The sequence below is a fragment of the Gulosibacter macacae genome, assembly GCF_003865375.1.
GTDB classification, from domain to species: Bacteria; Actinomycetota; Actinomycetes; order Actinomycetales; family Microbacteriaceae; genus Gulosibacter; species Gulosibacter macacae.
Genome location: NZ_RQVS01000008.1, coordinates 1 through 113,468, shown reverse-complemented (window position 1 = coordinate 113,468; position 113,468 = coordinate 1). Strand labels below are relative to the sequence as shown.

Annotated in this window: 112 protein-coding genes, 4 tRNA genes and 2 riboswitches (2 of these 118 only partly in view); of the genes, 45 read left to right on the top strand and 71 right to left on the bottom strand. The window is 63.6% G+C overall.

The genetic code is table 11. The features are described 5' to 3' along the window. A protein-coding gene (locus tag EG850_RS08110; RefSeq protein ID WP_185714990.1) for an ABC transporter substrate-binding protein crosses the window boundary here: on the bottom strand, nt 1-14 show its beginning. 754 nt of this gene lie to the left of the window's left edge; only the first 14 of its 768 coding nucleotides appear in the window; the start codon lies at nt 12-14; the stop codon falls past the left edge of the window. Next, nucleotides 1-924, bottom strand: partial view of a VOC family protein gene (locus EG850_RS08105; protein WP_124972347.1) — the 5' portion only. 18 nt of this gene lie to the left of the window's left edge; only the first 924 of its 942 coding nucleotides appear in the window; its start codon is at nt 922-924; its stop codon lies beyond the left edge, outside the window. The genes EG850_RS08110 and EG850_RS08105 overlap by 32 nt, the downstream gene beginning before the upstream one ends. A gap of 18 nt (nt 925-942) precedes the next feature. After that, nucleotides 943-2,448: a bifunctional 3-(3-hydroxy-phenyl)propionate/3-hydroxycinnamic acid hydroxylase gene (locus tag EG850_RS08100; RefSeq protein ID WP_124972345.1), complete on the bottom strand. Its 1,506-nt coding sequence runs from the start codon at nt 2,446-2,448 to the stop codon at nt 943-945. Nucleotides 2,449-2,576: 128 nt separating this feature from the next. After that, entirely contained in the window at nt 2,577-3,500 is a 924-nt protein-coding gene (locus tag EG850_RS08095) for a LysR family transcriptional regulator (protein WP_185714989.1), read from the bottom strand. A 43-nt stretch (nt 3,501-3,543) separates the two neighbouring features. Then, a complete protein-coding gene (locus EG850_RS08090) occupies nt 3,544-4,920 on the bottom strand; it encodes an aldehyde dehydrogenase family protein (RefSeq protein ID WP_124972341.1) in 1,377 nt (458 codons plus the stop codon). A gap of 110 nt (nt 4,921-5,030) precedes the next feature. On the opposite strand from EG850_RS08090, the gene EG850_RS08085 reads away from it, so the two are divergent. The 4 genes from EG850_RS08085 to EG850_RS08070 are packed head-to-tail and all read left to right on the top strand — an operon-like array spanning nt 5,031 to nt 8,698. After that, entirely contained in the window at nt 5,031-6,044 is a 1,014-nt protein-coding gene (locus EG850_RS08085) for an ornithine cyclodeaminase family protein (protein ID WP_124972339.1), read from the top strand. Between the two features lie 26 nt (nt 6,045-6,070). Continuing rightward, nucleotides 6,071-7,090 carry a dihydrodipicolinate synthase family protein gene (locus EG850_RS08080; protein WP_124972337.1) on the top strand — a complete coding sequence of 340 codons (1,020 nt, stop codon included), beginning with the start codon at nt 6,071-6,073 and terminating at the stop codon, nt 7,088-7,090. A 22-nt stretch (nt 7,091-7,112) separates the two neighbouring features. Next, the gene (locus tag EG850_RS13665; protein WP_124972336.1) at nt 7,113-7,538 is read left to right on the top strand and encodes a Zn-ribbon domain-containing OB-fold protein; all 426 of its coding nucleotides are present in this window, start codon (nt 7,113-7,115) and stop codon (nt 7,536-7,538) included. Continuing rightward, nucleotides 7,535-8,698, top strand: a complete 1,164-nt coding sequence (locus tag EG850_RS08070) for a thiolase C-terminal domain-containing protein (RefSeq protein WP_124972334.1) — start codon at nt 7,535-7,537, stop codon at nt 8,696-8,698. Before EG850_RS13665 ends, EG850_RS08070 begins: the two co-directional genes overlap by 4 nt. 77 nt (nt 8,699-8,775) lie before the next feature. On the opposite strand, the gene EG850_RS08065 is transcribed toward EG850_RS08070, so the two are convergent. Beyond that, nucleotides 8,776-9,297: a ferritin gene (locus EG850_RS08065; protein WP_124972332.1), complete on the bottom strand. Its 522-nt coding sequence runs from the start codon at nt 9,295-9,297 to the stop codon at nt 8,776-8,778. A 74-nt stretch (nt 9,298-9,371) separates the two neighbouring features. Between EG850_RS08065 and EG850_RS08060 the strand changes: the two genes are divergently transcribed. After that, a tRNA-Gly gene (locus EG850_RS08060) sits at nt 9,372-9,442 on the top strand. A gap of 271 nt (nt 9,443-9,713) precedes the next feature. Here the strand turns inward: EG850_RS08060 and EG850_RS08055 are convergent. The 7 genes from EG850_RS08055 to EG850_RS08025 all read right to left on the bottom strand — a co-directional run bounded on the left by EG850_RS08055 (nt 9,714) and on the right by EG850_RS08025 (nt 16,430). Next, a complete protein-coding gene (locus EG850_RS08055; protein WP_235829252.1) occupies nt 9,714-10,397 on the bottom strand; it encodes a substrate-binding domain-containing protein in 684 nt (227 codons plus the stop codon). A 17-nt stretch (nt 10,398-10,414) separates the two neighbouring features. After that, complete coding sequence (locus EG850_RS08050) at nt 10,415-11,383, bottom strand: aldo/keto reductase (RefSeq protein WP_124972455.1); 969 nt, start codon at nt 11,381-11,383, stop codon at nt 10,415-10,417. Next, complete coding sequence (locus tag EG850_RS08045; RefSeq protein WP_124972328.1) at nt 11,383-12,339, bottom strand: Gfo/Idh/MocA family oxidoreductase; 957 nt, start codon at nt 12,337-12,339, stop codon at nt 11,383-11,385. Before EG850_RS08045 ends, EG850_RS08050 begins: the two co-directional genes overlap by 1 nt. Nucleotides 12,340-12,417: 78 nt before the next feature. Beyond that, nucleotides 12,418-13,728, bottom strand: coding sequence for a protocatechuate 4,5-dioxygenase subunit alpha/beta (locus EG850_RS08040; RefSeq protein ID WP_124972326.1), 1,311 nt, complete (start codon nt 13,726-13,728; stop codon nt 12,418-12,420). 1 nt (nt 13,729) lies between these two features. Continuing rightward, nucleotides 13,730-14,665 carry an amidohydrolase family protein gene (locus tag EG850_RS08035; protein ID WP_124972324.1) on the bottom strand — a complete coding sequence of 312 codons (936 nt, stop codon included), beginning with the start codon at nt 14,663-14,665 and terminating at the stop codon, nt 13,730-13,732. Between the two features lie 4 nt (nt 14,666-14,669). Beyond that, the gene (ligK, locus tag EG850_RS08030) at nt 14,670-15,362 is read right to left on the bottom strand and encodes a 4-carboxy-4-hydroxy-2-oxoadipate aldolase/oxaloacetate decarboxylase (protein WP_124972322.1); all 693 of its coding nucleotides are present in this window, start codon (nt 15,360-15,362) and stop codon (nt 14,670-14,672) included. 39 nt (nt 15,363-15,401) lie between these two features. After that, nucleotides 15,402-16,430 carry an amidohydrolase family protein gene (locus EG850_RS08025; protein WP_124972320.1) on the bottom strand — a complete coding sequence of 343 codons (1,029 nt, stop codon included), beginning with the start codon at nt 16,428-16,430 and terminating at the stop codon, nt 15,402-15,404. A gap of 139 nt (nt 16,431-16,569) precedes the next feature. On the opposite strand from EG850_RS08025, the gene EG850_RS08020 reads away from it, so the two are divergent. After that, nucleotides 16,570-17,487: a LysR family transcriptional regulator gene (locus tag EG850_RS08020; protein WP_124972318.1), complete on the top strand. Its 918-nt coding sequence runs from the start codon at nt 16,570-16,572 to the stop codon at nt 17,485-17,487. On the opposite strand, the gene EG850_RS08015 is transcribed toward EG850_RS08020, so the two are convergent. Further along, entirely contained in the window at nt 17,484-18,134 is a 651-nt protein-coding gene (locus EG850_RS08015) for a hypothetical protein (RefSeq protein WP_124972317.1), read from the bottom strand. The genes EG850_RS08020 and EG850_RS08015 overlap by 4 nt on opposite strands. Before the next feature lie 80 nt (nt 18,135-18,214). Between EG850_RS08015 and EG850_RS08010 the strand changes: the two genes are divergently transcribed. Further along, the gene (locus EG850_RS08010) at nt 18,215-19,018 is read left to right on the top strand and encodes a GNAT family N-acetyltransferase (RefSeq protein ID WP_124972315.1); all 804 of its coding nucleotides are present in this window, start codon (nt 18,215-18,217) and stop codon (nt 19,016-19,018) included. Nucleotides 19,019-19,128: 110 nt separating this feature from the next. On the opposite strand, the gene EG850_RS08005 is transcribed toward EG850_RS08010, so the two are convergent. Then, nucleotides 19,129-19,938 (bottom strand): MBL fold metallo-hydrolase, encoded by an 810-nt coding sequence (locus tag EG850_RS08005; RefSeq protein ID WP_124972313.1) that lies wholly within the window; start codon nt 19,936-19,938, stop codon nt 19,129-19,131. A gap of 283 nt (nt 19,939-20,221) precedes the next feature. Here EG850_RS08005 and EG850_RS08000 point away from each other — a divergent pair, with 283 nt between their 5' ends. Next, the gene (locus tag EG850_RS08000) at nt 20,222-21,490 is read left to right on the top strand and encodes an amidase family protein (RefSeq protein ID WP_185714988.1); all 1,269 of its coding nucleotides are present in this window, start codon (nt 20,222-20,224) and stop codon (nt 21,488-21,490) included. Nucleotides 21,491-21,522: 32 nt separating this feature from the next. Continuing rightward, nucleotides 21,523-22,458: a restriction endonuclease gene (locus EG850_RS07995; protein ID WP_124972309.1), complete on the top strand. Its 936-nt coding sequence runs from the start codon at nt 21,523-21,525 to the stop codon at nt 22,456-22,458. A 61-nt stretch (nt 22,459-22,519) separates the two neighbouring features. On the opposite strand, the gene EG850_RS07990 is transcribed toward EG850_RS07995, so the two are convergent. The 6 genes from EG850_RS07990 to EG850_RS07965 form a co-directional block, all read right to left on the bottom strand. Beyond that, nucleotides 22,520-23,206: a YczE/YyaS/YitT family protein gene (locus EG850_RS07990; RefSeq protein ID WP_124972307.1), complete on the bottom strand. Its 687-nt coding sequence runs from the start codon at nt 23,204-23,206 to the stop codon at nt 22,520-22,522. A 9-nt stretch (nt 23,207-23,215) separates the two neighbouring features. After that, nucleotides 23,216-24,424 (bottom strand): multidrug effflux MFS transporter, encoded by a 1,209-nt coding sequence (locus EG850_RS07985; RefSeq protein WP_124972305.1) that lies wholly within the window; start codon nt 24,422-24,424, stop codon nt 23,216-23,218. Further along, a complete protein-coding gene (locus EG850_RS07980) occupies nt 24,417-24,911 on the bottom strand; it encodes a GNAT family N-acetyltransferase (protein ID WP_124972303.1) in 495 nt (164 codons plus the stop codon). Before EG850_RS07980 ends, EG850_RS07985 begins: the two co-directional genes overlap by 8 nt. A 205-nt stretch (nt 24,912-25,116) precedes the next feature. After that, nucleotides 25,117-25,884: an SDR family NAD(P)-dependent oxidoreductase gene (locus EG850_RS07975; protein WP_124972301.1), complete on the bottom strand. Its 768-nt coding sequence runs from the start codon at nt 25,882-25,884 to the stop codon at nt 25,117-25,119. A 137-nt stretch (nt 25,885-26,021) separates the two neighbouring features. After that, nucleotides 26,022-27,191 (bottom strand): FAD-dependent oxidoreductase, encoded by a 1,170-nt coding sequence (locus EG850_RS07970; protein ID WP_124972299.1) that lies wholly within the window; start codon nt 27,189-27,191, stop codon nt 26,022-26,024. 182 nt (nt 27,192-27,373) lie between these two features. Beyond that, a complete protein-coding gene (locus EG850_RS07965; protein WP_124972297.1) occupies nt 27,374-27,919 on the bottom strand; it encodes a YceI family protein in 546 nt (181 codons plus the stop codon). 118 nt (nt 27,920-28,037) lie between these two features. On the opposite strand from EG850_RS07965, the gene EG850_RS07960 reads away from it, so the two are divergent. Further along, complete coding sequence (locus EG850_RS07960; RefSeq protein WP_185714987.1) at nt 28,038-29,795, top strand: alpha/beta-hydrolase family protein; 1,758 nt, start codon at nt 28,038-28,040, stop codon at nt 29,793-29,795. Between the two features lie 175 nt (nt 29,796-29,970). On the opposite strand, the gene EG850_RS07955 is transcribed toward EG850_RS07960, so the two are convergent. The 9 genes from EG850_RS07955 to EG850_RS07915 all read right to left on the bottom strand — a co-directional run bounded on the left by EG850_RS07955 (nt 29,971) and on the right by EG850_RS07915 (nt 39,281). Then, nucleotides 29,971-31,272, bottom strand: a complete 1,302-nt coding sequence (locus tag EG850_RS07955; protein WP_124972293.1) for an ATP-dependent DNA helicase — start codon at nt 31,270-31,272, stop codon at nt 29,971-29,973. Beyond that, nucleotides 31,269-33,374 carry a cytochrome c oxidase assembly protein gene (locus EG850_RS07950; RefSeq protein WP_124972291.1) on the bottom strand — a complete coding sequence of 702 codons (2,106 nt, stop codon included), beginning with the start codon at nt 33,372-33,374 and terminating at the stop codon, nt 31,269-31,271. Before EG850_RS07950 ends, EG850_RS07955 begins: the two co-directional genes overlap by 4 nt. A gap of 223 nt (nt 33,375-33,597) precedes the next feature. Further along, nucleotides 33,598-33,891 (bottom strand): HU family DNA-binding protein, encoded by a 294-nt coding sequence (locus tag EG850_RS07945; protein ID WP_124972289.1) that lies wholly within the window; start codon nt 33,889-33,891, stop codon nt 33,598-33,600. A gap of 239 nt (nt 33,892-34,130) precedes the next feature. Next, nucleotides 34,131-34,436 (bottom strand): 30S ribosomal protein S14, encoded by a 306-nt coding sequence (gene rpsN / locus EG850_RS07940; protein WP_124972287.1) that lies wholly within the window; start codon nt 34,434-34,436, stop codon nt 34,131-34,133. 3 nt (nt 34,437-34,439) lie between these two features. Next, complete coding sequence (gene rpmG / locus EG850_RS07935) at nt 34,440-34,610, bottom strand: 50S ribosomal protein L33 (protein ID WP_026937797.1); 171 nt, start codon at nt 34,608-34,610, stop codon at nt 34,440-34,442. Then, nucleotides 34,610-34,846: a 50S ribosomal protein L28 gene (gene rpmB, locus EG850_RS07930; RefSeq protein ID WP_124972285.1), complete on the bottom strand. Its 237-nt coding sequence runs from the start codon at nt 34,844-34,846 to the stop codon at nt 34,610-34,612. The genes rpmG and rpmB overlap by 1 nt, the downstream gene beginning before the upstream one ends. Before the next feature lie 162 nt (nt 34,847-35,008). Then, nucleotides 35,009-36,691 (bottom strand): thiamine pyrophosphate-binding protein, encoded by a 1,683-nt coding sequence (locus EG850_RS07925; protein WP_124972283.1) that lies wholly within the window; start codon nt 36,689-36,691, stop codon nt 35,009-35,011. Next, on the bottom strand, nt 36,688-37,605 hold the full coding sequence (gene speB / locus EG850_RS07920; protein WP_235829260.1) for an agmatinase: 918 nt from the start codon (nt 37,603-37,605) through the stop codon (nt 36,688-36,690). Before speB ends, EG850_RS07925 begins: the two co-directional genes overlap by 4 nt. A gap of 128 nt (nt 37,606-37,733) precedes the next feature. Beyond that, nucleotides 37,734-39,281 carry a sodium:solute symporter gene (locus EG850_RS07915; protein WP_328588377.1) on the bottom strand — a complete coding sequence of 516 codons (1,548 nt, stop codon included), beginning with the start codon at nt 39,279-39,281 and terminating at the stop codon, nt 37,734-37,736. 127 nt (nt 39,282-39,408) lie between these two features. Between EG850_RS07915 and EG850_RS07910 the strand changes: the two genes are divergently transcribed. Further along, a complete protein-coding gene (locus tag EG850_RS07910; protein WP_185714986.1) occupies nt 39,409-41,028 on the top strand; it encodes a PucR family transcriptional regulator in 1,620 nt (539 codons plus the stop codon). On the opposite strand, the gene EG850_RS07905 is transcribed toward EG850_RS07910, so the two are convergent. Further along, on the bottom strand, nt 41,025-41,474 hold the full coding sequence (locus tag EG850_RS07905) for a helix-turn-helix transcriptional regulator (protein ID WP_185714985.1): 450 nt from the start codon (nt 41,472-41,474) through the stop codon (nt 41,025-41,027). The two genes, EG850_RS07910 and EG850_RS07905, sit on opposite strands and share 4 nt — an antisense overlap. A 56-nt stretch (nt 41,475-41,530) precedes the next feature. On the opposite strand from EG850_RS07905, the gene EG850_RS07900 reads away from it, so the two are divergent. The 3 genes from EG850_RS07900 to EG850_RS07890 all read left to right on the top strand — a co-directional run bounded on the left by EG850_RS07900 (nt 41,531) and on the right by EG850_RS07890 (nt 43,348). Then, complete coding sequence (locus EG850_RS07900) at nt 41,531-41,905, top strand: nuclear transport factor 2 family protein (protein ID WP_124972275.1); 375 nt, start codon at nt 41,531-41,533, stop codon at nt 41,903-41,905. A 21-nt stretch (nt 41,906-41,926) separates the two neighbouring features. Beyond that, nucleotides 41,927-42,292 (top strand): DUF5655 domain-containing protein, encoded by a 366-nt coding sequence (locus EG850_RS07895; protein WP_124972273.1) that lies wholly within the window; start codon nt 41,927-41,929, stop codon nt 42,290-42,292. Between the two features lie 69 nt (nt 42,293-42,361). Beyond that, a complete protein-coding gene (locus tag EG850_RS07890) occupies nt 42,362-43,348 on the top strand; it encodes an IS481 family transposase (protein WP_124972271.1) in 987 nt (328 codons plus the stop codon). 29 nt (nt 43,349-43,377) lie between these two features. Here the strand turns inward: EG850_RS07890 and EG850_RS07885 are convergent, their stop codons facing one another. From EG850_RS07885 to EG850_RS07840, 10 genes are all read right to left on the bottom strand, one after another. Continuing rightward, the gene (locus EG850_RS07885; protein ID WP_124972269.1) at nt 43,378-43,785 is read right to left on the bottom strand and encodes a Fur family transcriptional regulator; all 408 of its coding nucleotides are present in this window, start codon (nt 43,783-43,785) and stop codon (nt 43,378-43,380) included. 10 nt (nt 43,786-43,795) lie between these two features. After that, nucleotides 43,796-44,629 carry a metal ABC transporter permease gene (locus EG850_RS07880; protein ID WP_124972267.1) on the bottom strand — a complete coding sequence of 278 codons (834 nt, stop codon included), beginning with the start codon at nt 44,627-44,629 and terminating at the stop codon, nt 43,796-43,798. Further along, a complete protein-coding gene (locus tag EG850_RS07875) occupies nt 44,626-45,525 on the bottom strand; it encodes a metal ABC transporter permease (RefSeq protein ID WP_124972265.1) in 900 nt (299 codons plus the stop codon). Before EG850_RS07875 ends, EG850_RS07880 begins: the two co-directional genes overlap by 4 nt. After that, nucleotides 45,522-46,352, bottom strand: a complete 831-nt coding sequence (locus EG850_RS07870; RefSeq protein ID WP_235829251.1) for a metal ABC transporter ATP-binding protein — start codon at nt 46,350-46,352, stop codon at nt 45,522-45,524. The genes EG850_RS07875 and EG850_RS07870 overlap by 4 nt, the downstream gene beginning before the upstream one ends. Nucleotides 46,353-46,358: 6 nt before the next feature. After that, the gene (locus EG850_RS07865) at nt 46,359-47,564 is read right to left on the bottom strand and encodes a metal ABC transporter substrate-binding protein (protein WP_124972263.1); all 1,206 of its coding nucleotides are present in this window, start codon (nt 47,562-47,564) and stop codon (nt 46,359-46,361) included. A 148-nt stretch (nt 47,565-47,712) separates the two neighbouring features. Beyond that, complete coding sequence (locus EG850_RS07860; RefSeq protein WP_124972261.1) at nt 47,713-48,876, bottom strand: DNA glycosylase AlkZ-like family protein; 1,164 nt, start codon at nt 48,874-48,876, stop codon at nt 47,713-47,715. 6 nt (nt 48,877-48,882) lie between these two features. After that, nucleotides 48,883-50,292, bottom strand: coding sequence for a dihydrolipoamide acetyltransferase family protein (locus EG850_RS07855; protein WP_124972259.1), 1,410 nt, complete (start codon nt 50,290-50,292; stop codon nt 48,883-48,885). Between the two features lie 16 nt (nt 50,293-50,308). Further along, nucleotides 50,309-51,286 (bottom strand): alpha-ketoacid dehydrogenase subunit beta, encoded by a 978-nt coding sequence (locus EG850_RS07850; RefSeq protein ID WP_124972257.1) that lies wholly within the window; start codon nt 51,284-51,286, stop codon nt 50,309-50,311. After that, the gene (locus EG850_RS07845; protein WP_124972255.1) at nt 51,283-52,416 is read right to left on the bottom strand and encodes a thiamine pyrophosphate-dependent dehydrogenase E1 component subunit alpha; all 1,134 of its coding nucleotides are present in this window, start codon (nt 52,414-52,416) and stop codon (nt 51,283-51,285) included. The genes EG850_RS07850 and EG850_RS07845 overlap by 4 nt, the downstream gene beginning before the upstream one ends. Before the next feature lie 166 nt (nt 52,417-52,582). Beyond that, nucleotides 52,583-53,686: a histidinol-phosphate transaminase gene (locus EG850_RS07840; RefSeq protein WP_124972253.1), complete on the bottom strand. Its 1,104-nt coding sequence runs from the start codon at nt 53,684-53,686 to the stop codon at nt 52,583-52,585. A gap of 69 nt (nt 53,687-53,755) precedes the next feature. Here EG850_RS07840 and EG850_RS07835 point away from each other — a divergent pair, with 69 nt between their 5' ends. Next, nucleotides 53,756-54,166: a phage holin family protein gene (locus tag EG850_RS07835; protein WP_124972251.1), complete on the top strand. Its 411-nt coding sequence runs from the start codon at nt 53,756-53,758 to the stop codon at nt 54,164-54,166. A 7-nt stretch (nt 54,167-54,173) separates the two neighbouring features. On the opposite strand, the gene EG850_RS07830 is transcribed toward EG850_RS07835, so the two are convergent. Together EG850_RS07830 and EG850_RS07825 are read right to left on the bottom strand one after the other, a co-directional pair. Further along, complete coding sequence (locus EG850_RS07830; RefSeq protein ID WP_124972249.1) at nt 54,174-55,820, bottom strand: hypothetical protein; 1,647 nt, start codon at nt 55,818-55,820, stop codon at nt 54,174-54,176. Between the two features lie 2 nt (nt 55,821-55,822). Beyond that, complete coding sequence (locus EG850_RS07825; RefSeq protein ID WP_124972247.1) at nt 55,823-56,050, bottom strand: hypothetical protein; 228 nt, start codon at nt 56,048-56,050, stop codon at nt 55,823-55,825. A 254-nt stretch (nt 56,051-56,304) separates the two neighbouring features. On the opposite strand from EG850_RS07825, the gene EG850_RS07820 reads away from it, so the two are divergent. Both EG850_RS07820 and purB read left to right on the top strand, forming a co-directional pair. Further along, nucleotides 56,305-56,835: a low molecular weight protein-tyrosine-phosphatase gene (locus tag EG850_RS07820; protein ID WP_124972245.1), complete on the top strand. Its 531-nt coding sequence runs from the start codon at nt 56,305-56,307 to the stop codon at nt 56,833-56,835. Nucleotides 56,836-56,859: 24 nt separating this feature from the next. Further along, a complete protein-coding gene (gene purB / locus EG850_RS07815; protein WP_124972243.1) occupies nt 56,860-58,242 on the top strand; it encodes an adenylosuccinate lyase in 1,383 nt (460 codons plus the stop codon). A 152-nt stretch (nt 58,243-58,394) separates the two neighbouring features. Here purB and EG850_RS07810 read toward each other — a convergent pair whose 3' ends face one another. The 14 genes from EG850_RS07810 to EG850_RS13435 form a co-directional block, all read right to left on the bottom strand. Further along, complete coding sequence (locus EG850_RS07810) at nt 58,395-58,772, bottom strand: hypothetical protein (protein WP_124972241.1); 378 nt, start codon at nt 58,770-58,772, stop codon at nt 58,395-58,397. After that, nucleotides 58,769-59,443: a hypothetical protein gene (locus EG850_RS07805; RefSeq protein WP_124972239.1), complete on the bottom strand. Its 675-nt coding sequence runs from the start codon at nt 59,441-59,443 to the stop codon at nt 58,769-58,771. The genes EG850_RS07810 and EG850_RS07805 overlap by 4 nt, the downstream gene beginning before the upstream one ends. 61 nt (nt 59,444-59,504) lie before the next feature. Then, nucleotides 59,505-60,452, bottom strand: coding sequence for a hypothetical protein (locus EG850_RS07800; RefSeq protein WP_124972237.1), 948 nt, complete (start codon nt 60,450-60,452; stop codon nt 59,505-59,507). 17 nt (nt 60,453-60,469) lie between these two features. After that, nucleotides 60,470-60,667: a hypothetical protein gene (locus tag EG850_RS07795; RefSeq protein ID WP_124972235.1), complete on the bottom strand. Its 198-nt coding sequence runs from the start codon at nt 60,665-60,667 to the stop codon at nt 60,470-60,472. Nucleotides 60,668-60,785: 118 nt separating this feature from the next. After that, nucleotides 60,786-61,832 carry a hypothetical protein gene (locus tag EG850_RS13265; protein WP_185714984.1) on the bottom strand — a complete coding sequence of 349 codons (1,047 nt, stop codon included), beginning with the start codon at nt 61,830-61,832 and terminating at the stop codon, nt 60,786-60,788. 120 nt (nt 61,833-61,952) lie between these two features. Further along, nucleotides 61,953-62,573: a hypothetical protein gene (locus tag EG850_RS07785; protein ID WP_124972233.1), complete on the bottom strand. Its 621-nt coding sequence runs from the start codon at nt 62,571-62,573 to the stop codon at nt 61,953-61,955. Continuing rightward, the gene (locus EG850_RS07780; RefSeq protein ID WP_124972231.1) at nt 62,573-63,196 is read right to left on the bottom strand and encodes a CG0192-related protein; all 624 of its coding nucleotides are present in this window, start codon (nt 63,194-63,196) and stop codon (nt 62,573-62,575) included. Before EG850_RS07780 ends, EG850_RS07785 begins: the two co-directional genes overlap by 1 nt. A gap of 30 nt (nt 63,197-63,226) precedes the next feature. Next, a complete protein-coding gene (locus tag EG850_RS07775) occupies nt 63,227-64,408 on the bottom strand; it encodes an AI-2E family transporter (RefSeq protein ID WP_235829250.1) in 1,182 nt (393 codons plus the stop codon). After that, nucleotides 64,408-65,811, bottom strand: a complete 1,404-nt coding sequence (gene dnaB / locus EG850_RS07770; RefSeq protein ID WP_124972229.1) for a replicative DNA helicase — start codon at nt 65,809-65,811, stop codon at nt 64,408-64,410. Before dnaB ends, EG850_RS07775 begins: the two co-directional genes overlap by 1 nt. Nucleotides 65,812-66,214: 403 nt before the next feature. Continuing rightward, complete coding sequence (rplI, locus tag EG850_RS07765; protein WP_124972227.1) at nt 66,215-66,667, bottom strand: 50S ribosomal protein L9; 453 nt, start codon at nt 66,665-66,667, stop codon at nt 66,215-66,217. An 11-nt stretch (nt 66,668-66,678) separates the two neighbouring features. After that, nucleotides 66,679-66,936 (bottom strand): 30S ribosomal protein S18, encoded by a 258-nt coding sequence (gene rpsR, locus EG850_RS07760; protein WP_124972225.1) that lies wholly within the window; start codon nt 66,934-66,936, stop codon nt 66,679-66,681. Nucleotides 66,937-66,986: 50 nt separating this feature from the next. Next, entirely contained in the window at nt 66,987-67,547 is a 561-nt protein-coding gene (locus EG850_RS07755) for a single-stranded DNA-binding protein (protein ID WP_124972223.1), read from the bottom strand. A 53-nt stretch (nt 67,548-67,600) separates the two neighbouring features. Next, complete coding sequence (gene rpsF / locus EG850_RS07750; RefSeq protein ID WP_124972221.1) at nt 67,601-67,963, bottom strand: 30S ribosomal protein S6; 363 nt, start codon at nt 67,961-67,963, stop codon at nt 67,601-67,603. Beyond that, nucleotides 67,963-68,145: a hypothetical protein gene (locus EG850_RS13435; protein ID WP_124972219.1), complete on the bottom strand. Its 183-nt coding sequence runs from the start codon at nt 68,143-68,145 to the stop codon at nt 67,963-67,965. The genes rpsF and EG850_RS13435 overlap by 1 nt, the downstream gene beginning before the upstream one ends. 63 nt (nt 68,146-68,208) lie before the next feature. On the opposite strand from EG850_RS13435, the gene EG850_RS07740 reads away from it, so the two are divergent. Then, nucleotides 68,209-68,709, top strand: coding sequence for an MFS transporter (locus EG850_RS07740; RefSeq protein WP_124972217.1), 501 nt, complete (start codon nt 68,209-68,211; stop codon nt 68,707-68,709). Between the two features lie 33 nt (nt 68,710-68,742). Next, entirely contained in the window at nt 68,743-69,579 is an 837-nt protein-coding gene (locus EG850_RS07735; protein WP_124972215.1) for a hypothetical protein, read from the top strand. An 84-nt stretch (nt 69,580-69,663) separates the two neighbouring features. Here the strand turns inward: EG850_RS07735 and EG850_RS07730 are convergent, their stop codons facing one another. The 4 genes from EG850_RS07730 to EG850_RS07715 all read right to left on the bottom strand — a co-directional run bounded on the left by EG850_RS07730 (nt 69,664) and on the right by EG850_RS07715 (nt 74,377). Continuing rightward, nucleotides 69,664-71,004, bottom strand: coding sequence for an ABC transporter substrate-binding protein (locus tag EG850_RS07730; RefSeq protein WP_124972213.1), 1,341 nt, complete (start codon nt 71,002-71,004; stop codon nt 69,664-69,666). Between the two features lie 182 nt (nt 71,005-71,186). Continuing rightward, nucleotides 71,187-72,050 (bottom strand): carbohydrate ABC transporter permease, encoded by an 864-nt coding sequence (locus EG850_RS07725; RefSeq protein ID WP_235829249.1) that lies wholly within the window; start codon nt 72,048-72,050, stop codon nt 71,187-71,189. Beyond that, on the bottom strand, nt 72,040-72,957 hold the full coding sequence (locus tag EG850_RS07720) for a carbohydrate ABC transporter permease (protein WP_235829248.1): 918 nt from the start codon (nt 72,955-72,957) through the stop codon (nt 72,040-72,042). Before EG850_RS07720 ends, EG850_RS07725 begins: the two co-directional genes overlap by 11 nt. Then, complete coding sequence (locus EG850_RS07715) at nt 72,944-74,377, bottom strand: CCA tRNA nucleotidyltransferase (RefSeq protein WP_124972209.1); 1,434 nt, start codon at nt 74,375-74,377, stop codon at nt 72,944-72,946. Before EG850_RS07715 ends, EG850_RS07720 begins: the two co-directional genes overlap by 14 nt. A gap of 36 nt (nt 74,378-74,413) precedes the next feature. Between EG850_RS07715 and EG850_RS07710 the strand changes: the two genes are divergently transcribed. The 7 genes from EG850_RS07710 (at nt 74,414) to EG850_RS07680 (ending at nt 83,483) form a co-directional block, all read left to right on the top strand. Beyond that, complete coding sequence (locus EG850_RS07710) at nt 74,414-76,702, top strand: DUF6049 family protein (protein ID WP_124972207.1); 2,289 nt, start codon at nt 74,414-74,416, stop codon at nt 76,700-76,702. A gap of 3 nt (nt 76,703-76,705) precedes the next feature. Then, nucleotides 76,706-78,604 (top strand): murein biosynthesis integral membrane protein MurJ, encoded by a 1,899-nt coding sequence (murJ, locus tag EG850_RS07705; RefSeq protein ID WP_124972205.1) that lies wholly within the window; start codon nt 76,706-76,708, stop codon nt 78,602-78,604. Nucleotides 78,605-78,614: 10 nt separating this feature from the next. Continuing rightward, nucleotides 78,615-79,523 (top strand): DNA-methyltransferase, encoded by a 909-nt coding sequence (locus EG850_RS07700; RefSeq protein WP_124972203.1) that lies wholly within the window; start codon nt 78,615-78,617, stop codon nt 79,521-79,523. 100 nt (nt 79,524-79,623) lie between these two features. Continuing rightward, entirely contained in the window at nt 79,624-80,703 is a 1,080-nt protein-coding gene (trxB, locus tag EG850_RS07695) for a thioredoxin-disulfide reductase (RefSeq protein WP_124972201.1), read from the top strand. 1 nt (nt 80,704) lies between these two features. Next, nucleotides 80,705-81,028: a thioredoxin gene (gene trxA / locus EG850_RS07690; protein ID WP_124972199.1), complete on the top strand. Its 324-nt coding sequence runs from the start codon at nt 80,705-80,707 to the stop codon at nt 81,026-81,028. Nucleotides 81,029-81,162: 134 nt separating this feature from the next. Further along, complete coding sequence (locus EG850_RS07685; protein ID WP_124972197.1) at nt 81,163-82,464, top strand: aminotransferase-like domain-containing protein; 1,302 nt, start codon at nt 81,163-81,165, stop codon at nt 82,462-82,464. Nucleotides 82,465-82,520: 56 nt separating this feature from the next. Further along, nucleotides 82,521-83,483 (top strand): D-alanine--D-alanine ligase family protein, encoded by a 963-nt coding sequence (locus EG850_RS07680; RefSeq protein ID WP_124972195.1) that lies wholly within the window; start codon nt 82,521-82,523, stop codon nt 83,481-83,483. Nucleotides 83,484-83,593: 110 nt separating this feature from the next. Here the strand turns inward: EG850_RS07680 and EG850_RS07675 are convergent, their stop codons facing one another. From EG850_RS07675 to rsmG, 3 genes are all read right to left on the bottom strand, one after another. Next, entirely contained in the window at nt 83,594-84,886 is a 1,293-nt protein-coding gene (locus tag EG850_RS07675; RefSeq protein ID WP_185714983.1) for a ParB/RepB/Spo0J family partition protein, read from the bottom strand. Then, complete coding sequence (locus tag EG850_RS07670; RefSeq protein WP_124972194.1) at nt 84,886-85,776, bottom strand: ParA family protein; 891 nt, start codon at nt 85,774-85,776, stop codon at nt 84,886-84,888. The genes EG850_RS07675 and EG850_RS07670 overlap by 1 nt, the downstream gene beginning before the upstream one ends. Nucleotides 85,777-85,912: 136 nt before the next feature. Continuing rightward, complete coding sequence (rsmG, locus tag EG850_RS07665) at nt 85,913-86,587, bottom strand: 16S rRNA (guanine(527)-N(7))-methyltransferase RsmG (protein WP_124972192.1); 675 nt, start codon at nt 86,585-86,587, stop codon at nt 85,913-85,915. A gap of 2,226 nt (nt 86,588-88,813) precedes the next feature. Here rsmG and EG850_RS07660 point away from each other — a divergent pair. Continuing rightward, the gene (locus EG850_RS07660; protein ID WP_124972190.1) at nt 88,814-90,055 is read left to right on the top strand and encodes an IS256 family transposase; all 1,242 of its coding nucleotides are present in this window, start codon (nt 88,814-88,816) and stop codon (nt 90,053-90,055) included. A 317-nt stretch (nt 90,056-90,372) separates the two neighbouring features. Here the strand turns inward: EG850_RS07660 and EG850_RS07655 are convergent, their stop codons facing one another. The 5 genes from EG850_RS07655 to rpmH all read right to left on the bottom strand — a co-directional run bounded on the left by EG850_RS07655 (nt 90,373) and on the right by rpmH (nt 92,908). Continuing rightward, nucleotides 90,373-90,951: a Jag family protein gene (locus tag EG850_RS07655; RefSeq protein ID WP_124972188.1), complete on the bottom strand. Its 579-nt coding sequence runs from the start codon at nt 90,949-90,951 to the stop codon at nt 90,373-90,375. Nucleotides 90,952-91,013: 62 nt separating this feature from the next. Continuing rightward, a complete protein-coding gene (gene yidC, locus EG850_RS07650) occupies nt 91,014-92,048 on the bottom strand; it encodes a membrane protein insertase YidC (RefSeq protein WP_124972186.1) in 1,035 nt (344 codons plus the stop codon). Nucleotides 92,049-92,056: 8 nt separating this feature from the next. Next, nucleotides 92,057-92,374: a membrane protein insertion efficiency factor YidD gene (gene yidD / locus EG850_RS07645; protein WP_124972184.1), complete on the bottom strand. Its 318-nt coding sequence runs from the start codon at nt 92,372-92,374 to the stop codon at nt 92,057-92,059. Next, nucleotides 92,374-92,763 carry a ribonuclease P protein component gene (rnpA, locus tag EG850_RS07640; protein WP_185714982.1) on the bottom strand — a complete coding sequence of 130 codons (390 nt, stop codon included), beginning with the start codon at nt 92,761-92,763 and terminating at the stop codon, nt 92,374-92,376. Before rnpA ends, yidD begins: the two co-directional genes overlap by 1 nt. A 7-nt stretch (nt 92,764-92,770) precedes the next feature. After that, nucleotides 92,771-92,908 (bottom strand): 50S ribosomal protein L34, encoded by a 138-nt coding sequence (gene rpmH, locus EG850_RS07635; RefSeq protein WP_124972180.1) that lies wholly within the window; start codon nt 92,906-92,908, stop codon nt 92,771-92,773. Between the two features lie 401 nt (nt 92,909-93,309). On the opposite strand from rpmH, the gene dnaA reads away from it, so the two are divergent. From dnaA to EG850_RS07575, 12 genes are all read left to right on the top strand, one after another. Continuing rightward, complete coding sequence (gene dnaA / locus EG850_RS07630) at nt 93,310-94,785, top strand: chromosomal replication initiator protein DnaA (protein ID WP_124972178.1); 1,476 nt, start codon at nt 93,310-93,312, stop codon at nt 94,783-94,785. 485 nt (nt 94,786-95,270) lie between these two features. Beyond that, a complete protein-coding gene (gene dnaN, locus EG850_RS07625; RefSeq protein WP_124972176.1) occupies nt 95,271-96,413 on the top strand; it encodes a DNA polymerase III subunit beta in 1,143 nt (380 codons plus the stop codon). A gap of 3 nt (nt 96,414-96,416) precedes the next feature. Continuing rightward, entirely contained in the window at nt 96,417-97,604 is a 1,188-nt protein-coding gene (recF, locus tag EG850_RS07620) for a DNA replication/repair protein RecF (protein WP_124972174.1), read from the top strand. Next, nucleotides 97,601-98,131, top strand: a complete 531-nt coding sequence (locus EG850_RS07615; protein ID WP_124972172.1) for a DUF721 domain-containing protein — start codon at nt 97,601-97,603, stop codon at nt 98,129-98,131. The genes recF and EG850_RS07615 overlap by 4 nt, the downstream gene beginning before the upstream one ends. A 178-nt stretch (nt 98,132-98,309) precedes the next feature. Then, nucleotides 98,310-100,481 (top strand): DNA topoisomerase (ATP-hydrolyzing) subunit B, encoded by a 2,172-nt coding sequence (gene gyrB / locus EG850_RS07610; RefSeq protein ID WP_124972170.1) that lies wholly within the window; start codon nt 98,310-98,312, stop codon nt 100,479-100,481. Nucleotides 100,482-100,562: 81 nt separating this feature from the next. Next, nucleotides 100,563-103,193, top strand: coding sequence for a DNA gyrase subunit A (gene gyrA / locus EG850_RS07605; RefSeq protein ID WP_124972168.1), 2,631 nt, complete (start codon nt 100,563-100,565; stop codon nt 103,191-103,193). Between the two features lie 11 nt (nt 103,194-103,204). Then, on the top strand, nt 103,205-103,612 hold the full coding sequence (locus EG850_RS07600) for a DUF3566 domain-containing protein (protein ID WP_124972166.1): 408 nt from the start codon (nt 103,205-103,207) through the stop codon (nt 103,610-103,612). 202 nt (nt 103,613-103,814) lie between these two features. Then, nucleotides 103,815-103,891: transfer RNA gene (locus EG850_RS07595), tRNA-Ile, on the top strand. Nucleotides 103,892-103,903: 12 nt separating this feature from the next. Then, nucleotides 103,904-103,976 (top strand) — tRNA-Ala (locus EG850_RS07590). A 259-nt stretch (nt 103,977-104,235) separates the two neighbouring features. Then, a complete protein-coding gene (locus tag EG850_RS07585) occupies nt 104,236-104,862 on the top strand; it encodes a Fic family protein (RefSeq protein WP_124972164.1) in 627 nt (208 codons plus the stop codon). Nucleotides 104,863-104,898: 36 nt separating this feature from the next. After that, nucleotides 104,899-104,971: transfer RNA gene (locus EG850_RS07580), tRNA-Ala, on the top strand. Between the two features lie 51 nt (nt 104,972-105,022). Beyond that, the gene (locus EG850_RS07575; protein ID WP_124972162.1) at nt 105,023-105,544 is read left to right on the top strand and encodes a GNAT family N-acetyltransferase; all 522 of its coding nucleotides are present in this window, start codon (nt 105,023-105,025) and stop codon (nt 105,542-105,544) included. A 69-nt stretch (nt 105,545-105,613) separates the two neighbouring features. Here the strand turns inward: EG850_RS07575 and EG850_RS07570 are convergent, their stop codons facing one another. Next, complete coding sequence (locus EG850_RS07570) at nt 105,614-105,889, bottom strand: ribonuclease HepT family protein (RefSeq protein WP_214609536.1); 276 nt, start codon at nt 105,887-105,889, stop codon at nt 105,614-105,616. Nucleotides 105,890-106,011: 122 nt separating this feature from the next. Further along, the gene (locus tag EG850_RS07565; protein ID WP_124972160.1) at nt 106,012-106,482 is read right to left on the bottom strand and encodes a helix-turn-helix domain-containing protein; all 471 of its coding nucleotides are present in this window, start codon (nt 106,480-106,482) and stop codon (nt 106,012-106,014) included. A 138-nt stretch (nt 106,483-106,620) separates the two neighbouring features. Continuing rightward, nucleotides 106,621-106,686: riboswitch (guanidine-III (ykkC-III) riboswitch) on the top strand. 9 nt (nt 106,687-106,695) lie between these two features. On the opposite strand from EG850_RS07565, the gene EG850_RS07560 reads away from it, so the two are divergent. The 6 genes from EG850_RS07560 (at nt 106,696) to EG850_RS07535 (ending at nt 113,464) form a co-directional block, all read left to right on the top strand. Continuing rightward, a complete protein-coding gene (locus EG850_RS07560) occupies nt 106,696-107,010 on the top strand; it encodes a DMT family transporter (protein ID WP_124972158.1) in 315 nt (104 codons plus the stop codon). Then, on the top strand, nt 107,011-107,394 hold the full coding sequence (locus EG850_RS07555) for a DMT family transporter (protein WP_124972156.1): 384 nt from the start codon (nt 107,011-107,013) through the stop codon (nt 107,392-107,394). A 27-nt stretch (nt 107,395-107,421) separates the two neighbouring features. Then, nucleotides 107,422-107,514: riboswitch (glycine riboswitch) on the top strand. A 149-nt stretch (nt 107,515-107,663) separates the two neighbouring features. Beyond that, nucleotides 107,664-110,525 carry an aminomethyl-transferring glycine dehydrogenase gene (gcvP, locus tag EG850_RS07550; RefSeq protein WP_124972154.1) on the top strand — a complete coding sequence of 954 codons (2,862 nt, stop codon included), beginning with the start codon at nt 107,664-107,666 and terminating at the stop codon, nt 110,523-110,525. A 28-nt stretch (nt 110,526-110,553) separates the two neighbouring features. Continuing rightward, a complete protein-coding gene (gene gcvT / locus EG850_RS07545) occupies nt 110,554-111,669 on the top strand; it encodes a glycine cleavage system aminomethyltransferase GcvT (RefSeq protein ID WP_124972152.1) in 1,116 nt (371 codons plus the stop codon). A gap of 46 nt (nt 111,670-111,715) precedes the next feature. Then, complete coding sequence (gcvH, locus tag EG850_RS07540) at nt 111,716-112,090, top strand: glycine cleavage system protein GcvH (protein ID WP_124972150.1); 375 nt, start codon at nt 111,716-111,718, stop codon at nt 112,088-112,090. Nucleotides 112,091-112,111: 21 nt separating this feature from the next. Next, on the top strand, nt 112,112-113,464 hold the full coding sequence (locus EG850_RS07535; RefSeq protein WP_124972148.1) for an L-serine ammonia-lyase: 1,353 nt from the start codon (nt 112,112-112,114) through the stop codon (nt 113,462-113,464). Nucleotides 113,465-113,468: the final 4 nt, after the last annotated feature.

Below are 113,468 nucleotides of genomic sequence, written 5' to 3'. Positions count from 1 at the left end.
GAAGAGGTGCGCATTGTCGGAGTCGTTGAACATCTCTTTCGTGATGAACTCATCCATGTCGCCTCCGGTGCCCCATTGATCTGAAGTTTCGGGTTCTTGTGCATCGTAGATCGTGGGGTGCCAGGTGTCCTCGTCGATCATTTCGAGTTCGGTCGTCATCTCCATCGTGTTTCCATTCGGGTCGACGAAGTATGTGAAGGTGTTGTCCCCTGCCGCGTGCCGACCAGGTCCCCAGATCTTGCGATACCCGGCGCGGATCATGCGACCACTGCCGCGCATGTACTCGTCGAGCCCACGTAGTTCGAAGGATGCGTGTTGCAACGAAGCGTGGGGACCGCGCGCAATTGCCATCGAGTGGTGTTGTGAATTGCAGCGCAAGAAGTAAAACAGGTCGCCAACGTGTGGGTGATTGAGCGTATCGGATAGACGGAATCCGAGGTGTCGTTCATACCAAGCAAGCATCTTTTCCGGCTGTGCCGAGTTGAGCACGACATGTGACAGGCGCACCGGAATTGATTCGCGCTCTTCGATCTTGCGGTGTTGGCGAGTCTCCACTTCCGCTGAGACCTCGATGGTTCGGCCTTCCAAGTCGAAGAACCGGAAACCATAGCCGCCGCCAAGTGTCTGCAACTGGTCGGGCTCCGAGACGAGCTGGATGCCCTTGGAACCAAGTTCTTGGGCCAATTGGTCGACCGAACTGCGGTCGGCTGCGCCGAACGCGACGAGGTCAAGACGCTTGTCTTGAGAGCGCCGCACTCGAGTGACGTACTGCTCTGGCGACCCTTCGGCAGCAAAGTAGACAACGTCTCCGTCGTCGTGTTGCACCGTAAGACCCCAGTGGTTCTTATAGAACTCAACCTGCCTATCGAAGTCAGGTACGGCTAGGTCGAAGTGTCGGATGTGGGTAATTGGGCTAAACGACATGATTTTGCTCCCGTCGAACTAGTGGGCCGGTGCTACAGCATCGGCAAGGGTGGGGATGCTTCGTAGGATTCGTTCGAGATCAGTCGCGGAGTCCGCGACGCCGAGGACATAGTGATCAGGACGGTGCACAACTGCCGCCGCGCCTGCAGCTTCGAGAAGCTGTGAGGTCTTCGCGGGATCGAGGAGGACAACAACGTCGCCATCACGCTCGAGTGCATTGCTCAATTCCTTCGGAAGGGATTCAAAGAGGTTGCGCGTGGTAGCAACGAGGAACTTTCGACGCACAATGTCGTCAAGTCGAACTCCGTCAGCCAGGATCGGTTGTATTCCGAGGCGGCCGGCCCGCTCATCGTGCTCACCATCGTGAAGGCCCGGACCAAGCGATGGACTGGAGGGTTCAGCCGAGGATTCCGGGTGTGCCTTGATGAACTCGTCACGTTGGGCGGCGACCTCTGGATCTGTGGTTTGAATAATGACAGCTTGGTTCGCGGCGGTTTCGACCCAATAAGTTGCGTGAGCCTTCCGCTCACTTTCATAGGTGTCCAGCAAGGATTCATCCGCGCGCCCCCGGTGCACGAGCGACATTTTCCACACAAGATTCTCGATATCCCGCATCCCCGCACACAGTCCTTGACCGAACAGTGGCGGTGCGGTGTGAGCAGCATCGCCGGCGAGAAAGATACGACCGTCTCGCCATCGATCTGCGATCCGCCCCCGGAAGGTATAGATCGCTCGCCGGTCAGCACTGAACTTGTCCGCAGGTAGCACGCCTCGGCTCAGGCGCTCGATTGCCTCGGACGAGACGATCTCCTCGGGATCATCACCGGGCATGAGCATGAACTCCATCCGAACTCGTGTTCCCGGGAGTCGCAGCCAAAGGGCAGGCCGCTTGAAAGTACCGAGTTGCACCATGTCGGCCGAATATCCCGGGGCATCGATGAGATGTCCATCAACAACGAGCCACTGTGCGTCCTCACCGAACTTGCTTCCGGTAATCCCCAACCTTGCGCGAGTCTCCGAGCGGGCTCCGTCCGCGGCAATAACCCAGCGGGCGGTCGTTTCGTGCTCCTGCCCGTCAACGCCAACGGTGCGAACGACAACGGCACCGTCAACTTCGCGCACATCGACGACACGTTGTCCCGATCGCAGTTCGACCCCATCCGAGTTCTTGACTACTTCCCGAAGCAGTCGCTCGATGTCGGGCTGGTGGAAGCTAATGTGATCCATCCAGCCCTGCGAACCGAGCCTCTCGGTGTTCGCATGTACGAGCACTTCGCCAGTCTCATTGATGATTTCAACACTGCGCATGGGCACCGTGATTTCCTGGAACTGCTCGGCAACCCCCAGTCGCTGTAGTGCGCGCATGGTTTCGCCATCGAAGTGAACGGCGCGCGCAGTGGGCCACATGTCGGTTTCCTGTTCGAAGCCGATTGCCGTGAGCCCGGCGCCGGCCAGCTGCGCAAGAGCAACCGTGCCTACCGGGCCGCCGCCAATTACGACGACATCGACATCAATTGCTTCCATCTTCAGACACTCCTTTGTGTTCTGGACGTACCGTTTCGAACGATACTCATGAATCGTTGTGAACCGGTTCCTCGTGCCCCCGGATCAGCAGCATTCACCCTGGTTTCAGAATGACACGGTGCGCGCCATTAGCGAATATCAACCACGCGATAGTCGCCATCAGCGTCACCAATAAGCTCGTCGCGGACTCGTGTGAGCGCAGCTCGCAGCCATCGGTGCCCCTCATCACGTTCATGGTCACCGTGCCACCAGAACGCATCACGAATCGGTTCCAGTTCCACTGGCGGCTCGATAAGACGAAGACGTGAGACATTTGCGATTACTCGCCGACCAAGATCCCGAGGTACAAGCGCAACCCGGTTCGTGCCCGCCAGCAGTGATGGTAGGACAAAGAAGTGCGGCGTAGCCGCCACAGTGTTGAGCTGAACACCACGCAGGCGAAGCTGCAATGTGGCCGGCGTCATCCCCTCACTAGCCGGGAGGGTCTCTACCCATGGACGCTCCAGCAATCGCTCACCACCCGCTTCTCGGTCAACAAGACATACCCAGGGCTCTGGTAAGAGGTCGAGGTGTCCCAAATCGGCGGCATAGCCATGAGGCAAAAACGCACCGTCAATCGTCCGCAGCGAATCGGGCACAGCATTCACGAGCCGACTATCCGCGGAAGGAAACTCGAATCGGACACCAGGCGCCTCTGCTGTTCCAATCTGCAAGAGCGGCGGAGCGATACGCGCGATAACCGCGTCCACTCCCGCCAGAATAAACGTGCGCGTACTGGTGGCCGGATCAAACCCAGACTGCAAGCGGAACGTATGCTCAATCTCGTTGACTGTGGTGGGCAACACCGCCAAGAGCCGCTCGGCTAAGGGCGTAAGGTCATGGCGGTTGCCACGACGCACCAAGAGCTCATCGCCATAGTGCGCACGCAACTTCGCTAACGCTCCCGACATCGACGGCTGCGATAGGTGAAGACGTTCGGCTGCGCGCGTCACGCTGCGCTCTTCGAGTAGGGCACGAAGCGGCCGCAACAGGTTGTAATCGATCGTGATCACCTCACTGACACCTTGCGACCTGAGCACCCACGCCAGGCTTCGCTCAAGCTTTCCAGATTGTTTTGAGGTTGCAGAACTCTCGCTGACCCACTTCGGCGAGCTCGCGACCAAAGCCTGAACGCTTGATGCCTCCGAACGGAAGCTCCTGGTAGGAAACAGTCATGCCATTCACGAATACTGCACCGGCATCAAGCTCGCGCACAAACAGCGCTTCCTGTTCAGGGTCATTCGTCCAGACCGCGCTCGCCAGGCCGAACGAGGTCTGGTTGGCGATTCTCAGGGCGTCATCGTCGTCGACAGCTCGATACAACGAGGCGACCGGGCCAAATGCTTCCTCCTGGACGAGTCGGGCATCGTCCGGAAGGTCGGCGATGACTGTGGGCAAGTAGAACCAACCCGGGCCCTCTGGCTGAGATCCACCGAGGAGGATCGAGGCACCCTTCTTGCGGGCGTCCTCGACAAGTTGAATGAGGTCGTTCCTCCCCTGTTCAGTTGCCACAGGCCCAACTTGCGTCTCGGGAAGAAGAGGATCACCGACCACAAGCTCCGACATCAGCCGAACGAACTCTTGAGCAAATTCGTCGTAGACGTCTGTATGAACGATGAAGCGCTTGCCCGCGATGCAAGCCTGACCGTTGTTGTTGATGCGCGCCGCTACCGCGGTGGCCGCGGCCGCTCGAATATCACCCGAGGGCAAGACGATAAAAGGATCAGACCCTCCGAGTTCGAGCACTGCCTTCTTGAGGTGTTCGCCAGCCGTCGCAGCCACGGAACGACCAGCCGGCTCGGAGCCAGTGAGCGTTACCGCCGCCACTCGCTCATCCGAGATTACCCGCGCGACTTCGGCACCTCCAATGAGCAAGGTGCGAAACGACCCCTTCGGGAACCCTCCCCGCTCGAAGAGGTCATCAAGCAGCATTGCCGCCTGCGGCACATTGGACGCATGCTTGAGTAGCCCAGAGTTGCCAGCCATGAGTGCGGGAGCGGCGAATCGAATGACTTGCCAGATCGGGTAATTCCACGGCATGACCGCGAGCACCACACCGAGCGGCTCGTACCGAGACATGGCGACCGAGGCACCAACTTTCGCAGGATCCTCGAGCGGAGAATCGGCAAGGAAGTGCGCGGAATGCTCCGCATAGAAGCGCATGGCCTTGACCGCTTTGTGCACCTCGGCAACTGACTGCGCAATGGGCTTGCCCATCTCGATGGTGATCAACTCGCCCACACCGGCAGCCTGGTCCTCGAGGAAATCGGCCGCTGCTCGCATCCAGCTACTACGTTCTTCGAACGTGGACTCACGCAGCTTGGCGACTGCCGCGTGAGCCTGGCCGATTCGATCATCTACCTCAGCCGCAGAGTGCGGCTCGATAATCATTTCGGTCTTGCCAGTGGTCGGATTCACGGTTGCGATGGCCATCTCGAGCTCCTCATTGACTTGATACCTTGCGCAAGCCTATCGCAAAGCGATACGCTACGTATCGTGTTTGAAGATCGTCTTCGAATTCCACCTGCACAAAGGAGTGAGGCGTGAGCACATCGACACAGCCACCCCAGGCACCCACACTGTTCCTGACTGACAGTGACGTTGCCAAGTTGACGGATCTTCCGGGTGCGATTGAGGCGATTCGTGCCGCCTACACCTCCGAGGTGGATGAGCGTCGCAACCCAGGCCGGATCTTCGCCGATAGCGGACGTGAGTGGCAACGAACGATGCCTTCAGTCCCGACCAGCGGCCGCCTCTTCGGGTCGAAGTCGATCAACGGTTCGTTCGCGAACGGGCTACGAGTGAGCTATCTCATCTCGCTGTTCGACAAGGAATCTGCTGACCTCGTTGCCCTCATCGATGGCAATCGCGTTACCGGCCTGCGAACTGCAGCAACGAGCGCAGTCGGCGCCGAATCGCTACTCCCCGACCGGCCAGTAACTCTCGCCGTGATCGGCTCAGGTTTCGAGGCACAATCACATACTTTTGCACTTGCCGAAGTAGCGGAACTCGCCGAAATTCGAGTCTTCAGCCCAACTCAGGCCAACCGCGACGCCTTTGCTGAACGTTTTAGCCAAGAGCTGGGAGTCGCGGTGCAGGCGGTCGGCTCAGCTAAAGAGGCAGTGCAGGGCGCCGATGTCGTGCTCTGCGCAGCCAGGTCGCGCGACGAATCACCAACCCTCGAGTCCACGTGGGTTGGTCAGGATGCCACTGTCATCTCAATAGGATCAACGACACCAACACAACGCGAACTCCCAGTGGAACTCATTGGCCGGGCATCGATCGTCGTTGCCGATGGCGTTGATGAAGTCGTCCACGGTAGCGGTGACATGATCGCCGCTCGCGACTCCGGTGTCGACGTTGATTCCCTCACCGTGGCGCTAAACGACGTGCTCCTCAAGTCACGCGCCATCGACCGCGACCGCGGCATCCGCATCTACAAATCCACCGGTTCGGGCCTGCAGGACATTGTGGTGGCCGAGGCCCTTGTCGACCGGGCGCGTGAGCTCGGTCTTGGCATCGAACTACCTGTCGGCATTGTCACCACCGCAAAGTAAAAGAAGCAAGTCACGTAAGGACAATCATGGTTGATTACACCAAGGATGAAGCCCGCGCCTGGGCTCGAGAAAATTGGAAGGGCGCGATCGCCGTCACGATGCCTTCCTATACACCTGACTTCGAGGGCCTCAACGAAAATGCAATTCGGCACGACATTCTTATGCTCAAGGCGCTCGGCTTTGCCGGAACGCTATTGGTCACTGAACTGGCGATCACTCCCGAGGAAAATGCACGTTTCACCGAAGTAGCCCGCGAGGCCGCAGGTCCCGATTTCCAGCTCTTCTTTCATGCGGCTTTCGACACGCTGGACAAGAACATCTCCGCCCTCAAGCTTGCCGAGAAGGCGGGCGTTGACAGCGTTCTCATGTCGTATCCAACAACGTTCTGGCCGACGACTCACCAAGAGGTTTTTGACTACACAAAGGCGCTTGCCGACTCGACTGACCTTGGCTGCATGCTTTTCGGACTTCCTGCATGGGGGTTCGAACGCATCGACAACGCTGGAATGCCAGTTCCCTTTGTTCGGAGCTTGCTTGACGCGGTACCCAATATCGTCGCAATCAAGTCGGAACAGGGCTACCCGACGATCGGCGGCATCATGGAAATGCAGCACCACTTCAGCGATGAGGTGATTATCTCGTGCCCCATCGAGAGCGAAACGATCCCACTCATGTCGGTTATTGATTTCCAGTTCTCCGGAACGTCGAACACGAATTGGATGAGCGACTACTTCCCGCGCGCCTTCGCACACGCACAAGACGGCCAATGGGAAGAAGCCATGAAGCTCTGGTGGCAGGTTGCGCCTGCACGCGCCGCCAATACCGCTATTCTCACCGGCTCTGCCGTTGGCACCACGGTCATCAACCGCACCGGCTGGAAGTACCAGGAGTGGCTTGCCGGATTCAACGGGGGCGCGCTGCGGTCGTCAGCGCCACGCATCCCAGATCGACTCATGAAGCAGGCGCGAGCGGCCCTTGAAGCTTCGGGTCTTCCGGTCACTGACCTCCCGGACAGTGAATTCGTCAAGGGGCGGATTCAGGCCTAACGGCTTCGACCGAACGCCGATAATGACTCCAGCACCTGCACCTATCCCGACTCCCGAAACCCGGGAGTTCTGGGCTGGTACTGCGCAACGCGAGCTACGAATTCAGCGCTGCAGAACATGCGAGCGACCTTATTTTCACCCGCGGCCATTCTGCCCGAACCCAGACTGCTCTTCCGACGATGTTGAATGGTTCGTAACCGCAGGACGAGCCAATCTCGTGTCGTACGTGATCAACTACCGACCACTTTCGGTGTTCGATACGAACGAACCGCAAATCATCGCAATTGTTCAACTCGAAGAGGGTCCCCGGATGCTCACCAACATTCTTGGGGTTGCTCCACATCCCGATCAATTGCCGCTCGGGATGAAGCTCAAGGTTGACTATGTCGCACGCGGTGACCAATGGCTCCCGGTGTTTCGACCCTTGCAGCAGGGGGTTGCACAATGACCATGCACCGCGGTGCCGTAGCGATTGTCGGCGCATCCGAAACAACGACGATTGGCATCCGTGACGACCTTTCGTACGTCGGCCTGCACTGCGAGGCCGCGAGAAACGCTCTCGCGGACGCAGGGATCAGGCCCAGCGAGGTCGATGGCATCGCAACTGCGGGGCCCGTGTTCGCTTGGGAGGTGTCGGACGCTCTCGGGATTCGCCCCAGATGGGTCGACAGCACTCACATTGGCGGAACGAGTTTTATCGCGCATGTTCGCCATGCCGCGGCTGCTATCGACTCGGGAGCTGCCGATGTCATTCTGATCACTCACGGTGAATCGGGGCGTTCGCGAATCGCTGCACCGCCACTGCCATTTGGCGCCGACTTCTCGACGATAACTGGACAGTTTCAGGAGGTTTACGGTGCGATCCCCCCGTACGCCACATTCACCGTGCCGGTGCTCGCGTTCCTTGAAGCTCGAGGAATGACGCGCCGTCACCTTGCAGAAGTCGTCGTGGCCCAACGCGAGTGGTCCACGCCAAATAGACGTGCTGCTCGACGCGAGCCAACTTCAATCGACGAGGTACTTGCTCAGCGCGACGTCGCCTTTCCATTTACCAAAGACATGGTGTGCGTCGTCACGGACGGGGGCGGTGCGCTCGTGCTCACGAGCGCCGAGCGCGCAAAGGCGATGAAGAATGCGGATCGGCTCGTGTATGTGCTCGGCTCTGGAGAGTCGATTGAATCGACCCTCATCGCCGAAATGGACGACCTCGGAAGTTTCGGAGCGTTCCGGCGTTCGGCTTCCGAGGCATTTCGTGTCGCTGGTCTTGGGCCGAAGGACATCGACCACCTCATGGTCTACGACGCATTCGCGCACCTGCCCTTATATGGGCTCGAAGATCTGGGCTTTGTCGGGTTTGGCGAGTCTGGCCAGTTCATCGCAGATGGTCACACCCGACCCGGCGGACAGTTGCCAATGAACACCAATGGTGGCGGCTTGTCCTACACGCATTCCGGCATGTACGGCATGTTCGCGTTGCAAGAGTCGGTTCGACAGTTGCGAGGTGAAGCGTGTGTGCAGGTTGACGGCGTCACAACCAGCCTCGTGCAGGGAGTCGGTGCCATGTTCTCAGCAGCGGCGACCGTGATCCTCTCGAACGAGGTGCTCTAGGCCAACAGCGGTTCAGGGCGCGACAGCAGATTCCTCCGCTGTCGCGCCCTAACCATGTATTGGTCCTGCGCTACGCGTTACTCCGTGCCAGCGCTCGGTGCCTCGCCGCCGGGACGCGAGCCGAGTTCCTGGTCGAGCTTGAGCAGGCCCGAGCCATCGTCGCCGATGAGCTTCACGCGGCCGATGATTTCGCTCACGGTCGACTCTTCTTCGACCTGCTCGCTGATGAACCAGTGCAGCAGCGGCAGCGAATCGATGTCGGCTTCATCCTGGGCAATGCGGTAGAGGTCGCGAATGGCTTCCGAGACCTTCTGTTCCTGCGCGAGCGAGGCTTCGAACGCTTCGAGCACAGTGGTTGCGGGTGCGGCCATTGCTTCGATTGCTTCAAGACGCGGATGCGCATCCCGGTCGAGCATGTGCTGGGTGAACTTGTCGGCGTGCACGCGCTCTTCGGCGGCCTGGGCGCGGAACCAGCTCGCGATGCCGGGGAGGTCGATCGCCTCCATGTCGATGGCGAGCTGCTCGTAGGCAAGTGCCGAATGGTGCTCAAGCGTGACCTGGGCGTTGATTGCGGTTTCGAGGTTTCCGGTGAGCTTCATGACTGCGAGATTAGCCACCGAAGTTGCGAGCTAGCCGCGTTCATGACGGTGCTAGGCTCGTGGATGCTTCATCTGGGGATGTAGTTCAATGGCAGAACTCCTGCTTCCCAAGCAGGTAGCGCGGGTTCGATTCCCGTCATCCCCTCGGATTTTGACGAACTCGCGTCGGCGCAGGGGCGCGCGAAGCAGTGCTTCGCGGGGTTCGATTCCCGTCATCCCCTCCAGATTTGCTGGATGCTGTGGCCTCGATACGCTTCGCTACTCGACCAACCACCTATTTGGGTGGTCGAGTGCCGGAGCGAAGCGCAGGTGATCGAGACCACTGACAAACAGCGAGTGGCCTCGTTACGCTTCGCTACTCGACCAACCAAGATTGGTTGATCGAGTAGCCGGAGCGTAGCGGAGGCGTACCGAGATCAGTGCTGCGGCAGCGTGAAGTTGTGGGCTTGCTTGATGGGGGCCGCGGCGTCGGAGGCGAAGAACGCCAAGACTTCGGCGGCTACAGCATCCTGGGATGCTGCAGCCACGGCACCCGAGAACACCGTGTCGATCGCACAATCGTCGGGCATCACGCCGAGGATGCGCACGCCCTCCTGCCCGACAAGCTCACTGAGCTGCTGGAAGCCGAGATCGACCTCACCGTCGGCGAGGAGCTTCGCCACCGGCACCCCTGCGCGCGCCTGCACAAGTCGATCGCCGACCTCCTCGGTCAACCCCCACTCCGCAATCATGCGCACGAGCGCATCTCCTGAGGGCCCGGTCGAATAGCCAATCGCACGAGCCGCACGCAGCGCCGCACGCACGCCAGCTGCATCTTCGAACGCGGCGCCAACAGGCTTCTCAGCCGTAGCATCCGAGCCCGAAGGCACCGCCACAGCAACCTGCGAGAGCACGAGCGGCACCACTGAGTCCGCCAGCACGTGACCTGCCGCGGCAAGCTTTGCCAGCGCGCCCGAGGCGAGCAACACGAGGTCAAAGGCCTCACCCTCAGCCACGCGGTTCGCCGCGGTCACGCCGCCAACCGACTCGATCTCAACGCGGGGGAAACCAGCGGCCACCGCCGCATCGGCAAGCTCAGCGAGCACCTGCCGCGTCGCCATCGACGAGATTCCGCGCATCACGCGGCCTCAAACGTCTCAGCATCAACCTCGGCGGTCTGCGCCGGGTTGTAGCGCGGGCCCGAGACGGTTGATTGCGAGATGAGCTTGCCCGCTCGCTCAAGCAGCCCCGCATCCACGTCAATCGTTGCGGCAGCCAGGTTCTCGCGCAGGTGCGAGATCTTCGTCGTGCCGGGAATCGACACGACGTGCTCGCCACGCGAGCGCAACCAGACGAGCGCGAGCTGTGCCGGCGTGCATCCTGCCTCTGCCGCAAGCGCCCGCCAATCGGGCAGCAGCGCCGCATTCGCCGCCCAGTGTTCAGGCTGGAAGCGCGGCATATTGCGGCGGATGTCCTTCGGCGCGAGCGCCTCGGGGTCGCCCACCGAGTCACCGAGGAAGCCTCGGCCCACCGGCGAAAACGCGACGAGGGTGACGCCCGCCTCGCGAGTGGCCTCAAGCATCCCCAATTCAGGGTTTCGGCTCCAAAGCGAGTATTCGTTCTGCACCGCAGCAATCGGTGCCTCGGCCTGCGCCTCGCGCAGACGCTCGACCGACACTTCCGAAAGCCCAATTGCGCCGATCTTGCCGGCGGACACCGCCTCGGCCAGTGCCCCAACGCTCTCGCGAATCGGCACGGTCTTGTCCCAGCGGTGCAGGTAGTAGAGGTCGATGTGGTCAACACCCAAGCGCGAAAGTGAGGCATCAACCTGCGCGCGCAGGGTCTCGGGCCGCCCATCGATCGTTTTCACCCCATCGACCGCGGCCATGCCACCCTTGCTCGCAAGCACGACCTCGTCGCGGCGGCCCTTGAGCGCCTGCCCGACGAGTTCTTCGTTGCGGCCGCCACCGTACAGCGTGGCGGTGTCGATCATGCCGACGCCCTCATCGAGCGCAACGCTCAGGAGCGCCAGACCCTCCTCAACGGAGAGCGGCGCTCCATACGCGTGGCTCAGGTTCATGGCGCCGAGCCCAATGCGCGGCAGCATCACGCGAGCTGTTCCTCAAGCTCGCCGAGCACGCGGTAGCAGTCGAAGACCTTGCGGATCGACGAGTTCGGTTCGCGACCCTCGCGGATCGCGGCCACGAACTCGCGGTCCTGCAGCTCGATGCCGTTCATGCTCACCGCGACATCCGACACATCGATCTGCTCATCGCGACCGTTGTAGAGATCGTCGTAGCGGGCGATGTAGGTGTCAGTGTCACCGATGTAGCGGAAGAACGCGCCAAACGGGCCCTCGTTGTTGAACGAGAGCGAGAGCGTGCAGATCGCACCGGTTTCGCTCTTGAGCTGAATCGACATGTCCATGGCGATACCAAGCTCGGGGTGAATCGGGCCCTGAATGGCGTTCGCCTCGACGATCTTGCCCGCCTGGTAGGCGAACAGATCGACCGTGTGCGCGGCGTGGTGCCAGAGCAGGTGGTCAGTCCACGAGCGCGCTTCACCCTTCGCATTCGTGTTCGTGCGGCGGAAGAAGTACGTCTGCACGTCCATCTGCTGCACGTTGAACTCGCCTGCGGCGATGCGGTTGTGCACGAACTGGTGCGAGGGGTTGAAGCGGCGGGTGTGGCCGACCATCGCGACCTTGTCCGACGCCTCGGCGGCGGCGAGCGTCGCCTCAGCATCGGCAATCGAGTCAGCCAGGGGAATCTCAACCTGCACGTGCTTGCCAGCGGCGAGCACGGCCTGGGTCTGGGATGCGTGCAGCTGCGTCGGCGTCGCGAGGATCACCGCGTCGACGTCGTCACGTTCGAGCACTGCATCCAGCCCCACCACTGCGTTCGCGATGCCGTACTCGTCGGCAACTGCCTGCGCCTTTTCGGGGCTGGTGGCGCTGACGACCGTCACGACGGCGTCTTCGATGTTCGCCAGCCCATCCAGGTGCTTCTTGCCGAATGCGCCGCTGGCGCCGACTACTGCGATACGAACTTTGTCCGAGGTCATTGAGATCTCCTTACCCAAACGGGTCGAATGGTCGGATGAACGAAAAGGTTACGTTTCCGCGCTGATGGCGCGGTGGGACTACTTCTCGGGGTTCGAGATAACCAGGTGGCCGACCGCGGTGTTCGAGGCGGGCACGTGGTAGAAGCGGTGGTTGACCTCGGGGGCGTCGCCGCCGAACTGGTCGTCCATGGCGCCGCGGGCGATGAGCCAGTCAACGAGTTCGATGCCTTCCGAGCCCGCCTCGTCGACGTACTCGAGGTGGTCCCACTCGGTGAGTCCCAGCGGGTCGGCGATGAGGTGGTCGAGGAACGCGTTGTCCCACTCTTCGTTGATGAGGCCGGCGCGCGGACCCTGAAGCTGGTGGCTCATGCCGCCGGTGCCCCAGATCTGCACGTTGAGCTCGGGGCCGTCCCACTTGTCGAGCGCGCGGCGCAGTGCCTTGCCGAGTTCGTAGCAGCGGCGGCCCGAGGGCACCGGGTACTGCACGACGTTGACGGCGAGCGGAATGACGCGCACAGGCCACTGCTCTTCGGGGCTGAGCTCACCGAACACGAGCGAGAGCGGCACGGTGAGGCCGTGGTCGACGACCATTTCGTTCACGAGCGTGAGGTCGAAGTCGTCCTGAATGACCGACTGCGCAATGTGGCTCGCGAGCTCGGGGTAACCCTGCACATCCGGCACCGGGCGGGGGCCGTAGCCCTCGTCAGCGACGGGGTACTCAGCGCCGGTACCGAGCACGAAGGTCGGGATGAGCGAGGAGTCGAAGGCGGTGGCGTGGTCGTTGTAGACGAGGATGACGACGTCGGGCTTCGATTCCTTGACCCACTCGCGCGTCCACTCGTAGCCAGCGAACACCTTCTGCCAGTAGGGCTCTTCGGTCTTGCCGAGGTCCATCGCGGCACCGATCGCCGGCACGTGCGAGGTGAACAGCGCCGAGGTGTACTTGGCCGGAGCATCGGGACGCATCGTCTCCGACTTCTCGCCCTTGGCCGGCGGCACCCAGCCGTCGAGGTCCTTGAGGCGGTTGCCCTCGGGGCGGCGGCCGCCCGAGATCATCATGTCGCGGTAGGCGGCTTCCGACATGCCGGTCATCGAACCGGCCATCTGCTGGAAGCTGAGACCGTGGGTCGCGCCGATCTTCGAGAGGAAGTAGATGTTGCCACCCTCGGCCATCATGGCGTTGAGGTCCATGTCGAGCACGGCCTGGCGCTGCTTCTCGCTGAGCGGCCATTCGTCGAGGTAGGCCTCGCGGTCGGCGAGGTAGCGCTCACGGTTCTCGGGCTTCATCAGCGACATCGAGAACTGGTTGAGGTGGTAGCCCTTACGCGCCATCTCCGCGTCGAAGATGATCGTTCCGGGAACGTCCTTGTACGGCTTGTCGAGTGCCATGTCATGCTCCTTCGGGCCAGTAGAGTCGGCCGGGGTTGGTCACGAGCAGCTTCTCTTGCAGCTCGGGAGTCGTTGCAATCTGAGGGATGAAGTCGACCAGCAGCCCGTCGTCGGGCATGTGGTCTTTGAGGTTCGGATGCGGCCAGTCGGTTCCCCAGAGCACGCGGTCGGGGAACTCCTCGACCACGCGCTTCGCGAAAGGCACGACATCCTGGTAGGCGTGCTGCTCGCCATCAAGCGCACGGGGACCGGCGACGCTGAGGCGCTCGGGGCACGTCACCTTGGTCCAGACATTGGGGTTTTCGCGCATGAAGCGCAGGAACAGCTCGAACTCGGGGCCGTCCGGGCTCTTGGTGACATCGGGGCGACCCATGTGGTCGACCACAACATCGGTGGGAATCGACGAGAAGAACTCGTAGAGGTCGGGCAGGTCGTCGGCCTCGAAATAGATGACGACGTGCCAGCCGAGCGGGGCGATCTTCTCGACGATGGTTGCGAGCGATTCGGTCGGCACCGCATCCACGAGTCGCTTTACGAAGTTGAAGCGCACGCCGCGCACGCCGGATTCGTGGAGTTCGTTGAGTTCGTCCTCAGTGACGTCGGCGCGCACGGTCGCGACGCCGCGAGCGCGGCCCTCGCTTCGACGCAGCGCGTCGACCATGGCCGAGTTGTCGGCACCGTGGCAGGTGGCCTGCACGATGACGTTGCGCTCAAAGCCGAGGTGGTCGCGCAGGGCAAAGAGCTGCTCGGCGGATGCATCGCAGGGCGTGTACTTGCGCTGCGGCGCGTAGGGGAACTCGGCTCCGGGGCCGAAGACGTGGCAGTGCGCGTCAACTGCGCCCGCGGGGAGCTGGAACTGGGGCTTACTCGGACCGTCGTACCAGTCGAGCCAGCCCGGGGTCTTTTCGAAGGGGCCGGTGGTGTCGCCGTGTGCCATGTGCTTAGTCCTCCACGTATTCGAGGCCGGCGGCAGCGAGCGGCTCGCGCATCTTGTAGATGTCAAGGCCCAGCACACCGTCGCGGAACTGGTCGCGCTTTGCTGCTTCGTTGTCTTCGCGCTTCTGGGCAGCGTCGGCGACGGCACCTACGAGCTCGCGGGGAACGACGACCACGCCGTCAACATCAGCGACGACCACATCACCCGGGTTGACGAGGGCGTTCGCCGCCACGACCGGGATGTTCACCGAGCCGAGCGTCGCCTTCACGGTGCCCTTCGCATTGATCGCGCGCGAGAACACTGGGAAGCCCATCGCTTCGAGGTCTTCGACGTCACGCACGCCGCCGTCGATGACGAGGCCCTTGCATCCGCGCGACATGAGCGAGGTGGCGAGCAGGTCACCGAAGAAGCCGTCTTCGCTTTCGGTGGTGCAGCCGGCGACGATGACGTCGCCCTCCTGCACCTGCTCGGCGGCGACGTGGAACATCCAGTTGTCGCCGGGCTGCAGCAGCACAGTGACGGCCGGACCGCAGAGCTTCGCGCCCTTCCAGACCGGGCGAATGTAGGGGCGCATGAGACCAACACGGCCCATCGCTTCGTGGATGGTGGCGACGCCGAACTTCGCGAGATGGTCGACGTCGGCCGGGTCGGGACGGTCGATCTTCGTGTGGACGATGCCGAGATTGTTGAGGCGCATCCTGATTCTTCTTTCGCTAGCTACGTGGGTGAGCGCGGTCTAGAGGCCGCGAGCCTTGAGGGCGGCGTCGAGGCGCGGGTAGACGCGGCGGGCGTTGTCCTCGTAGACGGCCTGGCGCTGTGCGTCGTCGAGGTTCGGGGTGACGTCGACGTAGCGCTTCGTGTCGTCGAAGTAGTGGCCCGAGCGCGGGTCGATATCGCGCACGGCGCCGATCATTTCGCTCGCGAACAGGATGTTGTCGACGGGCACGACCTTGGTGAGCAGGTCAATGCCGGGCTGGTGGTAGACGCAGGTGTCGAAGTAGACGTTCTGCAGCAGGTGCTCTTCGAGTTCGGGCTTGCCGAGGGCCATCGCGAGACCGCGGAAGCGACCCCAGTGATAGGGCACTGCGCCACCGCCGTGCGGGATGACGAGCTTGAGGCCCGGGAAGTCGCGGAAGAGGTCACCCTGGAGAAGCTGCATGAACGCAGTCGTGTCGCCGTTGAGGTAGTGCGCGCCGGTGGTGTGGAAGGCGGGGTTGCACGAGGTGCTCACGTGCACCATCGCCGGCACCTGATACTCCTCGAGCTTCTCGTAGATCGGGTACCAGGAGCGGTCGGTGAGCGGCGGGGCCGTCCACTTGCCACCCGAGGGGTCGGGGTTGAGGTTGACGGTGACGGCGCCGAGTTCTTCGACGACGCGCACGAGTTCGGGCACGCTCGTCGCAGGGTCGGCGCCGGGCGACTGCGGCAGCATCGCGCCCATGATGAAGCGGTCGGGGTAGAGCTCGCTCACGCGGGCACAGAGGTCGTTGCACAGGCGCGCCCAGGTCTTGCTCACCTCGAGGTCACCAATGTGGTGGGCCATGAACGAGGCGCGGGGGCTGAAGACCGTGACATCCGAGCCACGTTCGTTCATGAGGCGAAGCTGGTTAGCTTCGAGCGTCTCGCGAATGTCGTCATCGCTGATGTGCAGATCGGCGGGATTCGGGGCCTCGCCATTGCCCTCGGTGAACGCAATCTGCAGGTCACGCCAGGCGCCCAGCTGCTTCGGGGCGGTGGTGTAGTGGCCGTGAATATCAATGATCAACGGGTGTCGTCCTTGTCACTCGAAAGCATGCATCCGGCGCGTGCAAGCGTCGCCGATTGCTCCTGCCAACGACTGTAGGTCGCACAAGTGACCAAATCCAATAGATTCAATTCGGATGCACTATCGATACGATCTATAGATGCCGCTCGCTGATCTCAATCAATTGCAGACCTTTGTGGTGCTCTACGAACTGCGGAGCGTGACGGCCACCGCCGAGCGCCTGCACGTAACGCAGCCCACGGTGAGTCACACCTTGAAGCGCCTGCGGGAGCGCTTCGACGACGAGCTCTTTCGCCGAGAAGGCAACAGCATGGTGCCGACGCCCCGGGCGGCACAGTTGTTTGGCCCGCTGCACGAAGCCATGCTGCAAATCGATGCGGCAGTAAACGGGTCAAGCGCGTTCGAACCCTCAGGATTCACCGGCGAGCTGGTGCTCGGGCTCACCTCGATCGGTGAGCAAACCTTCTTGCCGCCGATCATGGCGGCATTGGCGCGCGAGGCCGCCGATCCGCATCTGCAGGTCGAGCGATTGGATGCAGACCAGGTCGAAGACGGACTCATTCGCGGGTCAATTGACCTTGCGATCACGGTGTCGTCAATGAGTTCGGCGCGGCTGTGGCGCACTCGCGTGCGCAGTGTCGAGTACGTAGCCCTTGCATCCAGTGCTCACCCGCTGCCAAAAACTGGACCGGAAATGTTTGCGGGTCGTCGCTTCATGCGGGTGTCGGCACGAGGCGGTCACGTGTTTCCCTTGCAAACGCTCGCGGAGCATGGCTTGCTCGCACAGGTGGCACTCACGATCGAGGAGTACGCAACCGTGCCCGCCGTGCTTGCTGAGACTGACCTCGTGGTGCTCTTGCCGCGACACGTCGCCGAAGTGTTTCGCGGTTGGTTCCCGAACCTCGCGATCTTTGAGCTGCCCTGGCCCGGTCACTCGACACCGGTCGCGCTCTACACGCGGCCCGAGGCACGGCTTTCACCGGTGCAACGCTGGTTCCGCGAAGTCGTGTTCGACGCGGTGTCGTCGGGCGAACGCTGGCCCGACGAGGAGTCTTAGCGGCGCTTGTTCCAGCTTGCCTTGGCGGGCGCGAAGGGGCTGCGCACGTGGATGGCCCAGGTCGAGTGCGGGTGAATCGAGAGCACCGCGCGCTCCCACCAGGCTCGGGCGGGCTCGTCGAGTTCGGGGAGCACCGCATCCTTGTCGAGCTCGTCTTCGGGGCGCGGTCGCAGCGTCTTCCACACGAGCTGCATTTGCGGGGCGCCAGTTGGCACGCCATCAAGGTCGAGCACGGCCTGATCCCACGGCAACTGCAGTCGCGGGTCGCGGCGGTAGAGCCAAGCGCGGTCGATGCCGTCTTCAACGTTGATACGTAGCACCCACGCATCCTGTTCGGCGTCGTAGATGCGCACGGGCTGCAGATCAGCGTTCTCTGCGGCCTCGGTGAGCGCAATGACCTCGTCAGTGTCGTCACCGGCCGGAGCCCAGGCGCTGTAGTGCGCGGGGAGGGCGGAAACGACGGCGTTGAGATCGCGCGGCAACACGCTGATATCGGTGTTCGGCCGGTCACGAATTTCACGGCCGAGCCAGCGATCAAGCGCCTTGCCTCCCGACAGCCACCAGCGCGCGTCAAGTCCGGCGAGAAGACCAGCCACCTGTTCGGGGCTCAGCGGCACTTCGGGGGTAGCGGCAGTGGGAGTGGTCATGCGCCGAGATTACCGCGTTCGCGTGCTGGAGCACTTCGAGAACCTCAGTGCACCATCAAGCGGCGTGCCAAACTTTCCCAATGGATGCTGCTGCACTGCTCGCGCACTACGACACCGAGCTCCGAGGTGAGACCGAAGTCGCCGACGCCGACGAGATCACGCGAATCGGCCCGCTTTGGCTCGGTACGTTCGTGCAGCGCCACCGCGGCTTCGTCTCGTACCCGCCGCTGCCGCATCCTGATGAAGCTGATGCGCTCATTGCTGCGGCCATTGCCCACTATGAAGCCGACGCGCGCATCGATCACTTTGAGTGGAAAACGCGAGGGCACGACGAGCCCGCCGACCTGCTTGATCGGCTCGAAGCCCAGGGGTTCTCGTTGGGCGAGAACGAAACCGTGATGTGTGGCGATGTTACGGCCGTGATTACCGCTGCCGATCCGATCGCGACCGGCTACCGCATCGAGCGGGTCACCGACGAGGCCGGGATGCGTGCCGCCGAAGCACTGGCGGGTCGCGTCTTCGACGACGACGAGGGGTCGGAGGGTCTCGCCGATGAGCTGGTGGCGCGATTCTTCGCCGAGCCGGATGCGTTTTCAATGTGGGTCGTGCGTGCCCCGAGCGGCGAGGTGGTGTGTTCGGGACGGGTGGAGTTCATCCCTGGCACCGAGTTCGCGGGCCTCTTCGGCGGCGCCTGCGATGCGGCGCACCGCGGCCGGGGACTCTATCGCGCGCTCGCGGCGGCGCGGGCGCGCGAGGCGGCAGAGCGTGGGAAGCGCTTCTTGCAGGTTGACTGCACTGAGTATTCGCGGCCAATTCTGGAACGGGCAGGCCTCGTGCCGATCACGACGACTGTGCCGGCGGTGTGGCGGCGCGGGTCTGCCTAGGGCTGAGCCTTCCTGCCAAACCTGACCCTTGCTCTGAGCCTTCCTGCCAAACCTGACCCGTGTATGGCCCAGGTTTGGCGGGAAGGCTCAGGTTTGCCATACGTAGGCCACTAGGTGAGGTGGTCCATCCGGCCCGACACCCAGTCGATGTGCCGCGCGGCCGAACGCGCGACTGCGCCCGCTGCATCCTCGTCGACGCGCGCCCCGAAGTTGCCATAGAGCCGCTCGAAGTCGTAGCGCGCCACATGCTCGGCGATGCGGGCGACCACGGCGGCCGAGAGCGGCAGGTAATTCGGGAACGACCGCATGAACGTCACCCATCCCGGTGCCCTCGCCGTGCCGATCGTGTCACCAGCGAAGAGCACCCCCGAGCCATCGGGCGCGCGCCAATGCACAACGGTGCTCCCGGGAAAATGCCCGCCCGGCTGCGATGCGTGCAGGTCATCTGCGAGCGCCAACTCGCCCTCCCACACAACCGTGTGATCCGGCCGCGCGCCGAGCCAGTGCGCATCCGCCTTCGCAATGTAGACCGGACAGTCGAACTCGCGCGCCCAGAGCGATTGCAGTCCATACATATGCGGATGCGTGGCAATCAGACCCGCGAGCCCGCCGCGTTCGCGCACAGCGGCGATTGAGTCGACGTCGATGTGCGCCGGCGCTTCGATCATGATGTTGCCCGCCGCGCTCGCCACGAGCAGTGGATGCTGGCCGATGCCCGGCACGTTCGTCGGCGCGAGTGCGTGCACGCCGGACTCTGCCTCGGTGAATTGCAGGGCTGCATCCGGTTGCGAACCCGGCTCAAGCCAGCGCTGGCCCGACGCTGGCACGTATTGACGCTCGTCGGCGCAGATCGGGCAGAGTTCGGGCAACTCGCCGGCGCGTTCGACGCCGCAGGTGGCACATTGCATGAGGCGGCTCATGTGGCGACTCTGTCAGGTGCAGGTGGGAATGGGCGGGGCGCGGGAAACCTGACCCTGTCGGCCAAACCTGACCCGTGTTCTGAGCCTTCCCGCCAAACCTGGGCCGTACATGGGTCGGGTATGGCGGCAAGGGTCGGGTTTGTGCATCGCGAACCTCAGCACGAGCACTTCGAGAACCTCAGCACGTGCACTTCGAAAACCTCAGCACGAGGGTGACGCGCCCGGGCTACCATCGGCCGGAATGCCGCGCCCGCGGCGCACGACTGCAATGAAGGAGTCCGTGATGTCGCTTGCTCTGTCGAACCCCGTGCCCGGCAATTGGGACACTGTGGCCACCGACGCCGGAGTAGCCGCGCAACTAGCCCGCATCCCCGAAGGCACAGAACCGTTCGCACTCGCAGTCAAAGCCAACATCGCCGTCGCCGGGTTTCCGTTCTCGGCATCGAACCGCGCGCTCGCGGCGCGCATTGCCGACGCGGATGCGGGAGTCGTCTCGGCCCTGCGGCATCGCGGCACCGTCGTGGTCGGCACGACGAATATGCACGAACTTGCCTTTGGCATTACCTCGAACAATGCCGCCTACGGCCCGGTGCGGCATCCGCAAGAACCGGCGCGTTCAGCCGGCGGCTCAAGCGGTGGCAGCGCGGCGGCGGTCGCGCTCGGCGAGGTCGAGGTCGCCCTTGGCACTGACACCGGCGGCTCGGTCTCGATTCCGGCGAGCATCTGCGGTGTCTACGGTTACCGCCCCTCGGTCGGTCGCTGGCCACTCGACGGCAAGGTCGGGCTGTCAACCACCCGCGACACCGCGGGCGTCTTTGCGCGCTCCCTCGACCGGGTGATCGAAGTCGCCGGCTGGCTCGGCAATACGGCGCCCGAATCCGTCGCGCGCCCAGTGATCGGCGTGACGTCGGTCTACACGGCGGCACTGCATCCGCACACTGCCGCCGCCTGGGATGCCGCACTCGAGCGATTGCGTCAGGTCGCCGAGGCCGTCGAGGTCGATTTCGCTGAAGTTCACGACCTCGCGCATCCTGCCGAAATGCCGGTCGTGCTCTTCGAGGCGCGGCGGCTCCTCACCGCCCACGCCGCAGAAGCCTTCGGGTGCCCGCCAAACGAGGCACTCGCACGGTTGCGCGACGAGGTGACGAGTGAAGACGTGCGTGCAGTCGTGACGGTGATGGTCGAGCATCCGGTTTCGAGTGCCGACTACGCGGCGGCCATGGCCGATGTCGCGCTCGCCCGCGAACGCTACGAACGGATGCTGCGCGAACGCCGCCTCGACGCGCTCGTGTTCCCGAGCACCCCGGCGCCGGCGCACCTCATCGAAGATGACATCACGGTCGAGCATCTCGGCGAACGGGTGCCCACCTTCCCGCTCTACACCCGCAACACCGGCCCGGGCACCATGCTCGGCACGCCGATGGTGACACTGCCGGTGCCGGTGGATGGGTTGCCGGTTGGCATCACTCTCATGGGCGCGCGGTTTGGGGATGCGCGGGTGCTCGGGGTGGCGGCCGTGGCGGATGCGGCGTTGTCGCGCTCCGTAAGCTGAGCACGAACTCTCTCCAACGACCGGAAGTATCGATGAGCACACCGTTCCCCACCACCGATGACTTTCGACCACTCGTGCTGGTCGTGCTCAGCGATGGGCAGCAGAAACACGTGCGCTCGATTATCACTGAAGTCGCTGAGCTTGGCGGTGTGACGAGTGAACAGGCTGCCGAGCGATTGCCTTCCGGCCAATCGCGTGCAGAAAATCGCATCACCTGGGCCATCTCTTCGCTCGTGAACGCGGGAGCCATTGATCGCCCAATTCGCGCGCACTACGCGATCAATGACACGGGTCGCGAACTTGCTCGGCGATTTCCGGGTCCGTTCCGCGACCGCGATCTTGCCGGATTGCCGAAATGGGATGCGTACCAAGCGGAACTCGCAGAACGGAAGCGCTCGTCAACAAGGAGTGCGGACTCGACCCTCAACAGTGACATTGCAGCGGGCCGCTCGCCGGAAGAGACCGCGGCAAGTGCCGTCGAGCAGGTGAATGATGAGGTCGCATCCGACCTACTCACCAGAATTCGAGAAGAATCGTGGCAATTCTTCGAGGTTGCCGTACTCAAGCTCTTGACCGCAATGGGATACGGGGGTGCCGACGGTGCGGCCGCAACGACCTCGTCGAGCAACGACGGCGGCATTGACGGCATCATCAAGCAGGATGCCCTCGGCATTCAAAACATCTACGTACAGGCGAAGCGCTACAGCTCGACAAACACCGTCCAACGACCAGAACTGCAGGGCTTTGTCGGTGCATTTCAAGTGCTTCCAGGCGTGAATAGTGGCGTATTTATCACGACATCGACGTTCTCCGAGGGCGCCAGACAGTATGCCAAGGGTGTGCCCGGCAAGATCGTGCTCATCGATGGCACTCGCCTAACGAGCCTGATGTTGAAGTACCGCGTCGGAGTTCAAGTCAAGAACGCCCTCGAGATTCTCGAGATCGACGAGGACTTTTTCGAGCATTAACCGGGTCGTGCTTCGAGTGCCTCAGCACAGGTACTTCGAGAACCTCAGCACTCGGAAGCCGCTACGGCGACAGGATGCGCGGCCAGGGCACGCGGCGCTGCAGCTGCCGCACGATCCAGCCGACGAGGATGGCCGCAATCACTGTGCCCTCGCGCACACCGCGCAGCTCGCCGAGCAGGATGAACGACAGCACGATCGCGATCACCACAAGCAGCGAGTCCATGAGGATCTTCACCCCACCGAACTCGCGACCGGTCACCCGCGAAATCACCACTGAAATACCATCGCCGGGCAGCATGAGCACCTTTGGCGTGACCTGCAGCCACACTCCGATGCCCAAGACGACCGACCCGAGGAGCGAAAGTCCGAGTTGCTCGGGATAAGTCGTCGGCGCATACCCCGAGGTAAGCCACAGCGCCAAGTCACAGGCCGCACCGAATGCGATCGCCGCCGGCAATTGCAGGAGCTGGATCGGTTCGAACTTACGTCGCAAGATCAGAATCTGCGCCGTAAGCAAGACTGCGTTGATGCCGATCACATAGGTACCCACCGACACTGTCGTCGCAAATGCGAGCACGAGCGGAATCGCCGAGATCGGCGTCGTGCCAATGATCGCGTGCACCGAAAGCGCCACCCCGAACGACATGATGAACACACCCAAGAAGAAGGTGAGATAGCGCAGGGTGAGCGACCGCACCCGATTCGGCGCGCGCGGCGCGTCGTCGGCAGCGGCGTCGGCGTCGGTCATTCGCTCAGCCTATTGGCTTCGCCGCCGTAGCCTCGCCGCGATGATCAAGAAGAGCACCAGCGACGCCACGAAACCGGCGGCCATCACCGCTCCCATCACCACAGCATCCACGCCCCCGAGCGAGACGAGCGGCGGCACGATCGCGCCGATCCCCATCTGAATGGCCCCGAGTACGGCGGATGCGGTGCCCACGCCGCGACTCATCGCATCCATTGCCAGCGCGGTGACGTTCGCAAGGATGAGCCCGTGCACGAACAGCATGGTCGTGAGCGCGACGATGAGAGCGGGCAGTGGAGCCTGCATCCAGGCCAGCACTGCAAACGAGACCGCAGCCACGGTGCCGATGAGGATGCCCAACCCTGCCAATCGATCCGGGCCGATTCGCCGTACGACTGCGCGGCCGAGCCAAGTGCCGATGAGCATGCCGGCGGCGTTCACCGCAAAGAGCAGTGCGTAGTTCTGGGCGGTAAAGCCGAATCCCGATTGAAACACCATCGACGACATCGAGATGTAGCTGAATAGGCCGAGGCTCGCGAGGGCTAGCACCGCGGTGAACATCATGAAGCGGCCGTTGCGCACGACGGCGCCGATCTCGGAGAGTTGCTCGCGCATCCCGGCGGCCGAGCGATCGCGGGGCGCGAGTGTTTCGGGCACCGCGAACCAGGCGAGCGCGAACAGCAATGCGCCGATGATCGCGAGCGCGATGAACAACCCGCGCCAGTCGGTAATGAGGAGCAGCGCCCCACCGATGAGGGGCGCGATCACTGGCGCGATGCCGAGGAGCGCCGCGAGCAGCGCAAAGGCGCGGGATGCTTCGGCGCCCTGGTAGAGATCGCGTACGATCGCGCGACTCACGACGATGCCGGCTGAGCCGCCGAGTCCCTGCAGGAGACGGGCGAGCAGCAAGAGTTCGATCGACGGCGCGAACGCGCAAGCGATTGAAAGTAACGCGAACACCGCGACACCGATGATGAGCGGAACGCGGCGGCCAATGCGGTCGCTGATCGGCCCGAAGATGAGTTGCCCGAAGGCGAGGCCGATCATCGAGGCGCCCATAGTCGCCTGGCCCATCGCCTCGGTGGTGCCCAGGTCGGCGATGAGTGTCGGCAGTGAGGGCAGGTAGAGGTCCATCGAAAGCGGACCGAAGGCGCTGAGGAGTCCCAGCGCGAGGATGAGGCCGCGCGATGCGGCAGGTGCGCTCAGCGCGGTCTTAGCCATTCGCCACCGGATGCTGCGCCGCGAGCGCCGCGAGCGCCTCACCTTCGAGACGGCGAATGTGCCAGCCGGTCATGGGCTCAGCGCCAAGTCGCTCGTAGAAGTCGATGGCGAGCTGGTTCCAGTCGAGCACCGCCCACTCGAAGCGCGCGTAGCCGCGTTCGGTGCAGATGGCGGCGAGCTGGCGCATGAGCGCGAGCGCGTGGCCCCTGCCGCGGTGCGCATCCTTGACGTATAGGTCTTCGAGGTGGATGCCGTGCTCGCCTTCCCAGGTCGAGTAGGTGAGGTACCAGATCGCGATGCCAACGACCTCGCCCGCGTCTTTGGCGACGTGTGCGAACACTGCCGGATTCGGGCCGAAGAACAATTCGCGGATGCGGTCAATCGTGTTGACGACGACATCGGGCTCGCGCTCGTACTCAGCGAGCAATTGGATGCACTCAAGGAGCGCAGGTGCGTCGGCGGAAGTGGCTTCGCGGATGACAGGCATTGCTGAAGGCTAACAAGTGGGGTGGTCGGGCAGGCGCATGCCTCGTGCGCTGGGGCTTTCGGGGTGCCGACACTCACGAGTGCGAGCGAAACGCGCGAGTGGGAGCCCCTAGGGACTCCCACTCGCGCGTTTCGCTCACAGTTGTGGTGGCGCTTCGAGGACCTCAGCGCGCGGGGCGATCGCCCTCAGCGCGCGGGGCGCCGACCTACGCGAGCATCCCGCCGTCGACGCGCAGCTGCATCCCGGTGATGAACGCCGAGTCGTCCGAGGCGAGGAAGAGCACCGCGTTCGTCACGTCCGAGGGCTCGGCGTAGCGGCCAAGCGGAATCGCCGAGGCGATCTGATCCTGCGACGCCCCCGCGCCACCCTCGAGCGATCGCATCATCGCCGTGTTCGCGGGCGAGGGGTGCACCGAGTTGATGCGCACCTGGTACGGCGCCGACTCAATCGCGGCAATACGAGTAAGCCCCGTGATCGCAAACTTCGAGGTCGCGTACGGCGATACCGGCAGCGGGCCGCCAACGAGCCCACCAATCGACGAGGTGTTGATCACGCTGCCCGACTTCTGCGCGTACATGATCGGCAGCACATAGTGCAGGCCAAGCCACGAGCCACGCACATTGATCGCGATGACGCGGTCAAAGTCTTCGACCTTCTGGTCGACGAGCGGCGCGACCTTCCCCTCGATGCCAGCGTTGTTGTAGAACACGTCGATCGTGCCGAACGCTTCGACGGTGGTGTCGACGTAACGCTTCACATCGTCGGCGTTACTCACATCGGCCTGAATGGTGATGAGGTTGTCGCCCGCACCGATCTCGGCTGCCGTCTTGTCGAGACCCTCCTGCGCGATGTCGACGATGGCGACCTTCGCGCCGCGCTTCACGAACGCGCGGGCGGCGTCAGCGCCGAGGCCCGCGGCACCACCGGTGATGAGAACGACCTTGCCGGCGAACTCCTGCGATTCATCAGTCATGCGTGCAACTCCTAGTTGTTGAGGTGTCGCCTCGAAGAGGCGCTCCCCTCACGCTAAGAAAACAGGCGCGCAAAACTGGGGATGCAGGCGCAGAGTTCCTAGCATCCTGGCGCAGACCTCGCTGCTGCAACAGCCAGCTAGCCGAGTACCGTCGCGAGCCCCGAGCGATCGCGCTCACCAAAGTCACGATCGAGCGCGAAGGCGGGCAGCCCCGGCAATCCATCGGCGAGATCAGCGCCAAGCCGGCCGATCGACGGCACGAACTTGAACCCCTCCCCCGCAAAGCCGGCAAGCACGACCAGCGGCCCCACCCGATCGCAGACAAAGAGCGAGTCGGGCGCAGTCGTGTAGGTGCATGAGATCGGCTCGATCTCATCCGCGTTCACTCCCGGCAACCACTCGCGCGCATACTCACGAAGGGAAGCGAGCGAGGATGCATCGGGCAAGAACGTGCGCTTGTCCGGGTCGGTCTCGGGGCCGACCCGATGCCAACCGGCCTTGATGCCTTCGCCCGGGGTGTGCATCCCGTAGACCGTCGCCTTCCAGTAGTCGCCGTAGCGACTATCACCGGGCTCGGGGCGGTGGTTGAAGCTCGGCCAGGTGGCGTCGACATCAAAGTCGGGGAAGTGCACGGGCGATTCTTGCGTCACCCGCAGTGGTGGCAACGCAACGAGGCCGCTGATGAGCTTGGTGGTCCAGGCACCAGCGGCCGAGACGACGACCGCAGCGCGCACGACTTCCTGCTCGCCGGTGCGCACGTTTTCGAGCGTGACCGTGCCGCCATCGTCATCGAGCTCGATCGATTCAGCCCGAGTGCCGAAGCGCAGATCCGCGCCAAACCCCACGGCCGCTTCCATGAGCGCGTGCAGCGTCTCTTCGCTGCGCACTCGCCCGGCGCTCGGGGTGTAGAGCACCTGGGTATCGAAACGCATCCCGGTGAATCGCCGCTCGGCCTCGGCAAGCGAGAGCCATTCGCGCTCGAGGCCTGCTTCCCCCATCCGGTCGTAGACATCGCGGAAGGTTTGCCCGGGGCCGTGACTCACGAGGCCGCAACGATCGAGCAGGATGCGGCCGGTTGCCTCGGCGAGTTCGTCGAACGCATCCGCTGCCTCGCGCACGAGATCGAGATGCGGCTGGGTGGCGTAGTGGGGGTTGAAGTTGCGGCAGGCACCGTGACTGGCGCCATTCGGGGTGGCGATGTCGAATTGTTCGGCAAGAAGTACCGTGCGGCCGCGGCCGGCCGCACGCCAGGCGGTGGCGAGCCCCATCGCTCCGCCGCCGATGACCACGATGTCAACTTTGCGCATGCGTCCACGCTACGCCGAGTGGCGTTGCGGAATCTGCACTTTTTGCGCTGTTGACGCTGCCACGCACCACGTACACGCCAAAAGTGCAGATCGCGCAACAGCCGGAAACGCAACGAGTGCCGCTCTCCGGAGAGCCGCACTCGTCTTTTCGCGACGGGCAGGCACTACTGCCTGCGAAGGAGCTACGCCTGGTAGGTCGCCTGGCCGTCGATCTTGATGGTGACGTCGTCACCGAGCGTGAGGCCACCGGCCTCGGTCGGAGCGTTCCACGCAACACCGAAGTCGTGACGGTTGATCTTGGTCTCGGCCTCGAAGCCGGCCTTCTTCTGGCCGTAGCCGTCGGTGGTGGTGCCGCCGAGCTCGACCTTGAAGTCGATCGACTTGGTCACGCCGCGCATGGTGAAGTCGCCGGTGACGATGAGGTCGCCGCCGTCAACGCGAACGCCGGTCGAGACGAAAGTGATCTGCGGGAACTCGTCGGCCTTGAAGAAGTCCGAGGTGCGCAGGTGCTCGTCGCGCTGCTCCATGTTGGTGTTCACCGAAGCAACCTCAACGGTGGCGTTGACCTTGGTGTCTTCGATCTGCTCGCCGGTGACGATGGTGCCTTCGAACTGCTCGAACTTGCCGCGCACCTTCGAGATGGCGAGGTGGCGAACCGAGAACTGCACCTCGGTGTGTGCGGGGTCGATGACCCAAGTGCCGGGGGTGAGACCTTCGATGATGGTCATAATGCTTGCTCCTTGAAGTATTTTTACTTGCAGATACAACTTATTCGTTCGGATGCAAAAGCGCAACCCCGGATATGTTTCCCAATCAAGTTCACCGTTCACCGAGATACTGGTGTGCATGTTCCGACCACGCGCGCCCCGTTCCGAGCGCCGTGGCGACGCCACCACACCCAGAAAGAAGCAACTGCAGCGTTTCTTCAATCGCTGGGGTCCGAACTGGTGGGGCGTAGTCGCGAGCCAGCTCACCACGCTGATTGCCCTCGGCCCGAGCCTCCTCCCCCGCACCTGGTGGACCACCGCCGCGAGCATCAGCCTCTCGCAGCTCTACGGCTACGCGGTCGGTTCCGGCGCACGCACGACGCGCAATGGCATCCTCGCGCTCGTGCGTCGCGCCAGAGGCGTGGATGCGCAACCCACCCCGTCGCTGCGGATGGCGACCGTCGAGCGCACCTGGCAGACGGCCCTCCTCTCGACGATGGCGATAGGTACGGCCGCGACGCTCCTGTCGTCGCTCGAACGCCAACGCGAGATCGCGCAACTCGTCGACGAAACGCCGCAGACCCTGCGCCAGCAATTCACTGGGATGGCCGTCGGCACCGTCGCGACGACCGGCATCCTCGGTCTCGTGCAACTCTTTCGCATGTCGTCGGCCGGCACTCGCCGCCTGATCGGCCGCTTCGCGCCCGCACTTGCGGCGCCGCTTTCCGGCACGGCAGTCATGTTTGGCCTCACCTACTACCTGAATCGCTCGGTGCTTTGGGAACAGCTCATGCGCCGCATCAACGCGTCAGCGCACCGCAATAACCTGCGGCCCTTGCCCGGCCGCGTCGCACCGAAGCAGGCTGAGCGCTCTGGCTCCCCCGCATCCTTCGAATCGTTTAATTCGCTGGGCCGCCACGGCAAGTCGGTCGTCGCCGACGGCCCGCGAGCTCGCGATATTGCCGCGTTCTGGGGCGAGGATGCAATGGAGCCGGTACGTGCGTACGTCGGCCTCTCGCCCTCGCAGAGTATTGAGACGGCGGCGAGGCACGCCGTGCGCGATCTGCGCCGTGCGGGTGGCTTCACGCGCGAGCACCTGGTGATCATGGTTGGCACCGGTACCGGCTGGCTCAACGACTGGGCGATGTCGGCACTGGAATTTCTTACGCGCGGTAATTGCGCGGTGGTGTCGTTGCAGTACACCGTGCTACCGAGCGCCTTCGCATTCTTGTTTGACCGCAAGTCGCCGAAGCAGACCGCGCGAGCGCTGTACCACGAAGTGCGTGAGGTGCTCGACACGATGCCCGCGAATGAGCGGCCGAAGCTCTACATGTCGGGCGAATCGCTCGGGGCGTTCGGCGGTGTTTCGGTGTTTTCGTCGGCGAGCGATATGGCACGGAAGCTTGATGGCGCGATCTGGGCGGGCACCCCGCAGATTTCGCCGATGTGGCGCGAGCTCACCGCGCGTCGCCGGGCTGGTTCGCCCGAGATTCGCCCCGATATTGACGACGGCTCGGTGATCCGCTTCTCGAACCGGGCCGAAGATCTCGGCCACGATCACGAGGGGATGCCCTATGCATCCTGGGGTGAGAAGAGGTTCGTGTTCTTGCAGCATCCGAGCGACCCGATTGTGTGGTGGGATCCGTCGCTCATTTGGCAGCAACCGACGTGGATGACCGAGCCCCGCGGTCACGATGTCACCGCGCGAATGCGCTGGTGGCCGTGGGTGACCTTCTGGCAGATCGCCGCCGATATGCCCCTGTCGATCGCGAACAAGGGCGGCCACGCCCACCGCTATTTCGAGGAGTACGTCGGCGCCTGGTCGCAGGTGCTTGGCATCGACGTGGATGCGGACAATCTCGCCGAGGCGATCCGCCCGCTGATTCGACCGCACTAGCGAGCCGTGGGCTGGGGTCTTGCCGTGTTGCGCGCTGACGCGCGACCAATCCGCGTGCTGAGGCTCTCGAAGCACGCGAATGCCCTATCCATCAACACCGTGTGGTCCCCTCAACTTCAGGGGAGCACACGGCGGGTGATGAGGGGATCACATCCACCAATTCCCCCGGCGAGCGCTAGGGCGCGAGCAGCTTCGCGGCGCGCTGGGCCTCGGCGACCTCGGTCATGAAGCGCATGACGTCGTCGTCGACGAAGATGTCGTTCGGTCGCAGCGGTCGGGTCAAATACAGCCCTTCGAGCGAGCGGATGCGCGAGAGCGCCACATAGGCCTGTCCCGGCGAGAACGCCCGGGCCCCGAGGTCAACGACCGCGCGGTCATAGGTCTTGCCCTGCGACTTGTGAATCGTCACCGCCCAGGCCAGCCGAAGCGGGAACTGATGGAACTCGCCGATGACATCCCGCGAGAGTTCCTTGGTATCGGGGTCATAGGAGTACTTGAGCTTCTCCCAAGCGATCGGCTCGACCTCGTGCTCTTCGCCATCGATCTCGACGTAGACCGTGCGGTCGATGCGCGAGACCACACCGACCGAGCCGTTCACCCAGCGCTGGTCGGCGTCATTGCGCAGGAACATCACCTGCGCGCCCTCCTTGAGCTCCAACCGCTCATCGGCCGGGAAGGTACGGGCGCCGCCGAAGTCACCAATGACCTCCGCATCCGCCGTCATTGAGCGGCCCGGCAGCCGCTCGAGCTCGCGCGCGTTGATGCGAGAGACTGTCGCGTTCTTCGAGGCGAGCGTGATGATGCCGTCGTGGGGCGCCGGGCGTGCGCCGACGGTATTGAGCCGACCCGCTTCATCCGCGGTCACCCGGCCGTAGCGCACCGAGGTGAGGAGCGAGCGAAACTCTTCATCGTGCTGGCGATGGATTTCGCGCAGGGTATGGATGCGCATCTCGGCCTCGCGCCACACGTGCGCGTCGAAGAACCACATGGAGCGATAGGTGTCGCGCAGCCAGGCGCGCTCGCTCGGATCAGACGGCGGCACGGGTGCAAGCTGGAACGGATCGCCGAACATGACGATCTGCACGCCGCCGAACGGCTCGGAACGTCGATTTCGCGCTTGCCGCAGCGAACGGTCCATCGCGTCGAGGAGGTCGGCCGACACCATCGAGATCTCGTCGATCACGAGCGTGTCGATCGTGGTGAGGAGCTTTTTCACCTCGCGCGATTGCTCAATCGGCTGGTTGCCGATGATGCCGATCGGCAGCTTGAACAGCGAGTGGATCGTCTGCCCGCCGACATTGAGCGCGGCAACGCCAGTCGGCGCGCAGATCACGAGCTGCTTCTCGGTGTGCCACGAGAGGTGATTGAGGAGCGTCGATTTGCCGGTGCCGGCGCGGCCGGTGACAAAGAGATGCTCGGTGGTGCCCTCGATCGCATCGAAGACGCCCTGCTGTTCGGCGGTAAGTTGCAGCGTCACGCGCCGTCTCCGTCGCGCTCGGCGAGCGCCCGCAGGCGTGCGTTGTACGCCTCGAGCTCGGCATCGTGGTCGCGCTCGGCGCGCTTGTCTTCGCGCTTGGCGAGTCGTTCATCCGATCTCGCCCACTGCAGGGTGACGATCGCGGCGAGGATGACCGTGGGGAACTCCCCGAGACCCCACGCGACCGCGCCGCCAAGTTGCTGGTCTTCGAGGGCGGTTGCCGGGCCCCAATCGCGACCGGTGGCGCCGTACCACTCGGCGACGAGCAAGCCCGTGCCGGTCATGACCGCGAGGCCGAAGAAGGCGTGGAAGGTCATCACCAGGATGAGCGAAATGAGTCGCATCGGGAACGGCGCGCGCACGCGCGTCGGATCGTCGCCGATGAGCGACTCGACGAAGAGGTACCCGACGATGAGGAAGTGGGCGATCATCCACATGTGCCCGACGTGGTCGTACGTGGCCCAGCGGAAAAGCGGGGTGAAGTAGAAGGTGAGCAGGGCCACCGCGAAGTTCACCCCCGCGACGATCGGATGCGAGAAGAACTTCGCCCACTTCGAGTGGACGAGCAAGAGCACCCACTCGCGCATGCCCATTGAGCCGTCATCGCGCGGCTTCACCGCACGCAGGAGCAGCGTCATCGGGGCGCCGAGCACGAGGAAAATCGGGATGATCATCGAGAGGATCATGTGCTCGGTCATGTGGAACGAGAACAGGAACCGGCCGTAGACGTAGAGCGCGCCGTTGACGTTGTAGAGCAGGATCGCGCAACCGATGAGCACGGCGACCAGGCGCCAGATCGGCCACTTGTCACCGCGGCGACGCAGGCGGATGAACCCGGCAATGTAGAAGACGATGCCGATGATCACGAGCGTCGTCCAGATCGGGTCGAGTCGCCACTCGGTGAACAGGCGCGAGGTCTCGAAGGGTGGCGGCAGGGTTTCGCCTGAGAGGAGCTGTGCCGGGGTCGGGTCGGCGAGCTGATCGGCGGTGATCTGCGCTTGCGGGGCGGCGGTGCGTCCGAGCGCGGCAGCGGCACCGGCCACGGCACCCATGAGCGCGAGTTCAGCGGCGAGGAGCCAGGCGAGGGGCTTGGTGGTCGACTCCCCCGCGGCAATATTGCGACGCATCCGGTCAATGAGGAAGCGTCGATTCATGGCACCGAAGATGCCGAGCGCGACCAAGATGACCGTCTTCGCGATGACAATCGCGCCGTAGGGGGTGTCGAACAGGCGCGCGAGGTCGCCGACGTTGACGATCGTGGCAACGACGCCGCTTGCGGCGGTGACGAAGAAGGCGACGAAGGCAAGCTGCGAATAGCGTTCGACAAGCGGGAGACGGCGGCGGGGCGCTGAGGTTGCGGCGAGCACGGCAAGCACGACGAGGCCACCGAGCCACACGGCGGCGCCGGTGTAGTGCAGCGTGATCCCGCCGACGGCGGTGTTGTGGTTCTCAGCACCGGCAGCATGACCCTGCGAGGCGAGCGGCCACAGGCACAGCAGCGACACGAGCGTGAGCAGGATCGTGCCCCAGCGGCTGCGGCTCGCGAATACGAAGGTGCTCAGCAGTGCCACCATCACGAGGTTGATGAGCCAGAGCTGGCCGACCTCAAGTTGCGCGAGGAAGAACCACAGCCCCTGGCCGAAGTCGGCCGACATCGAGAACGGCACGGCCGAGACCGAGAGGTAGGTGAACAGGGCCGCGGCCGCCGTGGTGATGGTCCAGGCCGCGGCGCCGCCCTGCGCGAGCTGCATCGCCCGCTCGTACTCGGGCTCATCGCGGCTTGCAGCCCAGGCGGCCATGACGAGCGCCCCGATCGTGAGCGAGGCGGTGAGGTTGTAGGCCAGGCGCACGGTCGGCAGACCCCAGCGCACCACCGGACCCGGGTCGCCGAGGGCAAGCGGAGCGGCCGCGCCGCCGATGACGAGCGCAATGAGCATCCCGATCACCGCGGTGATGATGAGCGCGGCCGGACCCCACTGCACCGCAAGGACGGTGCCTCGGCTCCAGCCGGTGCGGGTGATGCGGTCGAGCTCGGCGTTGGTGCGGCGGCCTTCGCGGCCCTTGACTCGCGTGTGGCCGAGTCGCTGATCGGATGCAGACATGTTGCCTCCCAGCCTACTCGGGGCCTTCGGGCCGCGGGTCGGGCGTGGTGGCCGAAGTGTCATCAGGATGGGCCCTTGATCTGCCGCCGAGCCCTAACTGTCATCAGGATGGGCCTATCCGGTTATACTGCGGGATGGGCCCATCCTGATGACAGTTGCGGCGCGCGCAAAGAAGCGGGGCCGAGCCACATGGCCCAGCCCCGCTGCACGCAGTCGCGGAAGACTACTTGACGGCGTTCTTGAGCTTCGAACCGGCCGAGATCTTGACACCCTTCGAAGCGGGGATCTGGATCTCTTCCTTGGTGCGCGGGTTGCGGCCAACGCGAGCGGCGCGCTGCGTCTGCTCAACCGAGAACCAGCCGGGGATGGTGACCTTGACATCCTTGGCTGCGTTCGACGCGAGCTGCTGGAAGAGCGATTCGAGCACGCCGTTGACGGTCGCCTGGCTCTGGCCGGTCTCGGCAGCGATCGCTGCGACGAGCTCGGTCTTGTTCACGGTCTGCTTCTTGTCTGCCATGTGTCCTCCTGTGGACTTCGCTACCGCCGGGGCGGCTGCATTTTGATGGTTCGGTCGCGTCGCGCGAACGAATCGGCACGGTGCAACGTCGCCAAACTAACACCAACTCGCCTGGATCCCTGCAAATAGGCCGGTTTCGGCGCGAATTTCCTCCGAATTCACCCGGAAAACGAACTTCGGCGGGCATCCCAGTGCTGGGATGCCCGCCGAAGCGAGAAATTAGCCGTTACGGCCCGGGGTTACCAGGACGACTTACGGATGCCGGGCAGCTCGCCACGGTGCGCCATCTCGCGGAAACGCACACGCGAGATGCCGTACTGCGAGAGCACGCCACGGGGACGGCCATCGATCGAGTCGCGGTTGCGCACTCGTACCGGCGAAGCGTCGCGGGGAAGCTTCTGCAGGGCGACGCGTGCCTCTTCGCGCGATTCGTCGGTGCCGTTGGGGTCGATGAGTGCCTTCTTGAGCTCGAGACGGCGCTCCGCGTAGCGGGCGACGATCTCCTTGCGCTGCTCGTTCTTTGCGATCTTGCTCTTCTTCGCCATGAGTTAGCGCTCCTCTCGGAATTCGACGTGCTTGCGGATCACCGGGTCGTACTTCTTGAGCACGAGACGGTCGGGGGTGTTACGACGGTTCTTCTTCGTGACGTAGGTGAACCCGGTGCCCGCGGTCGAGCGGAGCTTGATGATCGGGCGAACGTCCTGCGACTTCTTAGCCATTAGAGCTTCACACCCTTCTTCTTGAGCTCAGCGACGACCGACTCGATGCCACGAGCGTCAATAACCTTGATGCCCTTGGCCGAGAGGTTGAGCGTCACGTTGCGCTTGAGCGAAGGCACGTAGTACGTCTTCTTCTGGATGTTCGGGTCGAACCGACGCTTGGTGCGACGGTGCGAGTGGGAAATCGTGTGACCGAAACCAGGGGTGGTTCCCGTCACCTGGCACACTGCTGCCATAGTGGTGTCTCCTTCAATACCGTGACGCCAGACGGCGTCACCCAAGATCTCTTGTCTGCGTTTGCGCGACGGGACTGTTGTCACGCTCACACGGTCACGCCGGAGTGGAGCCCGGCGAGCCAAGGGTCTACGTTACTCGACGTCGAGCGGTGAGCACAAGGGTCAGTTCACGCGGTCGAGGTGCGTCGGTGCGAAGAGATCGAGGTGCGTGCGCACGACCACCACGCGCGGCTCGCCGCTCGCGAGCGCTTCGGCGATCGCATCCCCGGCGTCTTCGACAGCCACCTGCACCCCGGCCACTCCGAAGGATGCGGCAAGCTGCACGTAGTCGGGACGGGCGAGTTCGGTGGCGGTTGCCGCACCAAACGCGCCCTCCATGTATTCGCGCAGCACCCCATAGCCACCGTCATCAACGATGCACCAGGTTACCGGCAGCTTTTCCTGCGCGAGCGTCGCGAGTTCGGCGATGCCGTAGAGCGCCCCGCCGTCACCCGACACTGCGAGCACCGGCGCCGCATCCCCGCTCACTCGATGGCCGAAGGCCATGCCGATGGCGGCCGGCAAACCGTAGCCGAGTCCGCCCGAGCCCTGGGCCGAAGCGAAGCGACCCTCGCGCGCATCCCAGCACGACCATGCCCAATAGGCGGCAATGGTCATATCCCAGCAACTGTCGACCGCATCCGGCACCGCGTCGCGCAGGGCGGCGAGGAAGCCGCGCTCGTGCTCGAGCGATTGCGCATCGAGGCGCGCGACCACGGTCGACTTGAGGTCGCTGGCGTGGGCGATGGCAGCATCCAGCGGCTTTGGTTGTTCGGCATTGGCTGCGCTGAGTTCCTCCGCGAGCGCCGCGAGCGCGAGGGCGGCGTCGGCGTGAATGCCGAGCCCGGCGTGATTTGAGGCGATCTTGCCGAGGTCGGCTTCGATCTGGATGACCGTGCCCTGCGGTGCGAAGGTGTGATAGTTGCTCGACAGCTCACCGAGTCCGGAACCGATGATGAGGAGCACGTCGGCCCCCTCAAGCAGTTCGGTCGTGGCGATGTCTTCGATCCAGCCCGCCGCCGAAAGTGGATGCGCTGGCGGGAACGCGCCCTTGCCGCCGACGGTCGTGACGACGGGGGCGGCCGCGAGTTCGGCCACGCGCACGAGTGCCGTCTGCGCCGCCTCACCTGCGCGCATGACGCCACCACCGGCGAGGATCGCCGGGCGCTCGGCCGCAGCGAGTAGCTCGGCCGCGCGCTCAATGAGTTCGGCCTGCGGCGCAAGTGCCGTCACGCTCGTCGACAGTTCGCGCGGGGCGGGGATGCGGTCAGCTGCTTCGAGCAACACATCCTGCGGAATCTCGACGAGCACGGGGCCGGTGGGCGCGGATGCTGCCGCCACCCAGGCCTCGCGCATGGCCGGCACGATCTGTTCGAGCGTGCGCACCGTGCGGACGTGCTTGACGACGCCGCGGAATGAGGCGGACTGGTCGGGCAGTTCGTGGAGGTACCCGTGGCGGCCACCGCCGAGGCCCGCCACCGGCACCTGCGCGCTGATCGCGAGCACCGGAATCGACGAGGCGGCTGCCTCTTGCAGCGCCGCGAGCGAGGTGAGCGCGCCGGGCCCGGTCGAGAGCAGGAGCGGCGCGACCGTGCCACTCACCCGAGCGAGGCCATCTGCCATGAACCCCGCATTGTTCTCAACGCGGGCGCCGAGGTAGGGCAGGTCGACCCGACGGAACGCGTCGAAGAGTCCGAGCGCGTGCTGGCCCGGGAGTCCGACGGCGCCGGTTGCGCCGAGCGCCACGAGCGACTCGAGCACGAGGTCGCCGCCAATACGCTCCCCGCGATCCTGTGTGCCGGTCATGCGAGGCCACCGATCTTTCGGGCCATGAGGGTGGTGAATTCATAGGCGACGTGTGCCGCAGCCACACCGGTGATTTCGGCGTGGTCGTAGGCGGGCGCCACCTCGACGACATCGGCGCCGACGAGGTTGAGGCCGTCGAGGCCGCGCAGGAGCTCAAGGATCACGAGCGACGAGAGACCGCCAGCTTCGGGGGTGCCGGTGCCGGGCGCATAGGCCGGGTCCATGACATCGATATCGAGCGAAACATAGAGGGGTCGGTCGCCAATGCGCTCGCGCAGGCGCGCGACGGTTTCGTCAATGCCCATGCGGTGAATATCGCGCGAGGTGTGGATGCCGAAGCCCATGCGTCGGTCGTCTTCGAGATCGCGCACGCCGTAGAGCGGGCCGCGGGTGCCCACGTGGCAGAGCGCTTCGGTATCGACGATGCCCTCTTCGAACGCGCGGCGGAAGGGGGTGCCGTGCGTGTACTCGGCACCCTGGTAGGTGTCCCAGGTGTCAAGGTGCGCATCGAAGTGCAGGAGTGCCACCGGGCCGTGTTCTTTCGCCACCGCGCGCAGCAGTGGCAGCGCAATCGTGTGGTCGCCACCGAGGGTCACGAGCTTCGTGCCCTGCGCTGAGAACTCGGTCGCCGCATCCTCGAGCGCCTCAACAGCCTCGTGAATATTGAACGGATTGAGCGCGAGGTCGCCGCCATCGACGACCTGACACTGCGCGAACGGCGAGGTGTCGAGGGCCGGGTTGTAGGGGCGCAGGAGCCGCGACGATTGGCGGATGTGGTTAGGGCCAAAGCGCGCACCCGAGCGATAGGACACCCCGGCATCCCACGGCACACCGACGACCGCGATATCGGCGTGCGGCACCTCGGTGATCTGCGGCAGCAACGCGAAGGTGCTGAGGCCCGCGTACCGCGGCATGAGTGCGGCGTTGACCGGCCCGAGGTGGCCGCCTTCGACGACCCGCTCGGCTCGTGCTGAACTGTTCTTCGGCAGTGCCGAGGCGGGCGAATTGTTGTGGTTACACATGGATGCGGTGCTCCTTCTCGTCAGCGCTTCGGCACGGTTTCGGTCGCGAGGTGCTCGAACTGGCCGGCAGCAACGGTGGCCGTGTCGAGGCTGAGGTCGTCGTGGTCGCCGCGGGCGAGACGCTGACGCCACTCGGTCATGACGGCTTCGGGCGTCGGCTTCGAGACGAGGCTGGCAATCACGAAGGCGATGGCGCTCGCCCCAAGGCCCACATAGATCGGTTCGTTGGCGAGGTCGCCCCAGATGAGCATGCCGACGATGACCGCCACGGCGCCCGCGATGATCGCGGCATAGGCCCCGATGCGCGTGGCGCGCTTCCAGACAATGCCGCCGATGATCGGCACGAGCAGGCCACCGACAAGGATGTTGTAGGCAATCGTGAGGGCGCCGACGACGGAGTCGAGACTCATCGCCGTGACGACGACGGCCGCACCAATCACCATCATTGAGCCGCGGAAGCCGCGCAGACCGAACTCGTCACCGTGTCCGGCGTCTTCGGCGCTCGTGCCAGCGGCCGCATCCACGGCGTTGCCGCGGAAGCGACGGAACATGAGCGGGAGGAGGTCGGCAGTGAACACGGTCGAGGCGGCGATGAGCGCACCCGAGGCAGTCGACATCATCGCGGCAAGACCTGCAGCGAGCACGAGGCCGCGGATGCCGTGGGGCAGGGTTGCCTCGACGATCGCGGCGAACGCCTGGTCGGGCTTTTCGAGGTCGGGCAAGAGCGCGTGCGCAGCCATACCGATGATCGCGCCGACGATGCCGAACACGAGGCAGTAGACGCCGGCACCGATGCCGCCGCGCTGAGCGATGGCGGGGGTGCGAGCGGTGAACACGCGCTGCCAGATGTCCTGGCCGATGAGGAGGCTGAGCGTGTAGATGACGATGTAGGTGACGATCGTCGAGCCGCCGATCGCGAAGGGCGAGGCAAACGAGTCACCGAGGCGGGTGACGATGGCGTCATAGCCGCCGGCGTTGATGAGCGCCATCGGCAGCAGCACGGCGAACACGCCCACGGTGGTGACGATGAACTGCGCCATATCGGTGATCGTGATCGACCACATGCCTCCGAGCGATGAGTAGAGCACGACGACCACGCCGCCGACGAGGATGCCCACCCAGGTTTCCCAGCCGAAAAGCACGTGGAACACGGTCGCGTAGGCGAGGGTCGAGGTGACCGCGAGCATGAAGGTGTAGAGGAACATCACGGTGCCCGAGAAGCCTGCGGAGCGTCCGCCGTAGCGCAGGTCGAGCATCTGGCTCACGGTGTAGATGCGCAGCTTCGTGAGGCGCTTTGCGAGGAGCGCCGAGAGTAGGAGCACGCCGAGCGCAATCGCGGTGACGAGCCAGGCACCCGAGATGCCCCACTTGTAGCCGAGGCCAATGCCGCCGACGAGGGAGGCGCCGCCGAGCACGAGCGCCGAGAGCGTCGAGGCGTACATGAAGGTGCCGAGGCGGCGACCGGCGACGAGGTAGTCACTGTGTGACTTCGTGCGCCGGTACCCCCAATAGCCCACGCCGAGCATGAGCAGGATGTAGAGGACGATTACGACGATATCGAGGACCACGCTGTCCCTTTCGCTGTAATCAGGCAGGGAGCCTGAAGCGGATGAATGCGGCCAGCCTAGAAATTTCCGAACAACGAACCCAAGCACAATTCATCCTGGTTTGCGAAAACTTGAGATGATTTATCTCGTGACCCAGTTCATCCGGCCCTATCCGCCCGCAGCCCCGCCCTCATCGTTCGTGGCTGGGCTGCGCGAGGTGACCGCCTCGGGTCAGCGCGCTTCGGTGCCGCTCGGCGAACTGCTCGACATTAGCGAACTCGAAGCCGAACTTCTCGTGCCGGTCGATGCGCCCTCGTCGCTCCTGCGCGCGCCGATCGTGTCGGTGCCGGTGGTCGACCTCGCCGATCCGCGGCCGCATCTCACCGGCTCAGAACTCCTCCTCACCACCGGGCTCGGTTTCGTCGATGACGACGCCTGGTATCGCGACTACGTTGAGGCGCTGCAGGATGCGGGCACGGTTGCCCTCGGCTTCGGCATCGAGCCAGTCTTCGATGCGGTCCCCGCGGGTCTCGTCGGTGCGTGCACTCGCGCGGGGATGCCGCTCGTTGCCTTCCCTCCCCACATCCCGTTCGTGCACATTACGACGGCCTTCTATGCGGCCCTCGAAGAAGCGCGGATGCGGCGGCTGGAGCGACTCAATGCGCTCGCCCTCGCGATGATGCACGCCGCGCTCGGCCACTCCCCGACCGTGCGCGTGGTCAATGCGCTCGCTCGCTATCTCGGCGGCATCGCGATCGTGGAGCAGGGCGATGATCGCGCGGTGGCCGGCACGATCGACGGCCTCGCGGTGCAAACCGTCATCGACGCCCTGCCCTCCATGGACGAGTACCCGGATGCGCCCGATGAGGTGCCGGCGCACCGCACCGTGCGCGTCACCATCGAAAGCGCCGGGGTGGATGTGCTCAGTGGCACCGTGCGCTCGAGTCGCGCCCGCGTGCCCGCCCGCAGTCGGCTCAGTATTGCCGCGCCGCGCCAGCTCAATGGCACTGATCTCACCGCCTTCCGTCTCGCCATCGACACGTTGCGCCTCGTGCATTCGAGTGGGGCCGCGGCATCGACGAGCGTTGACACGCTTCTCATGGGGCTCGTTGTGGATGCGCTCATGCGTCCCGATCCGGTCGTGCGCGAACGCACGGCGCGCCTGCTGCGCTCGGCCCTCGCGGTATCGCGCAGCGGTGGCGTCTTCGCAGTGGCGGGTCGGCGGATCGATGGCGAAGCCGCGCACGCCGCCGATCTCGCCTGGTGGCGCACTGATCTCGCGACCCCCTTCGTCGATGTGCACGACCGGGCGTTGCGCGCGATCACGGCAACCGCACCGCGCACCGCCACGCGCGAGACCCTTGCCGCGGCCGGGTGGAACATCCACGTCATCGGCCCGCTCACGCCAACTGAGCTGCCGCTCAAGCTCGCCGATGCGGTGTTGCTTGCAGCATCTGGCGCGGATGAGCAGGCGCGCTGGCAGGGGTTAGCCGCTCTTCCCGAGCAGCGGGCCGCCGCACGTCGGTTGCTTGCGCCGTTCGAGCCGGCGCCGCAGGGCGCGGAGCTACGTGCCACCCTGCACACGTGGTTGCAGCATCACGGCGCCTGGGATGCTACCGCGCGGGCGCTCAGCGTGCACCGCAATGTGGTGCGGCGGCAGATTGCCGAATGCGCCTCACTCTTGCGGGCAGATCTTGATGATGCGCGCCTGCGCGCCGAGCTCCTGCTCGCGCTCGATGCGCTCGCGGAGTCACCCCTCGACGACTAGGTGTACTGACCGGAGACGTTGATCGAAGCGGCGGTTAAGCTGCTGGATGGGCAATTTGAGTCTTGGCCTGAGAGCGCATTGACCAGTTTCGTCATCGCGGATTGGGCTGGTTCGCTCACTGTCGGCCCGACTGCGGCCAAGCTGCTGATCAGTGCTGCGATTTCAGCGAAGTCCAGTTGAACCGGTGCTGGCTCAGTGGTGGCTTCGAGTAGTGCGCCACCGGCGCGTCCTGGTGTGACGCTGATCGGGACACCGGAGTGGCGTAGCCGCTGGATGTCGCGCGCGATGGTCCGTGGGGTGACGCCCACTTCGTCAGCGAGCTCCTGGAAAGTGTGACGGGGGCCCTTACGAGACAGGATCGTTATGAGGTGCTGCTGTCGCTCGACCCGTCGGAGCGTCAAGTGGGCGTCCCGTGAGGCGGCCGCTGCTGTGGTCATCACCTGCATAACGCAAATCCTAACCATGACATGGCGTGTCCTGATTGGTGGTTAGTGTCAGAGGCATGACTGAACACTTCAACGCCGAGCAGGTGGCGGGAGCCTTCTTCGCCACCTACGCAGAAGCACTGTTGCGGCGAGACGCGGACGCCATCGCGGAGCACTATGCGACCCCCGCCCTGATCGAGTTCCCCCAAGCCGCGATCCCCGTCAGCGAGCGGGCTCAGACACGCGACTTCTTCGAGACGGCCTTTGCCCAGTATCGAGACGTCACCCAAACAGACCACACCATCAAAGTGGCCGCCTGCGGCCCCCACAGCATCTGGGCCGACGTGAGCTGGAATCACCACGGTGGAGCACCCGACGAACGCCTCATGTACCAGCTGACCCACCACGAGGGAACCTGGCGGATCGCCGTGCTCACGCCCCTGTCCAACTGAACTACGAGTAGAGAACGTTCGATGACCGATCGCACGAACAAGATGATCAGCGACTTCACCGCGAAGCCCCAGACTCAATCCCACTACGAATCCATCGACGCCTTCGTCCAGGGACTCGGCCCTGTCACCAAGGCCGCCAAGGCCCAGGTCAGCTATGCCGTGAACCGCAAGTTCCTCTGGCTGTGGGCTTACGAGAAGACGGCGGACGGGACGCTGTATCTGAACGTGACCCTCGATCACCCAGAACACCACACCGGAGTGCACAACCTGACTCAGGTCAGCCGCAATCGGTGGAACCACCATGTCGAGGTGAAATCAGCCCGAACCGCGCAGAGCGAATGGCTGCGGGCGCTCATCGCCACCGGGTTCGAGTTTGCGGCGCGATAACGCCTCTGAATCCATCACCGGGCCAGCACTCCACAAAGTGCTGGCCCGTCTTCATCTCCAAGGACACCTATGTCACACGCCAATGCGGCACTCACTCCCCGGCATCGCCAGATCGTCGGCCCGCTCGTGGTCGACCAGGGCTGGCCCGTCAGCGAGGTCGCCGCCCGCTTCCAGGTCTCCTGGCCCACCGTCAAGCGCTGGGCCGACCGCTACCGCGCCGGCCAGTCCATGCAGGACCGCTCCTCACGCCCCCACCACTCGCCGAACAAGACCAGCCAGGCCACGACCAGGCGCTGCATCCAGCTCCGCCTGCGCCTGCGCGAAGGGCCAGTCCAGTTGGCCTGCCGGCTCGGCATCGCCCCGTCGACGGTCCACCGGATCTTGGCCGACGCACACCTGAACCGCCTCTCGCACGTCGACCGCGCCACCGGGGAGCCCGTCCGTCGCTACGAGCACGACCATCCCGGGGCGATGCTTCACGTCGACGTGAAGAAGCTCGGCAACATCCCCGACGGCGGAGGCTGGCGCTACGTCGGCCGAAAACAAGGCGGCCGCAACCGTGCCGCCACCCCGGACAAGCCGCGCAACAAGTACCGGGCTCCGCTCATGGGCAAGGCCTACGTCCACACCGTCATCGACGACCACTCCCGCGTCGCATACGCCGAGATCCACGACGACGAAACCGCCCTCACCGCCACCGCCGTCCTCGTCCGGGCAGTCGAGTGGTTCAACCAGCGGGGCATCACGGTCGAGCGGGTCCTGTCCGACAACGGCGGCGCCTACAAATCACACCTGTGGCGAGACACCTGCGCCGAGCTCGGTATCCGGCACAAGCGAACCAGGCCGTACCGTCCGCAGACCAACGGCAAGATCGAGAGATTCCACCGCACCCTGGCCGACGGCTGGGCCTACGCCCGCTGCTACACCTCCGAGACCGAGCGCCGTGGCGAGCTCGACGGCTGGCTGCACTACTACAACCACCACAGACCCCACACGGCATGCGGCAACCAACCGCCGTTCTCACGATTGACCAACGTCCCCGGTCGGTACAACTAGGCGCTTGAGCAGGTGGAACAGCCGCGCCCCTAGGCGCTTGCGCAAGTAGAGCAGACGCCAAACGCATCAAACACGTGCGTCATCTCGGTGAAGCCGTGCTCGCGGCCAACTTCCGCGGCCCAGCGCTCCACCGCATCCCCAGAAATCTCAACGGTGCGGCCGCATCGGCGGCACATGAGGTGATGGTGGTGCTGGTCGGTCTCGCAGGAGCGGTAGCGGTCGCCGTCCTCAGCGCGAATGGTGTCGGCAAAGTCTTCTTCGACGAGCACCGCAAGGGCGCGATAGACCGTCGCCAAGCCAATGCGCTGGCCGGCATCTTCGAGGATGCGGTGCAGCTCTTGGGCGGTGACAAACCCATCTTGCGCCTCGAGCGCTTCGCGCACAGCCTCGCGCTGCCACGTATTGCGGCGCTGAGGGGCGGTGTCGGTCTCGCTCATGACCGCCACATTACCGGGCAACAGCCGTTGCCAGCGAGGATTCCGCTCGCGGCGTCACGCGTCGACGCAGGCGCGAGATTGCGAGCGCGACCATGAAGATGGCCGTGGCCGCGAGCGCCATTGAACCACCGGCCGCGAGATTGAACCAGCGGGATGCATAGAGTCCGGCAATCGCGGCCGTCGCGCCAAGTGCGCAGGCAAGCGGCACAAGCACTGTGATGCGCTCGGTGATCAGGCGCGCGGCGGCGGCCGGGGCGGCAATCATCGCGATCGCGAGAATCGACCCGATGGCGGGCATGGTTGCGACGACGGCGGCAGTGATGAGGAGGAGCGTCAAGATCTCAGCGCGCCACTCTCGGTGCCCGGCGGCTTCGAAGCCAGCGCGGTCAAAGGTTGAGAATAGCAATTGCTTCCAGAACAGGAGGAGTACGAGCACGGTGACCGCGAGCGTCACCGCGATGATCGTGATGTTCGTGGGCGACATCGCAAGGATCGTGCCGGTGAGGTACGACTCGACCTTGACCGGCAATTGCGGGTTGAGCGAGTGCAGGAAGATGCCGAGCGCATAGCCAAACGAGAGCACGATGCCGGCGGCCACCTGCTGCCCCTGGCGGCGGATGCGGCCGAGCACGAGCATGAGCCCAACGAGCGCGAGCCCCATGACCCCGGCCCCGATGACGACGTTGAGCCCGAGGAGCGCCGCCGCGACGCCACCCGGGAAGGTGGCGTGGGTGAGCGCCACGGTGAAAAAGGCGCGCTCGCGCAGCACCACGATGGTGCCGACCAGACCCGAGAGGAGGCCCACGAGCAGCCCTGCGAGGAGGGCCGTGGTGAAGACGGTCATACGCTCTGCCCTGACTGGCTTGTCACTGCCACGCGAGCAAGCAGCCGCTGCCGACGACGGAGGCGTCCGGGAAGCGTCGTCATTGCGGCCACGACGAGATACGCGAGGACGAGCACGAGCACGAGCACCGCCGAGGGCGAGACATTGAGGCGTGCATCCACCGAGAGCCAGTATCCGGTGACCAGCCCCGCAAGCGATGCCCCGAGCGAGGAGATGAGTGCGACCGTCACGATGGTGCCGAGGCGTCGCGACATGAGCCGCCCGATTGCGGGCGGCACTATGAGGAGGGCGAGAACGAGCAGATTGCCGACCGCCCGCGCGGCGGCGACCACGACGAGTGCGATCGCGAAGTTGAGTGCGAGCTCGTACGCGAGCACCCGCATCCCCGTGGCTTTTGCGCCCGCAGGGTCGAACGAAATGTAGAGCTGCTCTTTCCAGGTGAACCCGACGAGGAGAAGCGCAATGCCACCGAGCACCGAAATCGCAATGAGGTCGGCGGCGTCAATCGTGAGCAGCTGGCCAAAGAGTAGATGTTCAAGCCCCGTCGCGAAGTTCGACGAGCGCGAGATGATCACAATGCCGAGCGCGAAAGTGCCGGCCAAGAGCACCGCGGTCGTCGCATCCGAGCCGATTCCGCGGTGCGCGGCGATGGTGAGGAGCGCTGTGGCAATGAGCGCGGCAATCACCGCGCCAATGTAGACGCCGTCGACACCCGCGGTCACGAAGCCAATGACGACGCCCGGGAAGACGGCATGCACGAGCCCGTCACTCACAAATTCGAGGTTGCGGAGGTTCAGCGCCACTCCAACAACGGCGGCGACCACGGCGAGCAGGGTGAGGGCGATTGCCGCCTGCTGCATGAAGTTCGCGCCAAACATGGTCGCGAGATCGGTCACCGAAGCGACTCCTCGGGCAGGGGGTGGGGATGCGCGAGGTGGTCGCAGTGCGTGTCGTGGTGATCGTCGCTCTCGCCGAAGGTTTCGGACACCCACTCGGACGTGAGCACCTCGGCGACCTTGCCATACGCAACCTGTTCGCGGTTCATGAGCAGGGCGTGCGAGCACACCTGCGTGGCAAGTTCGAGGTCGTGCGTGCTCACAATGATGCCGATGCCATCGGCGCGCAGCTCCCGCAGGGTGCGCATGAGTGCCTGCCGGTTCTGGGTGTCAAGGCCGTTGAACGGCTCATCAAGCAACAGGAGCTTCGGTTCGCTCACGAGCGCGCGGGCAAGCAGACCGCGCTGTTGCTGACCGCCCGAGAGATCACCGAAACGCACATTGGCGCGATCGGCGAGCCCCACGCGCTCAAGCGCGCGGTCGACCGCCGCGCGATCGCCGCGCCCCGGCCAGCGCAGCACGCCGAGGCGCCGGAACCGGCCCATGAGCACGACCTGCCGCAGCGTGATCGGAAACTCGGGGTCGGTGTCGGAGTGCTGCGGCATGTACCCAATGCCGGCTGCCGCGCGGCGCGGTACGGTGCCGAGCACCTCGATGGTGCCGCTGAGCTTCGTCACGAGCCCGAGCAGGCCCTTGAGAATCGTCGACTTGCCGGCACCGTTAGGGCCGATGAGCGCGAGCGCGTCACCTGCGGCGAGCTCGAAATTGAGTTGCCAGGATGCGGGGTTCGTACCGTCATAGCTCAGGGCCACATCGTCGAAGTTGACGATGCGGCCCGTTGCCTGGACCGGCGGGGAGGCCGGGTCCATTGGTAAGTCGTGTGTCATTCAGTCCTATGCGCCTGCGAGTTCAGAAGGGAGCGGAGTGACGGTAGCACCCCAGGAGTCCATGAGCTGCGTCACATTGTGTACCTGCGACGAAATATAGGTGGCTCCAGACGATCCTGCCGCGCCAAGTGCATCCGTGTACAGACCCTCTTCACCCGAGTACACCTTGGCGCCGGTCTCCGAGGCAATGGCGTTCGCGGTTTCGGGAGCGAGCTGCTGCTCGGTGAAGATGGCGGTCACGCCCGACGACTTGATGTTCGCGATGAGCTCGTCGATCTGCGCGGCGCTCGGTTCAGCGTTGTCGTCCCAGCTCGGCATGATCGAGCCGACGAAGGTGACGTGGTACTCGTCATTAAAGTAGGTGAGGGCGTCGTGGTTCGTGACGAGCAGGCGCTTCTCGGCCGGGATCGTCTTGATGTTCTCGGCGGTCCAGTCGTCGAGGGCCTGGAGCTTGTCGTTGTAGCTGCTCGCATTGGCCGTGTAGGTGGCGGCGTTCGCGGCGTCGGCCTCGCCGAGACCGGCGGCGACGTTATTCACCATGAGCTGCGCGACATCGGGTGAGGTCCAGATGTGCGGGTTGATGCCGCCGTGGTCGTGGCCATCGTGGCTGTGGCCGTGGTCATCGTGCGCATGGTCGTCATGTGCGTCGGTTTCTGCCGGGTCCTCGGATGCTGCGGGAGCTTCCTCGGTGCCGTGGTCGTGACCTTCGTGGTCGTGGCCCTCGTGGTCGTGACCCTCGTGCGATTCCTCGGCGCCGTGGTCATGACCCTCGTGCGCATCCTCGGTGGCCGCACCATCGGTGGCCTCGGGAGCAGCGTGACCGTGGTCATCGTGCATCGAGTCGGGGTCGAAGCCGACCGAGGCGTCAATACGCGTGCCGGTGAATTCAGCCGAGGTGAGCGTCGCATCGAGCCACGGCTCGAGGCCCACCCCATTGAAGATCACCACATCGGCTTTGCGCAGCGCCTCAAGGTCAGCGGGGGTCGGCTCGTAGCCGTGCACTGAGGTGCCGGGCTGCAGCAGGCTCGTCACTTCGGCGCCGGTGTCGCCGACGACCTGCTTGGTGAAATCATCGAGCTGGGTGGTCGTCGTGACCACGCGGAAGGTGCCATCATCGGCAACCGGGGTACCCGCGCCAGCGCAACCAGCGAGGGTAAGCGCGGCGGCCCCGAGGGCGCCAATGGCAGTGAGCATGCGTGGGAATTTGCGCATGAAATGGAGTCCTTAGCTACTCGGCAAATGTGATCGCAGCCGAGGCACGATCGTCAAGCTGACGACTAACGATAACGACTATCGATAACGGATGTCAAAAGAGTGCGGGCGGATCTCGATACACCTCCGCTGCGCTCCGGCTACTCGATCAACCAGAAGAGTGGGTGGTCGAGGAGCGAAGCAGACCGAGACCACCCACCTCGCCCAAGCCCAACGAGCGGGCAAGGCCCGGCAGACTCGCCTCTAGGCGCGCGGTCGGCACCCGCCCACCATGCGGCACCCAACCGACCACCTCAAGCACCCCCGCGCGCCGATCGGCGCGCAGGTCAATCTGGCCGACCATCCGATCGCCGACGAGCGCCACGAGCGCATAGGGCCCGTGCACGCGCAACGCCTTCGGCACATACGCCTCCAGCCGATACTCCAGACCGAAGATGCGGTGAATGCGATCGCGATCCCACATGAGGTTGTCGAACGGCCCGAGCCAGCGCAGCGACTTCACCGGCGCCTCGGCAACCGCGAGCGTCTCGGGTGCGACCCACGCCGCATCCCAGCCCTCGACCGCAACCGGCACGGCAGCACCTGCCGCCACCAGCCGACCGAGCGCCGCCTCGGCACGCATTCGCGGCACCTGAAACAGCCGAGCGAGTTCACGCAGTGTGCCGATGCCAAGCACGCGCAGCGCCTTCGTTACGAGCAAATCGTCGATCTCATCAGGCGACAGTTCCGCCTCGAGCAACGATCTCGGGATGCGTCGCTCGGGCAGATCGAACACCCGCACGCCCGCGCGCCGCTCGCTCACGATGAGCCAGCCGGCACTCACTGCACGTTCCACGGCGACCTTGGTGCGCGAGTAGTTCCAGCCGGTCGTGCGGGACTCTGCCAATTCGAGTTCGCCGAGCGTGAGACCAGCGTCGCTCGCGGCCACGAGATCGCGCACGCGTGCCCACTCCTCGAGAAGTTCTGCATCCTGTTCAAACCGGTGCGCCCGCACTGCGTGACGTTCACGCCAGAGTGGCCAATAGTCGATCGGCAGCAGGCACAGCGCGTGCACAAAGCCCTCGAAGAGCTGCGCTTCGCCGGGCCGCCAGAGCATGTCGTCGAGCGTTGCGGGCGTCGCGACGCTGCCAGCACGCGGCGTTGGCATGCGGGTGAGCGTCGTGAGTCGGTGCGCGCGCTCGACGCGCGACATCGGGTCGAGTTGCAGGGCGCCGAGCGCATGCAGGGCCTCGCGCGCATCGTCGACCGGGGTAAACGGCACGGCTGCGGCGATGCGACGCGCCTGGTCTGCGGTGAGGGTGAGTGGCGACATCCGCGGCTAGTCGAGCAGCAGCGCCGGTTCCTCAACGATCTTCGCCACATCGGCGAGGAAGCGTGAGGCGACGTCGCCGTCGACGAGGCGGTGGTCAAACGAGGCGGTGAGCGTCGTCACGCGGCGCACCTGCACCTCGTCGTTGACGACCCACGGCTTCGGCCGCACGGTACCAAACGCGAGGATGCCTACCTCACCCGGGTTCAAGATCGGCGTACCCGAGTCCATCCCGAACACACCGATGTTCGTGATGGTGAACGTACCGCCCTGCTGGTCAGCCACCGGCGTCTTTCCGTCACGTGCGGTGATGGTGAGGTGCTCGAGCGCCTCGGCAAGCTGCCGCATTGTCATGCGGTGCGCATCCTTCACGTTCGGCACAATGAGGCCGCGTGGTGTGGCCGCGGCGATACCGAGGTTGACGAAGTGCTTGATGACGTATTCCTCATCGGTCCACGTCGCGTTAGTCGTCGGGTTGCGACGGATCGCCCACATCACGGCCTTCGCCACGATGAGGAGCGGCGACACCTTCACCCCAGCGAAGTCGGGCGATTCTTTGAGCCGCTTCACGTAGTCCATGGTGCGCGTTGCGTCGACATCAACAAAGAGCGTCACGTGCGGGGCCGTGAACATGGAGTTCACCATGTTCTGGGCGATCATCTTGCGCACGCCCTTCACCGGGTGGCGCTCCTCGCGCACCGAGCCCCAGCCGGGGGTTTCGAGGTTGGTGAAGAGCTTCGCCTGTTCGGCGTGGCGAATCACATCGTCGCGGGTGATTTCACCCGCTAGGCCGGTGGCCTGCACCGCCTCGAGGTCGACCTCGAGATCTTTCGCGAGTTTACGAATCGGCGGCTTCGCCACAATCGGATGCGCGCTCGCCGCCGGCACCGAGGCAGGCTTTGCCTGGCGGGCGGCGGTCGCCGCGGCGGCAACCTCGGCCTCAGTAGCCGCAGCGGTGCGCTGCACCGGCGCATGCGAGCGGCGACCGCGGCGTGAGCGGGCGGCAGGCGCACTGCCGTAGCCGACGAGGTTCGCGCCACCACCGTCGCCACTCGGGTCGCCGGTCATGGTCGATTCGGCGTCGCGCTCGGCCTCGGCGAACTCCTCCGAAGTGCGGCCGGGGTGACCATCCGCATCCGGGTCGGCAGCCGTGCCGCCGGGCGCGATACCGCTATCGGCATCGCCACCTGAGGCGCGCAGAATCACCGCACCAACTTCGAGCGTCTCTCCCTCGGCGGCAAGCAGTTCGCTGATCTCGCCAGCGAAGGGACTCGGCAGCTCAACAAGCGACTTTGCCGTTTCGATCTCGACGAGCACGTCATTCACCGCGACCGTGTCGCCAACCTTCACGCGCCAGTCAACGATGGTCGCCTCGGTGAGGCCTTCGCCCACATCTGGCAGTCGATACTCGATGGTCATCGCAGTCTCCTCGGCGTCAGTAGTCAAGCGTGCGGTCAACGGCATCGAGGATGCGGTCAACATCGGGCAAGTAGGTACCTTCAAGCCGTGCAGGCGGGAAGGGCACATCGTAGGCGGCCACGCGAAGCACCGGGGCTTCGAGGCTGTAGAAGCAGCGTTCGGCGACGGTCGCGGCAATCTCACTGCCAAGCGACACATTGCCGGGTGCTTCTTGGGCGACGACCGCGCGACCCGTACGACGCACCGAGTCGATGATCGGATCCCAGTCAACCGGCGAAAGCCCGCGCAGGTCGAGCACCTCGACTTCGGCACCCTCTTCTGAGGCGAGCTGGGCGGCCTGCAGGTTCATCGTCGTCTGCGCGCCCCAACCGATAAGCGTCACATCACTCCCGGCGCGGGCGATGCGGGTCTCCCCCATTGCGGCGGCGGGCGCCTCAAAGTCGACCTCACCCTTCGGCCAGTAGCGGCCCTTCGGCTCCATGAAGATAACCGGGTCGTCTGACTCGATCGCTTGGCGCAGCATCCAGTAGGCGTCGTTCGGGTTCGAGGGCGCGATCACGCGCAGTCCGCCCGTGTGCGCGAAGTACGCTTCGGGGCTTTCTTGATGGTGCTCGACCGCGCCAATGTGGCCGCCGTAGGGGATGCGCACGACGACCGGCAGCTTCACGGCGCCAGCCGTGCGGGCGTGCATCTTCGCGAGTTGCGAGGTGATCTGGTCGAAGCCGGGCCACACGAAGCCGTCGAACTGAATCTCACAGACCGGGCGGTAACCGCGCATCGCGAGGCCGATTGCCGAGCCAATGATGCCCGATTCAGCAAGCGGCGTGTCGATGACGCGGTTCTTCCCGAAATCGCGCTGCAGGTGCTCGGTGATGCGGAAAACGCCGCCGAGGGTGCCGATGTCTTCACCCATGAGCAGCACCTTGTCATCGGCCGCGAGCGCATCGCGCATCGCCCGGTTGAGGGCGCGTGCCAGTGGCATCGTTTCGGTCATGCCGTGGCCTCCTCATCGAATGATGCCTCGAAGTCGAGATAGGCCTCGCGCTGTGCTTCCACGACGGCGTGCGGTTCGGCATAGGGATGCGCGAACACCTGCAACGGGTCGGGGTTGGGCAACTCGAGGGTGCGCTTGCGCACATCGGCGGCGAAGTCGCGGGCTTCTTCGGCGAGACTGTCGAAGAAGGAGGCGTCCTCGCCCTGTGCGCGCAGATAGGCGTCGAGGCGGGCGATCGGGTCGCGATCGCGCCAGTACTGCTCTTCTTCGCGGGTGCGGTATTTCGTGGGGTCATCGCTCGTGGTGTGCGCGCCCATGCGATAGGTGAGGGCCTCGATAAACGCGGGTCCCTCCCCTGAGCGAGCAGCGTCGAGGTGGTGGCCGGTGACCGCCCAGCTCGCCATAACGTCGTTACCGTCGATGCGGATGCCCGGCATACCGAATCCGGCACCGCGGCGGTGCAGCGGGGTCGGCGATTGCACCTCAACCGGTACCGAGATGGCCCAGTGGTTGTTTTGCAGGAAGAACACGAGCGGCGATTCGAATGAGCGTGCGAACACGAGCGCTTCGCTCACGTCACCCTGGCTCGTCGCGCCATCGCCGAAGTAGACGATGGAGGCTTCATCCTGCTCGAGATTGCCGGTGCCGGTGGCACCGTCGAACTTCTGCCCCATGGCGTAGCCGGTGGCGTGCAGGGTCTGCGAACCGATCACGAGCACGTAGTTGCGGAAGTTCTGGGCGTCGGCGGGGTCCCAGCCGGCATTCGTCACACCACGCAGCAGCGCGAGCACATTGACGAGGTCGAGGCCGCGGGTGAAGCCCACGGCGTGCTCGCGGTACGAGGGGAAGATCGCATCCTGGGGGCGGGTCGCGAGACCCGAGCCGATCTGCGCGGCTTCCTGTCCTTCAAGCGGCACATAGAGTGCGAGCTCGCCCTGACGCTGCAGGTTGGTTGCTTCGCGGTCGAAGGCGCGCACGAGCGTCATCTGCCGGAATGCCTGGCGCCACAGCTCATCGTCGGCGGTCGCGAGACGCTCGAGATACGGCTCAGCCGCCGGGGACGGCTCGATGCGGCCCTCTGGCGTGAGGATGACGACGGTGTCGTCGGGTGCGAGTTCGCCAGTCGTCACGTGCGCGGCACCTTCCTTGGGAGTTGGAGTCGAGAAATTACTCTCGATCCGGTCAGTCTACGAGTGACCGCCCGGGATGCGCTGGTGCAAGCCTCCAATGAATCCCGAGATTTGGCGGCTCGGGTCAACAACACGAATGGATGACTCGAGCCGCCAGGAGCGGCAACTAGCCTTCGCTCGACTCGTCGCTGCGCAGATAGGGATAGCGCTCGATGATGCGCCAGCAGGCCGCAAGGAGCGGCGTCACCGACGCCTCTTCACCGATGGTGATGCGGATGCCGTCGCCCGGGTAGGCGCGGGCGATGATGCCGCCCTCGCGGAGCATTTCGGCGACACGTTCGGTGAGTTCGCCGCAGGGCAGGTAGACGAAGTTGGCCTGCGTTTCGGGTACCGGCCAGCCCTGGTCGAGGAGGGCTCGGCGCACCTCGTCGCGGCGCACGGTGATCTCGTTGACGCGGCGACGAACCGCATCGGCTTCCTGCATGACCGCGAGCGCCGCGGCCTGCCCCTGCGCCGAAATGAGGAACGGGATGGCCGTGGTGTGGAAGGCGCTGAGCACGCGCGGGTCACCCATCATGTAGCCGACGCGCAATCCCGCAAGCCCGTAGGCCTTTGAGAACGTGCGGGCGACGACGAGGTTGGCGTGGTCAGCGAGTAGGCGCGTCGCGTTGAGGGCGGCCTGGTCGGTGACGAATTCAATGTAGGCCTCGTCGGCGATGACGAGCACATCGTTCGGCACCTTGGCCAAGAAGCGTTCGAACTCATCCTGGCGAACGGCAGGGCCGGTGGGGTTGTTCGGTGAGCAGACGATCACCAGGCGCGTGCGGTCGGTGATCGCCTCGAGCATCCCGTCGAGGTCGTGGCGGCCGTCGGCGAGAAGCGGCACCCGCACGCTCTTCGCCCCAGCAACGGTGACCATACCGGGATACGCCTCGAAGGAGCGCCAGGCGTAGAGCACTTCGTCGCCGGGGCCGGCGGCAGCCTGTACGGCCTGGTAGAGGAGCGAGACCGAACCGGCACCGACGATCACCTGATCGACGGTGAGTCCGTAATGCTCGGCGAGCGCCTCACGCACCGAGGTGGCGCCGGCGTCGGGGTAACGATTGAATTGGGCGCTTTCGCGGACTGCGTTGACGACCCGCTCGAGCGGTTCAAACGGCAACTCGTTGGATGAGAGCTTGAATGAATCGGCGGGGGCAGGCTTTCCCTGCTTGTAGGGTCGCTGGGCAAGAATCTCGGCGCGAAGCTTCACTGGTACGTCGTCGGACATGCTCCGCAGTCTACGCATTCGGTGGCTGGCCCGGTGGTTGCTCGGAGGTGGGCTTGCAAGAATCAAGCTATGCGATTCGTCCTCACCGTAGTCCTGAACGCCGTTGCACTCTGGCTCACGACGCTCATCCTGCCCGGATTGCACGTGACCGCGTACGCGAGCGATAACCCGCAACTCGCCATCATCGTCACCTACCTCTTGCTCGCCCTGGTGTGGGGTGTGGTCAATTCGATCATCGGTGGCGTGGTGCGCTTCGTCTCGTTCCCGCTCTACTGCTTGACGCTGGGCCTGTTCGCGCTCATCGTGAACGGCTTCCTGTTCTGGCTCGTCGCCTGGATTAGCGGCATTCTTGGCTTCGGTCTCACCGTCGATAACTTCTGGTGGGCCGTGGGTGGCGCGGTACTCATGGGTATCTTCTCAGCCATCCTCAATGGCATCTTCAACCGCCGGAAGGCCGATCGCGAGAAGGATCACGACTGACCGACCGTTACGGCTGCGCCGCGACACCCGGCGGCGGCACGAAAGTGCCGGGATCGTTGAAGTCGATCGGATGCCAGGGCGCAGCTTGGTCGGGGTCGCTTCCCGGGAACGTGATGTTCGGCGTCAGCACCCGTGGCGGCTCCACGGGCGTCACGAACTGCGGCGCGCTTGGCGGAGTTGCCGCCTCACGAATCGCTTCATAGATCGCTTCACCGGCCGCAATGCTCGCGGGGTCGTGGCGGGTGATGTGATACTCAGTCGCCACCACCGCGGTTGCCCCGGCAAGCGGCGCGAGCACCTGCTCGCGGTGAGCGGTGTGCTGGCTTTCTGAGCGGGCGTCATATTCCAGGGCTGTGCGCTCGTACTCGGTGAACGCATGCGGCGCGAGTGGATCAGCGAGACTCGGCGGCGTATCCGGCGTGCGTTCGACCACGGTGACATCACCGTGCGGATTGCGCGGAAGACCATCGAAGGTCGTGACGAAGTCGTTGGGGTGCTCGAGTTGCACGATTGGTACCTTCCCGCCCACTTCATTGCCGTGCACTGGAGTACCTGCCAGGATCATGCTCTGGGTATCCCACTTGCCACTCTTCGCAAGTTCCACAGCGACGAGCGCCCCCTGCGAATATCCGGCAAAGACCACCTCATCGCCAAATTCGATGCCCGCCCGCTCCATCGCGAGCATCGTGGCCTGGGCCGACTCGGCGTTCTCGAGGGATGAGAACGAGCCGACGTTTCCACGATTGTCGAAAGCGTTGATCCCACCGCGCACCGCCATCGACGATGTGCCAGCGATGCCCACGAGGTAGACCGTTGAGCCGTCTTCCCGCAGGTACTCAATGATCGAGACCTGCGGTTCGCCGTCGCGAGTTGGCGGGATACTCGTGAGCAGTTCGTGCATTGAGTTCGGTGGTGTGGACCGGTCAATCTCCGAGCTTTCAATGTCGAACTTAGAGGCCCCATCCTTGGCATCGATCCCCGCCGCGATGACGGCCGCCACATCTTCGGGAGAACGCGGCGGCAAATTCCCCGCAATGATGCCACCGAGCGGCCCACCAAGAATGAGCCCCGCTCGGGTCGCGAACGTATTCACCATCTCGTCGGTGCCACTCACGAGCATCCGCAAAATGAGCGGTGTGACCGGATGTGCCAGCACCGAGTCGAGTTGGCCATTCGCCCACGCACTGATCTCGCCGTTCGAAGGCAACAACCCCATCCCCTGCAGCGCCGCTCCGCTTGCAACAAAGCCAAGCGCGGCGAGCATCCCGTGCGGTGTGGCGAGCACAGCGATCGAACCGGCCACTCCAAGCACTGCCAGATCAGCGAGCGCCACGGTAACTGCGGCCACCACCGTGTCACTCACCGATTCAATCGCCCCCAGGGCTACCGACTCGGCGCCCTCATAGAGGTCTTGCGCCTGCGCCAGTTTTTCACCGAGGGTGAAGGCCGTTCCACTGGCGAGTTGCACAGTGAATCGGAATGCCTCGGCCTGGAAACCGGCAGCACCAATCCCAACAGCGTTCAGTGTGTCTGCGGAACCGGCAGGCACCCAGGCAACAGCACCGAGATCACGATCGAGCCGATCAAGCCCCTCGCTAATCGCAACCAGCCGGTCGCGCGCGACCGTGAAGTTGTCTCCCGAGTAGATGATCATGATTAGAGGTAAGCAAGTGGGAACTGGGCGACTCGTTCCAGCGCAAGTGCGCCGTTGAGCCCCTCATAGGTGGCCGAGGACGTTCCGGCGCCGAGGCCCGCAGCTTCGAGTTCGATGCGCAGCGTGCCCAGAATGAGTTCGTAGGCGAGCTTTGGTACGACGCCCCATTCCTCAATTCGCGCGGCCTCGATTGCCGGAATATGGGTCTCGTAGAGCTCATTCCCGGCCAAGCGCGTCACCTCTGCCAAATCTCGAATACTCTCCCGAAGCCGGTCGAACGTCCCCACATCAATTCCAGTAACTAGGCCCGTTGTCTCGCCATCGCCCACGATCAAATCCCTTCTGCATCCGTGTGTTCGCGGGAAGTGTGCCGTACTCGACCATCACAGCGGTGAGCGCAGGGCTGGGTCTGTGGATGAATCGAATTCCACAGGCCTCCCGGTAGCCGTGTTGCGCGCTACCCGGATGCGGGACAATACCCCTCATGCCCTCGAAACGATCTCAACCGGTCTTCCGAATCTGTTTCGTCTGCACGGGCAATATCTGCCGCTCCCCCATGGCCGAAGTCATCCTCACCGACCTCGCAAAGAAGCGGGGGTTGCAGGATGCGCTGAAGATCACCTCGGCCGGCACCGGCGAGTGGCATGTGGGCGAAAAGGCTGACCCGCGCACCCGCGCCGCGCTCGAACGGGCTGGCTACTCGGGCGAATTGCACCGTGCCAAGCAGTTCGACCCGGACTGGTTTGCCAAGGTCGACCTCATCGTCACCTTCGACCGCGGTCAACGGCGCATCCTGCGAGCCTGGGCCGAGGGCGAAGACCAGCGGGCGCTCGTGCAACCGTTGCTCTCATTTGATCCCTCGCCGGAATCGGGCACCGAGGTGCCGGATCCCTACTATGGGAACGACGAACTATTCGACAAGGTGCGCGATGTCATCGAACGTGCATGCCGCCACCTGCTCGATCAGATCGAACCCGCCGTGCGCGCTGCCCGCGACGCTACGGACCACCGCTAGATCCACCACCAGCATCGGAGTGCCATGAGCCCCCTGCCGCCGCAGTACATCAGCCCGCTCGACAACCGCTACTTCCGCGCCGTTGCCCCGATCGGTGAGCACCTCAGCGAAGCAGCGCTCAATCGGGCCCGCGTGCTGGTCGAAATCGAGTGGCTCATCCAGCTCACCGACCGCGGCCTATTCGGCACCGAAGCGCTCCCGGCTGACACGCAGGCTGCCCTGCGCCGCATTGTCGACGACTTCGGCCAGGAAGCCATCGACGAACTCGCCGAGATCGAGGCCACCACCCGCCACGATGTCAAAGCCGTGGAGTACTACGTGCGCGCCCGCCTGCGCGACCTTGGCCTTGAGGCCATCGAAGAGCTCACCCACTTCGGCTGCACCTCAGAAGACGTGAACAACACCTCGTACGCACTCACCATTCGGGATGCGGTGAACGAGGTTTGGCTGCCCGCCGCGAGCGCGCTCGTTGACGAGATCGAAACCCTCGCTGTCGCCCAGCGTGACCAGCCGCTCCTCTCGCTCACCCACGGTCAGCCGGCCACCCCGACGACGCTCGGCAAGGAACTTGCCGTGGTCGCCTACCGCCTGCGTCGCCAGCTGCGCCGCATCGAGAGTCAGGACTACCTCGGCAAGTGGGCCGGCGCCACCGGCAACTTTGCCGCCCACGTTGCCGTTGACCCCGAACTCGATTGGGAAGGTCTCGCTGACGAGTTCACTGGCCGCCTCGGACTCACCTGGAACCCGCTCACCACGCAGATCGAGTCGCACGATTGGCAGGCCGAGTTGTACGGTGCGATCAGCCACTTCAACCGCATCCTGCACAACCTCTGCTCGGATGTCTGGCTCTACATCATGCGCGGCGTCTTCAAGCAGATTCCGCAGCCCGGTGCCACCGGCTCGTCGACGATGCCGCACAAGATCAACCCCATCCGCTTCGAGAACGCCGAGTCGAACCTTGAGCTCTCAAGCGCCATGCTCGACTCGTTGGCGGCAACGCTCGTCACCTCGCGGATGCAGCGCGACCTCACCGACTCGTCGTCGCAGCGCAATATCGGCGTCGGCTTCGGCCACTCGCTGCTCGCAATTGACAATGTGCGCCGCGGCCTGCGTGAACTCGATGTCAACCCCGATGCCCTTGCCGCCGAGCTCGATGGCAATTGGGAAGTGCTCGCCGAGGCGATTCAGACGGTGATTCGCGCTGAGAAGGTGGCCGGTCGTTCGTCGATCGAAGACCCCTACGCGGTGCTTAAGGAACTCACCCGCGGTCACTCGGTGGGTCGCGATGAACTCGTCGCCTTCGTCGATGGCCTCGACATTGGGGATGCAGCCAAGGAGCGCCTGCGCGCGCTCACGCCCGCCAGCTACACCGGCCGTTCCTCGGCGCTGGTTGACCGCCTGAATTAGCCCGCGCGCTCGATCGCGCACACACGACTACGAGCGAAAACGCTGTGTGGGAGCCCCTAGAGACTCCCACACAGCGTTTTCGCTCACAGATGTGCGGGCAAGACACGCAGCTTGGCTCGCACTCAGCGTTTTGGCTCACCTTTGCGGGTCAGCTACTCGGCGTTGCGCGCATCCTGATCGCGAGCATCCTCGTCACGGGCATCCTCTTCGCGCGGAAGCTGCTGACCGTGCGCCGACGGGTCCGGCCGCAGCGCCGCATCCTTGGCGCCAGGCTCTGCCGACTCGTAGAGGTGACGATCGAGGTACACCGGCACATCGGGGTTCGGCTTGTAGCTCAGTAGCAGTAGCGCCAACACGAGCAACACGATCACCATGGCCACGCCCCCGAGGATGAGCGCGAGCGTCCAGTTCTTGATCGTGTAGACGACGATGAAGAACACGAACAGACCAAAGACCGCCGAAATGCCAACCACCTCGAACGGCTTCATCAGCGTGCGGCGGGGCGACTCCTGCTTGCGTTCGCGATTCACTGGGCGGTCTCCTGAAGGGTCGGGGTCTCGTGTGCGCGGCGGAGCAGCTGTCGCAGGGTGATCGCTTCGATCACGAGGAGCACGCCGAGCACGGCGAAATAGGCTCCCACAAAGCCGACGGCTTGCACCGACGCGGTGAGCGATCCGGTGATCTGCTCCACGCCGCCGTAGGCCTCGTCGAGGTCCGGCGGCACAAACGCGACGATGACACCGAGCAGCAGCGTCAACGCACCCGAGATGATGATCTCGTTCGTGTAGAAGCGGTGCTTGCGGGCGAAGGGCACGCCGACGAGTTCGAGCAGACCCGTCACGATGCCCCAGATGGCGATGGTGAGGATGAACGCCCCGGGGGTTGCCCAATCGTGCCCGCCAGTTGCCATGAAGAGGGCAAAGCCACCGGCAACCGCCGTGATGATCGACCGCGCGAACACCACCGGACGCAGCGGGTGGTTCTTGATGCCCACCGCTTCGAAGCCGACGATGATGCCAGACCACAGCGCCACGGCGCCAAATACGGCGAAACCGAAGCGCGGCGAGTGGTCGGGGGTGAAGGCGATGACGAGCGCACCGGCAATCACCGGCAGTGCTCGGAAGAGCATCGACAGCCACAGCGATTCGGGCAGCTCACGAAGGTGAGCGTCGGCTACCGAGTTGTTGGCGGATGCGGTCATGAAAGAAACCTCCGAGGGTCAGCGCATCCGCCAGTCTACCCGCGTGGAGAAGTGGTGGCCGCTAGATGCCGCTCGACACCACAGTGAGGCGGAGGTTCTCGGTGAGGAAGGCGACGAACGCGTCTTCGCCTTGATCTTCTGCGCCGCAGGATTCGGAAATAATGAGCACCGAGTCGCTGTCGGGGAAGGGATGCACGGCGTAGTACGAATACTGCTCCTCACCGTCGACCTCGTGGGTGCGCATCATGAGCAACACTTCGACGCTCACGCCGTTGGTGTCGGTGAGCACGATCGTGTCGAGTGCGTCGTAGCGGGCGCTCGGCCCGACGGCCTCCTCACCTCGCATCGAGAACCGCTCAACGATAACCGCTGCCGGCTCGTCGCCAAGATCGGCGTAGTCGCCGTCGGCGTTCCCAAGGAAACCCGACCGAGTGCATCCTTCGCTCGAAACTTCAAAACTCACCTCGTCGCCAAGGCTCGTATTGCCGTCGTCGTAGGCAAACAGGATGCTCGCCACACCGTTCGGGGCACCGAGCGGATAGTTCGTGGCCGGTTCAATCGGTGGATCAGTTTCGTCAGGGGCGGTCGTGGGATCAACCGGCGACACAATCGTCGGCGCATCGGCGGTCGATGGCGTCGAGGGCGAGTCGGCGGCAGGTGCACCGAAGAGCGAAATGCCGCCCCAGACGGCACCACCCGCGAGCGCGAGCGCGGCGATCGCCGCCGCGATCCAGACCCATGCCGACGGGCGACGGTTGCCTTGCACTTCCGGCACCTGCGCGGCGGGAGGTACGTGGGGCGGCACCGGGGCTGGTTGCTGCCACCCAGCTTCGGGTAGCGTGCCTTCGGCATCAGGATGCGGAAGCGGCGGCAGCGGTGGTAGCGCGCTGGCAGGATGCGGGTTCAGCGCCGGTTCGTGGCTCGGGGTCTTCGCCTCACGTTCCCAAGGCAGGAGCTCGCTTTCGGGAATCGGCTCGGGTGGCGACTGCCCATCGTGTCGTTCGCTCATCTTCGATTCACTCCTGGCTAGGGCGACGGAGTGACGGTGAACGAGAGTGCGTTGCCACCGAAGTAGCCACCCACAACGAGACCCACCGCAACGAGGGCCGCGATCAACCACAGCAATGGGTTTTCGCGTGATTTCGGCGGCGCCACTGCCGCCTGCGGGTCGGGAGCGCGGTACTCACGGCGCTCGGGCGTCCCGTACTGCTGTTCGTTCGACATGACCCCATCCTGGTGAGATTCGTCCGCAAACGCGTCGGTCGCAAGAGTGAGTCGCTATCAGCACAGTGGGCGGCCAGTGCTTTCGCACTGACCGCCCACTGTGCCTTGCCGCGAGCGACTACTTCAGCGGCGTGATCGTGAAGTCGATGGCACCGATCTCATCGAGGAAATCGTCCTTCGAGACGGTCTTGTCGGAGCAACCGTAGAGGTAGACGAGTGCCGAGTCCGATTCAGTGAAGCCGTGGAAGGCAACGAACATGGTCGTTTCCTCGGCAGTGATCGGGTTCGACATGGCGACGCTCACCACCGCAAACTCGACGGACTCACCATTCGTGTCCTTGATGGTGATGGTGCCGTGCTCCTGCATCGACGCATTGCTGTTCGAGTCTTGCTCCGCAACGTAGTCGCGGAATGCCTGCATGAGGTCACCGTCGTACCCCTCGAGGTCGCCCATGTCAGTGGAGTACGTCGAGCCGAGCTGGCAGCTATAGGTCGAGGGCGTCGTGAGGAAGACCGAAGTGTCGCTACCGAACCCCGGGTCTTCCCATTCGCCTTCGCCGTTCCACGCCACCGTAACGTTCTCGACACCGGTCTTCGAGTTGAAGCCGTACTTGTTGCCGCCACCACCGAAGAGCGCCATAGCGCCGAAGATGCCACCCACGACAAGGGCGACCGCAGCCACCGCAGCGACAATCCAGATCCAGGGCGCGACGCCCTTCTTCGGCGGCTGGCCACCACCCTGCTGTTGGCCATAGCCGGGAGCGCCGTAACCCTGGCCGCCCTGCTGGTAGCCACCCTGACCGGGCTGCTGGTAGCCGCCCTGGCTGGGGTTAGCGCCATAGCCCTGCTGACCGCTCTGCTGACCGTGCTGACCGTGCTGACCCTGCTGACCGTAGGCACCGTAGCCGGGCTGTGCGGGCTGCTGGCCCTGCTGGCCGCCACCCTGCTGACCCTGACCGGCGCCGTACGAGCCGTAGCCCTGCTGGGCGCCGCCCTGGCCATCCTGGCCATAGCCCTGATAGTTCGACTGCGGCTGGTAGCCCTGATAGCCGGGCGTCGACGCACCGTAGCCGCTCGACGAGGCAGCGCCATCGCCACCAAAGTTTGCGCCTGGCTGGTTCTGGCCGTTCTGGCCGTTACCCGCGGGCGGGAACTGGTTCGACATGCTGCCTCCTGTAGTCATTGACGCCGAAAACCCTGCGCTGAGAATATCGCGCCCGGTAAACCGTCCGTGTCGTTCCATCGTTGCGTAGCTCAGCGGCATCCGCATTACCCGACCGATGGATTAGTCGAGCGGCCTCGCCACGACGAGCGCATCCTCGAGCACCGTATACATGCGCTCGGGCGAGAGATCCCCGCCAGCCTCACACACGAGCGTGAATACAAGGTAGTGCTCAGAGCCGACAAAGGCGCGCGCCGCCGAGGCCGAATCGAGTCCATCTGCGCGCACCTGCGGCACATAGAGCATTTCGAGCGTCTCGCCCGCCTCGGTCATGACGCGCACCCGCTCCGTGCCCTCCGACTGCATCCCGGCGGCGTCGAGCACTGCTTGCGTGCCTTCGAGGTCAGTCGCAAGTCCCGTGAGATTCACCGAGTTGGCTCCGAGCGAGCCCGATTGCCAGGAAATGACACACACGGGCTCGTCGGCGCGCACGGCCTGCGCGTACTGTGGCCCGAATCCTGTGGTGGGGTCGGCGCCCGCGACAGGTTCCCAACCTGCCGCCTCAGCGTCAAACTCAACTTCGGGCGACGCCGCGAGCGAGACGATCGAATCAAGCCCGAGGTCGGGGCGCAGCCGCTCAAATCCCACCCAAAATGAGAGCCAGACAAGCAGCGCGAAAATCGCCGCGCCAACGCCGAGGGTGATGCCGGTAGCAACCGGCATCGGTTGCTCGGTTCGCGCCACTAGACCGAGAGCACCGTGGCGAGGGTGCGCGGAGTTTCGTCGAGGCCGGCAACCGCGTCCAGGCGCAGGTGCTGGTCGCTGAGGTCGCCAACAACTCGGCGCAATTGCAGCGCAAGCGCATCGGTGCGAATCGTCGTCACGGTGTCTTCGGTATCGAGATCGACGAGCGTCACATGCGGCGGCCGCGTGGCTTCGCCCGAGCCGCGCACCTCAATCGTCGGCGCAAGCGGTGCCGACTCTCCGGCAAGGAATTGCTCTACCTGCCGACCCCCGGTGAGGATTGCCGTCGCCAATTGCGGCGCGTAGACGGGATCGGCGGCGGCGTCATAGACCCAGCGGTGGCCGAGCTGCGAGTGTTCCATTTCGGTGACGAGGTAGCTAGCCGCATCCGGGAGCGGGGCACCGCGATAGCTCAGCGGCACCTGGTAGATATTTCCGGATGCACCGCGTACGAGGTGCGTTTCGAGCCCAACTTCGCCGTGCGGGTCGTCGAAGCGGTAGGCGCCGAGCACCTCGAACTCGCCAGTGCGGTCGCCCTCGACCACCCAGCTCTGCTTTGGCAACCAGGCCGCGAGGAGCTCGGGCTTGGTGGGAGAAAGTTCTGCGTCATAGAGGATCGCCATGGCATGAGTATGCCAGTTGGCGTTGGGCGCTTAGCTAGTTCCCTTTGCGCGGCCGCGGCGACCGATCGTGCGCGCCTCTTCGGCGTCGGGAATGCCGTTGCCGTCGTCGTCACCGTCACCAACATCGGGTCGGGCATCAAGGATGAAACCAAGCCAGCGATTGTTCGGGTCGGCGTCGATGAGGATCGCCTTGACGAAGAGCGTTGCGGGCAGGGCGAGCAGCGCACCGACCGGTCCGAGCACGAATGCCCAGACAAGCAGTGAAAGGAACGAGACCGTCGGCGTCACGCCCACCGCATCCCCCGCGACCTTCGGCTGAATGAGCGACTGGATAACGAAGTTAATCACCGACCAGAGCACGAGCACGACGAGCGCATTCACCCAGCCGTTGGCGAGGAGCGCCATGAGCACCGGCGGCACCATGCCGATGACAAAGCCGATATTGGGGATGTAGTTGGTGAGGAACGAGAACACACCCCACACGAGGGCGAGCGGCACATGCAAGATCTCGAGCATGATCACGTCAAGGATCGCGACGATGATGCCGAACGCGGTGGTGACAATCCAATAGCGACCAACACCGGCCGAGAAGGTGTCGAAGGCCCGGCCCACGTTTGGGCGCACCTGGCGCACGCGACGCATCCTCGGTTCGAAGGTAACCGCGTCAAAGAAGAGAAAGAAGATGACGACGAGGAGCGTCGCGAGCAGCGACATCACGCCGCCGATATTCGAGAGAAGACTCTGCGCGAAGCCCGCGATGGCGCTCGGCGAGAGCGCGCCCGATACCTGACTCAGCAACTCGTCTTGCGAGATACCGAGGCTGGCGAGCCAGTCGAGCACCGAGCGATAGAGCGCGGTGAACTCGGGGCCATACTTCGGCAACTCCTGCACGAGCATGGTCACCGACCACACGAGTGCCCAGACGAACAACAAGAGCAGCGAGTAGATCGTGATGAGCGCGATGATCGCGGCCGGGACCCGGTGCATCCCCTTGCGGATGAGCCAGTGCATGAGCGGCGCGATGGCGAGCACGAGGTTGAGTCCGAGGAACACCGGCGTGATGAACGACGAGAGATAGCTCGCCGACACGAGCGCGATGATGCCGAGCACGATGACCGCGAGGATCGACAGCATGCGTCCGTAGGCGAACACTGGGCGTGCCTCGGGTGCCATCGGTTGCGACGGTGTGGCCGGCGTCGTCGGCTCCGTCATCAGCCGGGGAATCCGTTCGCTGCTGGCTGCTGGCCCGGGGCATAGTCGGCAAAGCGCGAGAGGTGGCCTTGGAAGAGCACGGTGACGGTATCGGTCGGGCCATTTCGGTGCTTCGCCACGATGATGTCGGCTTCGAAGGCCCGCGGGTGGTCTTTCTCGTAGGCACCTTCGCGGTGGAGCAGGATCACCATGTCGGCGTCCTGCTCGAGCGAACCCGATTCACGCAGGTCGCTCACCGCGGGCTTTTTATCGGCGCGCTGTTCGGAGTTTCGGTTGAGCTGCGAGAGCGCGATGACCGGCACTTCGAGCTCTTTCGCAAGGAGCTTGAGCGCACGCGAGAACTCCGACACCTCTTGCTGTCGCGACTCGACGCGCTTGCCCGAGGTCATGAGCTGCAGATAGTCGATGATGACCAGTTTGAGGCCAACCTTCTGCTTGAGTCGGCGGCACTTCGCGCGAATTTCGACCAGCGTCATGTTTGGCGAGTCGTCGATGTAGAGCGGTGCTTCGGCGATGGTGCCCTGGGTGCGCGCGATCTTCTGCCAATCGTCGTCGGTGACGCTACCGGTGCGCATCGACTGCAGCTTCACGCTCGCCTCAGCCGAGAGCAGACGCATCGCGATTTCGGAGCGGCTCATTTCGAGCGAGAAGAAGATGGCCGGCTGGTTCGCCTGGATCGCTGCGCTGCGTGCGAGGTCGAGCGCGAAGGTCGACTTACCTAGACCAGGTCGCGCCGCGATGATGATGAGCTGACCCGGATGCAGACCATTCGTGAGTGCGTCAAGGTCGCGGAAGCCCGTGGGCACGCCCGTGAGATCACCGTCGCGGTTCTGCGCAGCGTCAATGTCGTTTTGCGCTTCGACGAGGGCCTCGCTCAGCGGCACATAGTCTTCGGTTTCGACGCCGCCGGTGACGCCGTAAATTTCGGCCTGAGCCTGGTTGACGAGTTCGACGACCTCGCCCTCCGCGTTGTAGCCCATCTGCACGATGCGCGTGCCGGCTTCAACCAGCCGGCGCAGCACCGCGCGCTCGGCGACGATGCTCGCGTAGTAACCCGCGTTCGCGGCCGTCGGCACAATGCCGGCCAGGGTGTGCAGGTATTCGGCGCCGCCAGCACGCTGCAAATCACCGGTCTTGGTGAGCCGATCGGTGACGGCAATGACATCGGTAGGCTCGCCCGCCGAGTACAGCGTTTGGATGGCGTCGAAGATGATCTCGTGCTTCGGCACGTAGAAATCAACCCCGCGCACCGACTCGACAACGTCAGCAACCGCATCCTTCGACAGCAACATGCCGCCCACTGCCGATTGCTCAGCGAGCAAATCGTGGGGCGGTGTGCGTAGGTTTTCGTGGCTGTCGCGGTCGCTCTCGCGGCTCGTGGTGTCGAGGTGCGTGATCGTCATGCTGGGGTGGTCTCCTGTTGCCGGCGGGCGTGCAGTGGTACGTATCTATCACGTGCCTCCGACGTCCTGAACTTGCACCCTACGCGCTCACCGGGTGCGCGTCGCCCTCGTCAAATCGAGCCTGTGGATAACTTGTGCACAACTTCACTCACGTCGTGGATGACCCTGTGGAAGATTCGTGGATAACTGTGGAAACACACCCACAAACGCTTCAACAATCTGATGTTGATCTGGGCTTTTATATTTCCCACACGCGAGCGGGAAACTGTGTAAACCCCGCCTTGAAGGTTTACCCACGCCATTGGTGAATGTGGATAGCTTTCCACTCAGCGTGCAAGTTCTAGTAAAAAAGCCTCATCGCCCCCGGGCACCGAAGTGCACGGGGGCGATGAGGATGAACGCGCTAGCGAGCTGCGATGACCTGCAGCTTGAGCGTGGCGACGACGTCGGCGTTGAGGCGCACAGTGGCCTCGTGGTTGCCAACCGACTTCACCGGAGCCGAGAACTCGACCTTGCGCTTGTCGATTTCGCCGATGCCCTGCGCCTTGACGGCGTCAGCGATGTCGGCCGCACGAACCGAGCCGAACAGGCGGCCGTCGGCGCCAGCCTTGACGGCAACCTTGATGAGGGCGTTCTCAAGCTGCTGCTTGAGCGCCGCGACCTCTTCAGCGGTCTTGAGTTCACGAGCTTCGCGAGCCGAGCGAATCTGCTCAACCTGCTTCTCGCCACCCTTGGTCCAGTGCACGGCGTAGCCCTGCGGGACGAGGTAGTTGCGAGCGAAGCCGTTCTTGACCTCGATGACGTCACCGGCGGAACCGAGGCCGGAGACCTCGTGGGTGAGAATGACCTTTGCCATGTGAGTGCCTCCTAGCGGCCCGAGCCGGCGTAAGGGAGCAGGGCCATTTCGCGAGCGTTCTTCACCGCGCGGGCGATGAGACGCTGCTCCTGGACCGAGACGCCGGTGATGCGGCGCGCGCGGATCTTTCCGCGCTCCGAGATGAACTTGCGGAGGGTGGCGACGTCCTTGTAGTCAATGACGCCAACCTTGATGCTCTTCGCGGGGGCTACCGGCTTACCCTTGCCCCGGCTTGACTTGCGGCGGTCGCCGCTCGACTTTCCAGCCATGGATGTTGTTCCTTACAGAATCAGAGAATTTGTTCGAGGAGCGCTGTTCGTTAGAACGGCGGCTCGTCATCGAATCCGCCCTGCGCGCCGGGCGTTGCCCAGCCGCCAGAGCCATAGTCGTTTGCGGGCTGCGAGTTGCGGTTACCGCCGCCACCCCAGGGCTCGTCGGCCTGCGGACGCGAGGGCTGAGCCTCGCGACGCTGCTGCTGGCCGCCGCCACCGAAGTTGCCGCCGCCGCCAGCGCCACCCGAGGTGCGGGTGACCTGTGCGGTTGCATACCGCAGCGAGGGACCGATCTCTTCGACGTCGAGCTCAAAGGTCGTACGCTTCTCGCCCTCGCGAGTCTCGTACGAACGCTGCTTGAGCTTGCCCTGCGCGATCACGCGCTGGCCCTTCGTCATCGACGAAGCAACGTGCTCGGCGAACTCACGCCACACCGAAGCGCGGAGGAACAGCGCTTCGCCGTCCTTCCACTCGTTCGATTGACGGTCGAAGATGCGCGGAGTCGAGGCGATCGTGAAGTTCGCGACCGCAAGACCGTTCGGGGTGTATCGAAGTTCGGGGTCAGCCGTGAGGTTGCCCACCACAGTGATGATCGTGTCGCCTGCCATGTCGCTCCCTGTTCGCTACTAACTATCTAAATTCGACGGGTACCGGATGCGGACTATTCAGCCGCGGCGTCAGCCGCAGGCTCGTCCGTGGTCTCGGCAGCGCCAGCCTTGCCCACGCGGGCAACAGCTTCTTCGGCGCGGAGCACCTTGGTGCGCATGACTGCTTCCGACAGCTTGAGCTGGCGGTCGAGTTCCTGCGCGGTGGCCGGAGTCGACGTGAAGTTGACGACGGCGTAGATGCCCTCGTTCTTCTTGTTGATCTCGTACGCGAGCTTGCGTCGGCCCCAGATGTCCGTGTTCTCGATCGTGCCGCCATCCGTGCGGATAACGTTGAGGAACTTGTCGAGGCTCGGAGCGACAGTGCGCTCGTCGATCTCGGGGTCGAGGATCACCATGAGCTCATACTGATGCACGATTAACCCACCTCCTTTGGTCTAGAACGGCTGCAGACGGTCTGCAGCAGGAGGGTTGTTGCATCGTTGCCCGCGCGCAGGGTGCGCACCGGCAACCTGCCAAGGGTACCAGCCGCATCCGCGCCCGACCAGCCCCAGATTGCCGTGGGGGTCTGCTCGAGACCATCCGGGGGATAGCCCCACATCCACCCATCGAGCCATTGTCTTGCCAAGCCAGGGTGTGAGGATGGAAGTGAAGGGAGCACAACATGTCTACCAACTCCACGCAGTCCACCCCCGAGCCCACCACCTCTTCGTTCAACGGTTTCGGCCTTGCCGCCCTCCTCGTCGGTATTGCCGGCCTGGCGGTCTCTTGGTTGCCATTCATTGGTCTGATCGGTCTCTTGTTCGCAGTCGTCGGTATCGGCCTCGGCATCGTGGGCCTGGCATTGCAGAAGTACCGCGGTCGCCGCGTCCTCGCCATCGTTGGTACGGCCGTCAGCGGCCTCGCGCTCGCCGTTGCGGCGATTCTTCCCTGGATCACCGGCGCATTCTTCTTCTTCGGCTGGGCGCAGGACAACGAGGTCTTCGAACGCATTGACCAGCGCATCGAAGAGAACATGACCCAATGGGAATCCGACTGGGAGACCGAATTCGGTCCTGACGCCACCGATCCCGACGAGATGTCCACCCCGACGCTCGCGCCTGAGTACACCCCTGGCCCGACGTCGAGCACCGAGCCAATGCCGACCGAGTCGGTGCAGAACTAGCTTCACCAGATTTCAATCGAAAGGAACGACGCCGTGTCCAATCGCAATGACGACGCTTCGCTCGAGGGAATGGTTGGCAAGCCGTTCCGCTCGCATGTCGACACGCACCCCACCACCCCGCTCGCCGATGTGCAACAGACTGTTGAGCTCGGTGACCTGACGGCTACTTCGGCGCAGGATGCACAGGTCTCGCCCTTTGCCGATGTCCCACCCCTCGAGGCTGCCGCCGTCGCCCCCGAAGCGACACCGGCGGACGAACCCGCTCCAGCGTTTGAACCGCTCGCTGCCAGTGAGCCGGCACCGCAGGCTACCCTCCCCTATGACTCCGCGGCATTCGCTGAGGTGGCCGGGCCGAATGCACAACCGGCACCTGCACCGCAGCAAGCTCCCTTCGCTCCCTATGCCCCGTCGACTGGTGCGCAGACCTTCGGCACCCCTGCCTATACCGACCCTGCCTACGGCGCCCCACAGCCGGGTGCCCTGGTGCCCGCGCCCAGTGGCGGCCAGGGCGGCTACGTGCCGCCGCAGGCGCCGCCCTACCAGGGTGGTTACGCAGCTTCGGCGCCGGCCCAGAGCTCAGGCATGAACCAGATGGGCCTGTGGTCGCTCATCATGGCCGGGATCGCAGTGTTCGGCAGCATGATTCCGGTGCTCAACTGGTTCAGTTGGCTCGCACCCTTCGCCGGTGTCGTGCTCGGCATCATCGGCGTCACGGGTCAGCAGTACCGCAACAACCGCGGCCTCGCGATCGCTGGCTTGATCGCCAATGGCGTGCTCATCGTGATCGTGCCGATCGTCCTCTTCCTGATGATGTTCGCGGGCCTTGCCTTCTTCGGCATGTTCATCCCGTTCTTGGCACTGGGTAGCTGACGCCCGGTCGCATCTGCACGAAAGGGGTTGGCCCCGGGAACTCGTTCCCGGGGCCAACCCCTTTCGTGCAGATGCTGTGGCGCCTTAGCCGACCTTGGCGGCCGCATCCTCGGCCGACTTGAGGCCGGTGGCGACATCGACCTTGCCGAGGAAGACCTCGTTGAGCGACGGCGTGAACGCTTCAAACTGTGCGCCGAAGTTCGTGCCGGTCACCGGCGGCAGCTGCTCGTTGCCCTCGAGCACCGTGAAGAATGCCGCGGTGTCGACGCTTTCGCCCTGCCAGTAGGTGTCGTACGCGTCGCGCGCTTCGGTCACGGCGGGGACCGCCGAGCCGGTGGCACCGATGAACTGGTTGCCCTCAGTCGAGCCAAGCCACTCGAGGAGCGCCTTGACTGCCTCGGGGTTCTTGGTGTTCGCGTTGCCGGCAACGATGACGCCGGGGGCGGTGGTCACCTTGCCTGCCGGACCGGCTGCGATCTCGGTGATGCTCCACGGGAACGCGGCACCCTCGTGCACGTTCGCGAGGTTGTAGGTGCCCGACTCAAAGACGGCGATGTTGCCCTTGATGAACTCGTCGCGCGTGTAGTCGCCGTTCTCGTTGCTCGCCTCGGCGGGCGGGGCGACGTGATACTTGTTGATGAGGTCAACCATGTACTGGTAGGCCTCAACGGTCTTCGGCTCGGTGAAGGTCATAGCGCCTTCGGCGGTCTGGTAGGTGCCACCGTTTGAGCCAATGAAGTTGAGCTGGATGTTCTGAATCTCGTTCGCGACATTGATGCCGTAACTCGCGACCTTGGTGGAGTCGAACTCAGGCGAGGCGGCGTTGTTGCCGTTCTGGTCGACGGTGAGCTTCTGCAGGAGCGGCAGCAGCGTGTCCTGCGCCGGGTCGATGCTCCACGTGGCGTTCGAGAGCTCGTCTGCGGTCACGCCGGCCGCGGCAAGCAGGTCTTCATTGACGTAGAACGCCGAGCCACCGTCGGTGATCTGCGGTACGCCATAGAGCACACCGTCGACGGTGTATTGCGAGACCACAGCGGGGGTCCAAGCGTTCTTCGCCTGCGCACCGAGGGTCTCGTCAATGTTGAGGAGCGAACCGGCCTCGACGTAGTCGTTGAGGTTGGCGCCATTGAGCCAGAACAGGTCGTCACCGGCGCCGGTGCCAACTTCCTGGCGCAGGGTGGTGAAGTAGTCGGCCCAGGGCACGACGTTGAGCTCAACATTGACGCCCGGGTTGGCCTCTTCGAAGGCAGCAATCGAGGTTTCGTACGAGTCGGCCACCTTCTCATCCCACAGACGCAGGGTGATGTCACCTGAAACGGCACCGTCGCCGGTCGCGTCCGGGGTGTTCGAAGTGCCGCATCCGGCAAGCGCGGCAACGGCGATCAGGCCGGCCGCGGTGGCAGTAGCGAGGCGGCGAAGTTGCATGAGGGTCCTGCTTCCTTGAGGGAACGATCAATTCACGTGCACCCGCAACTTATTACGGCGCATGAATGTGCCTCTATTGTTCCACGTCAGCCAAGTTTCCGCCGGGTGCATCCGTATTCATGCACGTGCATGCGTGCTTCGAGCGCCTGAGCACAAGTGCTTCGAGAGCCTCAGCACAAGTGCTAGCGGAAGCCGGTGATGCGAATCGAGCGCACAATCTGGCGCTGGAAGATCACGAACAGCACGATGAGCGGCAACATCGCGAGCACCGCCGCGGCCATCACCAGCGTCGTGTTGTTCGAGTACTGCTCCTGCAGCGAAGCGGCCGCGGTCGTGAGCACGTGGATGCGGTTACGACCGATCATGAGCGGCCACATGAAGTTGTTCCAGTGCGTTACCACGGTGATGAGCAGCAGCGTCACTAGCGTCGGCCGCGACAGCGGCACGACCAGGCGAGTGAGGATGCCGAGCGTGCCCTGGCCATCAATGCGCATCGCGTCGATGAGCTCTTCGGAAATCTGGCGGAATTGTTCCCGCAAGAGGAACACCGCGTACGACGAGCCGAAGAGGTAGGGCAACACGAGTCCCTCGAACGTACCGGGAAGCCCCATCCCGGCAAACATGACGTAGAGCGGAATCACCGTCACCGCCTGCGGCACCATCAGGGTCGCAAGCACGACCCAGAACAGTGCCTCACGGCCCGGGAAGCGCATCCGCGCAAAGGCGTAGGCCGCCGTGATCGAAAAGACAATCTGGCCGATCGACACCACGATCACCACGGCGACGGTCACCCAGAACGCCTGCGTGAAATCGAGGCGCAGATTGCCGAGCGCGGCAAAGTTGTCGAGCGTTGGCGGTGAGGGAATCGTGAGCCCTTCGCGCGCGAATTGCAGCTTCGGGGTGAACGCGGTGATCACTGCGAGCACAAACGGAACGAGCGTCACGAGCGCTGCGAGCAGCAGCGCGGCGTAGGTGGCCACCACCCCCGCCGCACTTTGCCGCTGCCCGGGAGCGACGCGCTGCGCACGCATGTTCTTAGCGGTCATAGGTCGTGCTCCTGGAGAAATACGCGTTCTGCACGAGCGTCACGATGATGAGCGTGGCGAACAGGATGAGGGCAAGCACAGCCGCCTCGCCCACGTTCGCGTTCGGAATGGCCTGCGAATAGATGCGCGCGGCAATGAGATCGGTGGTGCCACCTGGCCCACCGTTCGGCGAGAGGCGATAGACGAGATCGAAGGATTGGAACGCCGCGATGATGCCGGTGACGGTCACAAAGAACATCGTCGGTTTGAGCAGCGGCAGCTTGATGCGCCAGAAGATCTGGCGCTCGCTGGCACCGTCGATGCGCGCGGCTTCGACCACCGCATCCGGGATGTTCGAAAGCCCGGCCATAAAGAAGAGTGACACGTACCCGACCTGGCTCCACGCCTGTACGAACGCAACGATCGGCAGCGCCGTCGCTTCGCTCGTGAGCCACGGGATGCGCGCATCCGCAAGGGTATTGATGACGCCCTGGTAGCTGAAGATCCATTGCCAAACAATGCCGAGCACAACCGGGGCGCAGACCCAGGGCAGCACCAGGATGGTGCGAACTGCGGCCGAACCCGGAAGGTTGCGCACGAGCATGGTCGCGAGCCAGAGCCCGACGGCGACCTGCACGGGCACCACGAGGACGACGAAGAGCGCCGTCACGCCGAGCGAACGCCAGACGGCAGGATCAGTTGCCGACTTGACCCAATTGTCGAAGCCGACCCACTGCATGGGCCGCAGGATGTCCCACTCCGCGAATGAAAGGCCGATGAGCACGACAATCGGCACGAGCAGGAAGGCGGCCACACCGAAGAGCATGGGGGTGAGCAGGCCATAGGCCATGAGCGTCTCGCGGCGACGCAGACCCGCGTGCTTGGTGTTGGCGGTCGCCACCGCAGCGCGCAAACTAGGCGCGCTCACGGGCATCCCACCACTCGCGCAAGCGCGCCTTTGCGGTTTCGGGGCCAAGCGGCCCCTCGTCGAGGCGCAATTCGAGCAGGAATGCGCGCGCCTCACCAACGGCGCGTGATGGGCCAATTTCTAGGATGCGCATAATCTCCTCGCCGTCGAGGTCGGGGCGAATCGCATCAATCTCTTCGCGTTCGCGCAATTCTGCGATGCGCGCTTCGAGGTCGTCAATGGCGAATTGCAGGCGATCCGACTTCCGGCGGTTGCGCGTGGTGATATCGGCGCGAATGAGCAGCAGCAATTGCTCAAGCTGCGCGCCGGCGTCGCGGGTGAAACGGCGCACGGCCGAGTCGGTCCAGCCCGCTTCGGCGTAGTTGTAGAGGCGCATGTGCAATTCGACCAGGCGCGCGACATGCTTCACGGTGTCGTTGTCGAAGCGCAGGCCGGTAAGACGCTTGCGCGTCATCTTCGCGCCGACCCAATCGTGGCCGTGGAAGGTGACGGCACCGCCCGGCGCAAAGGCGCGCGTGCGGGGCTTGCCAATGTCGTGCAGGAGCGCACCGAGCCGCAACTCAAGGTCGGGCGCATGCTCGGGGCGTCGCTCAGTTTCGAGCGCGATCGCGTTCTCGAGCACCTTGATCGAGTGTTCATAGACGTCTTTGTGCTGGTGCGCCGCATCGGTTTCAAGCTGCAATGCGGGGAGCTCTGGCAAAACAAGTTCGGCGAGGCCCGTCTCGACGAACAGTTCGAGACCCGCGCGCGGCTTGTCGGTGAGCAGCAGCTTCGTGAGTTCATCCCGGATGCGTTCGGCCGAGATATCTGCGAGCCGCCCGCCGAGCGCGACGATCGCGTCGAACGAAGCGAGATCGAGGTGAAAGCCAAGCTGCGAGGTGAAGCGCACGGCCCGGAGCATGCGCAGAGGGTCATCTCCAAACGAGACTTCGGGTTCGATCGGCGTGCGGAGCGTGCCTTCGAGGAGGTCATCGAAGCCACCGGTCGGGTCGACGAGTTCAAGCTCGGGCAGCGAGAGCGCGAGGGCGTTCACGGTGAAATCGCGGCGGTTGAGGTCACCCTCGATGGAATCGCCGAACTCCACGACGGGCTTGCGGCTCACGCCGTCGTAGCTATCGGCGCGATAGGTCGTGATCTCGACCTGCTCGCCGTGGATACGGGCACCAATCGTGCCGAACTCGCGGCCGATGTCCCAGTGCGTGTCGGCGATCGGCGCAATGATTTCAAGGATGCGGTCGGGGCGGGCATTCGTCGTGAAATCGAGGTCGGTCACGGGCCTACCGAGGAATGCGTCGCGAACGGGACCACCGACGAGCGCGAGCTCAGCTCCAGCGTCGCGGAAGGCCGCGGCGAGCGTCGCCACGGGTTCGGAGGCCGCGAGTTCGGTCAGGCGGTTCATCGCCGTCTGCACGTGTTGCATCCGGCCATTCTACGAGGGCGCTCTAGACTGAACCGCATGTTCGACGCGTCGCGCCCGCGCGCGCCGCGGTTCATCCTGAGCCTGCGGCGCCGTGCGACCAGGGCGGGCGCGCTCGCCGTGCTCGCCGCGCTGGCGACCGTCGGAGGGATGCATTCGGCCGCGCCAGCGTCGGCCACAGCCTCGCCGATCACACTGGCGAATGGCATTCCGACCGGCCCTTCTGTGCTGGGTTTTGGGGATGCGCTGGCAAACGAAACTGCGGTCGATCTCGTTGCGGATGACGGCGGTCTACTCACGAGCAATGCCGCGCTCAAGGGCACGCTCGTCATCGCGAATCGAACCAGTCAAGAAGTTGCCGCTGGCGCGGTTGCAATCACCGTCGAGCAGGCGCCCTACGCCAATCGTCAGGCCCTCACTCAGGCCGATCAGAGCGCGGCCGCGTCCGGCACCGAGTTGATTCGAGTCACCACTCCCGCGGTTCCGGCCGGTGGCCGCGTCGAGATCCCCTTCGAGGTCGCGGCAACGAGCTTGCCGTTCACCCCGACGAGCGCAGTGGGCGCGTACGGGTTGCACGCATCCTGGCTCGTCGACGACGAAACCACCGCGCGCGGCCAGACGACCGTCGTGTGGACGAGCGACACGGCGGCTGCCCCGAAGATCTCGACGATCGTGCCGGTGGTCGCCCCACTCGGCAGCGACACCCTGCTCACCGCGAGCGAACTCGAAGCTCTCACGCAAGACGGCGGCGCACTCGATCAATTGCTTGATGCGGTTGAGGGTCACCTGGTGACCCTCGCGATCGATCCGCGTCTCATCGCCTCAATTCGAGCGCTCGGTACCGATGCGCCAGCCTCAGCGCGCAACTGGCTCGTGCGACTCACTGAATCGGAGCACGATTCGTTTCCCCTCGCCTTCGCCGATGCGAACCCGACGTTGTTTACCCAGAGTGAGTTGAGTGAGCCACTCGTGCCCACCGGGTTCCACTTCGTGAGCGATGCGCACGCCTTTACCTCCGACCCAACCGAGAGCGCCTCCGCCGAGCCGTCCGCGAGCGCCGACCCCGGCGCCACGGCTACGACCGCGCCTCCGACGCCCACAGGCACTGCGCCGGGTGAGACGACCGGCGCACCCTCGGTAAACGACCTCACCGAGTTTGACTACACCCGCGATGGTCTCGCCTGGCCACTGCGCGGCACGATCGCCGCCGCCGACCTCCCGACCCTGGCGAGCTGGTCACCATCAGGCATCGTCGTGGCGAGTTCGCAGCTCAGCGGTTCGCCGAGTTGCGCGCCGGTGGCTCAGGTCGGCGGCACCTCTGCCCTCGTGACTGATTCGACGCTCACTGACCTCGCCGCCGATGCGGTATTTGCCGAGGATGCGCTGGGGCGCAGTGACGCCGTCTCCACGCTCACCTCGATGGTTGCGGCCACGACGACGGGTAACACCGCCACTGACTGCCACCTCGTGGTCGCGCTGCCGCGCATTGCCCTCGATGACCCGGCCAATGTGGCCCCACTCCTCGACGCCCTCGACCAGGTCGGCCTTTCGACACTGAGCGAACTTCCTGCCGTCGAGGGCGGCCCTCCCGCCGAACTCCTTCCCGGCGCGGTGGCCGCATCGCAGCTCGAGCGCTACCGGGCACTGCTTGACGCCGAGCCCGTAGGTGTCACCTACGCACACCTCTTCGACAACGCGACCGGCGCCGTCGATCAATTGCGCGTCGAGCTCATCCGTCTCGCGAGCGCATCCTGGGCGCTGTCGACCCAAAACTGGCAGTCGGCGGCGGCGAGCTACCTCGATCGCACAACCGGTACGCCCACCAAGATCACGGTGGCCAACGGCAGCGAAGTGCAGCTCATCGGTCACCAGATCTCACTCCCGGTGTTCATCGAGAACGAATCGGACTACCGCGTGACCGTGGTGGTGACGCTGCATCCCACCACCGGACACCTCGACATTCTCGAACCCACGACGATCACCCTCGAGCCGCACACGAATGCTCGGGCGCAGGTGCCCGTTGAGGCGATCGCCAACGGCATCACGCAGGTGGTGGTGACGCTCACCACCACTGATGGTGTCGATCTCCCATCCAGTGGCCGCATCGCAGTGAACATCAATGCCGAGATCGAAACGGTGATCATGTGGCTGCTCGTCGGCTCGGTCGTTTTGCTCTTCGGATTCGGTGTCTTCCGCACCATTCGACGACGCAATCGCACCGCGGGACGTGCACGCATCCGCGCCGAAGTGACACAATCGACCACTTCAACCGATGAGCCGTCGCTCGAGTCGGCAACCGACACGGCGTCCACCACAACCAAGAGCTGAGACATGGCAAATTCGCTGGGCCGCACAAGCCTCATCCTCGCTTCGGGGACGATGGTGTCTCGTGCACTCGGGTTCGTCAAGGCGATCGTGTTGGCGCAGACCATTGGTCTGGTCGGATCAGTCTCGGCGGATGGTTTTGCGAACGCGAACTCGCTGCCGGCAAGCATCTATGCGCTCATTGCTGGCGGCCTGCTTAACGCGGTGCTCGTACCGCAAATCGTGCGCGCGACGAAGCAGGAGGATGGCGGACAACGCTATGTGAACCGGCTCATCACGCTTGCCATCATCGTGCTCGGCTCGATCACGATCATCATCACCGTTGGGGCACCGTTTATCGCCTGGCTTTACGGCATGACGCTGTCGGGAGAACAGCTCGCCCTCGTCGTTGCCTTTGCCTATTGGTGTCTGCCGCAGGTGTTTTTCTACGGGCTGTATGCCGTGGTCTCAGAGGTGCTCAACGCTCGCAAGGTCTTCGCACCGTTCGCTTGGGCGCCGGTGCTCAACAACGTGATCGCGATTGTGGGCTTGATGATGTTCGGCTGGATGTTCGGAGCCGACCCCACCGGCGAACGCACGATCGCCGAATGGTCGCCGGTGATGATCGCGGTGCTCGGCGGCATGACCACCCTCGGCGTGGTGATTCAGGCGGGCGTGCTCTTCCTCTTCCTCCCGAAGGCGGGCTTCCCCTACCGGCCCGACTTCCACTTCCGCGGTACGGGCCTGAGCAAGGTCGGCACACTGGCAAGTTGGTCGCTCGGTGTGCTCGTCGTCGTGCAGATCACCGGTTGGGTTGAGACGCTTGCCACCAACCTCGCGTTCGGTCAGGCCGCATCGCTTGCAGCACTGCAGAACGCCTGGATGATCTTCATGCTGCCGCACTCGATCATCACGGTGTCACTCACCACCACCATGTTCACCTCGTTGAGCGAGCGCGTAGCCGATGGCGACCGCACCTCGGTCGTGCGGCAGTTCTCGGAGGGCGCGCGCACGATCACCATGTTCATGGTCTTTTCGACCGTGGCGCTCATGGTGATCTCACCCGCATTCGCGCGAATTTTCGACAGCACCGATCGAGGCCTCGAGGCGCTCGCCCTGCTCCTTTGCGGCGCGATGCTGAGCCTGTTGCCCTATTCGCTGCTCTACTTCCTGCAGCGCGTGTTCTACGCGTTTGAAGACACCCGTTCGGCGTTCTTCCTCTATCTCGGCACGACGCCATTGCAACTGCTCGGTATTTGGCTCGCCACGATGCTGCTGCCGGTCGAGACGCTCGTGCTCGGGCTCGTGCTCACCCAATCGCTCGCGACGCTCATCAGGTTCTTCATTCTGTTTGCCGTGCTACGCAAGCGTCTAGGCGGCATTGATGGCCGGGAGCTTGTGCGCGCGGGGCTCCGCTTTGCCATCGCGGCCGTTCCTACCGCACTCATCGGGTTGCTCATTGTCTGGATGCTCGGAGCGTACGGTTCCGGGGGCTGGGCCCGCAGCAGCATCCTCGCCGCCCTCATCACCTGCGCCGCAGCCGGTGTAGCGATGCTCATCGCCTATTTCGGCCTCTCGGCAGCGCTGCGCTCACCCGAGCTCGAAACCTTCGCCCGCCCGCTCGTGAGCCGCTTCGACAAGCCCCGCGGCCGCCACTCCACCGTGACGAACCGCCACGATGCCCGCACCGCGAACGCCGAAGACTTTGCCGAAGAGTTCGGCTCGCTCGTCGAAGAAACCGAGGTCGATATGTCCTCGAGTGTCGGCGCGACCATGTCGGGAACGCCGATGAGCGAACTCGCGACCGCCGCATCCCAACACACGAGCGAGCTGCCAAGCCGACGCGAGCTGCGGCAGCAGGTGGCCGAGCGCCGCCGCGAGGAATATCTCGCCCGCCACCGGGCCGACGACGAGCCACTCATCTAAGCGGTGTTCGTTGACCTCCGAACTCTCCGCCTTCAGCTGGCGCCCCGACGGCCCGAATCTGGTGATTCACGGCGACAACCTCGAGGTGGTGCGACGACTGCCCGATGCCTCGTTTCAGCTCATCTACCTCGACCCGCCATTCAATACCGGCCGCATCCAGACTCGACAGTCGACGAAATCAGTGCGCTCCGAGCACGGCTCACGCGTCGGATTTCACGGCCTGAACTACGAGACCGTGAAGGGCCGGGTGCTCGGCTACAACGACGAGTTCGTCGACTATTGGGCGTTCCTGGAGCCGCGGCTCGAAGAAGCCTGGCGGCTACTTGCCCCGAGCGGCACGCTCTATCTGCACCTCGACTATCGCGAGTCGCACTACGCGAAAGTGCTACTGGATGCGCTCTTTGGCCGCGAGAACTTTCTCAACGAGATCATCTGGGCGTACGACTACGGTGCCCGCGCCAAGTCGCGCTGGCCATCGAAGCACGACAACATCCTCGTCTATGTCAAAGACGCCAAGCGCTACTACTTCAATAGCGAAGAGGTCGACCGCGAGCCCTATATGGCCCCGGGACTCGTCACCCCAGAGAAGGCCGCGCGCGGCAAACTACCGACCGATGTCTGGTGGCACACCATCGTCTCGCCCACCGGCCACGAAGCCACCGGCTATCCCACGCAGAAACCCGCGGGCGTGCTCCGCCGCATCCTGCAGGCGAGCAGTAGACCCGGCGATTGGGTGCTCGATTTCTTTGCAGGCAGTGGCACGACCGGAGCGGTCGCTCAGGCACTCGGCCGTCGCTTCGTGCTCGTCGACGAAAGCCCGACCGCGATTGAAGTGATCACCGAACGCGTGCAACGCCCCGATGACGACTCCGTCATATTCGGAACGTCAGCGGGATTCGTTCGGGAACCCGTGGAATAGTCGCGAGCAGCGTTCGGTTGCCACCGGTAGCGAACTCGCGGGCTTGCCCCGCCCACTCAGACCTCAACTGTCTATCGAAAACTCAACTTCAGGAGATGAAATGCGCAACGTCGCGATCATCGGATCCGGCCCGGCCGGCTACACCGCTGCGATTTACGTCGCCCGTGCCGGCCTCAAGCCCGTCATGTTTACCTCGGCGGTCACCGTGGGCGGCGAACTCATGAACACCACCGACGTCGAGAACTTCCCCGGCTTCCCCGACGGCGTCATGGGTCCCGACCTCATGCAGAAAATGCAGGAACAGGCTGAACGCTTCGGCACCGAACTTGTCTACGACGATGTCGAATCGGTTGACCTCTCGGGCGAGATCAAGCGCATCCGCACCTCGTACTCAGGCGAATACGAAGCGCTCGCCGTCATCATCGCCACCGGCTCGGCTTACCGCCGCCTCGGCCTCGAAAGTGAAGACCGACTCGCCGGTCGCGGTATCTCGTGGTGTGCCACCTGTGACGGCGCATTCTTCAAGGAACAGCACATCGCCGTCGTCGGTGGTGGCGACTCGGCAATGGAAGAAGCGACCTTCCTCACCCGCTTTGCCGACCGGGTCACGGTGATTCACCGCTCCGACAACTTCCGCGCCTCAAAGATCATGCTCGAGCGTGCTCGTGCGAACCCGAAGATCGACTGGGTCACGAACGTCACCGTCGAAGAGATCCTCGGTGACCAGCAGGTCTCGGGCGTACGTCTGCGCGACACGGTGACCGGCGACGAACGCAAACTCGACCTCACCGGCATCTTCGTCGCGATCGGCAATGTGCCGCGCACCGAACTCGTTGCCGGCCAAATCGACCTCACCGAATCGGGCGTCATTGCCGTTGAGGGGCGCTCGTCACGCACGTCGCTCCCCGGTGTGTTTGCCTGCGGTGACGTCGTCGACGACCACTACCGCCAGGCGATCACCGCCGCGGGCTCTGGATGCACCGCCGCACTTGACGCTGAGGCCTACCTTGCCGGGTTGCCAGCGGAGCTGCTCGCGAAGGTTGACGAAGAGTCGGCACCGAGCGAGACCCCGGCTGAATCCCCGATCGAGGTGGCTGCGGCACCCGAGCTCGGTGGGATCACGCTCAACCCGATCGATTTCGGCAACCTGGGGCTTGCCGGTCTCAAGAAGGAGAACTGAGATGAACGACGTCATTAACGCCACCACCGAGAACTTTGCGGCCGAGGTGCTCGAGGCCGAAGGTTCGGTCATTGTCGACTTCTGGGCGCCCTGGTGCGGTCCCTGCCGCCAGCTGTCGCCGATCCTCGACCAAATTGCGGCGGAGCATCCGAATGTCAAGGTCGTCAAGGTCAACGTTGACGACGAATTCGACCTCGCGACCGAATACCGCGTGACGAGCATCCCCGCGATCAAGCTCTTCCGCGACGGCGAAGTGAAGAAGGAAGTCGTCGGTGCTCGCCCGAAGGGTGCGCTCGAAAAGGACTTTGAGGGTCTTCTCGACTAACTCGGGTTGCCGCGAGGCAATCAGAAACTCTTGAGGGCCCGGGCCGATGTCTCACGCATCGCCTGGGCCCTCAGGCGTAGACTGGCCTTTCGTCTTCAGCCAAAAGGACACAAGTGTCAGCGCAGGATCCCTCAATGCCGAGCCAGGGTCACACTTTCGACCCCTGGTACTCGAGCTACGCCACCCGAACTCTTGGACTCACGGTGAGCGAGGTGCGCGCCCTGTTTGCCGTCGCCTCCCGCCCCGAAGTGGTCTCGCTCGCCGGCGGCTCGCCGTTCGTTGAAGCCCTTCCCGAAGACCTCATCCGCCAGGCGTTTGAGCGGATGATGCGCGACCACGGTCCCGAGGCGCTGCAATACGGCGGTGGTCAGGGCATCCCCCAGCTGCGCGAGAAGATTCTCGAGCTTGTCGCCATCGAGGGCATCACCGATGTCTCGCCCGACGACATCGTCACGACGACCGGCTCGCAGCACGCGCTCGACCTCGTCACGAAGCTCTTTATTAATCCGGGCGATGTGGTGCTCGCTGAGTCGCCGAGCTACGTCGGCGCGCTCGGTACCTTCAAGTCGTACGAGGCCGACATCGTGCACCTCGAGATGGACGACGAGGGGCTTGATCCGCGCGCGCTCGAGCAGAGCATCCGCGAGCTTCGTGCCGCAGGCAAGACGATCAAGTTCCTCTACACGATTCCGAACTTCAATAACCCGACCGGCGTCACCATGAGCGCTGAGCGCCGCCGCGAGATCCTCGAGATCTGCGTGCGTGAGCGCGTGCTCGTGCTCGAAGACAACCCCTATGGGCTCCTCTACTTCGATAAGCCCGCTCCCGATGCGATTCGCTCGATGGATGCGGACAACGTCATCTACCTGGGATCGTTCTCGAAGATTCTCTCGCCCGGCGTGCGCGTGGGCTTTGTGATTGCCCCGCACGCAGTGCGCGAGAAACTCATCCTCGCCGTCGAGTCGTCGATTCTGTCGCCGTCGACGTTCAACCAGTGGTTGGTGACCGAGTACCTCAACCAGGCTGATTGGCGCGCCCAGATTGATACCTACCGGGGTATTTATGCTGAGCGTCGTGACACTATGCTCGCCGCGCTCAGCGAACACCTGCCGCAGCTGAGCTGGACCGTACCGAACGGCGGATTCTTCACCTGGGTGTCGCTACCTGAATCACTCGATTCGAAGCAGATGTTGCCGCGCGCGACGAAGGAGCTTGTGGCGTATACCCCGGGCACCGGGTTCTACGCAGATGGCCGTGGCCACCAGGAGCTTCGTCTCTCGTTCTGTCTGCCGACGCCCGACCGAATCAAGCTCGGGGTGCGCCGCCTCGCGAATGTGATCAACGACGAGATGGAGTTGATCGAGACGTTCGGTGGCATGGGATCGCGAACGAGCGACCGCAAGCACTACGAACAAGCCCCGGCCGATCTCGCGTGACCGACCCGAACATTCCCGCATCCGCCCCTGCACCCGCCCCCGCACAAGGAGTTCGCATGACCATCGAAGGCCGTCACGTCGTCATCCTCTCGGGTGGCATCTCGCACGAGCGAGACGTGTCGTTGCGCTCGGGCCGACGGGTTGCGGATGCGCTGCTGCGCGCCGGTGCCCACGTCACCATCCGAGAGCCCGACGAAACGCTGTTGCCATGGCTCGCTGAGCACGAATACGACGTCGTGTGGCCGCTGCTGCACGGCGCCTCGGGCGAGAACGGTGCGCTCTATTCGCTCTTGCGCGCCTCTGGCATCCCGTATGTGGGGTCGCGGCCGACGGCGGCGAAACTGGCGTGGAATAAGGGGACCGCGAAGGCGCTCGTGAAGCGCGCTGGTCACTCGACGCCGCAGTCGATCGCGTTGCCGAACGAGACGTTCCGTGAACTCGGAGCAACGAGCGTCATCAAGGCGATCGCACAGGGGATCGACTACCCGGCGGTCGTGAAGCCCGTTGAGGGTGGTTCAGCGCAGGGCGTGAGTTTCGTGAACACGCTGAGCGAGTTTTCGCGCGCGTTGGTGACTGCCTTCACCTACGGCGACAGTGTGCTCATCGAGAAGCAGATCGCGGGCACCGAAGTCATGGTGGGCGTGATCGATCTCGGCGATGGCCCGGTGGCGATGCCTGCGGTCGAGGCAGTGCCGAAGTCGGGCACCTTTGACTATGAGGCGCGCTACAACGCTGGCGAGACCATCTATTACTCGCCGGCGCGATTGTCGCCTGAGGTTGCAGAGCGCGTTGCCGCCATTGCGCTCGATGCCTACGAAACGATCGGCCTCGCCGATATTGCCCGCATCGACTTCATCGTCGATGAGGAGGGCGAGCCGTGGTTCATCGAGGCTGACCCGATTCCGGGCATGACCGAGACTTCACTCGTGCCGCTGGGCATTGAGGCGGCGGGTCTTGAGCTTTCGGATGTGTATGCGCAGCTGGCCGCGAAGGCGGCCGACCGGGGTGCGCGGAACTAGGTGCGTTGAAGAGAATGCGGGCTCCACACGTGAAGTGTGGGGCCCGCATTCTCTATGGCGTGTGCTGAGGTTGTCTGCGTTTTGGTGTGCTGAGGTTCTCGAAGCACTAGCTAGTGGCTCGGCGCGCTCTCGTCGCCAAGTTCGGCAAGGATGCGGTGAAGATCAGCCACTGATGCGAAGTCGACGGTGATCTGTCCCTTGGTCTTGCGCAGGGTGACTTTGACTCGGGTGTTCAGGCGGTCGCCAAGACGCTCGCCCACTTCGTCGAGGTAGGCCGAGAGCGAGGAACCCGACTCGCGCGGTTCGCCGCTCGGACGACCTGCGCGAGAAGCCGACCGGGATGCGGCAGCCTCAGCGTCGCGTACCGACAAGTCTTCGTTGATGATCTTATCGGCGAGCTGCATCATGGCCGCGGGTTCACCGACCGAGAGGATCGCGCGAGCGTGCCCGGCACTAAGGACGCCGGCTGCCACCTTGCGTTGCACGTCGACCGGAAGGTTGAGCAGGCGCAGGGTGTTTGAGATACGTGGACGCGATCGACCGATGCGGCTTGCGAGCACTTCTTGCGTGCATCCGAAGTCGTCGAGGAGCTGTCGGTAGGCCGACGCCTCTTCGAGTGGGTTGAGGTCGGCGCGGTGCAGGTTCTCGAGCAGCGCATCGCGCAACATGTCGTCGTCATCGGTGTCGCGGATGATCGCGGGGATTTCGGTGCGGCCCGATGCCTTGGTGGCGCGGAGGCGGCGCTCACCCATGATGAGCTCGAAGTCGCCGACCTCGAGCCGCGGGTCACCATCGCGCAGGCGCCGAACCACGATCGGCTGGAGCACACCGAACTCGCGCACCGAATGGATGAGTTCGTCGAGGGCTTCCTGGTCGAACTCGCTTCGCGGCTGTCGGGTGTTCGGAACGATGCGCTGCGGGTCGAGGGTCTGGAGCGTCGCGCCGGGCACGGGGAGGAGACCTTCAATGGGGTCGTCGGTGTTCTGAGTCTCGTCGGTGTTCTGAGTGTCCGCGGTGCGCTGAGTCTCGGCTGTGCGATCACTGGTGTCTACGTCGGCCGCATCGTGCGCGGGCATTTCATCCGCTGTCTCGGCACGGGGGTCGACGTCAGCGGCTGGTTCAGGCGCTTCTGCGGCAGATTTATCATCGATCTGCGTCGATTCTTCTACTCTGGTCTTGGTGGCCCGTGTGCGCTTAGGGGAGGCCTTCTCGGGGGTTACTTCTGGTGGTTGAACAGCGATTTCTTCCACGTCAGCTACATCGATCTGAGTCGATTCAATGCGTCGACCTGATGGTGCAGATCCATCGAAGAACACATCAATTGCACGATCGTTTTCAACCGGCGCTTGTGGGATGAGGGCACTCAGACCCCGGCCGAGACCGGCACGCTTCTTAGTGGCCATTACTCGTTCGCTCCTCGCTGTGCGATCTCCATTGCGGCTTCCTTGTAGGCGATAGCCCCGATGCCCTCGGGGTCGTACGACATAACGGTCTGCCCGTAGCTCGGTGCCTCGGAAATACGCACTGATCTGGGAATTACTGAGTCGAGAGTCTGCTCGGGGAAGTGCTTCATGACCTCTTCCCGTACCTCGCGAGAGAGATTCGTGCGCTTGTCGTACATGGTGAGCACGATGGTTGAGAGCGCGAGGCTCGGGTTGAGGTGCTGCTTGAATTCCTCGACCGTACCGAGCAGCTGGCTGAGTCCCTCGAGTGCGTAGTACTCGCACTGAATCGGGATGAGTAGCTCACGCGCAGCGACGAACGCATTGACAGTAAGGAGCCCAAGCGAGGGAGGGCAGTCAATGAACACGTAATCGAAGCGCTCACCGGTGGCGCTGGATTCATCGAGGAAGTTGGTGAGTGCGGTGTTGAGGCGGTGCTCACGGTTCTCCATGTTCACGAGTTCAATCTCGGCACCTGCCAGGTCTAGCGTGGCCGGGCAGCAGAACAGAGTCGGGAAGTCCGGGCTCTGCTGCACCAGTTCTGTCATTGGGACACCCTCGATGAGTGCCTCATAGGTGCCGGGGGTTTCGCCGCGGTGCTCGATGTTGAGGGCAGTTGAAGCATTGCCCTGTGGATCAAGGTCGATGACGAGTACCCGCATGCCGAGGATCGCCATTGCTGCCGATAGGTTGACCGAGGTGGTGGTCTTGCCGACCCCGCCCTTTTGGTTGGACACGGTGATGATGCGAGTTTCCGCCGGCTTTGGGGCGCTCTTGCCCTTGAGTTTGCGCTTCTTGGCATTGAGTTCGGTGAGCTGGCGCGCTATCGGCGAGTCGAAGATGTCGCTCATGAAGCAATCTTCCCTTCTTCGGAGTTCATCGTCGACGACTGCGTAGCCGACGCGGGATTCGGGTGAAGCGTGTGGACCGGTTGTTGGTCCGGTGAGCTATTGGCCCGACGAGAGAGTTCCGTTTCACGTGAAACAGTCATCGGACTGTGGCTCGAATGACGCGTGTCGGCTCGGTATCGAGATCTTCGCCAACCTCTTCGACGCGAACGTTCTCAAGGTGGAACTTTCTGATCGCTTTGGCCGCCTTCTCGATCTCCGCCTCGGCACTGCGTCCCTTGAGGAGAACGAGTTCCCCGTCGAATCGCACGAGTGGAGCTGTCCAGGGGATGAGCTTGCTCAACGCAGCCACGGCTCGGGCTGTGACTTGATCAAATGCGGCCTGATCAGCGATTTCTTCTGCGCGAGCGCGGGTGACCGTGACGTTCTTGAGCCCAAGTTGCTGGATAGTTTCGGTGAGCCACGTGGAACGACGCTCCATCGGCTCGATAAGTGTAAAGTCGACGTCCGGACGAGCGATCGCGAGGGGGATGCCGGGGAGCCCCGCCCCTGAGCCGACGTCGCCCACTCGTCCATGAAGCAGCGGTGCGATTAGTGCTGAGTTGATGACATGGCGAGTCCAGAGTCGTGGGTACTCCTGTGGTCCAAGCAGACCAAGCAGCTCACCATCACGGACAAGCAGATCCGCGAACTCTTGAGCTTTCTCTACGTGCTCACCGAAGATTTCGGTAGCAACAAGCGGACGTTGTTCCACGTGAAACGGCTCCGTTTGAACGTCATTCGGCCCCGCGGGCTGTGCGTCAGATTCAGTCATGCCTCACTCCGAAATGCGATCAAGAACATCCATTGTTCCACGTGAAACGCGATTCTGCCGGTTGTTCACAGTTTTCGAGTTGTGTCCGAGTTATCCACAGCACTGCGGATGGCTACGTGTGCAGGATGCACAAGTTCGGCCTGATTGCAGGGCTCTTCGTGCGTAGTTCCCGCACCTGCGAGCGCTCGTCTCCTGTGCATAACCGCCTCAAGGTGTGAATAGAAGTGCGTCATGTGTGTTTCACGTGAAACTTCGAGATTGCCGAACCGGAAGGGCATGACGAACAAGTACCTTGCTGGCGGAACAGCAATGGAGCTCCCACCGCAGTTCGGTCTCAGTGAGGTTGCGGTGTTTCACGTGAAACGAGAATCAGATCGACGCTCGCCGCTCGGCGACGCGCGTGTCTCGGACTTTCAACGACCAACCAGCATTGTCATTCAAACGAGCTCGCCAAGCCTCACCGTACGTTTCACGTGAAACAAGAAGCTCCGTTGAGTGCGTCCACCGGATTCCACGCGCCGCCCGAACTTCACCACCCACGGTGTTCCACCGGTCGCCGGGGCCCACCTTTCACCGGAGTCCCGCCGAATCCTGTGTCACACTGAGTCCTGTGTCCCACTGAGTCCTGTGTCCCACTGAGTCCTGTGTCCTACAGCGCGTCTTCGATCAGGTGCACGCGTTCATTCAGCCGCGCGCCCTCAATTGCTTGTGCGAGCGAGCCTCATGTAAGGGTTTGGCTCACCCTGCTGTCAGAGTTGCTGACCTCGTCATGCTGGTCAACACCGCAGTCTGGATCCGTCCGAGTCAATAGTCGCGTTCCGACGCGTTCGACTCGTTCGAGATGGCTGGCTCGTCCGAAATGTTTATCCACCTACTTAGGCAGTGCTCGTAGTACTCGTAGGAGAGAGAAGACTTCGCGCACATAATGGTCTTGTTTCACGTGAAACGCACGATCGAATAGTGCTGCGGCTTGCCTTACCGCACTCGTTGACGCCTCAACTTAAGGTCAGGCCCAAGTTCCACCTCGACCGACCTCGTCCGCACCAGTCGTCTTGGCTGTGCCGTTTCACGTGAAACCAATAGGTATGCTGCCACCGCATCAGGTCGATCGACCCCGGGCGGCAGCATGTGCCCGTCACTAACACCCGCGCACACCGAACGTCTGCCCAACCCTCGATCGTCCGGTTCGCTAACCGGAGGCGATCTCCCTTTCACCGCATGAGACGAGCATTACGCACTTGTGCCCACGTTCCTCATCGTGGAAGAGCGCAATACGACTTTGATTGCCAGCCGCTTAGCCGTGGGCGCGAGGGGGTGTTGCCAGAGGGGGGGAAGGAAGTTGACCAAGTAGCTCAACGACAGAGACTCCCGTTTCACGTGAAACAGGGAGCAGTTGGGATATCGCGAGCCGCCGCCATCATCCCGAAGCCATACCGTCTCGAGAGCATGTACCACCGACTGCTGGAGGCGAATCCTGACTATCGGCGAGATTCGCGGAGCGCAAGTTCTCGTGAATGTACGGCAGCCGATCTCATTCACTCTCTAGCGACATGGAAGCTCGCGACTTCATCGAAACACACCAGATTGTGTAGCCGGCCAATCCGGAGCGAGCACCGATGCATGTGGCCGTGCACTTTCTCTTGTCCGGCCGCGAACCGGACAACTCGGAACCTCAGCTAGGTCCATCTCGCCTGCGATTGACCACTTCGTGGATCCACACCGTCATACCGCTTCGTGGAACATTACTGCGCTGTTTCACGTGAACCTTCGCGCCAGTGCAACGCTCCGACGCAGAGCAGGCGAGCGAAGGCGTGTGAAACTGGTGGTGTTCTCCCGGGGCTGGACCGCGTGGGCTGCGCACTGAGCCAAGCCAGCCACATTGGATGCCACACAATTTTTCACCCGCACCCGACACATGATTCGGAGCTCGAGAAGGTTCCGTGTACGTCGACCGAGGTGGGTCGCCAGCAATAGCCAACGCGCACGATTCCGGCGGCTCGGTGCGATTCTGGGTTCACACGTTCGTGTCGCGAGTACGCGCCGCAGACATATGTGCTCTGGGCCAGCCGTAAGTCGCAAGGATGTTGCCCGTGTTTCACGTGAAGGTTGCGTCCAATAGCGTGGTGTACGGATCGGCCGGTGGCCGCGTCGCTGTGAACGTGGCGACGGTCACCGTGTGATCCTTCGAGAGAACTCTTCACATCCGTCTCGAAAGGACCAACGACGATGACCGTCGCACCCCACGATATCGACCCTGCCCGCTTCCTCGAAGACCATCTCGCGCAAGCGTCTCCCGACCTTCTGCGGGAGATGCTCGGAACATTCATCAATCAGCTGCTCTCCGCCGATGCCGACCAGGTCTGTGGCGCCGCTTACGGCACGATCAGTGATGACCGGATCAACCGGCGCAATGGTTACCGGCACCGCGATTTCGACACCCGTGCCGGCACGATCGACGTGAGGATCCCCAAGCTGCGGCAAGGCACCTACTTCCCGGAGTGGCTGCTGGAACGCCGCCGCCGCGCCGAAGCAGCGCTGACCACGGTCGTGGCGACCAGCTACCTCCTGGGCGTGTCGACGCGGCGGATGGATGACCTGGTCAAGACAATCGGGATCACCGGGTTGTCCAAGTCGCAGGTCTCGGAGATGGCGAAAGATCTCGACGAGCAGGTCGCCGCATTCCGCACCCGCCCGCTCGACGCGGGTCCGTACTCGTTCGTCGCCGCCGATGCGCTGACGATGAAGGTCCGCGAGGGCGGCCGGGTGGTGAAGGTCGCAGTGCTCATCGCGACCGGTGTGAACGCTGAGGGCTACCGCGAGATCCTCGGCCTCCAGGTGAGTAGCACCGAGGATGGCGCCGGCTGGCTCACGTTCTGGCGCGACCTCGTCGCCCGCGGCCTGTCCGGCGTCAAGCTCGTCACCAGCGACGCGCACGCGGGCCTTGTCGCCGCGATCGGCGCGACCGTCGGCGGCAGTTGGCAACGATGCAGAACCCATTACGCGGCCAACCTCATGTCGGTGACGCCGAAGTCGTCGTGGCCGTGGGTGAAGACGCTGCTCGGGACCGTCTTCGATCAGCCCGACGCCGAGTCCGTGCACGCCCAGTTCGACCGGGTCCTCGACGCCCTCGAGCACAAGCTGCCCCGCTCGTTCGAACACCTCGAGGCCGCCCGGGACGAGATCCTCGCCTTCACCGCGTTCCCAAAGAGCATCTGGCGGCAGATCTGGTCCAACAATCCGAACGAGCGCCTCAACCGGGAGATCCGTCGCCGCACCGACGTGGTGGGCATATTCCCCAACCGGGACGCGATCATCCGCCTCGTCGGCGCGGTCCTGGCCGAGCAGCACGACGAGTGGGCCGAGCAGCGCCGCTACCTCGGCCTCGACGCCCTCGACGCCGCACGACGCGTCGGCGAAACCGACACCGAGGAAGTGATCGAACCCGACCTCCGCGCCCTCACCGCATAACCCCGAACACGAAGGATCACACGATCACCGATACACCACATCCAAGGACTTGACCCACGTGAAACGACGAATTGCCGTGAGTGGAGCCAAGGGCGCTGGGGATGCCAGAGGATCCTAGGGGATCTCGATACGGCCTACGGCCTACTCGATCAACCAGGGAGTCGACTGCGGCCCACTCGATCAACCAGAGGGGCACCTGTGATCAACTCGGTCGGCCATAGGGTGCGGCTACTCGGTCGACCAGGGGCACAGAGGAAAACCCCTGGTCACGCCACAAATCATGAGGAATTATGGCGTGACCAGGGGTTTTACGAAACCTAGTCGCGGGGCTTGAGCACCGTGTGGCGCGTGCGGCCCTCGCCTTCACTCTCCGAGTCGTAGCCGCGGTCGGCTGCAAGGTCATGCACAAGCTTTCGCTCATACGACGACATCGGTGGCAGGGCAGCACTCGCAGCGCCATCTTCGATCCGCTCGATTGCACGAATGACAAGCGATTCAAGTTCACGCTTGCGTGCATCCCGCGAACCGCCGAGGTCGAGAATGAGACGCGAGAACTCACCCGTTTCAGCTTGCACGGCCAACCGAGTGAGTTGCTGAAGCGCATCCACAACCTCGGGATTCGAGAGTCGATCGAGGTTCGACTCGCCCTCCGCGGTCACCGAAACATAGGTGCGACCGTTGCGAACATCGATCTCGAGATCTCCATCGACATCGGCAATGTCGAGCAGCTCTTCGATGTAGTCCGCGGCGATATCGCCCTCGTCGCGACCGTCCTCATCTTCGGCCGCATCCTCGACACCCTCGACCTCAGCGTGTTCAGGCGCCTCGTTCGTCACTTCAAGATCTTCGAGGTCGTGCTCGACCGACCCATCAGCCGGCTGCGTTGCTTCGCTCATGATTCTTCCTCTACCACCGTGCGAGCAGCTGCCCGCGAGATACCGACGCCGACGCGCCGAAACTACTTCTTCTTCGGGTCCTGCTTGTTGGCACCGCCGCCAGCATTACCAGAACCACCCGTTTGGCCGCCCTTGCCCTTTTGCTGTGCCTTCTTGGCACGCGCCTTCGACATGGGCTGTTCACGTTGCACGACGGGGGCAGGGGCAACCGGGTTGCCGTCCTTGTCCTTCTTGTTCGCCGGGTTGTCCGGGTGGTCGTCCCAGCGGCCCTGCTTCTTGAGGCGCTCTTCACGCTTGCGCGCGGCATCCGAGCCCGGCGTCGGCATGTTCTTGATGGTCCACCACTGCTGACCCATGGTCCAGAGGTTCGACATCATCCAGTAGCTCATGACACCAATCGGGAACATGATGCCCGAGACCGCCATGACCAACGGCAGGATGTACATCATCATCTGTTGTTGGCGGTAGTACTGCGATTCCTTCGCCGCCTGCGAAACGTTCTGCGAGGTGATCTGGAACTGCGTGAAGAACTGCGTGACGACCATGAGCACGATGATCGTGATTGCTAGCAGGATCACCGACACGTTGCCATCAGCGTTGACGAGCACATCACTGAGGCGAGCACCAAAGATCTCTGAACTCGAGAACGACTTCGCGAGCTCAATGTTCATCATGCCAACACCCGCTTCATTGCGGTTGGCGGCGTTGAGCACCTGGAAGAGTGCGAAGAAGATCGGCATCTGGATGAGCATTGGCCAACATCCAGACAGCGGGCTCGAGCCGTGGCGCTTGTACAGCGCCATCGTCTCTTGCTGCATCGCCTGCTGCGAGAACTGGTCGCGCTTGCCCTTGTACTTCTCTTGGATCTTCTTGAGCTCGGGCTGCAGCTCCATCATGTTCCGCATGGACTTGATCTGCTTGACCATGAGCGGAATCATCGCCGAACGCACGACAAGCACGAGCGCGAGAATCGAGAGGATCCAGGTCCAACCACTGTGGAAGTCGAGACCAATCGCGGTGAGGCCGGTGTGTGCGGCGACGAGGATGACCTCGATGACCCATCGAAGCGGCCAGAGGATGATGCCGAAGATATCCATGTCGCGGCTCAGCCTACTTTCAAGTCAAGGGTCGACACGACGAATCCGTGTCGAGTCAATCGGTGGTGATGGGGCCGCTTCGGCTCCGGGACGTAGTCAAAATCAGGCTTTGCCCACGGGTGGCAGCGGGAGATCCGACGAATCGCGAGCCAGCCACCACGAACGAGTCCGAACTCCTGGACCGCACCTAAACCATACGCGGAACAGGTGGGGTAGTACCGGCACACATCTCCATAAAGCGGCGAGATGATCTTGCGATAGGCGATGAGTAGCGCCACGCCGAGGTTGCGGGGCGCGAGCGCGATGTTGTGGAGTGTGCGACGCATCAATCGCTCACATCCGAACACGAGCACTGTTCGGGGATCGCGTTGGGCGCGACACGCTGGACAACCTCAAGCAACTGACGCCGCGTTTGTCGCCGCAATTCCTCGTAGCTCAAGGCCACGGCTTCAGGATGCACTCGGATCACGAAATCGAGTCCGCTCGGTACCAGCGTGAGTAGCTCGCGCGTGATTGCCTTGAGTCGGCGGCGCAGTGTGTTCCGGACAACAGCAACACCCACTCGCTTCGTAATGATGAACCCGAAGCGAGTGGGTGCCAAAGCATCGTCGCGGATCGCACCGTGGACGATCAGACCACGGCCGCCAACTCGAGGCGCGCGAGTGAGGCGACGATAGTCGCTCCCCTGCGTGATTCGATTGGCGCGCGCGAGCACGGCCGACTTAGGCCGAGAGTTCCTTGCGGCCCTTGGCGCGGCGGGTCGCGAGGATCGCGCGGCCGGCGCGGGTGCGCATGCGGGCGCGGAAGCCGTGCTTCTTGGCACGCTTGCGGTTGTTCGGCTGGAAAGTACGCTTCGACATAAGATAATCTCCGGTATCGGGGACCCGCAATGGCGGGGATCAACGAAACACGCCCGGGATGAGGGCAACTGCAACAGGGTACGCCGGTTTTACTACTCGGGTCAAGATCACCAGTGAATTGCGTACGAGATACCACTGGAATCTCAAGTCGCGCGCGCGACTCGCCGGAAACGCACAATCCGGTTGCGCGAGCCCGCTGCATCCGTCGTATGCTTACCGTCTTGTCGCTCGAAGTTCGCTGTCCCATAAAGTTATCCACATCGTCTGTGGAAAACTAGCCACACCCTATTTGGGCAAGGCACCATCAGTACAGCAGAACGATCACCCGAGTCGCTCCCGCGAATTGGGTGCCGAGAGTGCGCCCCCACCACCCCCACCGCCGCCAAAGTAAAGGAGAAGAGATGAGCCGCGACGCCGAAGTGATCTGGCAAGAGCTCCTCGAACTCCTTCGCCACCACGAACAGGTGCCCGCTTCACTCCGCGGATTTCTAGGGCTTGTCACACCAAAAGGCGTGATGGGAGGCACAATCTATCTCGAAGTGGCGAATGATTTTACGCGTTCGATGATTGAACAGCGTGCCCGACAGCCGCTCCTCGAGGCCATCGCCGGCGTCGGTGCTGCCGATGGCATCACGAGCTTCGCCGTCATCGTGAACCCCGATGTCGAACCGGTCGCCGCACCCGACGAAACCGCATACGACCAGGTGGTAACGCATCCGACCGTCGTCGACGAGGTCGAGCAGGCGCACTCTAGCGCCGAGGTAACAGAGTTTTCCACAGATTATCCACAGGCTCAGGGTCAAGGTGGCCTCGCGCGATTGGGCGAAGCGCCGACACAGAGTTCAACGCGCCTTAACTCGAAGTACACCTTCGATAACTTCATCATTGGAGGCTCGAACCGCTTTGCGCACGCAGCGGCCGTCGCCGTCGCCGAAGCACCTGCACGCAGTTACAACCCACTCTTTATTTATGGAGAGTCGGGACTCGGCAAGACGCACCTGCTCCACGCCATTGGCAACTACGCCGAGAACATCTACCCCGGCATCCAGGTGCGGTACGTCTCGAGTGAAGAGTTCACCAACGACTTCATCAACTCGATCGCGAACAACAAGGGTCAAGAGTTCCACGCGCGTTACCGCAGCAACGACATCTTGATGATCGATGACATCCAGTTCTTGCAAGGCAAGGACTCGACGATGGAAGCGTTCTTCCACACCTTTAATACGTTGCACGAACACGACAAGCAGGTCGTGATTACCTCTGATGTGCAACCGAAGCAGCTCACCGGCTTTGAAGACCGGATGCGCTCCCGCTTCGAGTGGGGTCTCATCACCGACGTGCAATCGCCAGATCTCGAAACGCGTATCGCAATCTTGCGGAAGAAGGCTCAGGCCGACAATATTTCGCTCCCCGACGATGCAATCGAGTTCATTGCCGTGCATGTGACGAGTTCGATTCGCGAGCTTGAAGGCACGCTCATCCGCGTGACCGCGTTCGCGAACCTCAACGATCAGCCAATCGACCTGCAGCTCGTCACGACCGTGCTCAAAGACCTCATTACCGATGACGAGCCTGCGATTATCACGCCGGAAGACATCATCGTTGAGACCGCCGACTACTTCCGCATGTCGGTTGACGACCTCTATGGGTCGAGCCGCTCGCACGCGATTGCGATGGTGCGACAGATTGCGATGTATCTCTGTCGCGAAATGACGAGCCTCTCGCTCCCGAAGATCGGGCAGCTCTTCGGCGGTCGCGATCACACGACGGTGATCTATGCGCACCGGAAGATCACGAAGACGCTCACCGAAGACCGGACCGTCTACAACCAGATCACCGAGCTTACGGGTCGACTGCGCCAGCGACGTACGCACTAGACCGTCCCCGCATCCCAATTGAGACCGCCTGCAACGCACGCGGTCTGAATTTCGTCCCGCAAACTCCACTAGTTATCCACAGGCCTTGTGGATAGATCTGTGACTCTTTGGCGGAAGCTCAGGCCACACGATCCAACACAGACTGTGGATAGATTGTGAGTGGATGCGATGACATGCCGACAAACTTTGTGAGGAGTTGCGCTTCAGCTGTGAATCACACTGATTCGTCCACATCCGGGTCACGACTACGACACTTTCCGTGCACCTCGGCTTCACAACTTCCACGAATGTAGTTCCCTAGGGAGATTCGCGTGTCCCCAAGTTATCCACAGCATCCACAACTGTTAACACTGTGATTGAGAGAAAAATTCTTGTAAGACCCGCGAGTGACATTGAGGTCGGGCTCGCATCTTCACGCGCTTCAACAATCCCTACACTTCAAGACGACTAGCATGGGTGATCCACCCGGAACGAGAGGACCCACCGTGAAGTTCGAGGTCAATCGCGACATCTTCAGCGACGCCGTGTCGTTCATCGTGAAGTTGTTGCCGCAGCGCCCCACCCAGCCGATTCTGAGCGGTGTACTGCTTGAAGCTCGAAACGGTGAGCTCTCACTCTCGTCATTCGACTACGACGTCTCGAGTCGCACCGCCATCGAAGCGAGCATTGACAACGATGGCGCCGTGCTCGTGCAGGGTCGTCTGCTCGCCGAGATCGCCAACCGACTTCCGGCGGCTCCCGTGACGATCGAACAAGAAGATCGTGGTGTGCTCGTTCGCTGTGGTCGCACTTCGTTCACGCTGCCGACGATGCCGATCGAAGAGTTCCCTTCGCTGCCCATCGTCGAGGGCACCAAGGGTGTCGTTTCTGGCGCCGAGTTCTCCGAGGCGGTCTCGCAGGTCGCAATTGCCGCATCCCGCGAAGATGTCGCGCCGATGATCACCGGTGTGCACCTCACCCTCGGTGCAAGCGAGCTCGGGCTCGTCGCCACCGACCGCTACCGCGTGGCCGTGCGCTCGCTCGAATGGAACTCGAACTTTGCCGAGGGCGACGATGCGCTCGTCCCCTCGCGCACCCTCGCCGAAATCGGCAAGTCGTTCTCGCACGCCGACGAGGTTGTGGTCACGCTCATTGCCGAGGGTGAAAAGCGACTCATTGCATTCAGTGCCGACGGCCGCACCGTCACCTCGAACCTCCTCAAGGGCAACTTCCCGGCAGTTCGTCGACTCTTCCCGGCCGAGACGCCCCATTTCGCAGTCATGCAAGCAAGCGATGTCGTTGATGCCGTGCGTCGTATGCAGCTTGTGCTCGAACGTGAGCAGGCGCTGCGCTTCTCGTTCACGCAGGATGGACTCAAGCTCGAAGCGATTGGCGCCGAGCAGGCAGCTGGTTCGGAAGAACTCGGCGTGCAGCTCACCGGCAACGACATTGTCGTGTCGCTTAAGCCGCAGTTCTTGCTCGATGGCCTGAGTTCAATTCACTCGGCTTTCGTGCGCATCGCGTTCACACCGACCGACAACCCGAACAAGCCCGGCCCGGTGCTCCTCACCGGCCAGACTTCACTCGACCAGCCGGCCGACGACGACAGCTTCCGCTACCTGCTGCAGCCGAACCTCCTCATGCGGTAGTCCGTGCACGTCACGCGGCTTACCCTTCGCGATTTTCGGAATTATCCCGAGGCCGCGCTCGACCTCGACGCTGGAGTGCACGTATTCGAGGGTGCAAACGGCCAGGGGAAGACGAACCTCATCGAGGCAATCGGCTATCTGTCGACGCTAAGTTCACATCGGGTGTCATCGGATGCGGCGCTCGTGCGTTTCGGCGAAAGCTCGGCAATCGTGCGGGCCGAGCTCGCGCACGGTGAGCGACAGCTCGCCATCGACGTTGAGATTCAAAAGTCAGGTGCCAACCGCGCGCGAGTGAGTGGCCGAGCCGTCAAAGCTCGCGAACTCCCGCGCTATTTCACGACCGTGCTCTTCGCACCAGAAGACCTCAGCCTCGTGCGGGGCGACCCGGGACAACGGCGTGCGTTTCTTGATTCGCTACTCGTCACGCATTCGCCGCGGCTCGGCGACACGATGCAGCAGTATGAGCGGGTGCTGCGTCAGCGCAACTCACTGTTGAAATCTGCCCGTGCGGGGCAGCTTGGTGAGGCGGCGCGCAGCACCCTCGAAATTTGGGATGAACAGCTCGTCTCGCTCGGCAGCGTCATCGTTGCCGAGCGGCTTGCGTTGATCGAACGCCTGGTGCCGCATCTCGAGCGTGCCTACGCAGCGCTCGTCGGAGCTGATCACCGGCCTGGCATTTCGATGCGCGTCTCGTGTCTCAGCGATTCGGGCAAACCCATGGATGATGACGAGGCAGCGAACGACACGACGGGTGTCGTCACACTCGACGAGATCCGAGAACGATTCACTGCACGATTGCGGGATGCGCGTCCGCGAGAGCTTGACCGTGGCATTTCACTCGTTGGTCCGCACCGCGATGACGCAACGTTTTGGCTCAATGGGCTGCCCGCTCGCATCACCGCAAGTCACGGTGAATCGTGGTCATTTGCGCTCTCACTCAAACTGGCCGCCGCGCAGCTGGTTCGGGCCGAGTCACGCACCGGCGATCCGGTGCTCATCCTTGATGATGTGTTCGCCGAGCTCGATGGTGACCGTCGCCGGAGGCTGGCCGATGCGATCGCGGGGTTCGAGCAGGTGCTCATCACCTGCGCAGTGGTGGCTGATATCCCGGAACCGCTGCGCGAACACACCATTCGCATCCGAGCTGGCAAGATCATCGGCAATGAAACCGAGCCGGAGGAGGATGCATGAGTGCCCCACCTCCGTTTGCCCACGAAGCCGCGCCGCTGAGCGAATCGAGCGAAGTGTGGTTGCGGCTGAAATCAGTGTTCGGCGGACGCACCACCTCATTTCAGCGACGGCGCGAGCGAGAGAACGCGAGCGAAGAACCGCGTGGTGAAGAACAGTTTGCGTTTGGTCCGCATCGTGATCCGGTGACCACCGGCGCCCTGCTCAGCCAACTCTTCCGACGCAACGAGTGGCTCGCACCCGTGAAACAGGCTGAAGTCATCGATCGCTGGGCCGAACTTGCCGGGGCGCAGGTCGCCCAGCACGCGCAACCACTTCACGTCGACCAGGGTGTGCTCGTCGTGCAATGTGACTCGACCGCCTGGGCGACACAACTGCGGGCAATTCGCTCGACATTGCTCGGTGTGATTGCCGATCGAGTGCCGGGGGCCGAGATCGACGACCTGCGCGTCCTCAACCCGGGAGCCCCATCCTGGCGCCATGGCCGACGAGCAGTTCCCGGTCGCGGGCCTCGAGACACTTATGGATAGTGTCCGCGTAGGGAACCACACATCCGGGGGTTAAACGGCTCAGCGGGGCGTCTACGGCGTTGCCAGCCGATTCTTGGTAGGATGGAGCGTTGCGTGAACCCTGTGTTTGCGCAGGTCACCGCGCATCCGTCGATGCACGTCACCACAATGTCCCGAACGAGGCAGGAGCCCGAGCCCTATGAGCGAGACCACTGCGCAGCCCCAAGATTCGGTGCAGCCCGAGAACGCCGCACCACTCGACGCACCCGCGAACCACCAGGTACCGGGGACGCACAAGGTCGAGAACGACTACGGGGCTAACCAGATTCAGGTGCTCGAGGGCCTCGAGGCCGTGCGCAAGCGCCCGGGTATGTACATCGGTTCGACCGGTCCCGAGGGTCTGCACCACCTGGTCTACGAGATCGTCGACAACTCCGTAGATGAGTCGCTCGCGGGTTATTGCGATGACATTGTCATCAACCTTCGCGCCGACGGCGGCGTCACTGTCGTCGACAACGGCCGCGGTATTCCGGTGTCGGAGCACCCGGTTGAGGGCATCTCGACTCTTGAGGTCGTGCTCACGAAGCTGCACGCCGGCGGCAAGTTCGGTGGTGGCGGTTACGCCGTCTCGGGCGGTCTGCACGGTGTTGGTTCCTCGGTCGTTAACGCGCTTTCGCACCACTTCATTGCCGAGGTGAAGCGCGATGGCTTCGAATGGCGGATGGAATTCCGCGACGGTGTGCCGCAGGGTCCGATCGAAAAGGGCGCGGCGACCGACGAAACCGGCACTCGCATCACGTTCTACGCGAACGACGACATTTTCGAGACCGTCGAGTACGACTACGAGACGCTCCGCACGCGCTTCCAGCAGATGGCCTTCCTCAACCGCGGTCTGCGCATCACGCTGATCGACGAGCGCGACCCGTCGACACTCTCGCACGAACTCACGATGGTCGCTGAGGTGCTCAAGGGCTCGGATGAAGATGCCACCGATGTCGAAGAAACCGACGTGGCGCAGCCGGTCACCGCAGCCATCCCGGTCATTACCGAGCAGGCGGAGTGGAAGCCGCGCAAGCAGGTCTTCAAGTACGACCGGGGCCTCGTTGACTACGTCGAGCACCTCGTAAAGCGCAAGAAGGTCGACGTCGTGCACGCCGAGGTCATCGAGATGATCGAGGAAGACACCGACGCCCACATTTCGGTAGAGATTGCGATGCAGTGGACCGAGGCGTACTCGGAGTCGCTGCACTCGTTCGCGAACACGATCAACACCAAGGAGGGCGGCACGCACCTCGAAGGGTTCCGTGCCGCACTCACCACGGTGATGAACCGCTACGCTCGCGAGAAGGGCATGCTCAAGGAGAAGGACGAAAACCTCTCTGGTGAGGATGTGCGCGAGGGTATCGCCGCGATCATCTCGGTCAAGCTCGGCGAACCGCAGTTCGAGGGCCAGACGAAGATGAAGCTCGGGAACACCGAGGCGAAGACCTACGTGCAGCGCATCGTCACCCAGGCCATGCAGGACTGGCTTGACCGCAACCCGACGCAGGCGCGCGAAGTGATTCGCAAGGCGAGCCAAGCATCCGCTGCCCGTCTCGCCGCGCGACGTGCGCGCGAACAGACGCGACGCAAGGGCCTGCTCGAATCGAGCGGTATGCCTGGTAAGTTGCGTGACTGCACTTCGAAGGATCCCTCGATCTCCGAGATCTTCCTTGTCGAGGGTGACTCGGCCGGTGGCTCGGCGGTGCAGGGTCGCAACCCGATGACGCAGGCGATTCTGCCGCTGCGCGGCAAGGTGCTCAACGTCGAGAAGGCACGCATCGACCGCGCGCTACAGAACCTTGAAATTCAGTCGATGATCACCGCGTTCGGCACCGGAGTTGGCGACGACTTCGATGTCTCGAAGGCGCGCTATCACAAGGTGATTCTTATGGCCGACGCCGATGTCGACGGCCAGCACATCACGACACTGCTGCTCACGATGCTCTTCCGCTTCATGCGTCCGCTCATCGAGGCCGGCTACGTCTACCTCGCGCAGCCGCCGCTCTACCGCATCAAGTGGACGAACGCCGATCACGAGTACGCCTACTCCGACGCCGAGCGTGATGCCCTACTCGAGCGGGGCCTCGCCTCGGGCAAGCGCATCCCGAAGGACAACTCGATTCAGCGTTACAAGGGTCTCGGCGAGATGAACTACCACGAGCTGTGGGACACGACGATGAACCCCGACACCCGCACGCTCCGCCAGGTGCAGATGACTGACGCCGAGGCCGCGGATGAGGTCTTCGCCACGCTCATGGGTGAAGACGTTGAATCGCGACGTGCGTTCATCCAGCGCAATGCGCACGATGTGCGCTTCCTCGACATCTAAGCCGGGCAACTAAGCAGCCCCGAGCATCCAATTTCGCCGCTTGATCGGCACGAGACTTACCGACACGAACCAGGGTTGAACATGGCAGACGAGATCGACCAGACCACCGAACCGCACGAAACCGACCACATCACCAAGGTCGACCTGCAGCTCGAGATGCAGCGCTCCTACCTCGACTACGCGATGAGCGTGATCGTGGGCCGAGCGCTTCCCGAGGTGCGCGACGGCCTGAAGCCCGTGCATCGCCGCGTGATCTACGGCATGTACGACGGCGGTTACCGCCCCGACAAGTCGTTCTCGAAGTGCGCGCGCGTTGTCGGCGACGTGATGGGTCAGTTCCACCCGCACGGTGACTTGGCGATTTACGACGCGCTCGTGCGCCTCGTGCAGCCGTGGTCGATGCGCTACCCGCTGGCGCTCGGTCAGGGCAATTTCGGCTCAGCCGGTAACGACGGCGCCGCAGCCCCGCGATACACCGAAACGAAGATGGCGCCGCTCGCGCTCGAGATGGTGCGCGATATCGACGAAGACACCGTCGATTTTATGGACAACTACGACGGCCAGACGCAGGAACCGACCATCCTGCCAGCCCGTTACCCGAACCTACTCGTCAACGGGTCGGAGGGTATTGCCGTCGGTATGGCGACGAAGATCCCGCCGCACAACCTGCGCGAGGTCGCGGAAGGTGCGCTCTGGGCGCTTGAACACCCAGATGCCACCCGCGAAGAACTCCTCGAAGCGCTCATTCAGCGCATCCCCGGCCCTGACTTCCCGACCGGTGCGCAGATTCTCGGCACCAAGGGCATCCAAGAGGCCTATCGCACGGGCCGCGGCTCGATCACGATGCGTGCGGTCGTCAACGTCGAAGAGATTGGCAACCGCACCTGCCTCGTGGTGACGGAGCTGCCCTACCAGGTCAACCCCGACAACCTCGCGAACAAGATCGCCGAGCTCGTCAAGGATGCAAAGCTGCAGGGCATCGCTGACATTCGCGATGAGACCAGTGGTCACACCGGTCAGCGGCTCGTGCTCGTGCTCAAGCGGGATGCCGTCGCGAAGGTCGTGCTCAACAATCTCTACAAGCACACCCAGCTGCAGGAGACGTTCGGCGCGAACATGCTCGCGATCGTTGACGGCGCCCCGCGCACGCTTGCGCTTGATGGCTTTATCTCGGCGTGGACCGCGCACCAGATCGAGGTCATCGTGCGTCGCACGGCCTACCGTCTGCGCAAGGCCGAGGAAGAAGTGCATGTGTTGCGCGGCTACCTCAAGGCACTCGACATGCTCGATGAGGTCATCGCGCTCATTCGTCGTTCTGAAACGGTCGAGATTGCGCGCCAGGGCTTGATGGACCTGCTTGATGTCGATGAGGTTCAGGCGTCGGCCATTCTCAACCTGCAGTTGCGTCGTCTCGCCGCGCTCGAGCGTCAGAAGATCATGGATGAGGCTGAGCGACTTGAAAAGCTCATCGCCGAGTACCAGGGCATCCTCGCTTCGCCCGAGCAGCAGCGCGCAATCATTGCGGAAGAGCTCACCGAGATCGTGCGTCGCTTTGGCGACGACCGTCGCACCGAAATCCTCCGTGGGTTTGAGGGCGGCGTAAGCGACGAAGACCTCATCCCGGTCGAAGAGATGGTCGTCACCGTGACCCGGGGTGGTTACATCAAGCGCACCCGCTCCGACAACTATCGCTCGCAGCACCGCGGCGGCAAGGGCGTCAAGGGTGCGCAGCTGCGCGCCGACGATGTCGTCGAGCACTTCTTTGTCACCACCACGCACCACTGGCTGCTGTTCTTCACAAACCTCGGCCGGGTGTATCGCACGAAGGCGTACGAGCTGCTTGAGGCCGGGCGTGACTCGAAGGGTCAGCACATCGCGAACCTGCTGCCGCTACAGCCCGACGAAGAAGTGGCGCAGATTCTCGACCTCGAAAACTACGAAGACCACGACTACCTCGTGCTTGCGACCCGCAATGGCCTCGTGAAGAAGACGCGCCTGTCGCTCTATGACACGAACCGCCAGGCCGGTGTCATTGCGATCAACCTGCGCGACGGTGACGAGCTCGTCTCGGCGATGGCGGTGAACGAGGGCGACCACATCTTCCTGTTCTCGCACTTCGGCCAATCGCTGCACTTTGTTGCTGACGACGAGCAGCTGCGACCCATGGGTCGTGACACCTCGGGCGTCAAGGGCATGTCGTTCCGCGAGGGCGATGAACTCATCAACGCGGCCGTTGGCACCGACGAGAACCTCTTCGTGTTTACGGTCACTGAGGGCGGCTATGCCAAGCGCACCTCGGTGCAGGACTACCGCATCCAGGGTCGCGGCGGCCTCGGTATCAAGGTGATGAAGCAATCGGATGAGCGCGGCGCGATTGCCGGCGCGATCCTCGTGCACGAAGACGACGAGGTGCTCGTCATTCTCGAATCGGGCAAGGTCGTGCGCTCTGATGTCGCTGAGGTGCCGGCGAAGGGTCGCGACACGATGGGCGTCGTGTTCGCCCGGCCCGATGAGGGCGACATCGTGCTCGGCATTGCGCGCAACACCGAACGTGAGCTCGGTGACGAGGATGCTGAGGGCGAAGACGCCGAGGATGCATCGGCCGAGGTCGTGGCTGAGGCTACCGCTGAGATTGCAGACGAAGTTGTTGTCGAGGGCGAATCTGCTGATGCGGATGACGCCGAGGGCGACGACAACGGCGCTGAGCGTTAGGATCGGTAGTCATGACCTCAGTCGCAGACAAGCTCGCTAAGAAGTCGGAGCGCCGCACAGCCACCAAGCAGGTGCGCTTGCGCCTCGTGCACATTGACTTCTGGTCGGTCGTCAAGCTCGCCCTCGTGGCGTCGCTGGTGATCGCCATCGTCATGGTCGTTGCGGCGATCCTCGTTTGGGTGGTCGTGGAACAGACCGGCGTGATCTCCTCGGTTGACGGCCTGCTCAACGATGTCACCGGCTCGACCGGTGTGACAGTGTCGACGTTCGTGAGCTTCCCGGGCATCCTCGCGTTCGCTGGCATTTGCGCTGTGCTGCAGATCATCGTGACCACGGCGCTCGCTGCCATCGGCGCGTTCCTCTACAACCTGTCGGTGCGCCTCACCGGCGGCCTCATCTTCGGCTTCACCAACTCGTAAGCCGCGACCCGGTCTCGGCCCTGCCTACGGCCTACTCGATTCACCCATTGGTTGATCGAGTAGGCCGTAGGCACTTCTGGTTGGTCGAGTAGCGCGAAGCGCGTATCGAGACCACCACCCCCTCAACTTGCACCCACCCCCAACCCCGGTGTAGAGTCACTCCTTGTGCCGAACACATCCGCACAGGGTGTACATGGGTCACGGGGCTATAGCTCAGGCGGTTAGAGCGCTTCGCTGATAACGAAGAGGTCCAAGGTTCAAGTCCTTGTAGCCCCACCATCCCACCTGTTCGGGGCCTTAGCTCAATTGGTAGAGCGCCTGCTTTGCAAGCAGGAGGTCGGGGGTTCGATTCCCCCAGGCTCCACAAATTTTTCCCTTCGGGCATTGCGTTTTCTATAAGGCCCTATTTCGCGATAGAAGTCGCAGGTACTATTACGACTAGGTTTGACGACCTGGGAGGAGACCTCGATGAAGCGAAACGAGATTACTCGCGAAGCAATTCGGCGCTCTTCTAAGCGCGCCGCCGTAGCTTCCGTGGCAATCGAAAACCGTGCGGTGCCAGCAGGTTATGTGCGCACTGAGCGGGTGGAGCGACTCCTTGCTACCCGCAAGAAGATCGCAAGATGACTGCAACTCCGGACTACGGCGAAACGCCGGTCGACCCGGATGAACTTGATTCGCTGACCACGTTTGCGCGTTCTGAACTCGGAGCTGAGCCAACGAAGGCCGAGGTCTATGACTTTGAACAGGCGATCCTCATCGAGGTGCGCCAGGCACACATCGAGCAAATCATCGACGGTGCCCTCAGGCTTGACGAGCTCCTTACAGATCACTTCCTCCGCGATCTCCACGGCAGGCTCTACGGCGACATCTGGACCTGGGCTGGTCGCTTTCGTATCAGGGAACTGAACCTTGGCGTAGCTCCTGAGCAGATCGCTGTCGATTTGCGCTCCAGCCTCGAAAACCTCCGTTGGCGGTGGAAAAATACGACAGACTGGACTGCGCAGGACTTGGGAATAGCGGTCCACGCCGAGACTGTCCGCATCCACCCATTCGTTGATGGGAATGGGCGCAGCACCCGATTACTAGCCGACCTAGTGTTCTTCGCGGCACAACCAGACGATGCCCCGATCGAGGAGTACGACTGGGCGATCGACAAGACTGAGTACATCAAAATGCTTCGCGAGTTCGAAGTGACCCGTGACCCCAAGGCACTGGCAGCGTTCATTCCTGTGCGATTCTTCGGCTGAAGCTGACAACATCTTTGCTCCACTATCCGCACGATCGGGGCCTTAGCTCAATTGGTAGAGCGCTTGCTTTGCAAGCAGGAGTTCGGGGGTTCGATTCCCCCAGGCTCCACAAATATTTCCTCCGCAGCAGGGTGTCTCTATGACTTCTGGAGCACTGCCCATGAGCACTGAGCGCCTCGAGTTGCGAGTTCATCAGGCTGGCGACGTTGCATGGATGCATGCCCTCTATTCCCAGCCCGAGGTCGCGCGCTACCTGCTGGAAGAGCCGTGGACTCAGGAGGTCGCGGAGACTCGGGTCGAAGAGCGGCTTGCGAAGAATGACCTCGACGGTGAGGCCAAGGTGCTCGTGCTCGCCATCGAGCATGCCGGCGAGCCGATTGGCGAGGCGCTCCTCTGGTTCACCGACGCGGAACGCCGAGTCGCCGAGATCGGCTGGGTACTCGATCCGCGCTTCGGTGGCAGGGGCTTCGCCGCCGAAGCCGTGACCGCCGTGCTCGATCTCGCCTTTGATCACTACCGCGTGCATCGGGTCGCAGCACAAATGGATGCACGAAACACCGGTTCGGCGCGCCTCGCCGAACGTGTCGGGATGACCCGCGAAGCGCATTTGCGCCAAGACTGGTGGTCTAAGGGTGAGTGGACCGACACGGTAATCTACGGGATGCTCGCAGCGGATCGCTAGTCCGTGAAGTCTCGGTAGCTTGCGCGCTTCGACCTCAAGGCAAGTCTTCCCATGCTGGGTAACGCTTCGTCAGCCCTTACCCCACTCGAGCAACCGGGCAAGCATCTTGGGTACTCGCACCGTCACGGCGGCCCAAAACAAGTCATCGTTCATTCCTCGATACCCGGCATGGGCAACGATATTTCTCGTGGTCTTGATCGCAGCAATTTCGTCCAGAGTCAGTTGCTGCGTTGCGTCGTGGAACTCGGTCCGCTCGAGTAGCGCGGCAAGTCGGATGATGATCATGCTCGCGACGTCGTAGCTCGGATGTCCTTCGGCGAAGTCCTTGCGGTCGGTCGCCGTCACCGCGTCAATTCGTCGTTGGATTCGCTGCAACTCGGCCCGAAAATTGGCACGGTCGAAGCTTGTGGCGGACACAGTCTCACGACGTGGTCGTGGTTCGAAACCAGGGTCATCGCTCATAGACATCACAGGGGCACTGCCTCACGCGCGATTGCCGCCAGGAACACCTCATCGCCACCGTCTGACACGATGTCTGTTCGGAACCCGGTGAGTCGCTGCACGTCGTCACTGAACAAAGCCAAGTCGAAGAGGTCGGTGGTGTGACCGGGAGTTACCAGGAGATCAATGTCACTCTCAAAGCCATCTGTCCCCTGAGCGGTCGAACCGAACACTCGAATGTTGGAGAGTCCTCGGCGGGCGGCTGCTGCAACAATCTCGGCCGCGTGAGCGGCGAGCGGCAATGAAGGTCGGTAGTCGGCGGCTCGCAGTACGCGTTCGAGCATCTCAGCGGATACGTTTCTCGCGCCTGACTCCATCTGGGCGAGGCTCGGCTGTCGTAAGTCCGCACGGCGAGCGAGTTCGGCCTGCGTGAGGCCAGCATCCAAACGGGCGCGCCGAATCAACTCCGGTGCCTGGGCGGGGTCGAAACGAGCCATGCGCGCAATATAGCAACGTGCTATGAAATGCGGTCGAGTGCTGCCATTTCCAGGCGGTACAGGTCAGTTACCTGTCGATGGCCGGCCAACCCGCGCAGATCAATTCATGGGGTCGCGAAACGCCGAGCTAGAATTCGAGCAGAGAACCCCACGGGTTCTGCGGACGAGGGAGCAGTACCCGCCAAGCGACAAGACTGACTCGGAAGGCTAGTCATGGCTTGGCTCATCCTCATTCTTTCGGGCGTACTCGAAGCGGTCTGGGCGTCGGCGCTCGGCGCATCCAAGGGCTTCAAGAAACTCTGGCCGACGGTCATCTTCTTCGTCGCCATGACGGTGAGCATGATTGGGCTCGCCTACGCGATGAGCGAACTCCCCACCGGCACCTCCTACGCCGTCTGGGTCGGCATCGGCGCGACGCTTACGGTGACTGTCTCGATCATCCGCGGCGAAGAGCGGGCGACGATTGTGCGCATCCTGTTGTTACTCCTGCTGGTGGGCTCGATCGTCGGCCTCAAGGTGGTGAGCTAGATGCCGTGGCTCGTGCTCGTTATTAGTGCGGTGTTTGAGGCGGTGTGGGCCACGGCGCTGGGCCTGTCGAACGGACTTAGCGAACCGGGCCCAACCATCGTGTTCGGTATCGCGATCGTGCTGAGCATGCTTGGCCTCGGCTGGGCGGCGAAACACATCCCAATCGGCACGGCCTACGCCGTATGGGTTGGTATCGGCGCGGCGCTCACGGTGATCTACGCGATGGCGACCGGAGCCGAGGTGTTCTCGTGGGCGAAGGCGGTCTTCATTGCGGGCATCGTTGGTGCCGTTGTCGGGCTCAAGCTCGCGCCGAGTGGCGGTGCTTCGAGAGCCTCAGCACGCGAGGAGGGCGCCTCTGCACGCGAGGATGTCGCAGCACGCTAACCTTGACCCAATAACCGAACACGCCAATGAATCTTGGCGGGAGAGTCCGGCCCCCAAACCGGCGCCGTAGGAGCAATTCCTCCCCACGAATCTCTCAGGCCCCCGTACCGCCAAGATTGGGCACATCTGCAAAGCAGCTCGGCCGCAACCGAGCTCACCGAAGGTGCAAGAGCGCACACCCCGCGCTCGAATCTCTCAGGTCTCATCACAGATGGGGAGGACCACAATGGAAGTCGCGCAAGGTTGCGCGGCAGAGCCCGGAGGTCCTCGTGAACACCCATCCTGTGCCTGGCACGTTCCCCTCGCGTCACATTGGCGTGACCACGCCCGAAGATCAGCGCACCATGCTCGACGCGCTCGGCTACGACTCGGTCGACGCGCTCGTTGATGCGGCAGTCCCCGCCGACATCCGCGAACACGAGCCGCTCAACCTCCCCGAGGGCCGCAGCGAACAGCAGATCCTCGCCGATCTCCACGCGCTCGCCAACAAGAACGTGGTCAAGACGCAACTCATCGGCCAGGGCTTCTACGGCACCTTCACCCCGCCGATCATCCTGCGCAAGGTGCTCGAGAACCCCGCCTGGTACACCGCCTACACGCCTTACCAGGCCGAAATCTCACAGGGCCGCCTCGAAGCGCTCCTCAACTTCCAGACCATGGTGGCCGACCTCACCGGTCTGCCGATTGCCAATGCATCCATGCTTGATGAGAGCTCGGCCACAGCCGAAGCGGTGCTGCTCATGCGCCGCGCAAACAAGGCGAAGGCGAGCGCAAAGATCGTGCTCGACGCGAACATCTTCCCGCAGACCATTGCGGTGGTGCGGGGTCGGGCCGAAGCGCTCGACTTCGAGGTCGAGGTCACCGATTTGAGCGAAAGCCTTCCCGAAGGCGAGATCGCCGGCATCGTATTGCAGCAGCCCGGCGACAACGGCGCCGTCGTCGATCAGCACGAAATCATCGCGGCCGCGAAAGAACGTGGCGCGATGGTCACGATCATTGCTGACCTCCTCGCCCTCACCCTCATCACCCCGCCCGGTGAACAGGATGCGGACATCGCCGTTGGCAACACCCAGCGCCTGGGCGTGCCGCTCTTCTTCGGCGGCCCGCACGCCGCCTACCTTGCCGTGCGCGAGGGTCTCGAGCGTAATCTGCCGGGTCGGCTCGTCGGCGTCTCGAAGGACCAGCAGGGTCGCCCGGCCTATCGCCTCGCCCTCCAGACTCGCGAGCAACACATCCGCCGCGAAAAGGCGACGAGCAATATCTGTACCGCGCAGGCACTCCTTGCGATCACCGCATCCATGTATGTCGTCTATCACGGGCCCGGTGGCCTCAAGGCGATCGCCGAGCGCACCCACGCCCATGCGCGCGACTTTGCTGACGCACTCCGGGCCGCAGGTTTCGAGCTCGCAAGCGACTCCTTCTTCGACACCGTGCGCGTGCGCGTCCCCGGCCAGGCTGCGGGATTCGCCGAAGCGGCGGTCGAAGCGGGCTACAACCTGCGCCGCATCGACGCCGACACGCTGAGTGCCTCGTTCGACGAAACGACCGACGCAGCCACCGTCGCGGGCGTCGCGGCCGTCTTTGATGCAGCCATCAATGAGGATGCTCGCCACGAGCCCGGCGACTTCGGTTTCGACCCAGCCCTCGTGCGCACGAGCGAGTACCTCACGCATCCGATTTTCAATTCGGTGCGCTCGGAAACGCAGATGCTCCGTTACCTGCGGAAGCTCTCGGACCGCGACCTCGCGCTTGACCGCTCGATGATTCCGCTCGGCTCGTGCACCATGAAGCTCAATTCGACCGCCGAGATGGAGTCGATTTCGTGGCCCGAGTTCGCGAAAATTCACCCCTATGTGCCGGCCGAGCAATCGACCGGTTGGCGCGAACTCATCGCCGATCTCGAAGGTCGCCTCATCGAAATCACCGGCTACGCGGGTATCTCGCTGCAGCCGAACGCTGGCTCGCAGGGCGAGTACGCGGGCCTGCTCGCCATTCGCCGCTACCACCTCGCCAACGGGGATGCGCAGCGTGACATCTGCCTCATCCCCGCCTCGGCGCACGGCACGAACGCGGCCTCGGCGGTGCTCGCTGGGATGCGCGTCGTCGTCGTGAAGAACACCGACACCGGAACGATCGACCTCGCCGACCTCGACGCGAAGATCGAACAGCACCGCGATGCGCTCGCAGCGATCATGATCACCTACCCCTCAACCTATGGGGTCTACGACGCCGATGTGCGCGATGTGTGCGAGCGCGTGCATGCCGCCGGGGGCCAGGTCTACATCGACGGCGCGAATATGAACGCACTCGTCGGCCTCGCGAAGCCCGGCAAGTTCGGTGGCGATGTGTCGCACCTCAATCTGCACAAGACCTTTGCGATTCCGCACGGTGGCGGTGGCCCGGGTGTTGGTCCGGTTGCGGTTGCCGAGCACCTGGTGCCGTTCCTGCCGGGCGACCCGACGGGAGAGTTCCACGTCGCCGAGGGTGTGCCGGTAGTCGCGACCCTCTTCGGATCGGCCGGCGTTTTGCCGATCTCCTACGCCTACATCGCCATGATGGGCGGCGAAGGGCTCACGGTCGCGACGAAGATCGCGCTCCTCAGCGCGAACTACATTGCCGCACGCCTTACCGAACACTTCCCGGTGCTCTACACCGGCGAAACCGGCCTCGTGGCCCACGAGTGCATCCTTGATCTGCGCGCCCTCACGGCCGCCTCGGGCGTGACCGCCGAGGATGTGGCGAAGCGGCTCATCGACTTCGGTTTCCACGCGCCGACCCTCGCGTTCCCGGTCGCCGGCACGCTCATGGTCGAGCCGACCGAGTCGGAAGACCTCGGCGAGATCGATCGCTTCATCGAGGCGATGATCGTCATTCGCGCCGAGATCCAGGCGATCATCGACGGCGAAGTTGAACTCGAGCAGTCGGTGCTGCGCAACGCACCGCATCCGGCCATCGTCGTCACCGGCGATGAGTGGCCCTACCCCTACAGCCGCGAGCAGGCCGCATTCCCGGTTGCGAGCCTGCGCGAGCAGAAGTACTTCTCGCCGGTCTCGCGCATCGAAGGTGCCTATGGCGACCGCAATCTGGTGTGCTCCTGCCCGCCGCCCGAAGCGTTCGAAACCGCCGAGTAGCCGCCACGCACGAGAGAAGGACTGCACGATGACTGAACCGAAGCGCACTGCCCTCTACGACGAGCACGCGCAGCTCGGCGCCAACTTCACCGAGTTTGGCGGCTGGGAAATGCCGCTGCGCTATTCGCGCGAACTCGCCGAACACCAGGCCGTGCGTGAGGCGGCCGGGCTATTCGACCTTTCGCACATGGGCGAAATTCGCGTCACCGGCCCCGATGCCGCGCGCTTCCTCAATAGCGCGCTCGCCGGCAACCTCGCTGCGATCGCCGTGGGCCGCGCGAAGTATTCGCTCCTCACGAATGAAACCGGCGGCATCATCGACGACCTCATTACCTACCGCCTCGGTGACGAAGAGTTCGTCGTCGTGCCGAACGCTGGCAACGCCGAAGTTGTGTCGGCAACGCTTGCCGAGCGGGCACCGGGCTTCAACGTCGTGCTCGAAGATGAATCGCTCACGACCGGGCTCATCGCAGTGCAGGGGCCGAAGTCGGTGGAGATCCTGCGCGGCCTCATGCCTGAGGCGCAGCAGGCGCTCGTCGACGAGTTGAAGTTCTATTCGGCCGCCGACGCGACGGTCGCCGGCGTTGAGGTGCTGCTTGCCCGCACTGGCTACACGGGCGAAGACGGCTTCGAGCTCTACGCCGCGAACGACGACCTGCCGGCCCTGTGGCGAGCACTGCTCGAGGCTGGCGAGCCGCACGGCCTGATTCCGGCCGGCCTCGCCTGCCGCGACTCGCTGCGCATGGAAGCTGGCATGCCGCTTTACGGCAACGAACTTGGCCTCGACATCTCGCCGTTCGAGGCGGGACTTGGAGGCGTCGTCTCGTTCAAGAAGGAAGAATCGTTCGTCGGCCGCGAGGCGCTCGAAACGGCCAAGGATGCACCGCGCACGCGCGTACTCGTGGGCCTGCGCGGGCAGGGTCGTCGCGCGGGTCGTGCCGGCTATACCGTGCACGTTCCCGGGGGCGCGGAGATTGGCCGCATCACGAGCGGACAGCCGAGCCCCACCCTCGGGTACCCGATTGCGATGGCGCAGATCGACCCGGCCTACGCCGAGATCGGCACGACCGTCGAGGTGGATCTGCGTGGCAAACGCGAGCCGTTCGACGTGGTCGAGCTGCCGTTCTATCAGCGCGCGAAGTAACCGCATCCGCATTATTCAAACCCCAGCACAGCAAAGGAGCAGCACCATGAGCACTGTGAAGACCGGCCTGCGATACACGAGCGAACACGAGTGGATCACCGACGAAAGCCCCGCCGCCATCGGCATCACCCAGGTCGCCGCCGACGAACTCGGTGAGATGGTCTACATCGAGCTTCCCGCCGTCGGCGACACGATCACGGTCGGTGAGACCTTCGGTGAGGTTGAGTCGACGAAGGCAGTCTCAGAACTCTTCGCTCCGGTGAGCGGCGAGGTCGTCGAGGTCAACGACGCGGTCGTTGACGACCCCGCGCTCGTAAACACCGACGCGTATGGCGCTTGGTTCATCAAGGTTGAGGTCAGCGAAGAGGGCACCCTGCTCAGCGCTGAAGAGTACGCCGCCGAAAACGACGTCACGCTCTAGCGAGCACCCGCACATCGCACTGTGGTGATCAGCGTTTTCGACCTGTTCAAGGTCGGCATCGGTCCGTCGAGTTCGCACACGGTCGGGCCAATGCGCGCCGCGCGCGAATTTGTCGCGGGCTTGATTGAGGCAGGTGATCTCGCGCGCATAGCCGAACTGCGCGTCGATATCTATGGTTCCCTCGCGGCGACCGGACGCGGCCACGGCACCTTCCCAGCGGCGCTCCTCGGGCTCGAGGGTTACGACCCCGAGACGGTGCAACAGGACGAGGTTGAGGCGGCAATGGCGCGCATCACTTCAACCGGTGAGTTGCAACTTGGTGCACAACTCAGCGAACCGACGGTGCTTCGGTACGGGCTCGACGATCTTATTCAGCATCCGCTCACCGTGCTCGAACGGCACTCGAACGGGATGCGCTTCGCCGCGCTCGCCGGTGACGGCACCAGCCTGCGTGACGAGACCTACTTCTCAATCGGCGGCGGGTTTGTCGAGCGTGAGGGAGCGGAACCCGCGGCCACCGAACTGACTCCGGATGTACTGCCGTACCCCTTCGAGACCGCCGAGCAGCTCCTCGCGCACACCGAGGCGAGTGGCCTGTCGATTCCCGAAGTCATGTTCGCGAACGAGCTCGTCCAGCGCAGCGAGGCTGAAGTGCGGGCCGGTCTGGCGAACATCTGGCAGGTTATGGAGCAGTGCAAGGATGCGGCGATCTTGCGCACCGGCAACCTGCCGGGTGGCCTCAATGTGCCCCGCCGCGCCCCCGAGTGGCACCGGCGCCTGCGCGAACAGGATGCTGACCGGCATCCGCGTTTCTGGCAGGAGTGGCTCAACCTCGTCGCGATTGCCGTGAATGAGGAGAACGCCTCGGGTGGTCGCGTGGTGACGGCACCGACGAACGGTGCGGCGGGCATCATTCCGGCGGCGCTCTTTTATGCGACGCACTATGCGCCGGATGTGGCCGAGTGGTCGGCCGAGCGCAAGCAGCAGGTCATCGATGACTTCTTGCTCACCGCAGCGGCCATCGGGGTGCTCTATAAGAAGCAGGCTTCAATCTCGGGCGCCGAGGTGGGTTGCCAGGGTGAGGTCGGTTCGGCGGCGTCGATGGCTGCGGGTGCGCTCGCGCAGGTGCTCGGCGGTACGCCCGCGCAGGTTGAGAATGCGGCCGAGATTGCGATGGAGCATCACCTCGGGTTGACCTGTGATCCGATCGGTGGGCTCGTACAGATTCCGTGCATCGAGCGGAATGCGGTCGCGGCATGCACGGCCGTGAACGCCGCGAAGATTGCGCTCATGGGTGACGGTTCGCACTATGTGACGTTGGATGAGGTCATCGTTACGAGGCTCTTCGGAATCAAGGGTGTAGGTGGGGTCTGAATCC

Bases quoted from the DNA above. Each gene is read 5' to 3' on its own strand.
- EG850_RS08100 (WP_124972345.1), bottom strand. From the start codon at position 2,448: ATGGAAGCAATTGATGTCGATGTCGTCGTAATTGGCGGCGGCCCGGTA.
- EG850_RS08090 (WP_124972341.1), bottom strand. From the start codon at position 4,920: ATGGCCATCGCAACCGTGAATCCGACCACTGGCAAGACCGAAATGATT.
- EG850_RS08080 (WP_124972337.1), top strand. From the start codon at position 6,071: ATGGTTGATTACACCAAGGATGAAGCCCGCGCCTGGGCTCGAGAAAAT.
- EG850_RS13665 (WP_124972336.1), top strand. From the start codon at position 7,113: ATGACTCCAGCACCTGCACCTATCCCGACTCCCGAAACCCGGGAGTTC.
- EG850_RS08070 (WP_124972334.1), top strand. From the start codon at position 7,535: ATGACCATGCACCGCGGTGCCGTAGCGATTGTCGGCGCATCCGAAACA.
- EG850_RS08065 (WP_124972332.1), bottom strand. From the start codon at position 9,297: ATGAAGCTCACCGGAAACCTCGAAACCGCAATCAACGCCCAGGTCACG.
- EG850_RS08055 (WP_235829252.1), bottom strand. From the start codon at position 10,397: ATGGCGACGCGGCAGGTGCTCGCTGAGCTTGCCGATGCGGCGGTGGCC.
- EG850_RS08050 (WP_124972455.1), bottom strand. From the start codon at position 11,383: ATGCTGCCGCGCATTGGGCTCGGCGCCATGAACCTGAGCCACGCGTAT.
- EG850_RS08045 (WP_124972328.1), bottom strand. From the start codon at position 12,339: ATGACCTCGGACAAAGTTCGTATCGCAGTAGTCGGCGCCAGCGGCGCA.
- EG850_RS08040 (WP_124972326.1), bottom strand. From the start codon at position 13,728: ATGGCACTCGACAAGCCGTACAAGGACGTTCCCGGAACGATCATCTTC.
- EG850_RS08035 (WP_124972324.1), bottom strand. From the start codon at position 14,665: ATGGCACACGGCGACACCACCGGCCCCTTCGAAAAGACCCCGGGCTGG.
- ligK (WP_124972322.1), bottom strand. From the start codon at position 15,362: ATGCGCCTCAACAATCTCGGCATCGTCCACACGAAGATCGACCGTCCC.
- EG850_RS08020 (WP_124972318.1), top strand. From the start codon at position 16,570: ATGCCGCTCGCTGATCTCAATCAATTGCAGACCTTTGTGGTGCTCTAC.
- EG850_RS08015 (WP_124972317.1), bottom strand. From the start codon at position 18,134: ATGACCACTCCCACTGCCGCTACCCCCGAAGTGCCGCTGAGCCCCGAA.
- EG850_RS08010 (WP_124972315.1), top strand. From the start codon at position 18,215: ATGGATGCTGCTGCACTGCTCGCGCACTACGACACCGAGCTCCGAGGT.
- EG850_RS08005 (WP_124972313.1), bottom strand. From the start codon at position 19,938: ATGAGCCGCCTCATGCAATGTGCCACCTGCGGCGTCGAACGCGCCGGC.
- EG850_RS08000 (WP_185714988.1), top strand. From the start codon at position 20,222: ATGTCGCTTGCTCTGTCGAACCCCGTGCCCGGCAATTGGGACACTGTG.
- EG850_RS07995 (WP_124972309.1), top strand. From the start codon at position 21,523: ATGAGCACACCGTTCCCCACCACCGATGACTTTCGACCACTCGTGCTG.
- EG850_RS07990 (WP_124972307.1), bottom strand. From the start codon at position 23,206: ATGACCGACGCCGACGCCGCTGCCGACGACGCGCCGCGCGCGCCGAAT.
- EG850_RS07985 (WP_124972305.1), bottom strand. From the start codon at position 24,424: ATGGCTAAGACCGCGCTGAGCGCACCTGCCGCATCGCGCGGCCTCATC.
- EG850_RS07980 (WP_124972303.1), bottom strand. From the start codon at position 24,911: ATGCCTGTCATCCGCGAAGCCACTTCCGCCGACGCACCTGCGCTCCTT.
- EG850_RS07975 (WP_124972301.1), bottom strand. From the start codon at position 25,884: ATGACTGATGAATCGCAGGAGTTCGCCGGCAAGGTCGTTCTCATCACC.
- EG850_RS07970 (WP_124972299.1), bottom strand. From the start codon at position 27,191: ATGCGCAAAGTTGACATCGTGGTCATCGGCGGCGGAGCGATGGGGCTC.
- EG850_RS07965 (WP_124972297.1), bottom strand. From the start codon at position 27,919: ATGACCATCATCGAAGGTCTCACCCCCGGCACTTGGGTCATCGACCCC.
- EG850_RS07960 (WP_185714987.1), top strand. From the start codon at position 28,038: ATGTTCCGACCACGCGCGCCCCGTTCCGAGCGCCGTGGCGACGCCACC.
- EG850_RS07950 (WP_124972291.1), bottom strand. From the start codon at position 33,374: ATGTCTGCATCCGATCAGCGACTCGGCCACACGCGAGTCAAGGGCCGC.
- EG850_RS07945 (WP_124972289.1), bottom strand. From the start codon at position 33,891: ATGGCAGACAAGAAGCAGACCGTGAACAAGACCGAGCTCGTCGCAGCG.
- rpsN (WP_124972287.1), bottom strand. From the start codon at position 34,436: ATGGCGAAGAAGAGCAAGATCGCAAAGAACGAGCAGCGCAAGGAGATC.
- rpmG (WP_026937797.1), bottom strand. From the start codon at position 34,610: ATGGCTAAGAAGTCGCAGGACGTTCGCCCGATCATCAAGCTCCGCTCG.
- rpmB (WP_124972285.1), bottom strand. From the start codon at position 34,846: ATGGCAGCAGTGTGCCAGGTGACGGGAACCACCCCTGGTTTCGGTCAC.
- EG850_RS07925 (WP_124972283.1), bottom strand. From the start codon at position 36,691: ATGACCGGCACACAGGATCGCGGGGAGCGTATTGGCGGCGACCTCGTG.
- speB (WP_235829260.1), bottom strand. From the start codon at position 37,605: ATGCCGCGGTACGCGGGCCTCAGCACCTTCGCGTTGCTGCCGCAGATC.
- EG850_RS07905 (WP_185714985.1), bottom strand. From the start codon at position 41,474: ATGCAGGTGATGACCACAGCAGCGGCCGCCTCACGGGACGCCCACTTG.
- EG850_RS07900 (WP_124972275.1), top strand. From the start codon at position 41,531: ATGACTGAACACTTCAACGCCGAGCAGGTGGCGGGAGCCTTCTTCGCC.
- EG850_RS07895 (WP_124972273.1), top strand. From the start codon at position 41,927: ATGACCGATCGCACGAACAAGATGATCAGCGACTTCACCGCGAAGCCC.
- EG850_RS07890 (WP_124972271.1), top strand. From the start codon at position 42,362: ATGTCACACGCCAATGCGGCACTCACTCCCCGGCATCGCCAGATCGTC.
- EG850_RS07885 (WP_124972269.1), bottom strand. From the start codon at position 43,785: ATGAGCGAGACCGACACCGCCCCTCAGCGCCGCAATACGTGGCAGCGC.
- EG850_RS07880 (WP_124972267.1), bottom strand. From the start codon at position 44,629: ATGACCGTCTTCACCACGGCCCTCCTCGCAGGGCTGCTCGTGGGCCTC.
- EG850_RS07870 (WP_235829251.1), bottom strand. From the start codon at position 46,352: ATGACACACGACTTACCAATGGACCCGGCCTCCCCGCCGGTCCAGGCA.
- EG850_RS07865 (WP_124972263.1), bottom strand. From the start codon at position 47,564: ATGCGCAAATTCCCACGCATGCTCACTGCCATTGGCGCCCTCGGGGCC.
- EG850_RS07860 (WP_124972261.1), bottom strand. From the start codon at position 48,876: ATGTCGCCACTCACCCTCACCGCAGACCAGGCGCGTCGCATCGCCGCA.
- EG850_RS07855 (WP_124972259.1), bottom strand. From the start codon at position 50,292: ATGACCATCGAGTATCGACTGCCAGATGTGGGCGAAGGCCTCACCGAG.
- EG850_RS07850 (WP_124972257.1), bottom strand. From the start codon at position 51,286: ATGACCGAAACGATGCCACTGGCACGCGCCCTCAACCGGGCGATGCGC.
- EG850_RS07840 (WP_124972253.1), bottom strand. From the start codon at position 53,686: ATGTCCGACGACGTACCAGTGAAGCTTCGCGCCGAGATTCTTGCCCAG.
- EG850_RS07835 (WP_124972251.1), top strand. From the start codon at position 53,756: ATGCGATTCGTCCTCACCGTAGTCCTGAACGCCGTTGCACTCTGGCTC.
- EG850_RS07830 (WP_124972249.1), bottom strand. From the start codon at position 55,820: ATGATCATCTACTCGGGAGACAACTTCACGGTCGCGCGCGACCGGCTG.
- EG850_RS07820 (WP_124972245.1), top strand. From the start codon at position 56,305: ATGCCCTCGAAACGATCTCAACCGGTCTTCCGAATCTGTTTCGTCTGC.
- purB (WP_124972243.1), top strand. From the start codon at position 56,860: ATGAGCCCCCTGCCGCCGCAGTACATCAGCCCGCTCGACAACCGCTAC.
- EG850_RS07805 (WP_124972239.1), bottom strand. From the start codon at position 59,443: ATGACCGCATCCGCCAACAACTCGGTAGCCGACGCTCACCTTCGTGAG.
- EG850_RS07800 (WP_124972237.1), bottom strand. From the start codon at position 60,452: ATGAGCGAACGACACGATGGGCAGTCGCCACCCGAGCCGATTCCCGAA.
- EG850_RS07795 (WP_124972235.1), bottom strand. From the start codon at position 60,667: ATGTCGAACGAACAGCAGTACGGGACGCCCGAGCGCCGTGAGTACCGC.
- EG850_RS13265 (WP_185714984.1), bottom strand. From the start codon at position 61,832: ATGTCGAACCAGTTCCCGCCCGCGGGTAACGGCCAGAACGGCCAGAAC.
- EG850_RS07780 (WP_124972231.1), bottom strand. From the start codon at position 63,196: ATGGCGATCCTCTATGACGCAGAACTTTCTCCCACCAAGCCCGAGCTC.
- EG850_RS07775 (WP_235829250.1), bottom strand. From the start codon at position 64,408: ATGACGGAGCCGACGACGCCGGCCACACCGTCGCAACCGATGGCACCC.
- dnaB (WP_124972229.1), bottom strand. From the start codon at position 65,811: ATGACGATCACGCACCTCGACACCACGAGCCGCGAGAGCGACCGCGAC.
- rplI (WP_124972227.1), bottom strand. From the start codon at position 66,667: ATGGCAAAGGTCATTCTCACCCACGAGGTCTCCGGCCTCGGTTCCGCC.
- rpsR (WP_124972225.1), bottom strand. From the start codon at position 66,936: ATGGCTGGAAAGTCGAGCGGCGACCGCCGCAAGTCAAGCCGGGGCAAG.
- EG850_RS07755 (WP_124972223.1), bottom strand. From the start codon at position 67,547: ATGGCAGGCGACACGATCATCACTGTGGTGGGCAACCTCACGGCTGAC.
- EG850_RS13435 (WP_124972219.1), bottom strand. From the start codon at position 68,145: ATGTGGGGCTATCCCCCGGATGGTCTCGAGCAGACCCCCACGGCAATC.
- EG850_RS07740 (WP_124972217.1), top strand. From the start codon at position 68,209: ATGTCTACCAACTCCACGCAGTCCACCCCCGAGCCCACCACCTCTTCG.
- EG850_RS07730 (WP_124972213.1), bottom strand. From the start codon at position 71,004: ATGCAACTTCGCCGCCTCGCTACTGCCACCGCGGCCGGCCTGATCGCC.
- EG850_RS07725 (WP_235829249.1), bottom strand. From the start codon at position 72,050: ATGACCGCTAAGAACATGCGTGCGCAGCGCGTCGCTCCCGGGCAGCGG.
- EG850_RS07715 (WP_124972209.1), bottom strand. From the start codon at position 74,377: ATGCAACACGTGCAGACGGCGATGAACCGCCTGACCGAACTCGCGGCC.
- EG850_RS07710 (WP_124972207.1), top strand. From the start codon at position 74,414: ATGTTCGACGCGTCGCGCCCGCGCGCGCCGCGGTTCATCCTGAGCCTG.
- murJ (WP_124972205.1), top strand. From the start codon at position 76,706: ATGGCAAATTCGCTGGGCCGCACAAGCCTCATCCTCGCTTCGGGGACG.
- trxB (WP_124972201.1), top strand. From the start codon at position 79,624: ATGCGCAACGTCGCGATCATCGGATCCGGCCCGGCCGGCTACACCGCT.
- trxA (WP_124972199.1), top strand. From the start codon at position 80,705: ATGAACGACGTCATTAACGCCACCACCGAGAACTTTGCGGCCGAGGTG.
- EG850_RS07685 (WP_124972197.1), top strand. From the start codon at position 81,163: ATGCCGAGCCAGGGTCACACTTTCGACCCCTGGTACTCGAGCTACGCC.
- EG850_RS07680 (WP_124972195.1), top strand. From the start codon at position 82,521: ATGACCATCGAAGGCCGTCACGTCGTCATCCTCTCGGGTGGCATCTCG.
- EG850_RS07675 (WP_185714983.1), bottom strand. From the start codon at position 84,886: ATGGCCACTAAGAAGCGTGCCGGTCTCGGCCGGGGTCTGAGTGCCCTC.
- EG850_RS07670 (WP_124972194.1), bottom strand. From the start codon at position 85,776: ATGAGCGACATCTTCGACTCGCCGATAGCGCGCCAGCTCACCGAACTC.
- rsmG (WP_124972192.1), bottom strand. From the start codon at position 86,587: ATGACTGAATCTGACGCACAGCCCGCGGGGCCGAATGACGTTCAAACG.
- EG850_RS07660 (WP_124972190.1), top strand. From the start codon at position 88,814: ATGACCGTCGCACCCCACGATATCGACCCTGCCCGCTTCCTCGAAGAC.
- EG850_RS07655 (WP_124972188.1), bottom strand. From the start codon at position 90,951: ATGAGCGAAGCAACGCAGCCGGCTGATGGGTCGGTCGAGCACGACCTC.
- yidC (WP_124972186.1), bottom strand. From the start codon at position 92,048: ATGGATATCTTCGGCATCATCCTCTGGCCGCTTCGATGGGTCATCGAG.
- yidD (WP_124972184.1), bottom strand. From the start codon at position 92,374: ATGCGTCGCACACTCCACAACATCGCGCTCGCGCCCCGCAACCTCGGC.
- rpmH (WP_124972180.1), bottom strand. From the start codon at position 92,908: ATGTCGAAGCGTACTTTCCAGCCGAACAACCGCAAGCGTGCCAAGAAG.
- dnaA (WP_124972178.1), top strand. From the start codon at position 93,310: ATGAGCCGCGACGCCGAAGTGATCTGGCAAGAGCTCCTCGAACTCCTT.
- EG850_RS07615 (WP_124972172.1), top strand. From the start codon at position 97,601: ATGAGTGCCCCACCTCCGTTTGCCCACGAAGCCGCGCCGCTGAGCGAA.
- gyrB (WP_124972170.1), top strand. From the start codon at position 98,310: ATGAGCGAGACCACTGCGCAGCCCCAAGATTCGGTGCAGCCCGAGAAC.
- gyrA (WP_124972168.1), top strand. From the start codon at position 100,563: ATGGCAGACGAGATCGACCAGACCACCGAACCGCACGAAACCGACCAC.
- EG850_RS07600 (WP_124972166.1), top strand. From the start codon at position 103,205: ATGACCTCAGTCGCAGACAAGCTCGCTAAGAAGTCGGAGCGCCGCACA.
- EG850_RS07585 (WP_124972164.1), top strand. From the start codon at position 104,236: ATGACTGCAACTCCGGACTACGGCGAAACGCCGGTCGACCCGGATGAA.
- EG850_RS07575 (WP_124972162.1), top strand. From the start codon at position 105,023: ATGAGCACTGAGCGCCTCGAGTTGCGAGTTCATCAGGCTGGCGACGTT.
- EG850_RS07565 (WP_124972160.1), bottom strand. From the start codon at position 106,482: ATGGCTCGTTTCGACCCCGCCCAGGCACCGGAGTTGATTCGGCGCGCC.
- EG850_RS07560 (WP_124972158.1), top strand. From the start codon at position 106,696: ATGGCTTGGCTCATCCTCATTCTTTCGGGCGTACTCGAAGCGGTCTGG.
- EG850_RS07555 (WP_124972156.1), top strand. From the start codon at position 107,011: ATGCCGTGGCTCGTGCTCGTTATTAGTGCGGTGTTTGAGGCGGTGTGG.
- gcvT (WP_124972152.1), top strand. From the start codon at position 110,554: ATGACTGAACCGAAGCGCACTGCCCTCTACGACGAGCACGCGCAGCTC.
- gcvH (WP_124972150.1), top strand. From the start codon at position 111,716: ATGAGCACTGTGAAGACCGGCCTGCGATACACGAGCGAACACGAGTGG.